The following is a 113,741-nucleotide window of genomic DNA, read 5'->3' as shown; positions in this document are numbered from 1 at the left end:
GATGCCGACGAAGTCACGCCCCGCGTGTCGGGCCTGGTCCAGCAGCGCCAGCGCGCACGCCTTCGCCCACGCCTCCCGGGTGATGCCGCCGGGCCCCGCCTCGTACATGGAGTGCGAGGTGTCCACGCAGGCGATGACGGCGCCCCGGCCGGTGGCCTGTTCCCCCTGGCTGTCGTAGAGCATCAGCTCCCCGGCGGCGTAGCGCGCGGCGAACACGGCCCGAAGTTCGGGCAGTCCGAGATTCGCCAGCTCGGACGGGATGACCCGGGAGAGGTCGTCGCCGAGCGTGACCCCGATCAGCTCTCCGGTGGCGTTCTCCACCTTGCGGGCCCGCTCACCGTCGGCCATCTGCCGGAAACGGCCGATCAGTTCGGCCCACTCGGCGAGCCGTCCGGTGCGCAGCCGCTCGGCCAGCCGGGCGCGTTCGTCGAAGGGCATCCGCTCCAGCTCACCGGAACCGACGCCCCAGGCCCGCATCAGCGCGGCCTCCGCCCGTGCGGCCGCCGCCGACTTCGCCGCCGCGTTGTGCGCGGCGGCACGGACGCCGGGGACCGCCACCGCGAGGGCCTGACCGGCTGCGTCCGCGGCCTGTCTCGCGGCGGCCTCCGCGTGCTCGACCGCCTGTCGTACGGTGTCGGCGGCCGGTCCCGGCACGGTGCCGTCCTCGTCGGCCTCGTCGGCGGCCTGCCGCAGCGCCTCGGCCACGGCGGTCGCCGCGTCCCCGGCGTCCTGCCGCGCCCGGCCCGCCCGCTCGTCCCGGTCCCGGGCGGGCCGGGCGTCGTCCAGCATCCGGCGCAGCGCGGTGCCCTGGGCGAGCACGGCCATGGCTGCGGCGTACGGGTCGCCGACCGTCTCCCGGTGCAGCTCGGCGAAGTCCGGCGACTCCAGCAGCGCGGCGACGATACGGTGGTTGACCAGCCGGGAGTGCTCCATCTCGGCGGGCTCGCGCAGGCGCGGGGCGGCCTTGTAGGCGGCCAGGAAGACGTCGGTGAGGAGGTCGGCGGTGTGCGCGTGGAGCTCGCCCAGTTCGCCGGCCAGCTCGCGCAGCGCGGCGGACTGCTCGTAGGTGTCGTGCCAGGCGATGCGGTCGAAACGGTCGGCGACCACGGCCCCGGTGTGCCGTGCGGGGGCGGCGGCGGCCGACAGGGCCAGCCACTTCCCGGCCCGGTCCGCCAGCTCGTCGAGCCGGCTCGCCGCCCCGTCCGTGGTCGAGTCCGAGTGCGCTTCCGCGTCGTCGTCCATGGTGCCGTCCGCTCCTGTGCTCAGAGCTGGGCCTGCACCGTGCTCGCGTCCACGCCGAGTGCCTCGGTGAGCACACGGGCGCGGACGGCGCGCTGGCGGCGGGTGACCCGGTCGATGGCGGTGGTGGAGCGGCCGGCGCCCACCGCCTCCTCGCGCAGCCTCTCCAGCCGCTTGGCCGCCGTGGCCAGCTGGTTGTGGGCCTTCTTGATGACCCACTCGCTCAGCGCCTCGCGGGACTGCCCGGCCATCGCGTCGAGCTGGGTCTCCAGCTCCTCGATGGTGTCGGCGAGGTCGAGGGCCTCCTTGGCGTCCGGGTTGACCAGGTGCAGCACCTCGCGTTCGACGGTCGGGCGCTCGGCGGGGGAGTCCCACAGCACGTGGGTCAGCACCGACAGATCGCTCTCCGCGACCGAGGGGCGGCCGTCGAGGTACGCGGACGCCTGGAGCAGGCCCACCGCCTGCCGCCAGCGGCGGTCGGAGGCGATCAGCTCCTTGCGGCGCAGGGCGGCCCGCAGCGTGCACACCGCGTCCACGATCCCGTCGGGCACCTCCACGGCGGGGACGGCCTCGGTCACGGCGTGCCGCAGCGCGGCCAGATCCACGGTGGTCCGCTCAGGCGTTGCCGGGCGGCTGACGGCGGAGCGGACCAGGGCGGCGAAGTTCGACGGATCTTCCAGGTACTTGACCTCGACCCGCACCAGCAGCCGGTCGTAGATCGCGGCCGAGTCCTCGCCGTCGGGCAGCTCGTTGCTCGCCGTGATGGCCCCGATGAGGGGGCAGCGGACGGGCTCGCCGCCGCTCTCGGGGTGGTAGATCCGTTCGTTGAGGTAGCCCAGCGTCTCGTTGAGCGCCGCCGTGGAACACTTGAAGATCTCGTCGATGAACGCGACGTGCGCGGTCGTGGCGCGCCCTTCGTAGACCTGGCGGTACTCCCCGCGCGCCAGCGCGGCGACGTCGATGGGCCCGAACATCCTCGTCGGCGCGGTGAACTTGGACAGCAGGATCTCCCAGTAGGACGCCCCCACGATCCTGCCCGTCAGTTCCCGGGCCAGCTCGGACTTCGCCGTTCCCGGCGGGCCGAGCACCAGCGAGTGCTGACCGGCCAGCAGTGCCACCAGCAGCGTCCGCACGACGTCGGCCCGCTCGTAGAAGCGGTCCGACAACTCGTCACCGATCGCCCGGAGCCGCTCGGCCGTGTCCTGTGCGGCCGGTGCCTCCTGCGGGTCCTGTGGGCCCATGGCCGACTCCTCCTGTGACGGTCCGGGTGGGCTGGCGGATCAGAGCCTATCCCGCACAAACGTCCACTTCGTCGCCCCGCCCCCGGTCGGCACCTCGGCCCGCGCCACGGTGGTGCCATCGACCAGACTGTCCCCCATGAACCACTTTTTCTCGCCGTCGGCCCGCACCGTGGCGGCCGTGACCGCTTCCGTCCTGGCGGCCTGCTGCGTCACCGCGTGCTCCGAGGACCGGGACGAGGCGCCGGCGGCCATCCGCGTCAACCAGGTCGGGTACGTGGCCGGCGAGAAGAAGTTCGCCTACGTCATGGGGGGCCGGGACACGCTGGCCGACGCCGGGTTCGAGGTCCTGGACGAGCGCGGCGACACGGCCGAGCACGGCAGCCTCGGCCCCTCCCTCGGCGGCTGGAACGACACGTACACCGCCGTGCGCACCATCGACCTCTCGTCGCTCGACCGCACCGGCACCTATCGGCTGCGCCTGGTCGGCGCGGACGCCGGCCCGGAGACCCGCTTCCGCGTGGCACCGGCCCGGCAGTTGCTGGATCCGCTGCGCGCGGACACCGTGCGGTTCTTCGGCACCCAGCGGGACGGCGAGGACGTACTGGCCGACGCGACCGGGCGGGAGCCCTCGCACCTGACCGACGAGCAGGCCCGCGTCTACGAGCCTCCACGCACCGGCCCGGCGGACGACGGGGCGACGGCCGGTCCGGAACCGGCCGAGGCCGGCGATCCCGTGGACGTCTCGGGCGGGTGGTTCGACGCGGGCGACTTCCTGAAGTTCACGCACACGGCGTCCTACGTGGTCGCACAGATGCTGAGCACCGTCCGCGACACACCGTCGGTGCCCGGGCTGCGGGAGGAGGCACGGCACGGACTGCGCTGGCTGGACAGGATGTGGGACGGGGAGACGGGCACGCTCTACGCACAGGTGGGGCTCGGGTCCGGCGGCAAGGAGGCCCGCGGCGACCACGACGTGTGGCGGCTGCCGGAGGAGGACGACCGGCTCACCGTGCGACCGGGGGAACCGGACTACCTGATCAAGTACCGGCCCGTCTTCCGCGCCAACGAACCCGGGGAGCCCATCAGCCCGAACCTCGCGGGCCGGGTGAGCGCCGCCTTCGCCCTCGCCGCGCAGACCGAGGCCGAGGACGATCCGGCACAGGCCCGCGAGTGGCTGGACAAGGCGGCCGCCGTCTACGCGCAGGCGGACACCCGGCCGGACCAGGGAGCCCTGGTCACCACCATCCCCGCGGACTACTACCAGGAGCACTCCTGGCGCGACGACATGGAGTGGGCGGCCGTCGAACTCTCCCGCGGCGCGGACGCGCTGGGTGACGCACGCCGCTCGCGCTGGAGCGGCGAGGCGGCCACCTGGGCCCGCGCGGCCCTGCGGGAGGAGCGCGGCGCCACCCTGGGCCCCGCCGACGTCAGCGCCCTCGCCCACGCCGACGTGCTCACCGCGGCGGACCCCGACGCGGGCCTCGCGACCGAGCTGAAGGCGGAGCTGGGGCGGCAGGTGGAGACGGGGAGGGAGCGGGCGGCCGGGGATCCCTTCCGGTCGGGCGTCGTCCCCAGTGACTTCGACGCGGTGCCGAACACCTTCGGCCTGCTCGCGACCGCCGAACTGTACGCCCGCGTCACCGGCGACCACCGGTACGACGACTTCGCCGCGCAGCAACTGGCGTGGGTCTTCGGGGCCAACGCCTGGGGCACCAGTTTCGTCGTGGGCGCGGGCGACCTCTACCCGCACTGTCTCCAGCACCAGGTCGCCAACCTGGCCATGAGCCGTACCGGCCGCGGCGACATCCTGCGCGGCGCCGTCGTCAACGGTCCGAACGACGCGGACCTGCTGAAGGAGCCGGACACCTTCGACGGCGGCCGGCCCTGCTCCTTCGCACCGGACGGCAGGCCGTGGTCGGAGTTCGACGGCCACGGCGCCGGGTACGTCGACGACGTGCGGGCCTGGCAGACGGTGGAGCCGGCGGACGACTTCACGTCGACGGCCCTGTACGCGCTCTCCCTCGCCACGACGAGGTCCTGACGCGAAGGACCCGCGTCGGTGCCCGGGGGCAGGTCAGGAACTGGTCGGCCAGGTCCGCAGCAGGGCGTCCAGCGCGTTGAGGATCTCCGTCCAGCTCTCCTGGGAGTCGGGGGCACTGTGACTGAAGCCCCCCGCGGTCTCCAGGCCGACGTAACCACTGAAGACGCTGCCCAACAGCCGCACGGCATGCGTCTGGTGGGGTTCCGTCAGGTGGTATCCGCGCAGGATCGCCCGCGACATCCGGGAGTGCCGCACCCCGGCGCTGGAGGCCGCCGCCTCCGCGTCGAGGGGGAACTGCGTGGCGGCGAAGCGGCCCGGGTGTTCGAGGGCGTAGTCGCGGTAGACGTTCGCGAACGCGGTCAGCGCGTCCTTGCCGGCGCGGCCGGCCACCGCCTCGGAGGCCAGGTCGGCCAGCTCCTCCAGGGCGAACAGCGCGATCCCGGTCTTGAGGTCGTGGGCGTTCTTCACGTGCGAGTACAGGCTCGCCGTCCGGACGCCGAACCGCCGGGCCAGCTCCGTCGGAGTGGTGCGCTCGAAGCCGATCTCGTCGGCCACCTCGGCCCCGGCCCTGATCAGACCCTCGGTCGTCAGTCCTGCCCGAGCCACAGCCGCCCTCCACTTCGGTCACCCGCCAGCCGCGGACGATTATGAGCTTGCCTAACACGATTAGGCAAGCCGCGACCCGGCGATCGCGGCGGCCGAGCGTCAGCCGGGGGTTCCGGCGCGCCGGGTCTCCCGGTATCCGCGTGCCGCGGTCATCAGGTCGTTGAGCGCGTCCCTGGTGCGGACGAGGTCGTCGATGTGCTCGCAGAGCCGGTCGCGCTCCCGCGCCATGCGCTCCAGCGCGGCGTCGGAATTGTCCTCGCCGGGCGAGTCGACGCACGGCAGGAGTTCCGCGATGGTGCGGCTGGAGAGGCCCGCGGTGTCGAGGCCACCGCGGACGAGGGCCTGCTGGTCGGCCTGCGCCGCGTCCGGCCGGGCGCGCTCGTCATGAACCCGGTGCTCCCGATGGGTCCCGAGCAGACCGGTCGCGAGGACGCCGATCACTGGCTCGGGCTCGGAGCGGACACCTGCCCGGCGTACCAGCTCACGGCCTGACGGAGGCCCGGGGGTCGGCACAGCGGTGCCGTTAGCATGTTCGAACTCGTGACGATCCGTACGAGCGACCTATGTGTCCGACCCCTAGCAAACGGGCCAAACAATTGAAAACCATACCAACACGAATACCCACGCGAAGAGACCGCGGCCCCTTGTTCGCCGCCTGGCGTCGGCCGCGGGCCCTGCTGTGGACCGCGGGCGGTGTGGTGACCCTCGGTTTCCTCGTCGCGCTGGAATTCGCCGCGCGCCACTACGGCGTGCGGGGCCCGATCACCGAGCAGGCGCGAGAAGTGATCTTCGCGCCCGACTCGGGGCCGCTGCTGTACGCCGGCCTCGCCCTGACGATGGTGGTGCTGACCTGGCGGCAGCGCCTGGTCGCGGCCGGTGCCGCGATCGGCATCGACGTCGTCTTCTGGCTGGTGCGCTGGGCGGTCGGCGCCGACATGAACTTCGGCAACGGCGCGCTGTGGGTGGTCCTGGGCTGTGCGGTCGTCGCCGTGACGCGCCGCAGGGGCGGCGAGCGTGCCCTGTTGCTCAAGGGCGTCGGACTGGGTCTGCTGCTCGTGGCCGGACACAAGACGGGCGACACCTGGCTGCTCATCACCTCGGAGACCCGCAAGGCGGTCCTCGACCCGTACGTGGCCACCGCCGACCAGGCGCTGGGCAACCCCTCGTGGCTGGTCGGCCGGTTCGTCGACGCCACCGAACCGGTCGGCGGTCACGTACTCCACCTCGTCTACGGCCAGCTGCCCCTGGCCGCCGCCCTCGTCGGGCTGTACCAGCTGCGGCACGTGGCGGTCGAGCGCCGGTTCCCGAGCCACCACCTCGTGCGCACCTTCCTCGTCATCGGCCTGCTCGGACCCGCCGTCTACATGATCTTCCCGGTCGTCGGACCGGTCTTCGCCTACGGCGCCGACGGCGGCCAGTGGGCGGTGGCCCACCTGTGGCCGGACACCCCGCCGCCGGCCGGCGCACCGCACGCGATGCCGTTCGACGACATCACTCCGCGCAACTGCATGCCCAGCCTGCACACGGCCTGGGCCACGACGCTGTTCATCCACTCCCGCAGGGGCTCACGGACCATGCGGTTCGCGGGCACGTTCTGGCTCGTCGCCACCCTCACCGCGACCCTCGGCTTCGGCTACCACTACGGCGCCGACCTCATCGCCGGCGTGGTGTTCGCGCTCACGGTCGAGGCCGCGATGCGCGCGTTCGCCCGGGGCTGGGACCGCGCGGCCGCCCGGCTGGTCGCCTACGGCACGACGGTGTTCGCCGTGCTGCTGGTGTCGTACCGGTACCTGCCGGCCGAGATGGCCGAGCACCCGTGGGCCGCCGGGCCGCTGCTCGTCCTCGCGACGGCCTCCGTGATCCTCGGGTACGTGCGGACCACCAGGCTGTGGGAGGCGGAAGTCCCGCCGGTGCGGCAGCCGGAACCGCCGCGCCCCGCGGAACCGCAGCCCGAACTGGTCTGAAGCCCGGGCCGGGGCTACTTGAAGTAGTGGCCCTGCTCGAGATCCTCGACGAGCCCCGGCTGGACGGGCTCCCACCCCAGCAGCTCTCGGGTCAGCACGCTGGACGCCGCGCGGTTGGCCGCGAGGGGGCCCGCCAGCCAGCCGAAGTGGGCGCCCGCTTCCGAGGCCGGGACCGACACCACCGGCAGGTCGAGCTGCCGGCCGATCACCTCGGCGAGGTCCCTCACCGGCAGGCCCTCCTCCGCCACGGCGTGCAGCGTCGAGCCCGCGGGAGCCTTCTCCAGCGCGAGGCGGAACAGACGCGCGGAGTCGAGGCGGTGCGCGGCCGACCAGCGGTTGGTGCCGTCCGCGATGTAGCCGGAGACTCCCCTCTCGCGAGCGATCCCGATGAGGGCGGGGACGAACCCGTTGTCCCCCTCGCCGTGATTGGTCGGGGCCAGCCGGACCACCGAGGAGCGGACGCCGCGGGCCGCGAGGGAGAGGGTCAGCTCGGCGGTGGCGGCCCGCACGTGCTGGGCGTCGCCCCGGGCGGCCGCGGCCGGGTCCGGGTCGTGGCCGTCGCGTTCGGTCGCCACGTGCCCGGGAATCGCGGGGGTCCCGGACGCGATCGTGAACGGCCGGTCGGACCCCGCGAGCGCCTCGCCGATCACCTCGACGGCCCGCCGGTCGGCCTCGCCGGCGCCCTTGAAGTCCCCCGAGAACGCGATGTCGTGCTTGAAGGCCAGGTGGACGACCCCGTCCGAGTCGGCGGCGGCACCGCTCAGGACGTCGAGGTCGTCCAGGGTGCCCCGGACCACTTCGGCCCCGGCCGCGGTCAGCGCCTCGGCCGAGGCGTCCGAGCGGGCGAGCCCCACGACCTGATGACCCGCCCCGATGAGTGCGGGAACGACGGCTGAGCCGATCCAGCCGGAGGCGCCGGTGACGAAAACACGCATGAGAACCCTCCAGGTATGTCCGTACATGGCGACTGCCGGTCCCACCGTGCGCGGGCACGAGCGACATGCGCAAGGCATCCGAACCGTCGATGACAGCCGCTGTCATCGACGGTAACATGCGATGTCAGTCCCTGCCGTCGTTCCTCGTCACCGAGCGTGCCGCGGTGCCGCGGGGCGCATCAGCCAGAGGTCGTCGCCCCAGGCGTCCAGCGTCGCCGCATGACCCGCCTCGCGCGCCACGGCCTCGACCCGGCCGAACAGCTCTCGCTGCACGTCCACGTCACCGGTCCCGGTGATCCGTCCGAGCGTGGCCAGCAGCTCGCGCGTGTCCCATCCGGGCAGCGGGAACCGGTCCAGTTCCCACGCCAGATACTTGTTGTAGGGGCGCGGACGACGATCGAGGGCGAACAGCAGCTCCAGCAGGAAGCCGAGGCTGTCCGCCGCGTCGAGCCGCGCGGCGAGCGGATGCCCGTCCCGGGCGTTCTTGAGCGACCGGTAGTGGGAGTTGGCGTAGGCGTCGAGCCGGGCGGCCGCCACTCGCGAGGCATCCGCGGCGCCGAGCCGTCCCTTGGCGGCCACCATCCTCGTGATGCGCCCGCCGAGCCGGTCCAGCAGCACCCGGGCCCGCGCGATCGCGTAGCGCTCCCAGTCGCCGAGCCGGCCGAACTCCGCCACCGTCACGACGACCAGGTCCAGCCGGGCGGAGCGGAAGCCGTCGAGGGCGGCCAGGCCGGTCTCCGCCTCGTCGGCGATCACGACGTACAGGTCGTGGTCGGAGTACCGGGTGGCCATGCCCTCGTGGGCGTGGGACCCCTTGAGGACGAGACCGACGACGCCGGGGTCGTCGGTGGCGCGGGCGACGAACGCCTCGTAGGACATCGGGTGCTGTGCGGACACGTGCGGACCTCCGGACTGCCTGACGGGGAACATGCCGAGCCGCCCTCGAAGTCCCGACGACCAGAGGGCGGTCACTCCGTCCGCGGCGGCCGGGGCCACCGCATCGCAGATCAACGCACGGTCCGGACGCTAGCAGCCGGTGCCGGCGGCCCGCGACGCGTTTGTCCGCCTCCTCGGCCCGGTGCTCACCCCGTCGACGCGAGGGCCGCCCTGCGCCCGCCCAGGGCCGTCGAGAACTGGTCCGTGACCTGGGCCAGGGCGTCGGCGGTGGGTGCGACGACCGTCGCTCCGTCGTCGTCGACGGTGATGTCCTTGTCCAGCGTGGACCAGCCGGGAACGATGTGCAGGGCCCCCATCGAGCTGAGCACGGGGCGCAACGCGTAGTCGATGGCCAGGACATGGGCCGTGGCGCAGCAGGGCCTCGTCCGGCGACAGCCGCGCAGTCGGGAACAGCGCCCCCGCGCACATCTCGCCGACCGCGGTCTCGTACGCCTCACAGGGACGCCGCCCCGGAACCACGCGGTGGCCGTCCGGCGCCCGGACCAGCACCGTCGGCAACGCGTGCCGGTAACCGCCGTCCTCGGTCTCCTTGGCGGCACCGGGGTGCGGCGAGCCGCCCGGCGCCGACCGCGCCTCGGGCACCGGCCGCCGCGCCTCGCTCCGGTCGGCCCGCACCCGCTCCCGTACGGCGTCGGACAGCGCGTCCGCGGACAGCCGGGCCAGGCCCAGGCCCGGGATCCCCCGTACCGCGGCGAGCGCCAGTTCATGGGTATCGGCCGGTTCGCCGAGGGCGAAGGGGCACAGCGGATCGGTGTACTCGACCACCTCCGTCGTCCCCGGCGCCGCCGCGGGCGCAACTCGCCCACGACGTGACTTCAGGAAGCGGAACGGAACCCGCTGCGAGGAGGCGATGGTCCTGGACGACTCGGGAGACCGTCCGGAGGAGGCACGGCTGCGCACCTCCCCCGGCGACTACGTCTTCGTCCCCCCCGTTCGTCTCGCACCGGGAGGAGAATCCCGACCCCGCCGACGAGGCGGTGGTCGTCATCGCCCGCAGTACGCAGAAGGCGATCGTGGTCAACCTGCCCGGTCTGTACGCGCTTCCGGTGGAGGAGGCCTGACCGGCGGGCCGATCCCCGGGGGACGACGACGGCCGGGCGGGTCAGGACGCCACGAAGCGGGCTGTCTGCCCCAGCACGACCGTGTCCGACAGGTAGCCGATGTGCGTCTGGCAGAGCACGTTGTTGTTGGTCGCGCCGCTCAGCCGCGTGCTGGTGTAGGGAAGGATGATGCCGTCGCACGCCGAGTACCAGGTGGCGTACTCGGTGCTCCCCGGCGTCTCGTCGCCCGACGTGATCTGAGCGATGAACGACGAGCCCGGATACATCTGCCGGCAGGTCGTGTAGATCAGGCACGCGCCCGCGTACGTCGTCCCGTGGTTCGCTCCGGCGATCGACGCGAGGTGGCTGACGCTGGAGTGACCGCCCAGCACCTTCAGGTAGTACTGGCTGACGAGACCGCCCATCGAGTGGTTGACGATCGCCACCTGGCTCGCGCCGGTCCGCGCCTTCACGTTGTCGACGAAGGAGGCGAGGCCCCGGGCGTTGGTGACGTTGTCGCCGTAGGAGTCGTACTCGTAGGCGAAGAGGTCGGAGCCGGACCAGCCGTTGAGCCGGAAGACACTCATCGCGGTGACCCAGTTGGACGCGCTGCCGGTGTAGCCGTGGACGAAGACGACCGGCGTGCTCGTGGACAGGGGCTGGACGGCGGAGCCGGCCGACCTGGCGGCGGCGGTGCTCGCGGGGGTGACCGCACCGGCCGTCGGCGCGGAGGAGAAGAGGCCGAACGCGACCGCGGCGGCCGCGAGAACACCGAGAAGCCGGCGTGGGGAACGACGACGCATGGAGCCCTCCAGGAGGGGAGTCGGGGTACCTGACCCGATCAGAGTCCTGGGGCGGGGCACCGGCGCCATCGGCAGAATCACCAGCGACGGAGAACGGGGCGTGCGCCGGTCGGCGCACGCCCCGCGGAAGCGAGGAACCGGGAGAGCGGTCCAGGGGCCCCACGTCCTCCTCGTCGGCGATCCGCGGATGGCCGGTGGTGCTCGGCGTCCACGGTGAACACCACGGCGGCCATGCGCCGTTCCCGGTAGTACCCGGTCATCTCGTCGATGGTGGGCTGCCGGTGGCCGTGTGCCTTGAAGTACGTCGCGGAGGCCCCGAAGAGCTCCGGGCTCCGCGCGCCGTGACCGGTCCGGGAGATCTCCGCGTGGGTGTGGACGTCGAGGGCGGTCAGGGCGCCGACGTCGATGACCGGGTCGCTCATGTCAGGCCTCCGGTGCCTTGGGAGCCGGGATGCCGTACGTCTCGGGCTCGGCCCCGACGCCGTCGTGCCACCGCTCGCCGATCGTGTCGGTGCTCCAGCCGCCGTCGGCGAAGGCGACTTCACGATGCCCGCGCTCGAGGCCGCCGGCATCCCGGTGCTCGAACTGCGCGCCGACAACATGGACGCGCGCAGCGCCGACGGCGACGCCCTCGCCCGCACCGTCGGTGACTGGCTCGGGCAGGCGTGTCCTCGCCGGTGGCTGATCCGGCGCCGTCCGTGCCGGCGGTGCTCTCCGGGGCGCCGGCCGCGCTGTTCGCCGGCTCGCTGACCAACACGATCGTCGGCATCGCCCTGCCGACGACCGCCGGTGAACCGGGCGGCCAGGACCAGGTGCCGGGGGTGGCGACCGCCGCGCTGCTCACCATGACCGTGGCGACGCCGCTGTGGGGCAAGGCCGCCGACCGCCAGGGGCCCAGGCTGCTGCTCCTCGCCGCGCTGGGGCCCTTCGTGGTGGGGCTCCCTCCTGGCCGGCTGCGCACTGCCGATGGGCGTGCTCATCGCGGGACGCGCGCTTCAAGGTGTCGGTGCGGGCGGCGTCCTCGCGCTCACCGATGCCCTCGTCGCAGGGCTGGTCCCGGCCCGCCGACGCGGGCTCTGCACCGCCTGGTTCGGCGTGGCCTTCGGCACCGCCTCCGTCGCCGGACCACTCGCCGAGTTCCGGGAGAGTGTCATGACCCGCCCGCCGCGCGGCTTCCCGCACTAGACCGACGGCCGGGCACGCAGGGCCCGGCGGACGGCACTCCGCAACCAGTGATGTGCTCCGTCCGAGGTGTGACGGGGGTGCCAGGCCATGCCGATGGCCACGGGCGGTAGCGGCAGCGGCACGTCGAGGAGGCGCAGGCCGAGGACGGACGCCTGCTCGGTCAGTGGCGAGGGGCCGGCGTCGGGCGGGGCGGTGGGGACCAGGGCGACCATGTCACTGCGGGCGGCGAGGCTCAACGCGGCCAGATGGCCCGGAAGGACCACGGCGACCCGGCGACCCAGGCCGTGCTCGGCGAGGGCGGCGTCGATGGGACCGGTGAACCGTCCGCGGCGACTGACCGCGACATGCTCGGCGGCGGCGAACCGGGCGGGGGTCAGGGGCTCCTCGGTGAGGGGGTGACCCGGCCGGACGGCCGCCATCATCCGCAGGGTGACCAGCTCCTCGACCCGGGTCTCCGGATCCACGTGATCGATGGCCCCGACCTCCAGGTCGACCCGGCCGTCGCGGAGGGCGGGCCCGGCCTCCAGTTCCTCGGCCCGAAACCGCAGTGACACCCCGGGCGCTTCCTGCCCGGCCAGGGTCAGCAGGCCGGCGGCGAGTGCCGCACCGACCAGGTCGGCGGCCTGGAGGGTGAGAGTGCCGCGCAGCGTGGCCGGGTCCACGTCGGCGGCCGGAGTCAGCAGCGCGCCGAGCCGGCGCACCACAGTGGCGGCCTCGTCCCGCAGGGCCAACGCCCTGGGAGTGGGCACCATGCTCTGTCCGGCCCTGACCAGAAGGGGGTCCTGGAGGATGCGGCGCAGGCGGCCCAGGGTGCGGCTCATGGCGGCGGGGGAGGTGTGCATGCGGGCCGCGGCGCGGGTGACGCTCTGCTCGGTGAGCAGGGCGTCGAGGGCGACGGCGAGGTTGGCGTCGATGACCGGTGCCTGGGGATCTGCGCTGTTCACCAGTGTTATTCCATTCCGGGCAATAATCCCTTGCTGAAGTTCCCATTGTGGCAACCCCTCGCGGGCTCGCAGGATCGAGGTCGTACCGATCCGGCACGATCCACGAGGTTTTCATGATCGTCATCACTGCTCCCACCGGGAACATCGGCCGCCACCTGCTGTCGCTGCTCCTGGAATCCGCTCCCGCCCACGGCGAGGAACTGCGCGTGATCGTGCGCGACCCCGCACGCCTCCCCGCCGCGGTGCGCGAGCGTGTCGAGGTGGTCGCCGGCTCGCACGGCGACGCCGCGGTGCTCGACCGGGCCTTCGACGGTGCCGACGCCGTCTTCTGGCTCGTCCCGCCGGACTCCTCCAAGACCCCGGACGACGCCTACCTCGGCTTCACCCGTCCCGCCGCGAACGCCCTCGTCGTGCACGGTGTCGGACACGTGGTCGGCGTCTCCGCGCTCGGCCGCGGCACCCCGGTCGCCGGGCGCGCCGGACTCGTCACCGCCTCGCTCGCCATGGACGACCTCATCGCGGGCACCGGTGTCGCCTACCGCGCCCTGGCCAACCCCTCGTTCTTCGAGAACCTCCTGGAGGAGGCCGACTCGATCCGCGAGAAGGGCGTCTTCAGCGACACCGTCGACGCCGACCGCAAGGCTCCCCTCGTGGCCGTCGCCGACATCGCCGCAGTGGCCGCCGGCCTGCTGCTGGACCGTTCCTGGAGCGGCAGCGACAGTGTCCCGGTCCTCGGCCCGCGGGACCTTTCCCCCAACGACCTGGCCCGCATCATGACCGAACAGCTCGGCCGCCCCGTCCGATACGAACGCCAGGCGCTCGACGACCTGCGCACCACCCTGGTCGGCTACGGCCTCGACAAGACGTTCGCCGACGGCGTCGTCGACATGAAGCGGGCCAAGGACGACGGCCTCGACGCCGGCGTCGCCCGAACCCCGCAGGCGGCCTCCCCGACCACCTTCGAGCACTGGGCCGCCCAGACCCTCAAGCCCGCCGTCCTCTCCTGAGGCATCACCCCAACCGACCCCCCGAACAGGAAGCAACCATGCCTGCAGCGACCACCGAAACCCCTGTCACCGCGTTCATGCTCGTCAAGACCACACCCGAGTGGCTCGCCATGACCGTCGAGGAGCGGGTGAACGCCTTCGCCACCGAGGTCGTCCCCGCCGTCAAGGCCAGGACCACCGGTGTCCGGTCACGCTTCTACGACACGGAGTTCTACTCCGCCCGCGTCACCGACGTCTGGGTCTGGGAGGCGGACGACCACCACGCCTACCAGCTCCTCGTCGACGCCCTGCGTGAAACCCCGTTCTGGGACCGCTACTTCGAGGTCGTCGACCTCCTCGTCGGCACCGAGAACGGATACGCCCGCACCTACGGCGTCGACGCGGTCACCACCATCTCCACCTGAGACCCGTCCCAGTCGGCCGTGACCCGGCGGTACCGCGGGGTCACGGCTGCGGCGGCGTGTCCGGCTCCCAGTACGTGCCGTACTTCCGAGCCAGCGCGGTCGCCTCGGCCGGCGTGAGATGGCGTACAGGCTGGTCTCCCAGGAGCAGGTACAGCGCGGAGGCCTCCTCCACCTCTATCGCGGCCTCGGTCGCCCCGCGAAGGGACGTGCCCGCGACGACCGGGCCGTGGTTCTGGAGGAGCGCGGCGCGGCAGGGGAAGGCGAGAAGCTCCAGGCCCGAGGCCTGGTCCGGGTCGCCGGGCGGGGCGTAGGGAAGCAGGGGCGTCTGACCCACCCGCATGACGAAGTACGGCGTCAGCGGGGGCAGCGCGCTGCGCTCGGACCAGGGGGCGCGGCAAGAGGCAGCGGCGGCGTGCCGGGAGTGCAGGTGGACGACGGCGCGGGTGGCGTGCTCCCGCCGGTAGAAGGCCAGGTGGAGCGGATACTCCTTGGACGGTGCCGGTCCGTCCAGGTGGCCGCCGTCGAGGTCGAGCACCGACAGGTTCCGGGGATCCAGCGCGGCGAGGTCCGTGCCGGTCGGTGTGACCAGGACGCGGTTGCCGTCGCGGGCGCTGATGTTGCCCGAGGAGCCGGGGCTCAGCCCGAGTCCGGCCAGATGGGCCGCCGCCGCGACGAGTTCGTGTGCGAGGGCGGTCATACGAGCTGCTCCCATGCCTGCGTGAAAACGTCGGTGCCGCCGAAGTTCCCGGACTTCAGGGCGAGGTCGATCGTGTGCGCCCTCCCCGTGGGGCACACCACGGAGCGGGCCCAGGCGACACCGGGGGCGATGGGTGCCCCGATGGCGAGCGTGCGGGCGCGCAGGGCCGTGACGACGGCGCCCGACGTCTCCCCTCCGGCCACCAGCAGCCGCCGCGCCCCGGCGTCCACCAGGGCCGTCGCGCAGGCGGCGAGGGCTCTCTCCACGAGCGAAGAGGGCGGCTCCGCCGCGGGCGGGGTGTCGGTCTCGACGTCCTCGGGCGTGGCGACGGCGTAGATCAGGGGCGGCCGGGTGGGGTCGGCCGCCCACCGTTCGCGCACGAACGCGGTCAGGTCGGCCACGGCGGCGTCGAACTCGGCGCGGAGCCGGGCCAGGTCGAGCCGCCGGTGCGGCAGCCGTCCCAGAGCATGGGCGACCTGGGCCCGCGTCGCGGCGGAGGCGCTGCCCGCGAGGACCACGCCCGGATCCTGGGGACGGGACGCGGGCCGGGCGCGGGCCTGGTCCGGATGCGGGCCGGTCAGTCCCACGGCGAGCCCGGCGGCGCCGGTCACCAGACCGAAGTCCTCGGTGGCGGCGGCGACGGTGCGCAGGTCCTCGTCGTCGACGGCGTCCACGACCGTCAAAGCGTCGGCGTGGGCGTCGTCGTCCAGCGCCGCGCGGAGGCGGGCCGTGCCCGCCCGGACCGTGTCCAGGCCGATACGGGTGACCGGGTGCTCCGTCTGCGGCCGCAGCAGCCGGTCGACACGTGAGTCGAGCATCGGGGTGAGCGGGTGGTGGCGCATCGAGCTCTCGTCGAGCAGGTCGTCGTGGACGAAGAGCCTGCCCCGATACACCGTGCGCCCCGTCGCCGGGAAGGAGGGGACCACCACCGTGCGCCGCTCGCCGATCTCCTGCAACAGCGCGTCCGCGACCGGCCCGATGTTGCCGCGGGGCGTGGAGTCGAACGTCGAGCAGTACTTGAAGTAGAAGCGCCGGCAGCCGATCGCCCGCAGGGCGCGCAGGGCCCGGCGCGACTCCTCCACCGCTTCCCCCACGGGAGCCGTTCTGGATTTCAGCGCCACCACGACGGCGTCCGCGTCGGCCCAGCGGTCCGGCGCGGACGGCTCCGCGGGGGAGGCGACCGCGTCGGCGCCGACGGCCACCACGGTCCGGAAGCCGCGGGCGACCAGCATCGTCGCAAGGTCGGTCGCGCCGGTGAAATCGTCTGCGATGGCCCCGAGGGTCGGCATCAAGTGCTCCTGTGTTGCTGTCCGGGTTCCTGGTGCGGCCGACGGCCACCCGTGATGATCTGTGAAATTATGTTACCAGACTTTACGCAGATGGGATCTGGTGATACACGTTGTTCATTCGCTGCTTCTGAAACGCGCGTCCCACGGCACACCGTCGCCCCTTCGACCGCGCGAGAAGCCACCGCCACCACCTTGCGCGCTCATTCAGGAGGGCCTCATGAACCTGCATCACTTGTTCGCCGACAGCGGCGGCCGGACGGTGCTGTACGCACTGACCGGCGCCGGCGGCGGATTCGCGCGCACCCTCCTGGCCCAGAGCCGCCGACTGCCCGGCCTCGTCCCGGCCGTCCTGTGCGATCGCGACCTGCCCGGGCTGCGCGCCATGCTGGACGAACTCGGTTACGACGCCGGCCTGCCGGCCGAGTGCCAGGACGCGGCGGCCGTCGCGGACACGGTCGCCCGCGGCGGCATCGCCCTCGTCGCCGACGCGGACCTGCTGACGGCGGCCCCCTGGGACATCCTCGTGGAGGCGACCGGCAGCCCTGCGGACGGCCTCGCCATGGCCGAAGCGGCCCTCGCCGCCGACCGCCATGTCGCGATGGTCAGCAAGGAGGTCGACTCCGTCGCCGGACTCCACCTCGCCGACCTCGCCGCCGCCCGCGGCCTCGTCTGCACCACCGCCGACGGCGACCAGCCCGCCAACCTCATCGGCCTGGTGACCTGGGCCGAGCTGCTCGGCCTCGACGTCGTGGCGATCGGCAAGTCCACCGAGTACGACCTCGTGTTCGACCCCGAGGCCGGCACCGTCACGCAGCTGAACACCACGGTGCCCGCACCGGAGCTGTCCGGGCTCCTCGGACTCGGCGACGACGTGCGCGCCACCCTCGACGCCCGCGCCGCGGCCGTGGCGGAGCTGCCCACCGGCGCCACCGCCGACTACTGCGAGATGGCCGTCGTCGCCAACAACACGGGCTTCGGCCCGGACACGGAACGCCTGCACTACCCCGTCGCCCGGATCTCCGAACTCGCCGACGTCTACCGCCCCCGCGAGGAGGGCGGCCTGCTCACCCGCGACGGAGTCGTGGACGTCTTCAGCGCCCTGCGGCTGCCCGGCGAGGCCTCCTTCGCCGGCGGCGTCTTCGTGGTCGTCCGCACCGACGACCCGGTGACCTGGGAAACCCTGCGCGAGAAGGGCCACGTCCTCAGCAAGGACGGCCGGTACGCCGCGATCTACCTGCCCTACCACCTCATGGGCGTCGAGACGCCGGTGAGCCTGCTCTCGGCGGTGCTCCACCACCGCCCCTCAGGCGGCACCGACCCCCGCTCGTACGCCGTGCTCGCCGGCCGCGCCCGCACGGACCTGCCCGCCGGGGCCGCGCTCGCGATGGGCGGCCACCACCACGACGTCACCGGCGTCCGGGCCGTGCTGCTGCGCGGCGAGGACGCACCCGACGACGTCGCCCCCCTCTACCTCGCCGCCCACGCCACCCTCGCCCGGCCGGTGCCCGCGGGTGAACTGCTCCGCGTGGCCGATCTGGCCGACCCGGACCCGGGCCTGCTGCGCGCCTGGCGTGCCGGACGCGCGTCGCGCGGCTGCCCGCACGGCACGGAAGGAACACCCGCCGCATGAGCACCGACCTCCAGCACCTCCTCCTCGGTGCCGCCGCCGTAGTCGTCCTGGTCCTGCTGATCACCAAGACCAAGCTGCACCCGTTCCTCGCGCTCGCCCTGTCCGCCCTCGGGCTCGGCGTCGCGTCCGGCATCGCTCCGGTGCGCGCCGTCGAGGCCTTCCAGGACGGGTTCGGAGACACCCTGGGCGGCAGCGGTCCCACCATCGGCCTCGGCACCCTGCTGGGCGGCATCCTGCTCGGCTCCGGCGGCGCCGACCGCATCGCCACCGTGTTCATCGGCTCCCGGCCCGTGAAGTGGATCCCGGCGGCCATCACCGCCGCGGCGCTGCTGATCGGCATGCCGCACCTGTTCGACGTCAGCTTCGTCATGCTGGTGCCGCTGGTGTACACCGTCGCCAAGCGCAGCAACACGCACCTGCTGTGGGTGGGGCTGCCGATGGCCGCAGGGCTGTACGTGTCGCACGGCCTGCTGCCGCCGCACCCCTCGCCGACCCTGGCCGTCTCCGCCTACGGCGCGAACACCGGCCTGACCATCCTGTGGGGCCTGGTCATCGGCATCCCGATGGCCGTGCTCACCGGACCGGTGCTGACCAAGGTCATCAGCCGCTGGTTCGGTCCCGCGCCCGACCTCGACCGCGGCCCGGTCCAGTCCGTCAGCACCGAGCCCGAGCACCGGCGCAAGCCGGCCTCCTTCACCCTCGCGCTCATCACCGTGCTGCTCCCGCCGGGCCTCATGCTCATCGGCACCCTGGGCACGGCCAACACGGCCGAGGGCACGCTGCCGTACCAGTTCTTCGACGCCTGCAACTCCTCCGTGCTGTCCCTGCTGGCGGCCGTGATCTTCGCCTTCTTCGCCCTGGGCGTACGGTCCGGCTTCGGCCTCGGCCAGCTGCAGAAGATGGCGTCCAAGGGGCTCGCCCCGGTCGGCGCGATCATCCTGATCCTGGGCGCGGGCGGCGGCTTCAAGGCGATGCTGACGGAGACCGGGATCGACCAGCTCATCTCCGACTACGCCGTGGACTGGGCGATACCCCCGCTGCTGCTGGGCTGGCTCGTCGCCGCCCTGCTGCGGATCTGCCTCGGCTCGGCGACCGTCGCCACCGCCGCGGCGACCGCCATCGTCGCGCCCCTGCTCAGCGCCTCGCCCAGCACCTCGCCGGAACTGATGGTGCTGGCCACCGCCTCGGGAGCGGTGATGCTCTCCCACGTCAACGACTCCGGGTTCTGGCTGTTCAAGGAGTACTTCCAGCTGTCGGTGGCGCAGACCTTCCGCACCTGGACCCTGATGCTGTCCATCCAGTCGCTGCTCAGCCTCGGCGGTGTGATGCTCCTCAGTACCGTCGTGCACGGCTGAGAACCCCCGCCGGTGACGGTCCCCGACCGTCACCGGCATGATCATCGGCTAACGTCAGCACGGTCGAAGGGAGACCAGACCATGACCTCGGACGGCGAGTCGCCTCCGCTCATCCCCGACCAGCGCCGCGAACAGCTGCTGAAGCATCTCAGGCGCGACGGTGTGCTCAGCGTGCAGCAGATCACCCGGCTGCTCGGCGTCTCCCACATGACCGTGCGACGCGACATCGCGGAACTGGAGCGGGGCGGCCTGGTCTTCTCCGTCCCCGGCGGTGTGCGCATCGCCAGCACCATCAGCACCGAACCCGGCTTCCTCGACAAGTCGCAGGTCGAGCAGCCCCAGAAGCGGGCGATGGCCGCCGAGGCCGCCCGCCTGGTCCAGGACGGCATGACCGTCTACCTCGACGCCGGCACCACCCTGCTCGCCATGGCCCCCGCCCTCGCCCGGCTGGCGAACCTCACCGTGGTCACCAACGACTTCACCACCATCGGCCGGCTGATGGACGCCGAGAACCTGGAACTGGTGCACGTCGGCGGCCGTGTCGACGTCTCCAACCGCTCCAGCGTCGGCCGCCTCGCCGCGGACACCCTGCGGCAACTCGCCCTGGACATCGCCTTCATCAGCACCAGCTCCTGGGACCTGCTCCGCGGCACCACCACCCCCTCGGAGCCCAAGGTCGACGTCAAACAGGCGGCCATGGCCTCGGCCGCGCACTCCGTCCTGGTGGCCGGCTCGTCCAAGTACGGCACCTTCGGCCGCTACCGCGTGGCACCGCTGACGGCCTTCGACACCGTCGTCACGGACACCGACCTGACCGACGCCGCCGCCGAGGGCATCCGGGCCGGCGGCTCCTCCCTCGTCCTGGCGCGCCCCTGACCCCGGGCAGTGCGGGAGCACAACAACAAGGGCAGGGGCGACACCCTCCTCCTGCCACTGACAACCTGCAGCGCATGGTGGACCTTGCGGCAAAAGCCCCCACCTGGCGCAGAATCGTCGCCCTCGACCGCCGCTCGTCGGCTCTGCGCGCCCCGCGCGTCACCTCGCTCGTCATCGGCGCCTCCCGCCCCGAGCAGCTGGACGAGAACGTGGCCGCCCTGGGCAACCTCTCCTGCGGCGACGACGAACTCGCCGAGATCGACGAGTACGCCGTCGTGGACGGCGACGTCGGCCTGTGGCGGCAGGCCCGCACCGGCGCCCTCGGCTGAGGGGCCGGGGCCGCCGAAGTACCGGTCAGGACGGGGTCTCGCCGACGATGCGCAGCATCCGGGGCGGCTCGTCGGCCGGCTCGGGCAGCCGCAGGGGCTCGCGGCCCGGTGTGATGCTGCCGAGCAGGGACGCCCGGCGCGCGCCCGTCCCCGAAGGGATCGCGCCGGGCAGGCCGTTGACGGTCAGGAAGCCCAACAGGGCGAAGGCCAGCGCCTCCTTGGCGTCCGACGGCAGCCCGAGCGCGTCGCTGGAACCGAGGGTCACCGCCGGCAGCTCCTCGGCGATCATGCCCATCAGCACGGGGTTGCGCGCGCCACCGCCGGACACGACGAGCCGCGTGACGCCGTGCGCACGGCAGGCGTCGGCCACCGTGACGGCGGTGAGCCTGGCCAGCGTCGCCAGGACGTCGTCGGGTTCCGCGACGGGCGCCACCGCGAGCGCCCGGAGCAGGTACGGCAGGTGGAAGTGCTCCTTGCCGGTGCTCTTCGGAGCCGGCCTGCCGTAGTAGGGGTCGGCCAGCAGCACCCGCAGCAGCGCCGGATCGGCCCGGCCCGCCCCGGCCCTGCGGCCGTCCTCGTCGTACTCGGCCGCGCCGCCGGTGAAGTGCCGTACGGCGGCGTCCATCAGGGCGTTCGCGGGTCCGGTGTCGAAGGCCAGCGGCTGGGCGCCGGGGGCGACGACGGTGACGTTGGCGATCCCGCCCAGGTTGAGGGCCGCGGGGACGCCGGGCAACGCCGCCATGGCGAGGACGTCGGTCATGGCCACCAGCGGCGCCCCCTGGCCGCCGGCCGCGACATCCCTGCTGCGCAGGTCGGAGACGACGGGCAGACCGGTCGCCTCGGCGATCCAGGCGGGCTGGCCGAGCTGGAGGGTGCCGAGCACGGCACCGTCCTCGACCCAGTGGTACATGGTCTGCCCGTGCGAGACCACCAGATCGGCGGCGCCCCCGCACAGCTCGCGCACGGCCCGTACGGCCACGTCGGCGAACGCCTGTCCGACGCCGGTGTCGAGCCGGGCCACGGCCTGGACCGTCGCCGCCGACGGCGGCAGACTGCTCGCGATCAGGTCGCGCAGCCCGTCCGGGTAGGGAGCGGAGAGATGGCCGAGCGGGCGCATCACCAGGGCCTCACCCCGGAGCTCGAGGTCCGCGGCGGCCGCCTCGACGGCGTCGTAGGACGTGCCTGACATCAGGCCGATCACACGCACGATGTACTCCTGCGAGGGTTGGGCGGGTCGGACGGGCCCGGGGCCCGCCCGGACGGGATCAGTTCCGGTCGGCCGTCGTGGTCAGCCGGTCGGGTCCGTCGCCCGGCTCCTCGTCGAGCGCCGTGCCCCCCGCGGACTCCGGCGCCCGGTGGAACAGGCTCAGCACACCGCCGACGAGCAGGGTGATCAGTACGCCGATGGGCACCAGCCACTGCGCCGCGATCGCCTGCGACACCGTCGTCCCGTCCGTGGTGACGTCGATCTTCACCACCCGCACGATGTACGTCATCACCCCGACGGTGACCAGGAAGGCCACGATGGAGTCGACCTCGTTGGCCCGTTCGACGAGCCGCCCCAGGAGGAACGCGCCGAGCAACGCGCCGTAGGTGTACCCGGCGATGGTCAGTCCGGTCAGGTAGACGTTGCCCGTGCTCGCGCTGAACGCGCAGGCGAAGACGGCCATGAGCGTCGCCCACACCAGCGTCATCCAGCGGGCGAGCCTGAGCAGCGCCTCCTCGGACGGTGTCCTGCGGAAGAAGCTGTGGATGATGTCGGCGACCGTCGAGTTCGACATGGAGTTCAGCGCCGAGGACAGCGAGCCCATCGCGGCGCCCAGGATGCCGGCCACGAGCAGGCCCGAGACGACCACGGGCAGCCCGTGCAGGATGAACTCGGGGTAGAGGTTGTCCGAGCTGGACAGCCCCAGCTCCGTAAAGGACTTGCCCTGGTTGTACGACCACAGCAGCGCGCCGACGAGGGAGAAGGCGGCGAACTGGACGGTCACGAAGACACCCGAGGCGATCATGGCCTTCTGGCCCTCGCGCAGCGTGCGGGTAGCCAGCACGCGCTGGACGATCAGCTGGTCGGAGCCGTGGGAGGCCATGGCGAAGATGGCGCCGCCGACGATGGCCGTGGGCAGGGCGAACGGGCTGGTGAGGATGTGGGCGAGGTCGAAGTCGGTGTCGAAGAGCGTGAACCGTCCGGCGTCCAGGGCGCGTGCGTAGCCGTCACCGCCGACGTGCGCGGACAGTACCGCGACGGCGAGGACGGCGCCGCCGAGGTAGAGGATCATCTGGATGGCGTCGGTCCAGATGACCGCCTTGATGCCGCCCAGGTAGGTGTAGACGACGGTGATCAGCGTGATCACGACGATGATCACGCGGTAGCTCGCGTGCACCCCGAACTCGTCGAGCAGCAGCTTGATCGGGATGGCGGAGGCGAACAGCCGCACACCCTCGGCCAGGAGCCGGGTGAACACGAAGGTCACCGAGGCGAGCCCCTGCAGCTTCAGCCCGAACCGGTCGCCCAGGTACTGGTAGGCGCTGACGAACCCGCCGCGCTTGTAGAGCGGGATCAGCACGGTGGCGACGACGACACGTCCGATGACGTAGCCCAGGGTCAGTTCCACGTTGCCGAAGGCCTGGCCGCTGTAGGCGCCGCCGGGAACGCTGATCACCGTCAGCACACTGGTCTCCGTGGCGACGACGGAGAAGGAGACCGTCCACCACGGCATGTGGCCTTCACCGACGAAGTAGTCCTTCGCCGACTTCTGCCGGCCGGCCTTCCGCAGGCCGATCCAGGCGATACCGATCAGATAGACCACGATCACCACGAGGTCGAGCTGGCGCACGCTTGCTCCTAGGCGCTGGCCGGTGGGGTCGCCGGCGTGGGGGGAGGGGTGTGAGGGGCCGTCCGGCTGACGCGGACGACGAGGGAGGCATGAGGGGTGGTGCGGTCCAGGGCCAGCAGCCGGGCCCCGTCGAGGGGGTCGCCGAGCGAGGACGTGAGCCGCACGGGGAGTCCGGAACCGGTGATCTCGGCGGTCAGCGGCGCCGTCAGGGCCGGGCCGAGACCCGTGAGACCACCGGTGACGGCCATGGGCAGCGGGCCGCCGTCCGAGGTGATCCGGCGGGCCGCCGCGAGGGCGGTCCCGGCCAGGTCGGCGGCCGCGTCCCGGACGATCGCCGAGGCCACTGCGTCCCCGGCGTCGGCGGCGCGGGCCACCTCGGGGGCGAACGAGGCGGCCGTACGGGCCGGATTGCCGTCCCGTCCCACGGTCGCCGGCAGCCGTTCGGGATCGCCGAAGAGACGGACGGCCGCGTCCAGCAGGACGGTGGCCGGGCCCCGCCCGTCGTGGGCCCGCAGCGCCGCGCGCAGTCCGGCCGTGCCGATCCGGGCGCCGCTGCCGTCGTCGCCGAGCAGGGGACCCCACCCGTCGGCGCGTGCGTACGTCCCGTCGGCGCCGATGCCGACCGCGACCGACCCGGTGCCGATCGCCAGCACCACACCCGCCCGGCCGCCGAGCGCGCCGGCGTGGGCGGTGACGGCGTCGCTGGTGACGGCGGCCTCCCGGACGGGCAGGTCCTTCAGGAGGGCTCCCACCAGGGAGCGGGCCGCCGCGGGGGCCGAAGCCGCTCCCGCGGCCCCCACGAGAACCGATTCCGGTTGCGCGTCGCCCATCTCCCGCAGCAGCGGCTCGACGGCGGCGCGCACGGCCGCACGGGCCGCCGCCACACCGTCGGGCGCGGCCAGACCGGGAGCACCGGCCACGGAACTGACGGATGGTGAGGAGTCGGCGCTGTGCCACAGCATGGCGCGGCAACCGGTCTTCCCCAGATCTACCGCCACTACTGAAGTCATACGGCTCGCCCTCTGCCCAGGGACCCGGCACGTCGAGAGCCACCGGGTCGTCGGTGACCGGCGCGGATCGCCGTCCGAGTATGGGAACGCCGCCCTCCGGATGTCAATAAGTAACGTCCCGTCATTCACCGCGTAACTTTTTGACCACCTCGGGGCGCCCCATTAGCCTGTGTTCACCACACCCAGGAGGGGCCATGGTCCGCCAGTCCTTGTCCCGCGTGGCGGAGCAGTCCGCCCAGGACGCCCCGCTCGCCGACATCCTCGCGCGCATCCGCGCCGCCCGGCCCTCTCTGGCTCCCTCGGAACGGCGCGTGGCCGACGCCGTCCTGACCGACCCGGGGCAGGTCGCGGAGCTGTCCATCGGAGCGCTCGCGGAGCGGGCGAGCACCTCGGCGGCCACCGTGATGCGGTTCTGCCGCACCATCGGCACGGGCAACTACCCCCAGCTGCGCCTGGCGCTGGCCGCCGCCGCCGCGCGGGAGCACGCGCTGGGCGGCGAGCGGGCGGCGCAGGGCGGCACCGACATCAGTCCGACGGACTCGCTGGACCGGATAGTCAGCAAGATCATCTACAACGAGGTCCGAGCCCTGGAGGACTCGGGCGCCGGACTCGACGTCGACGCGCTGGGCCGGGCGGTCGACGCGGTGGCCGAGGCCCGCAGGGTCGACATCTTCGGCGTGGGGGCCAGCGCCTTCGTCGGCCAGGACCTGCACCAGAAACTTCACCGCATAGGCCGTATGGCCTTCATCTGGAGCGACCGGCACGCGGCGCTCACCGCGACGGCCCTGCTGGGGCCCGGCGACGTGGCCCTGGCCGTCTCCCACTCGGGCGAGACCGAGGACACCACCGAACCCCTCCAGGCCGCGGCCGAACGCGGAGCCACCACCATCGCCCTGACCAACGACCCGGGCTCCACGCTCGCGACCAGCGCCGACCTAGTACTGACCACCTGCGCGCGGGAAACGCCGTTCCGCTCCGGCGCCACCGTCAGTCGCATCGCCCAGCTGGCCGTCATCGACTGCCTCTTCGTCGGCGTCGCCCAGCGCTCCTACGATGCGGCGACCACCGCGCTCGAAGAGACCTACGGGGCCGTCCAGCGCCGCCGCCGTCCCGCGCGGCGCACCGGGTGAGGACGCGTCACTGCCGTACGGTCCCCCCGCCGCCCGTTCCGGAGTACCCGTCGCCGCGCAGACTCGTCACCAGGTCGCGCGGCAGGCCGTGGGTGTCGTGCAGGTAGGCGAAGTCCTCTTCTCCCAGCGGTCCCCGGAAGCGGGGCCGGGCGAGCACGTTCCGGCCGCGTTCCAGGAGCCGCCGGAACCGGCGCTCCTCCTCCACCAGCAGTCGCCGTACGAGGCCGGGGCCCCCCTCCTGCCGGAAGTGGTCCAGGGTGTGCGTGACCAGCTCGTCCGGCAGGTCCCCGAGCCCGCGCGAGGGGTCGTCCCGCCACAGCACGGTGAGCAGCCGTCGCACCAGGCGGCGCAGTACGTAACCCTGGCCGGTGTTGGCCGGACGGACCCCGTCGCCGACGACGACGACGGCCGACCGCAGGTGGTCGCAGACCACGCGGAACGACGGTTCGTCCAGCGGCCACAGGGACGGCAGCACCCGCCGCCACGGCTCGAAGACGTCGCACTCGAACACCGACGACCTGCCCTGCAGCAGCGAGGCCAGGCGCTCCAGGCCCAGGCCGGTGTCGACGTTGCGCTGCGGAAGCGGCACGAGACGGCCGTCGTCGAGCCGGCGGTGGCGCATCATCACGTGGTTCCACACCTCCACCCAGCGGTCGTCGCCGGTGGGCGTGGACCGGGGCGGGGTCTCACCGCTCCACAGGAAGATCTCCGAGTCGGGTCCGCACGGGCCCACCGGTCCGTTGGACCACCAGTTGTCGTCCACCGTCAGCTCCACGGGAACGCCGCGCTCCTGCCACAGCCGCAGGGACTCGGTGTCCGGCCCGACCTGCTCGCCACCCCCGTACACGGTGGCGTGCAGCAGGCCCGGGTCGACGCCCAGTCCCTCGGTGAGCAGCCGGTGGGCCCAGTCCAGGCTCCGTGAGCCCTCGTAGTCGCCCAGTGACCAGGTGCCGAGCATCTGGAACACCGTCAGATGGGTGCTGTCGCCGACCTCCTCCAGGTCCGTGGTGCGCAGACAGCGCTGTACGTTGACCAGCCGCCGGCCCAGCGGATGGGGGCGGCCCTCCAGGTACGGGGTCAGCGGATGCATGCCGGCGCTGGTGAACAGCACGGGGTCGCCGGGCTCGGGCAGCAGCGTCGAGCCGGTGATCCGGCGATGACCGTGTTCCTCGTAGTACTCGACGAACGTGCGGACGACGTGCTCGGTGTCCATGGGGTGACTCCTTCGCTTCGGGGCGGGACAGGCACCGGAGAACGGAAACCGTGCGGTCCTCGCACCGAGGCGAAGGCGGCGGAGCGCCACGTGAACCACCGACGGGCCGTTTCCGGTCGCCGGTGGAAAAGGGGAAGGTCAGACGGCGGCAACCGGCGAGCTGGTCGCTCGCGCGGTCGCGAAGATGCTTCGGCCGATGACGTTCATGGCCCCGAGGGTAACGCCCCCTGTGTCCGGGGGCACCCGGATATTCCGCGTGCTGCCTGGGAACGGTCGCCCGCCCTCACGGTTCATGTTCGTGCACAGCCCGGCGCTCAGCGTCGGCGTGGAACCCGATCCGCAGGGCCGTCGTGAGGTGGTCGCCCTGACCTGTCGGAAGGCCCCCCGGGAGTCCCCGTACCCCCCGCAGGCGCCGGGGGCCGGGGCGACGGCGACCCAGTCACCGCGCTCGGGTCACGAGGCGGGCGTTCCGTAGACGCCCATCTCGTACAGCGAGTAGCCCCAGGTCGTCTTCCGCCGCACGCCCTGCACACGGACGTACCGCACGGCCTCGTCGGAGCCGAGCCGGACGACGTCGTTGCCGCAGGTGTCCGGCCGCTGGGTGGACACGGTCCGCCAGGTCACGCCGTCGGGCGAGGTCTGGAGGGCGTACTCCGTCGCGCAGGCGCCCTCCCACGCCAGGGTCACCGCCGCGACCTTCGCCGGGGCCGCCAGCTCGACCTGCACTCACTCGTCGTCGGAGTAGCCGGAGGCCCAACGGGTCTCCAGCTGGCCGTCGTTGACGTTGCGGGCCGCCAGCCGGTCGAGGTTCTGCTCCACGCTGGACGCGGAGGACGTGCCCTTGAGGGCCAGGTTCTCCCCGCCGCCCGCCGAGTCCCACAGCCGCAGCCGGAGCTCGGCCTGAACCAGGAAGGTGTCGAGCACGCCGTCACCGACCTTGGGCTGGACCTTGCCCCACGAGTTGCGCGGCGGATCGACCCGCACGGCCCGGGCCCGCTCCTGGAGGTCGTCCGACTCGGCGAGCAGCCGGTCGGACGTCTCCTTGTCGCCCTTCTGCCGTGCAGCGAGCGCGTCGAGCATGGTCTCCGTCGCCCCGCCCCACAGCTCGGTGGCGTCCAGCCAGGGCGCGGCGTCGACGGTGAACCCCTCGTCCACCGCGCCGCCGCGGATCGTGGCCGGAGCCCGCTCGACCGCGGTCGCGTAGGCGCGCAGCGCCTTGACGGCCTCGGCGCGCTTGCCCTCGTCCCACGTCGCCCAGAACCGCTCCACACGCCGGGCGAGTACGGGCGCCTGCGGCTGCCAGGGCGTGGCACCGAAGGTCGGGGCCATGTGTTCCAGGTCGCCGAGGACGAGCAGGGCGTCGGTGGCCTCGCGGTCACCGCCCGCCAGGTAGGACATGGCGCGCGGCCAGTTGGTGTCCGCGTCGTAGGCCCGGTCGTTCCAGGTGAAGTCCGCGGTGCCGAAGACGGCGATCTTGCTGGCGTACGGCTGGTTCATGGGGTTGGCGACGATGCCGGAGAGGTGCTCGGACAGGCCGGCCTCGCGCTTGTCGTACGGGGCGAGCAGCAGCCGCCCGCTGGTGTTGCCGAAGTCGTTGACCGGGTAGTTGTCCCAGACGAAGACCTTGCGGCCGAAGAGCTTCGAGACCTGGTCGGCCTCGTCGTTGGTGATCTTCGGCGGCACGACGGCCGTGCCGGTCCACATCACCACGACCGCCGGGTCCAGCGTCTCGCGCATCGTCTGCTTGTACGCGGTGCCGGTGAGGTCGCCGTACTCGGTGGGCACCATCTGCAGCGGCTGGACGCCCTCGTGACCGGCGACGAAGTTCCGCTGTACGTCGTTGAGCAGGTCGACCTGCGCCCTGGCGGCCGCCGCGCGGCCGGGCTCGCCGTACGCGGCCTTGTCGCCCTCGCAGTTCCAGCGGGTGTAGCTGATGTCGTCGAGCGGGATGGAGAAGGCGCGCGTCCCCAGGTCGTACAGGGCCTGGAGCTTGGCCTCGAGAGCCGCGCGGTCGGCGGGGTCGGAGTAGCAGATCGACTCGCCGGGGGAGACGGCGAAGGTGAAGCGCACGTGGTTCGCCGTGGCCCGGTTCACGAGTTCGCCGAGCTCCGCCAGCTTGTCCGCGGGGTAGGGCTCGCGCCACTTGCCCCGGTGATAGGGATCGTCCTTCGGGGCGTAGATGTAGGTGTTGGCCTTGACGTCACCGTAGAAGTCCATCTGGTCGAGGCGCTCGGCGTGCGTCCACGGCTGTCCGTAGAATCCCTCGATGGTGCCGCGCAGCGGCATCGACGGGTAGTCGCTCGCCTGGACGCCTGCCACCTTCCAGCGTTCGCTCCCCGCCCGGACGAAGAGCTGGCGCAGGGTCTGCACGGCGTAGAACTGTCCGGCGGCGTCCGTGCCGCCGAGGGCGATCCGCGTCCCCCGTCCCGCGTCCGAGACGCGCAGGGCGTAGCCCTCCGCGTGATCCGGTACCTCCGTGTCGCCGAGCGCCCGGGCGATGTCGGGCCGCGTGGCCGGACCGAGCCGTACGGTGAGCAGACCGGCGGACGCCCGGGGAACGTTTCCGGGGGCGACGACGTCCACCCGGTCGGCGCCGTGGGCCTTCAACTCCCGTACGAGACGGGTGCGGGCGGCGGCGTCCGTGTCCCGGTCCGCCACGACGAGCACCCGGCCGGTCACCGGGACGTCGTCACCTGCGCGGGTGAGGGACTGGGGGTTCGGCGAGACCGGCGGGACCTTGGACGTCGCGGCGGAAGGTGCGTCATCAGCCGCGGCCGGCAGCGACTCGACCGCCAGGGTACTTGCCAGTGCAAAGCAGACGCCGAGCGCCGTCAGAGTCTTCGTACGTCTTCCCATGAGCCCTCCAGGCTTGGTCTGGACCAGATAACCAGCCGTTCTTCCAGGGATGATGCGGCACGGCGGGTGGGAGACGTAAGACGTATGGGGTCTAGACCTCTTGGTGCCTCGCCTTTACTCTGGCCAACATCGTTCCCCGGGCGCCGTTTTGGCATGCCCGGCTCATGGAATGGGCTCAGGCTCATGGAGAGGTGGCCATGAAAGCCGGACGACGACGCGGCATCGCAGGAGCGATCTGCGCGATGACGGCCCTCGCGGCCGCACTGCTCCCGACCACGACCGCCGCCGGAGCGCCGGAACCGAGCGCGGCCACGGCCGGGGCCACGGCCGAGGCCCCGCAGGTGCTCCCCGCGCTGCGGGAATGGCGGGCGGAGCCCGGGCGGTTCAGGCTGGCCCCGGGTGCCAGGATCGTGCTCGGCCACGCCGACGCGACAACCGCCGCCGACGCGCGCAGGTTCGCGGGAGAGCTGCGCGAGGTCACCGGGCGGACCCTCGCGGTGGTGACGGCACGCACCGGTAGACCGGGCGACATCGTGCTGCGCCAGGACGCCACCGCCAAGGGGGACCTGGGTGGCGAGGGCTACCGTCTTGGCTCCGGCGACCGGCTGACCGTCACCGGCGCCACCTCCACCGGTGTCTTCTACGGCACCCGCACGGTCCTGCAGCTCCTGCGCGGGGACGGCACGGCCCCCGCCGGTGCGACCCGCGACGTGCCGGAGTACCGCGAGCGCGGCGTCGGCGTCTGCGCCTGCTACATCCACATCTCCCTGGACTGGTTCGAGCGGCTCATGCGCGACATGGCGCACCAGAAGCTCAACCAGCTCTGGATCGAGGCCAAGGTCAAGAGCGACGTCGATCCGAAGTCGGCGTTCTGGGGCTACTACACCAAGGACGAGGTACGCCGCCTGGTCGCGATGGCCGAACGCCACCACATCGAGCTGATCCCCGAGATCAACTCGCCCGGCCACATGGACCCGTACCTGGAGAACCACCCCGAACTGCAGCTGAAGGACAAGAACGGCGAGGCCTCCCCGCCACGCCTCGACATCACCCGGCCCGAGGCGTTCACGTACTACACCTCACTCGTGGACGAGGCGCTCGAGATCTGGGACACCAGGTCCTGGCACATGGGCGCCGACGAGTACATGATCGGCACCGCCTACCCCGACTTCCCCCAGCTCCAGGCCTACGCCACCGAGGAGTTCGGGGCCGGGGCCACGCCGGACGACGCGTTCGCAGACTTCGTCAACCGGGTGGGCGAGCACGTCCGCGCGGACGGCCGCACGCTCCGCGTCTGGAACGACGGGCTCCTCGGGCGCAACGCGGTCGTCCCGCTCGACCGGGACATCGCCGTGGAACACTGGCTGGGCGGCGGCAGCACGCAGAAGCCGTCCGCCCTCCTCGCCGAGGGGCGCCCGGTGATGAACTCCGCGTACGCGCTGTACCTCGTGCGCGGCGGCTTCACCATGAACACCCGGCAGCTTTACGACTCCGGCTGGACGCCGCTGAGCTTCGAGGGCGAAACACTCACCTCCCGGCCCGCCAACCTCACCGGCGCCAAGATCTCCATGTGGCCGGACAGCGGTGCCGCCGAGACGGAGAACGAGGTAGAGGCCAAGGCGTTCATGCCCCTGCGGTTCGTCGCACAGGCCACCTGGGGCGGACCGCGCCCGAGCGCCTCCTACGAGGGGTTCGAGCACCTGGCGCGGAACATCGGACACGCGCCGCTCTGGTCGAACACCGACCGCACGCCCCTCCCCGACGGCACGTACGCCCTGACCGCCCCCGGCGACAGGCGCCTGGCACCCACGGCCGACGCGGCCGGTGCCACGGTCGGTTTCGCGTCCGGCGACGCCTCGGCCTGGGCGGTCACCGCCACCGCCGACGGCTACTACACACTCCGTTCGACACGGACGGGCCTGTGCCTGGACGCCAACCGCGGCAAGCGCTACCTGGGCGCCCCGTTGGAACCCGGAGCGGAACTCACCCAGGAGACGTGCGCCGCGGACAAGCGCACCCAGCGCTGGCAGTTGACGCCGCGCAAGGGCGCGCTGACGCTCACCAACGCCATCTCCCAGCTGGTGCTCACGGCGGGCGGAGCCGACGGCACGGCCGTGCAGGCGGCGCCGGACACGACCGCGCCGACCGGGGTGCGGGCCGTCCCGCGCGACTGACCCGACCGCCCCCGCCGGCCGGCCCCGGTACACGGCCCGAGGTCGTGGGAGCCGTCAGCGCGGGGCGGCCTGCCCGAGGCTGCGGCCGCCGTCGCCGCCCCGCGGTGCCGTTGCCCAGGAGGGGAGCCAGGTGTCCTCGGGCAGCGGGGCCAGGCTCGCGAAGTGGTTGACGACGGCCCGGAGTCCCGGGTGCGGATTCTCCCGGGGGAGGATGAGCGAGAGCGGGTAGGCGAGCGTCGGATGCTCGATCGGGATGCGGCGCAGGTCGTGCCCCGTCGGCCAGACGTACCGGTCGCGCGAGCCCACGAGGGTGGCCACGTCGTCGGAGTCGGCGAGGATGTCGAGGAGCACCTCGTTGCCGAAGTTCGGGCCCGCTGCGTCCACGCGGAGGTCGAACGCGGTGGTGAGCTGAGCGTAGAAGTCCGCCCATTCGCTGCCCGGCGCGATACCGGGCACCCAGATCCGGTGCCCGCGCAGCCGGGCCGGTGTCACGGTGCGTGCGGGAGCGAGCGGGTGCCTCGGTCCGACGACGAGTTCCAGCGGGGAGTGGAACGCGTGGATCATCCGCACCTCGCGCGGCAGGGCGGCCGGGTCGGTGACCGAGCGGAAGGAGGCGTCGACGTCGCCCGCCTGCACGGCGGCCACCGCCCGACGCGGGTCGTCGACCTTGAGCGTCACCACGTCGAGCGCGGTTTCGGGATGCGAGCGCCAGTAGTCGTGCAGGACGACGGCCTGTGCGGTCCGCAGGCCGAGAACGTCGATCCGCAGCGCCCGCGAACCCCGCCGGATCGCGGCGACGGCGCGATCGACGTCCGCGACGACGTTCCGGGCGTGCGGCAGGAAGGCCTGTCCGTCGACAGTCAGCTCGACCCCGCGAGCAGTACGGTTGAACAACCGGACGTCGAGTGCGCGCTCGAGGGCCGCGATCCGCTTCGAGACCGCCTGCTGCGTCACGCCGAGCTCGTCGGCCGCGTGCCGCAGCTGTCCCAGCTCGGCCGCGCGGACGAACGACCGCACTGCCTCGGTGTCCATGGGGGTGAGCATAGGCGTGCCCGACCGACGGTTGCGGTTTCCACTCGTGCCGTGGGCGCGCCCACGGCGGGAGGACGGCGTCCGGCGTCGCCGGGGCCCGCCCCTTCGTGCCATAACCTCGTTCCTGGGAACGTCAGTTGCCATGTGTGTCCACACCGAGGAGGCGGCGGTGCTCAACAGGGGCGGCTCGCGATTGCTGGTATGCGCCGTGGCGCTGGCCTGCTTGGCACTGGTGGGCCCCAGTGCACCCGGCGGCGCGCTGTCCGGCAGGTCACTGCCCGTCGAAGCCGTCAGGGACGTCGTACCGAACCGGGTCATGACGTGGAACCTGTGCAACCCCTGCGACGCGAGCAATCTCGACCGGGCCGCGGAGATAGCCGCGCATGCGCCCCAGGTCATCGGCATGCAGGAAGCGTGCGCACGTGACGTCGACAGGATCCGGGACTACCTGGAGGTCTTCCACGGGCTGGTCTACCACGTCGAATACGGGACGGTCCTGGAGAACTGGAGCCGCTGCGGGGGAGCACCGTGGAATCCGGGCGGCTTCGGCCAGGCCATCCTCTCGGCGGCACCGATGACCGACCGGGTCAACGTCGAGTACCCCGACGGCGGGTCAGAGGACCGCGGATATCTCGCGGTCACCACCGAGGTGGGCGGCCGGTCCGTCCGGGTCTTCAACACCCACCTCGCCCAACGGCGTCAGGAGGAGTTCAGGAAGGACCAGGTCCGCGTACTCGCCGCGGAAGTCGCCCGGCACGACCGCGCCGTGGTCATCGGCGACTTCAACGCCGTGCCGGACGCCCCCGAACTCGACCCCATGTGGGCACTGGCCACGGACACCGACCCGCAGTGCCGTCCCGCACCCGTCGGCGCCTGCGAACCGACCACGGACTGGCGGAGCAAGTTCGACTACGTCTTCCTGCGCGGCATCGCCGCGATCGAGCACCGAGCGGTCCGCACCACGCATTCGGACCACGACATGCTGTACACCGACCTGGACGTGACCTGAGGACACCTCACCTGATGTGGTGAGTCCCCCGGAAGGGACCGAGATCCCCGTCCGTCACGGCCCGGGCGGCCCGCTCGAAGTCCTCGGTGTTACTCCACCACGAACAGACGACGACCGGGTCCTGTGCGGCCACAGGCCGAACGGTGACGTGCCAAGCGGCGACATGGCGGCGGATACTGCCACAACTCGCCTACCGTCGCCGCTGCTTGGCCGAATCTGTAGTCCCGCCGGGGTCCGGACGCCCGCATAATCGGTTGCCGGCCGACGTCAGCGGCGGATGCAATGTCCGGCATGGTCACCGAGGTGCGCCTGCCAGGGCGAGACGACAAGAACGCGCACGTCCGGATCGGTGCACTCGTGCCGCTGACCCGACCCGGCTGGGAGGAGGCGGGCCGGCACCTGCTCGCCGGGATGGAGCTGGCCGTACGCGAAGTCAATGACGCCGGCGGCATCGAGGGGAAACCACTCGAGCTGGTGGTCCGGGACACGGCGGCCGATCCGCACCGGGCCGCGGCGGCCGTGGACGAACTGGCCCGGCTGGGCGTGGCCGCCCTGGCGGGGGAGTACCACAGCGTCGTCGCTCGCGCCGTCGCATCCAGGGCCGATGCCCTCGGCCTGCCGTTCCTGTGCTCGTCAGCCGTGCTCGACGCGCTCACCGAACAGCAGACGCAGTGGGTCGCGCGTCTCGCCCCGGCGCAGTCCCACGGCTGGCGGACCTACGCGGACTTCCTCCTCGCCGCGGGCCACCGTCGCATCGCCGTCGCCGCCGAGCCGAGCGTCTACTGGGCGTCCGGCACCCGCATCCTCCGGAACCACCTCGCGCCACGCGGCGGCACCGTCATCGAGGTCGACATGCGCGAGTCGACCCCCGCGTCGGTGTGCGACGCACTCGTCGATGCTCACGCGAGCGCCCTGCTGCTTCTGGTCGGTCACCCCGAGCCGGCCGTGTCGATCGTCCGGTCCGTCCGGCGTGACCGGCGTCTGGCCGAGGTCCTGATCGGTGCTCCGGCCGGGCAGCCGGAGTTCGCCGCATGGGCGACGACGCTGGGCGACGACGGCGCCGCGGTCCCGTTCCTGCGCTACCTGCCCGAGCGCCTCGGCCCACTCGGCGCACGCGTCGGGACGGCCCTGCGCGAGCGGCTGGCCGAAGCGCCCTCCTTCGTCGCCTTCGAGGGCTACGACACGGTGGCGGTCCTCGCCGACGTGCTGCGTTCGCACGGCGTCGACCGGGCGAGCACCGCCGAAGCCTGGGCGAGCGTCTCGGTCGAAGGCACCCGGGGCCGGATCCGGTTCTCCCGCACGCCGGACATCGGTGTGTGGCAATGGGTCTGGGCGCCGGTCCAGGTCGTCGACCGGGATCCGGCGCGACCCGGCCGGCTCCGGGTCCTGCGCACCGCTGACGCCTCGACACGCTGACCCGCGTGATCTCCGGGAGGCTCCGCGGTCAGGTCAGCCGTACATCGCCACGCGGTGGAAGGCCGCGAGGGCCTCGTCGATGGGATGGGGCCGCGGCCTGCCCGAGGAGTCGAGCGCGTTCCACCTCTGGAGGTTCACCGCGACGGCCATGCGCCGCCTGCCGTCGGCGCTGATCACGGCCAAGGCCCCGGCGCCCCACGCCGTGCCGCCGTGGCCCCAGAAGGTGTCCTGACCAGGTGCTTCCATCGGGTGCAGGCCGAGACCGTACTCGATCGTCCGGCCTTCCTGAGAGACGACCGGCACGGTGCGCCGCATCTCGGCGAGCGACGACGGGCTGACGATCTCACCGGCCAGCAGCATCCCGAAGAAGCGGTTGAGATCCGCGACGGTGGATATCAGCGAGGCCGCCGGCCCCACCCACGACATGTCGTAGACGCTGTAGTCGCGCGGCGGGTCGATCATGCCGAACCAGGCCTCGTAGAGGCGCGAGTGGGGCTCGCCCACGTACGGTCCGGTGGGCAGTTCGGTGTCCTGGAGCCCGGCGCGCTCGATGACGTTCCGGGTGATGTACCGCTCGGCGGTGGTGCCGGTCACCTGCTCCAGGAGCAGGCCCAGGAGCAGGTAGTTGGTGTTCGAGTACAGGCCCGGAGTGCTGCCCGGGCTGCCGACGGCGGGCGCGGCGACTCCCAGTTCGATCAGTTCGGTGGGTTCGAACCGGGTGAACCGGTGGTCGTCCAGGCTCTGGGGCCCGGTGTCCGCGAGGACGGGGAACGCCTTGAGGGACGAGTAGGCATGGGGGAGGTACTCGGCGAGACCGCTGGTGTGGTTCAGCAGCATCCGGACCGTGACGGTGTCGCCGCGTTCGTCGGGAAGAAGTCCCGGAAGGTACCGGCCGATCGGCGTGTCGAGACCGATCCGGCCCCGCTCGACCTGCTGCAGGACCGCGGCGGCGGTGAAGGTCTTGGTGATGCTCCCGACCCGGTGGCGCATGTCGGCGCCGACCGGGCGGCCGGTGGCGGCATCGGCGACCCCGGCGGCGCCCCGCCAGACCTGGTCGCCGTCCCGCACCTCGGCGAACAGGCCCGGCATCCCGGCGCGGTGGACGTTCTCGATGGCCGCGTTCAGTACCTCGGGGTCCAGTGAGTCACTCACGACACGTGTCCTTTCCCAAGCTCTGCGAATCGCCCTTGTACCCATTATGCACGCGCCGCGTGCAACGCCAAGTGCAATGCGGGGAGAGGGAGGATCCGGCGCGCGCTGCCCTCGTGCATGCCCGCCGCCGCCAGGGGTAGGACCCTCCCGTGCACGGACGTGACGCGAGGGGCCCGAAGAGCGAGGAGTGTCGGACGTGATTCGAAAGCTGCAGGCGGTAGCGCTGGACTGCGCCGATCCGGTACGGCTCGCGGAGTTCTACGCACAACTGCTCGGCGGACGGGTGGCCGCGGACCCGGACGATCCCGAGTGGGTCGAGGTGCACGGCTTCGAGGGGACGCCACTGGCCTGCCAGCGGGTGGACGGCTACCGGGCGCCCCAATGGCCCGGCCAGGACCACCCCCAGCAGCTCCACCTGGACTTCGACGTCGACGACCTCGAAGGCGAGGAGAAACGGGCGCTCGCACTCGGCGCGACCGTCCTGGAGCGGACCGACCAGATCCGCCCGGGCGCCAACTGGCGGGTCTACGCCGACCCGGCCGGCCATCCGTTCTGCCTCTGCTTCCACTGAGCCCACCGGGCGGTGAGGCGCCCGAAAACCGGTGGAACGGCGCCACCGCGCGCCGTCAGCGTGCTGCCGACCACGTCGTCCGGGCAAAGGACATGCCGTTGTACACCGTGTGAGACCTCCCGAGCGCTGATCTGTCGCGCGTCGCGCTCCTTTCTGCTGCGGACTTCTCACTGGAACCGGTGTACTTCTGTGCTCACAACCTGGGTGGTCGCACCCACCTGCCTTCCCCTTGTCCGGCGCCGTTGCCACGCGTGCGCGTCCGAGCGCTTCCGGGCGAGCGGCAAGTTCCGTGTCAACGCCAACCACAAGCGCATCGACGCCTGGCTCCTCGTCCTGTGCGCCGCGTGCGGGGACACCGCGAAGCTCACGCTCCTGGTGCGGACGAACGTCCGCACCGTGCGCCCCGAGCTGCTGGACCGGCTGCACGGCAACGACCCCGCCCTCACCGCCGAGTTGCTCCAGGACCCGGTGGTGCGGCGGCGCAACCGCATCGCCCTCGACTGGGACGATGCCTGGTGCCTCGACACCGGGGCGCCGGACCCTCTGGATCGCGAGGTGATCGACGTCTCGGTCAGCTTCGCGGCGCGGATCCCGGTCCGGCCGGTACGACTGGTCGCCGAGGGCTGCGGCCTTTCGCGGGCCGAGGTCGAGAGACTGGTCAAGGAGGGGAAACTGGTCGCGGCAGTCCGGCTGAGCGCCAAGCTCTCCGGCGACTTCACCTTGCGTCACCCGGATGAGGAACCTGCCGGCCACGGTGGTGTCGACCACGCTGGAAGGGCCCCTCGACTGGCCGGAGGCGAGTGTCGCGCGCGGTGACGCCGTCGACGTCGTCGCCCGGCTCAAGGAGGAGTCCGCGGTGCCGTTGCGCTCGCACGGCAGCCTGTCGATGAACCGGGCGCTGATGGCCGCGGGCCTCGTCGACCGCGTCCAGGTGACCCTGTACCCGGTGATCACCGGCCGGAGCGGGCTGGACCCGGTCTTCAGGGGCGCGGCCGACTTCGACCTCGAGTTGATCGAGTCCCGCACGCTCGACGGCCACATCCAGGAACTCGTCTACCGGCCCGCCCTGCACGCCTGAACCCGGCCGCACCCCTCTCTCCGGCGGGGCGCGGCACCCGTCAGCCGGCCTCGGCCGCCGCGGCCAGGACCCGGGCCAGCTCGGCGGGCCTGGAGATCATGGGCCAGTGGCCCGAGTCGATGTCCGCGAAGTCGACGCGCCCCGCCCGGGCGAGCTCCGGGACATCGCCCCCGTCGATCCACTTCCGCGCCTGCGCGGGCGTGAACTCGGGGCACACGACCACGACCGGCACGTCGAACCGGCGCTCGTCGGACAGCCGCACCACGCCCCTGGCCACGGCTTCGGGCACCGGAATCGCGGCCGCCGCCATCTCACGCCTGGCCGCCTCGTCGAGATCGGCGGCATCGGGCCCCTGGAAGGGCTCCCAGCCCGGAAAGGCCATCGCCCCGTCCCTGACCTCGAAGAAGTCCGCGTACGGCTGACCGTCCGGGGTCGGGATGCCGCCGATGAGCGCGACCTTGGCCAGCCGCTCCGGCCGCCGGTCGGCGGCCAGCCAGGCCAGTGCACAGGCCGCGGAATGCCCCACCACCATGGGCTTGCCGGGCACCGAGTCCACCGCGGCCAGCACGGCCGCCACCTGGTCGTCGAGCGTGGCGGTCGCCGCGCCGTCCCCCTGTCCCGGGAGGGTGAGCGGCACCGGACGGTGGCCGAGCGACTCCAGCGTGGACGCGACTCGGTCCCACACGGATCCGTCCAGCCACAGGCCGCCGATGAGCAGAATGTCCATGATCGGTTCCCTTCCGTCTGCTTGGCCTCCACCGTAGGAGGGGATCCGGACGATCTCCTGCCGGTTTGTTTCCCCCGACCTCGCCGGGTGTCTCCACCGCGCGGATTAGCCTGCTCCCGTGCCCAACGACCCCAGCCCCACCGCGCGAGCCCTGCGCGCCCTGGAGATCCTCCGGACCCGCCCCACCACGACGGCCGACGAACTCGCCGAGCGGCTGGGCGTGACGGAGCGAGCGGCGCGCCGGTACGTCGCGATCCTGAGGGAGGCGGGCATTCCGGTGGAGTCGGCCCGGGGACCGCACGGCGGATACCGGCTGGGACGCGGGACGAGACTGCCGCCCGTGCACTTCACGCAGGCCGAGGCCCTCGGCCTCGTCATGGCGGCGCTCAGCGGCCGGCCGGCCGTGGCCGACGCCGACGACCTCGTCGGTGCCGCCCTGGGCAAGGTCGTCAAGGCGCTGCCGGAGAGCGTCGGGCGGCAGGCGGCCCTGCTGCGGGAGTACGCGGCCGCCGCCCCCGACCCGTACGCGGCCCACCCGGATCCCGCCGTCACCAGCTCCCTCGTCGAGGCCGTCGCCCACCGGCGCCGCGTGCTGCTCACCTACCGCAGCGAGGCCGGCAACGCATGGGAGGAGGAGGCGGACCCCTGGTCACTCGTCGTCCGCCACGGACGCTGGTACCTGCTGTGCCACTCCCACCGGGTGGACGCCGTCCGCACCTATCGGGTGGACCGGATCGGCGGGGTCCGGAGCACCGCCCAGGGGTTCGACCCGCCCGTCGGCTTCGACCCGGTGGCGGTGCTGGAGGAGAACCTGGGCACCGGATGGCAGTTCGCCACCCGCGTGGTCTTCGACGCCCCGCCGGCCGAGGTCGCCCCCTGGATCCACCCGCCCATGGGCCGGCTCGAACCCCTGGGAGACGGCTGCGTCCTGGTCGGCAGCACCCGGAATCCGGACATGTACGCGCAGGAATGGCTCGCGAGGGTGCCGGTCGCCTTCCGCATCGACGGCGGAGCGGAACTGCGTGCCGCGGCCGCCGCACTCGCGGCACGCTTCACCGTCGCGGTGCGGGACCCCCGGCCCGGCTCCGGGCCGTCAGCGGGGTGAAGACGGATTCCGGTCGAAGGGGCCGGACGGGGGCTGAACCGCTGGTTGCACCCGGTTGAACCTTCCCGGCCGAGGCCAAATCGGGCGACGACGACGGAACTTCGGGACGCGACGCACTGATCTTGTCAGGCGCAGCGTGTCCGTCGCCCCGAGGAGCCAGCCCCTGATGACCAGCGCCCTGGCCGCCGCCCGGCTGCGACGACTGCCCGCCCCCCCTCGCCGCCCCGCTGACCTGGCTCGGCCTGGCCTGGCCTGCGTCACGCTGGCGGCGGTCTTTGACCGCGGGGTCCACCGAGAGCGCCGGGTTCCGGCGTTGCCGCCGGACTCACGAGGAGCGGATCGCGGAGATGTCGAACTGCAGGCGGACCTTCTCGCTCACCATGCTGCCGCCCGCCTCGAGCCGCTGGTTGTAGACCAGACCCCAGTCCCTGCGGTCGATGGTGGTGGTCCCGTCGAAGCCGGTCCGCTCGTAGCCGAAGGGGTCCACGACCGAACCGAGGTAGTCCAGCTGCAGCTCCACGGCCCGGGTCGTGTCGCGGATGGTGAGATCTCCCGTCATGCGGAAGCTCTCCGCCGATTCATGGGTGGCGGAGGTGCTGCGGAAGGTCATCTCGGGGAAGCGGCGTACGTCGAAGAAGTCCTTGCCGACGAGGTGGGCGTCCCGTTGCTCCACGCCGGTGTCGACACTGGCGACACGAATGACGATCTCGGCCCGGGACCGGGAGGGGTCGGCCCCGTCGAAGTAGAGCGTGCTGTCGTAGTCGGTGAAGGCCCCCCGGACCGTGGTGACCATGGCGTGCCGCACGGAGAACCCGATCCGGCTGTGCGGGCGGTCGATGGTCCAGTGCCCGGTCAGCGCCCGAAGGCCCGGATCGGGCGTGGCCCCCGCTGCCGCGGACGGTGCGGCGAGCCGGCCCTGGCCGGCAGCCGTTGGCGGCTCGGCGGTGGCGGTCTGGCGACGGCTGAAGATACCCATGAGTCGTAGGCCTTTCGAATTGATCACTTCGTGTTATCACGAAGCCGATCAGCGGCCCACGGCAAGATGTGCGCCCTCGTCCGGATTCCATGACCCCGACCGCAAAGCTGCACCGGTTCGACACCGGGTCCCTCATTCGTGCACGTGGCAGGCTCGACGCAGCCGCCCGCAAGCCTCCCGCAGCCGTTGCACGTAGGTGGCCCCAGCACGAGCAGCACCAGACCGGCGAGGGCCACAGGCGCCCAGCGGGGAACAGGGGCCGCAGCCAGTGCTGGTCGTCCCAAGCCGCGAGCAGGCTCGGCACCAGGGTGACGGCCAACCCGGCCCCGTACGCCGTCCACGAGGAGGCCGCCGCGTCGCGGCGTCGGCGCAGGAACCCGACGACCGGCGCGGGTCCGGTCACCGGCAGGGTGCAGGCCTCCGGCGTGACGACGTCCCAGGCCGTCAGGCGCACCCGGGCGGCCGGCAGGAACAGGGCGGCAGCCGCACAACCGGCCGGCCGCCGCTCCGGACGCAGTGCGGTGCCCGCCGCGAGGCCACCGCACGCCGGGAGCGGTGGCCTCCGGCCGCTGGGCGACACCACCCACGCCTGCGCCCGGCGGGCCGCCTCCCGGCGTGGTCCCGGCACCCTGGGCGGACTGCTGGGCGGCGGCAGCCCGCAGCGTGTGGATCAGCCGCTCACGGCGCCGCAGCAGAACGGCACGGCGCAGGTCGAGTTGCCGCAGCTGGCGTCCAGGCGCCGCAGCTCCTCGGCCGGGGGCGGAAGGTTCGTCATGCCTCGGAGTGTGGCCCGCGCCACGTACCGGGACATGAGCGCGGATACTCAGCCCGTACTCATTGACGTAGTCCACGTAATTCACGTGGTTGACGTAGTTCCTGCGGCGCGCCCCGGCGGGGTGTCAGATCTCGGTCCGGAGAACCGCCCAGACGCTGTTGCCCCCGGTGCGGTCGGACCGGGAGGTTCCCCAGGAGTCCGCGAGCTGCTGAACGATCAACAACCCCCGGCCGCTCTCGTCCAGGGTGGCGGAGCGGGAACCGGCCGGACCGGCCGGCGCATGTCCGTCGTCGTGCACCTCGACCCGCAACTGCTCGTGCGACGTCAGTGACAGGCCGCACAGCATGTGGCTGCTGCCCGAGTGGATCACGGCGTTGGTCGCCAGTTCCGAGACGAGCAGTACCGCGTCGGTGCACACGTCGCCGGGGAGCCCCCAGTCGCGAAGCCGGCGGCGGACCGTGTCACGCGCCGTCCGCACGCTGATGCGGAGGGAAGGAAGGTCGAACCAGTGCTCCCGGTCCGGATGCGCCGGCGGTAACAGGCCGGGCGAAGGGCTCGTGTGGGGGGTCACGGTGATCGCCTTCCGGTGAGGACGGGCGCGAGGGAGGGAGCGGGCCCGGGCGGGCACGGACGGGACGGCGGTCGGACGGGCGGGCTCACGGACGCCACTATGCTCGCCGTCCAGTTCAGGCTGCAACCGAATCCCTGATAATTTCAGGAAGACCCGTTCAGTCTGGTGTCCTCACCAAGTCGCTGCCACAATGGCACCGGTGACAGCCCATCAGGAGGTGGGGCGTGAGTGAAGCTCGGTCCGGCGCGGGCACCAGCGCCCCGACGGTGCTGCGTATGATCCTGGGCCGTCGGCTCCAGGACATGCGGCAGAGCGCGGGCGCCTCACTGGCCGACGCCGCCAAGGCACTTCGGGTGACGCCCCTGACGATCCGCCGGCTGGAGAAGGCCGAAGTCGCCCTCAAACCCCTCTACGTCGAAAAGCTCCTGCAGACGTACGGAAGCGCACAACAGGAGACGGACGAGTTCGTAGCGCTCGCCGAGCAGGCCAACAAGCCGGGCTGGTGGCACGCCTACCGCGACGTGCTGCCCAACTGGTTCACCGCGTACGTCAGTCTGGAGACCGGCGCCAGCATGCTGCGCACCTACGAACCCCACTACGTCACGGGGCTGCTCCAGACCCCCGCGTACGCCCGCGGCGTCCTGAGCGGAGGCTTCCCGAACGGCTCCGACGACGAGCTGGAACGCCGCGTCGGCCTGCGGCTGCGCCGACAGAGCCTGCTGGAGCGGGAGAACGCGCCCACCCTCTGGGTGGTCATGGAGGAAGCGGTCCTGCACCGGGCCGTCGGCGGTCCGGAAGTGATGCGCGAGCAGATCGACCGGCTCCTGGAGGTGTCCGAGCTGGAGCACGTCAGCATCGACATCCTGCCCTTCGCCGTCGGCGCCCACGTCGGGGCGTGCGCCCCCTTCACCTACTTCCGGTTCGAGGAGCCGGAGCTGCCCGACGTCGTCTACAGCGAGATCCTCTCCGCGTCGATGTACCTGGACGAACGGGCGGACGTCGTCGCGCACCTGGAGGCGCACAACAGGATGTCGCTGCTCACCTCGACACGCGACAGCACGGCACTCCTGAACCGCATGCGCAAGGAGTACTCATGAGCACCACCGAAGACACCGTCTACAACGGCATGCCCGCCTGCGACCTCGGCGAGTACGGCTGGGAACGCCCGTGGAGCGGACCCAACGGCGGCCAGTGCGTGGAGACCAAGCAACTCGCCGACGGCCGGGTCGCGGTGCGCCAGTCGACGGACCCGGCCGGCCCCGCTCTCATCTACACGCCCGAAGAGATCAGCGCGTTCGTCCGAGGGGTCAAGCAGGGCATGGCCGACCACCTCACGGCCGGCCTTCCGAAGGGAACAGCATGAGCGACACCCACGCCGCGCGCGGCCTCGACACCAGCAGGCCGCACTCGGCCCGCATGTACGACTACTACCTCGGCGGCAAGGACCACTTCCCGGTCGACAAGCAGGCCGCCGAAGCGGTCGCCCAGGCCTACCCCGGCATCTTCACCTGTGCACGGGAGAACCGCGCCTTCATGCACCGTGCCACTCGGGTACTGGCGCAGGAGCACGGCATCCGCCAGTGGCTGGACATCGGCACCGGCATTCCCACCGAGCCGAACGTGCACCAGGTGGCTCAGTCCGTGGTCCCCGAGGCCCGGGTGGTCTACGCCGACAACGACCCGCTCGTCCTCAAGTACGCCGAGCGTCTCATGCGCAGCACCCCGCAGGGCCGCACCACCTACATCGAGGCCGACGTCAACGATCCGGACGCCCTGCTCGACGCCCCCGCGCTGGCCGAGGTGCTCGACCTGTCCCAGCCGGTCGCCCTGTCCCTGAACGCGCTGATGCACTTCATCACCGACGCCCGCGACCCGTACGGCATCGTCGAGCGGCTGATGGCGGCACTCCCGGCGGGCAGTGCCCTCGCGCTGAGTCACTGCACGCCCGACTTCGACCCGCCCACCTGGGAGAAGGTCACGGGCATCTACACCGGCGCGGGTACGCCGGTGCAGTTCCGCCCGCAGCAGGACGTCACCCGCTTCTTCGACGGACTCGACCTCCTCGACCCCGGCGTCACCGTCGGTCACCGTTGGCGACCGACCCGGTCCACCGGCCCCGACGCCCCCACCGACGCCCAGGTCAGCCTGTGGGCAGGGGTCGGCATCAAGCCGTAGCGCACTTGCCCGACCGTTCCGGTGTGGCGCAGGGTGGAGGAATGAGCGGTCAGGAGGGCCCCACGCTCATCTCCTCGGTGCAGCGAGCCTTTCGGCTGATGGAAGCCGTGGGCGCCCACGAGAGCGGCGTACCGGCCAAGCAGCTGGCGCGCGAGACGGGGCTGGCCCTGGGCACCACCTACCACCTGCTGCGCACCATGGTGCACGACGGCTACGTGCGCAAACTCGAGGACGGCACGTTCGTCCTGGGGGAAAGGCTGGGCGCACTGCACGCGGGGAGCCGCGACCAGACGGCGCTCAGCAGGGTCCGTCCCACGCTCACGGAGCTGCGGGACGGCCTGTCGGCCGCGGCCTACCTGACCCTCTACGAGGAGGGCGAGATCCGGGTCGCGGAGATCGTGGACGGACCGAAAGCGCCCCGCGTCGATCTGTGGGTCGGCTTCGAGGACGCGGGACACGCCACCGCCCTCGGCAAGAGCGTGCTGCGCGAGCTGGACGCAGAAGCCCGCGCCGACTACCTCTCCCGCCACGTGCTGAACGATCTCACCCCGCGCACCGTCACCTACCGGGCCGAGCTGCTGCGCCGTCTCGACGCCTCCCCACGGGGCCCGGCCGTGACCGACATCGAGGAGTACCGTCTGGGCACCGCGTGTGTCGCGGTCCCCGTCCGCCGGGGCGACACCATCGGATCGCTCGGCATCTCCGTGGGCATCAACCGCACGGCCTGCCTCGAAGACGCTGTGGCGACGCTGCTCGACACGGCGGAGCGGGTGTCCCGGGGCCTCTCGCTCACCATCTGAAAACCGGGCTCTTGTGACACCGCGGCGGCACCGCGTTCCCTGGATGAAGCGGGCAAATCGGACAGGGTTGCAGGGGAGCGAGAAGTGAGTGAGCAGGGCGTCGCAGGGCCGCACGCGGGGGTCGGTTGCCATGTGGCCAACGGCTGGACGGTCGTCAAGGCCGATGACGAGATCGACATCGCCTTCGCCCCCCTCGTCCGGGCCGAGGTGGGCCGGCGCCTCGCCGAGGGCCACCGGCACTTCGTCCTTGACCTGTGCGACACCCCCTTCATCGACTCCATGGGCCTGGGCATGATCGTCGCCGTGACCAAGCGCATCCGGAGCCGTCACGGGTCGCTGCGGATCGCCTGTTCCGACCGGCGGCTCCTGCACGTCTTCGCCCTCGGCGGCCTGGCGGCGGTCTACTCCTTCCACGACTCGGTGGAACAGGCCGTCGCGCAGCCCCCCGCCGCGGAGGGGCCGGCCGACTGGCCGCCCGTGCGAGGCTGACGCGTCCGCCCCCGCCGGCCCCGTGTTTGGGTCCGCCGTGGCGGTTCACTTGAGCCGCAAGCACGTCGACCGGAAGCGTGAGGGAAGGCTGCCCGGTCTCCGGGGCCGGCCGGCCTGCGCGGAAGGGTGGGTCATGGCCGCACGGGTCGGATACCGGAGAATCTACGAAGACCCCACACCACAGGACGGCAAGCGGGTGCTCGTCGACCGCCTGTGGCCTCGTGGCGTGAGCAAGGAGAGGGCCGATCTGGACGAGTGGTTGCGCGACGTCGCCCCGTCGGCCGACCTGCGTCGCTGGTACCACCACGATCCCGAGCGTTACGACGAGTTCCGGCGCCGCTACTTCGCCGAACTGGAAGACTCCGATCACCAGGCTCCGCTGCGGCGTCTGCGCGAGATGTCGGCACACGCCAAGGTCACCTTGCTGACGGCCACCAAGGACGTGGACCACAGCGAGGCGGCCGCCCTGGCCCAGTGGCTGGACGGGGCCTGACGGGAGACCGCGCCTGCCCTACTCCAGAGGTAATCGCCTCGCCCGGCGCGGGCCGACAGGATGGGTGATCTCTCCGCATCGACGGGATGCGGGCCAGGGGAAAGAGGTCAGCCATGTCCATGGCCACATCGACGAGCACACGCTCCGTGGTGGAAGAACTGCTGCGCAGGATCGGCGCCGGCGACCCCGATCACATCGCCGAGCTGTACGCCGAACAGGGCGACTGGAAACTCGGCTGGCCGGAGGCCGAGCACGGCCGCCCCGCCACGCCGTGGATCCGCCACCGCTCCACCCGCGCGGACGCGGCGGCCCATTACCGCGAGCTCGCCGAGCACCACGTGCCCGAGCACGTGGGCACCGAGGTCGAACGCGTCCTCATCGACGGAAACGACGCGGTGGTGCTCGGCGAGATCCGCCAGACGGCCCGGCTCACCGGACGCGCCTACCGCGCCCGGTTCGCTCTGCACCTCACCGTCGAGGACGGCCTTGTCACCCGGCACCACGTGTACGAGGACAGCCTCGCCGTCGCCCAGGCGTTCGCAGCGGACCGCAGGTGAAGCGGGGGCGGACGCCCCGGAACTCCGGCTCACACTCCTGAACGGCCCGGTCACCGCACCGCCGTCACCCCCTGCGCCGGGGCAGCCGGGCCCGGCCCGGGCTCGTCCCCGAGCGCCTGCAGGATCCCCTCGACGCTCTGCTTGGCGTCGCCGAAGAGCATGCTGGTGTTCTCCCGGAAGAACAACGGATTCTGCACGCCCGCGTAGCCGGAGGCCATCGAGCGCTTGAAGACGACGACCTGCTCCGCCTCCCAGACCCGCAGCACGGGCATACCCGCGATCGGACTGGCGGGGTCCTCGGCCGCCGAGGGGTTGACCGTGTCGTTCGCACCGATGACCAGCACCACCGACGTGTCCGCGAAGTCGTCGTTGATCTCGTCCATCTCCAGGACGATGTCGTACGGCACCTTCGCCTCGGCCAGGAGCACGTTCATGTGCCCCGGCAGCCGTCCGGCGACCGGGTGGACGCCGAAGCGCACCTCGATCCCGCGCTCGCGCAGCCGCCGCGTCAGCTCGGCGACCGGATGCTGGGCCTGCGCCACGGCCATGCCGTAGCCGGGGGCGATCACCACGGACCGCGCCCGCGCGAGCAGCTCGGCCGCCTCGTGCGCCCGTACCTCGCGGTGCTCGCCCTGCTCCTCGTCACCGCCCGGCGGGGCCTCGATGCCGAAGCCGCCCGCGATGACGGAGAGGAAGGAACGGTTCATCGCCTGGCACATGATGTAGCTCAGATACGCACCGGAGGATCCGACCAGGGCACCGGTGACGATGAGCAGGTTGTTGTCGAGCAGGAACCCGGCCGCCGCCGCGGCCCAGCCGGAGTAGCTGTTGAGCATCGAGACGACGACAGGCATGTCGCCGCCGCCGATGGAGGCCACCAGGTGCCAGCCCAGGGCGAGTGCCAGAACCGTGACCGCCACCATCAACGGGAGGCTCGGACTGACGGTGAACCAGACCGTCAGCACCGCGAACACGGCCAGCGCCCCCAGATTGAGGGCGTTCTTGCCGGGCAGCATCAGCGGCCGCGACTTGAGCCGCGCGGACAGCTTCAGGTACGCGACCACGGAGCCGGTGAAGGTGACCGCGCCGATGAAGACGCCGATGAACACTTCGGCGTGGTGGATGCCGATCAGATCGGCGGCGATCCGGCCCCGCGAGCCGTGAGCCTCGACCTCCAGGTAGCTGTTCCAGCCGGCCAGGACGGCCGCGAGACCGACGAAGCTGTGCAGCACCGCGATCAGCTCGGGCATCTGTGTCATCTCCACGCGCCGCGCCCGCCACAGGCCCGCCGCGGCGCCGATCACCATGGCGAGCAGGATCAGCGCGACCGGACCGGCGGAGACGCTCTGCGCCGAGACCACGACGGTGGCCACCAGGGCCAGCGCCATCCCCGCGATGCCGTACACGACGCCGGCGCGTGACGTCCGGTGCTGGGACAGACCGGCGAGGCTGAGGACGAACAGCAGGGCCGCGACCAGGTCCGCGGCGCGGGAGGCGGTCATGGACGTCATCGGGACTCGCCTCTCGAGAACATGGACAGCATGCGGCGGGTGACGGCGAAACCTCCGAAGATGTTCACGCTCGTCAGCAGGATCGCCACGAAGGACAGCACCGTGACGAGCGCGCTCTCGTGCCCGATCTGCACGAGGGCGCCGATCACCACGATCCCCGAGATGGCGTTGGTCACCGACATCAGCGGGGTGTGCAGGGAGTGGTGAACCTTGCCGATCACGTAGTAGCCGATGACCACCGCCAGCCCGAACACCGTGAAGTTCTGCGCCAGTTGGGCCGGGGCGAAGGCGACCAGCAGGAAGGTCGCCGGCATGCCGAGGCCGATGAGACCGAAGCGCCCCGCCGCGGCGAGCCGGGACGGCTTCGTGCTCACCGGTGCGGCGGTCGATGCCGCCGGCGCGGCGGTGGGCGGGGCCGCCGACACGGCGACCGGCGGGGGAGGCCAGGTGACCGTGCCCGCACGGACCACGGTCACGGCTCGCTGCACCACGTCGTCGAAGTCGATGACGATCCGGCCGTCCTCGCCGGGGGTGAGCAGCCTGAGCAGGTTGACCAGATTCGTGCCGAACAACTGCGACGCCTGGGCGGGCAGCCGGGCCGCCAGGTCCGTGTAACCGATGATGGTCACACCGTTGTCGGTCACCACACTCCGGCCCGCGACGGTCCCCTCTGCATTGCCGCCCTGGGCGGCGGCCATGTCGACGATCACGCTGCCGGGTCTCATCGCCGCCACGTCGGCGGCGGTCAGCAGACGTGGGGCGGGCCGCCCGGGTATCAGCGCGGTGGTGACGACGACGTCCACATCACGGGCCTGCTCGTGGTAGAGCTCGGCCGCGGCCCGGTCGTAGTCGGCCGACGTCGCCCTGGCGTAGCCGTCGGTGCTCTCCTCCTGGGCCACGTTCACCGCGAGGTACTCGCCGCCCAACGACCGCACCTGGTCGGCGACTTCGGGACGAGGGTCGGTGGCGCGGACGATCGCGCCCAGACTGGACGCGGCCCCGATGGCGGCGAGCCCCGCGACACCGGCCCCGGCGACGAGGACCTTCGCCGGCGGCACCTTGCCCGCCGCGGTGACCTGCCCGGTGAAGAAGCGCCCGAAGACGTGCGCGGCCTCGATCACCGCCCGGTACCCGGCGATGTTCGCCATGGAGCTGAGCACGTCCATCGACTGCGCCCGCGAGATCCGCGGCACCGCGTCGAGAGCGAGCACCGTGAGGCCACGAGCACCGAGCGCCTCCAGCAACTCGGTTCGCTGCGCCGGCGCGACGAGGGCCACCAGCGTCGTCCCTGCGCGCAGTTCGGCGATCTCCTCGGCGGTCGGCGCGTTGACCTTCAGCACGACATCCGCGGCCCAGGCCTCGCCGACACTCGCCCCCGCCTCCGAATAGGCCTCGTCACCGAAGCCGGAGGCGGCGCCGGCTCCCGACTCGACGACGACCTCGTAACCGAGGCCGAGCAGCAGGCGCACCGTCGAGGGCGTCGCGGCGACGCGGGTCTCGCCGGGCAAGGACTCGGCGACGACGCCGACGCGTTGAGGTGGTTGGTGAGCGGGTCGGTGTCCAGTCATGTCCACTCTCTCGTCGAGGCGTTGTTGCCGGGTTCCGTACCCACGGGAGGGCGACGGGGCACCGAAAACGCTGATCCCGGCTTTCCGCCGCGGGATTCGCCTCCGCGGCCCGAACACAACGCTCTGCGACGGCACGCCCGCGTCGGGCGAACACGCCCTGCGCACGGCTGTGGCGGTCAGGTGAGTTTGACGGCCACGGCGTCGAGGACCCAGTCCAGGCCGGTCGCGAAGGACTCCTCCGCGTCCACGTGCGTGCCGTCGTACACGGCCTTGGCCAGCGCCGGGAAGCGGCCCGTGGCCAACATGCGCGTCACGTGGGGACCGCGGGCACGCTGCCACTCGCTCCTGGACAGTCCCGTGGAGCGCTCGGCCCGCAGATCCGTGATCTCGCGCCTGATCGCGCCGGTGAAGTAGGCGCTGACCGTCTCCACGGCGCGCATGACGGTGTCGACGTCGGCGAGGCCGTCGAGGGCGGCCAGCGTGGCCTCGGACACGGCGAGGCCGTTCGGGCCCAGGGCGGGGCGGCCGCCGAGCAGGTCGGCCAGCCATTCGTGACGGAGGGCCGCCTGCCTGGTGCGGTGGGCGAGGACGCGCAGCGCCTCCCGCCAGTCACCGGGCTCTTCCTCGGGGAGGATCTCGGCGTAGACCGCGTCCACCATGAGGTCGAACAGTTCGTCCTTGGTCGAGATGTATCCGTACAGCCGCATCGGACCGGCGTCCAGCCGGGCGGCGACCTTGCGCAGGGAAACCGCCGCCAGGCCGCCCTCGTCGGCGAGCGCGACGGCGGCGGCGACGATCCGCTCCCGGTCGAGCGGCACGGGGCGGTTCGACGGCTCGGGCCGGTCCCACACAGTCATGATCACACCGTACTGACCGCACCGAACCGTTGCGGGGCGGCGTACAGGGGAAATACGGTGTATCGGCATGAGACACCGTATAGCCGTGGTCGGCGGTGGCCCTGCCGGACTGGCCTTCGCCCGCGTCCTGCACCGCCACGACCACCCCGTAACCGTCCTCGAACGCGAGCCCGGCCCCGACGTCCGCCCGCCGGGAGGCACACTGGACCTGCACGAAGGGCTGGGCCAGCTCGCGTTGGCCAAGGCGGGGCTGCTGACGGAGTTCCAGGCACTGTCCCGTCCCGAGGGGCAGGCCATGCGCATCCTGGACACCGACGGCACCGTTCTGCGCGACTGGCGACCGGGTCCGGACGACCGGGCCAATCCCGAGATCGACCGCAGCCAACTCCGTGACCTGCTGCTGGGCCCTCTCGACGTCCGTTGGGGTGAGGACGTGACGAAGGTGGACCCGGGAACCCGGAACGGCGTACGGGTCCACTTCGCGGACGGACGGCAGGAGACGTTCGACCTCGTGGTCGGCGCGGACGGCGCCTGGTCCCGTACCCGCCCGGCGGTCTCGGCGGTGACGCCGCACTACACCGGCGTCACCTCGATCGAGACGGCCCTGGACGACGTCGACACCCGCCACCCCGACCTCGCCCGGCTGACCGGCGACGGTTCCGTGGCCGTGTACGGCGCGAACCGGGCGCTCGTCGCCCAGCGCAACAGCGGGGGCCACGTCAAGGTGTACGTCCAGTTCCGTGCGCCGCTCGACCGGCACAGGGAACTCGACACGGCCGACGCCGCGGCCGTGCGATCGAGTCTCCTGGCTCTGTTCGACGGCTGGGCCGCTCCCGTCCTCGACCTCCTCCGGCACGGCACCGCTTTCGTCCACCGCCCCCTCTACGCCCTGCCCGTGTCGCACACCTGGGCCCACGTCACCGGCGTGACGCTCCTGGGCGACGCCGCCCACCTGATGCCCCCTTTGGGGGCGGGCGCGAACCTCGCCCTGCTGGAAGGCGCCGAACTCGCCGAGTCCATCGCCGCCGGCACCGAAGACCTGGACGAAACCGTCCGGGTCTTCGAGGAGCGGATGTGGGCACGGGCCGGCAGGTGGGCGAGGATCACGACGGCCGGACTGGAACGCCTGGTGAGCCCGGACCCCGCCGAAGCCCTCGCCCTCTTCGACGAGGTCCAGCCGCCCGGGTGAGCAGCGGCCCCCTCTGTCGCCCGGTCACATCAGTCGGCGGGACGGCCGAACCAGCGGGAGAGATGGTCGTCCAGCACCCGCTGATCGTCACCGACCCAGGCGACGTGGCCGTCGGGGCGCAGCAGGACGCACGGAGCATCTAGCGCAGCGGTGGGGTCCGCGAGGTGCTCGACCCGGTCCGCCCAGCCGCCCACGGTCAGGCGTCCGGTGCGGTCCAGCAGCAGACCGCGTCCGCGGTGCAACAGACCGTAGAGGCGGCCCTGTTCCACGTCGATGTCCCGCAGGCGTCGGCCGAGCAGCTCGTGTCCCTCACCGAAGTCGTAACGTACGCCGATCGCGGTGATCTTCTCGATCAGACGGCGGTTCACCTCGTCGATGCCCATCAGTTCGGTGAGGAGTCTGCGCACGGCCTGCGGGCCCGGTTCGGTGGAGAGCAGCTCCATCTGGGCGCGGGTGTTGTCCAGCACCTCCTCGGCGACCGGTCGGCGTTCGGCCTCGTAGCTGTCCAGCAGGGTGTCCGGGGCCCAGCCGCGGACCTGTGCGGCCAGCTTCCAGCCGAGGTTGAACGCGTCCTGAACGCCGAGGTTGAGGCCCTGTCCGCCGGTGGGCGGATGGATGTGCGCCGCATCACCGGCGAGCAGTACCCGCCCGACCCGATAACGCCCGGCCAGCCGGGTGGCATCCCCGAAGCGGGACAGCCAGCGCGGGGAGTGCACGCCGAAATCGGTTCCGGCGACGGCGCGCAACTGCTGTCTGAAGTCCTCGAGGGTGGGCGGGTGCGCGCGATCGCCGACTCCCGCGGCGGGGACCACGACGCTGTAGACCCCCGCGCCGAAGGGCCGGAGCCAGAACCGGTGCTGGGTCTCGCGCACTGCGGCCACCCTGGCGGCGATCTCTTCCGGCGGCGCACTCACCTGCATCTCGCCCATCAGCGTCTCGTTCCGCGAGGGCTCGCCGGGGAAGCCGACGCCCAGCAGTTTGCGCACCGTGCTGCGCCCGCCGTCACAGCCGACGAGGTAGCGCGAACGCAGCCGCTCCCCGTCGGCCAACTCCACGGTCACACCCTCGTCGTCCTGCTCGAAACCGGTGACCGCGCCCCCGTGCCGGACCCGCGCACCCAGGGCGACCGCATGTTCTTCGAGGAGCCGGACGACGACCGGCTGCGGGATGCCCAGCAGATAGGCGTACTCGGAATCCAAGCCCTCGGGCGCGGGCCCCGCGATGGCGGCGAAGAGCCCGCCGACCGGGCGCCGTCTTCCGTGCCGGAGCAGGCCGTCCAGCAGGCCGCGCATGGCCATCAGCTCGATACTGCGCATGTGCAGACCGACGATGCGGACGAACGACGCGGGCTCGGTCTCCTTCTCCACAACGAGTACCCGCACACCGTGCAGCCGTAGCTCGGCGGCCAGCATCGCGCCGGTCGGCCCGCAGCCGGCGATGATCACGTCGAAGTCGCGCTCGGCCGTGTCGTCGGACGACGGCCCGGCGGTGAACTGCCCAGAGTCCATGGGTGTTGCCTTTCGGGAGTGCCTTGTTGTCGAGGCGCTCCCGGCGACACCTACGTCAGTCGCCGGCCATGACGGAAAGGGGGAGCACCCACGTCGATACAGCGTTCATGGGTCTCACCTCCTCGGGCGGTGTCACGGTCCACCGCAAGTTACAAGAGCGGCGCTCTGCGGGTCCAATCCTTTTCGGCGGGGAAACGCTCGGGCGCCAGTGTCCTGAGCAGGGAGCGGATCACCAGGTCCGTGGACGCCGCCATCTCGACGGAGCCGGGGTCGAGCAGCCACTGGACCTGGAGACCGTCCATGACCGCGATGATCGCGTTGGCCGCATGCCCCACGCGTGCCGCGTCGGCCCCGGTGAGGCCGCAGGCCTCGGTCAGCGCGTCGGTGACGAAGGCACGCAGTCCGGTGTAGCGGTCGCGGAAATAGGCCTGTGCGGGGTGCTCGTCGGTGACGGACTCGGCGGACAGGACGGCGTAGAGCCGGACGATGCCCTCCCGTTCGGCGTTGCGCAGGGCGGTGTCGACGAGGTGGCGCAGGAACGCCAGTCCGTGCGGGCGCTCGGTGCCCAGCTGTTCGATGTCCTGCTGGTCGCGGAGTTCGAGCACGCTGGTGAGCAGCAGTGCCTTGGAACGGAAGTAGTGCAGCACCCCGGCCTGGGTCAGCCCGGCCCGGTCGGCGATCTCCGCCAGGGAGGCGTTGTTGTATCCGCGGGCGGCGAAGGTGTCCGTGGCGATGCTCAGGATCTCCTGCTGGCGCCGCACGGCTTCGGGACTGCGCGGGGTGCGGGGCCCGGCCTTCGGTCTGCGCGTGGGCCTGCCCACTGATCGGTCGCTCACGGGCGACAGCCTACGTTCTGTCCCGTCGCTCGACCGGCGCTCTTCCGTCGGGCCGTTGCTCTTCGCTCCGCCCCGGGCCGAGAGTGACGCGCACCACTTACTAAGTACTTAGTAGGTGTGCTTTCATGGCGCCGTCGTTCCGCGCTCCACGGTCTGGGTACCGACCGGCTCGGAGGGAATCTCCGTACGCCGCTCCGGGTCGCCGGTACACCCCGCCCCGCACCGAAGCGAAGGAGTTCCCCACCGTGTCGACCAGTACGAGATCCCGCCCCCCGACGCCCGGCCGGGCCGCCAAGGCGGCTGTCGTCGCCCTGGCCCTCGCGGGCCTGACCGGCCTCGGCCTCGTGGGGCCCACGAACGCCCGGGCCGCCGATCCGGTCGCCCAGGTCTGGGTCACCACACCGGACGGTGCCGAGAGACTCACGGCCGAGGGCGACGTGCCCTTCACCGGCAGTCCGCAGCCCGTCGACATCCGGATCGACGGCGGCGCCGGGGGCCAGCGGTTCACCGGCGCGGGCGCCTCCGTGACGGGCGCGTCGGCCCACCTCGTCCAGAGCCTGCCCGAGGACCGGCGCGGCGAGCTGATGCGGTCGCTGTTCTCCACCGCAGGAGACGGCATCGGCCTGAACTACCTGCGCCAACCGCTGGGCAGTACCGACTTCGACGCGACGAACGACCCCTACTCCTACGAGGACACCCCCGGCCGGTTCTCGATCGACCGGGACAAGGCCGAGATCGTTCCCGTCCTCGAACAGGCCACCGCGGTGAACCCGCAGATCCGCTTCATGGGAACGCCCTGGTCCCCGCCGGCCTGGATGAAGAGCGGCAACTCACTGAACGGCGGAAGCCTCGAGCCGGAGAACTACGGGGCGTACGCCGACTACCTGGTCGAGGCGATCAAGGCCTACCGGCAGGAGGGCATCGCGCTCACCGATCTCACCGTGCAGAACGAGCCGGAGTTCGCGACCAGTTACCCGTCGATGTCGATGACCCCGGCGCAACAGGCCGACTTCCTGAAGGTGCTCGACCCGAAACTGACGGCGGCCGGGCTGCCCACGAACATCCTGGCCTACGACCACAACTGGGACCACCCGAACTACCCCCTCGACGTCTTCTCCCGCACCTCGGGCATCAGCCGCGTCATCGGTGCCGCCTTCCACTGCTACGGCGGTCAGGCCTCCGCACAGCAGCAGGTCGTCGACGCGGGCAAGCGCGTCTTCTTCACCGAGTGCTCCGGCACCGACAGCTCCGACACCTCCCGGACCTTCGCCGACAGCCTGCGCTGGCAGGCGGAGAACCTCGTCGTGCAGAACTTCCGCCACGGCGGCGAGACCGTCCTGACCTGGAACCTCGCCCTGGACCAGAACGGCGGCCCGCACCAGGGCCACTGCACCAACCGCTGCAACGGCGTGGTCGAGATCGCCGGCGGCGACGTGACCCGCAACGCCGAGTACTACGTGCTCGGCCACGTCAGCAAGTTCGTCGTGCCCGGCGCCACCCGCATCGGCTCCAGCAGCCAGGGCTCCGGAGGCGTGCAGAACGTCGCCTTCCAGAACCCCGACGGCTCACGCGTCGCCTACGTGGTCAACACCGCCTCCGGCTCCCAGCGCTTCTCCCTCACCGACGGCGGCAGGTCCCTCGTCCACACCCTGCCGGCCGGGGCCGTCGCCACCTTCGTGTGGAACGGCACCGGCGGCGCGCCGACCGGTCCGATCGACCCCGGCGCCTGGTACCACCTCGTCAACAGCGGCAGCGGGGCCTGCCTGGACGCCGCCGACTGGGGCACCGCCAACGGCACCGCCCTGCAACAGTGGGCCTGCGGCAGCGGCGCCAACCAGTCCTGGCAGTTCCGCCCCACCGGTGACGGCTACTACCAGGTCGTCAACCGGCACAACGGCAAGGCATGGGACGTCGACGGCGGGCCGGGTGCGACCGCCGACGGCACCCGTGTCCACCTGTGGGACTACGTGGGCGGCACCAACCAGCAATGGCGTCCCGAGCCGGCCGGCGCCGCCGGCGCGTACCGCTTCGTCGCCCGGCACAGCGCCAAGTGCCTGAGCGTCGACGGCGCCTCCACCGCGAACGGGGCCCGCCTGTCCCAGCAGCCCTGCGCGGGCTCCGCCGCGCAGACCTTCACTCTGGCGACCGGCTGACCCCGCCGGCTTCCTCCGTCGCCGGGTCCGATGACTTTCGGGCCCGGCATCGGTCGTATCAGGTAGGCACACCTACCGCAGGAGGGACGGACCGATTGCCGAGCCTCATGGTCGACTTCATCATCTCGCTCGACGGTACGTCCGGCTCCGGCCGGGTGGCGCAGGACCTTGTCCGGCTGGATGCGTAGGTGGTGGTACGTCCGGCGCGGGTGTGGGAGAGGTGTCCGTCCCCTTCGAGGTCGGACTCAGGCCGGCCTGTTCGAGTCCACCGTCGGCGGAGGGATCAGGCTCGCCGGAGGTGTTTCCCAGGTGTCGAACTCCGGAGGTGTCCCGAAGTGGTCACGGTCGGCCCCGGACAGGTCGACCACTCCTCCCGTGAACCGTGCGCCGAGGAAGGAGACCCGGGCGCCGTTGAACTCCGCGCCGTCGAAGGAGACCTCGCCGCCGCTGAAGGATGTGCGCGCGAACGTGACCCGGCCGTCGGCGAAGTCCGTACCGCCGAAGGTGACCCGGCTGCCGCTGAAGTGGGCGTCGTCGAAGGATGCCCAGCCTCCGGTGAAGCGCACCAGGCTGAACGACACGCGGCCACCTGAGAAGTGGGCCCCGCTGAAGTCCGCCGCACGCAGGACGGCGCGGGTGAAGTCGAAGTCGTGGCCCTCCCAGCTCGTCGAGGCCCCCTCGCGCAGGTGCTCGGTGATGATTCCGGTGAGGGAGAGGCGTATCTCCGACTCCTCGTCGTGGTACCACGGCGTATCGGAGGGCGTGTAGGGCATGCGCAGATAGGCGCAGAGTACGTTGATGCAGACCTGACGTTGCTCGGGCCAGTCGTCGGCGAGTCCGGCCAGGGCGTGGATCCCGGCGAGCCTGACCATCGGCAGCTCATGCCCGAGCTGTGAACTCGCGGTGACGAAGCGCTCGTTGAACAGCCGGGTGTCCTCCCTGTGCTCGGCGGCTTCGGCGAGACGCTGCCTGCGGTAGGCGACGACCAGGGCCAGAACTCCGCCGACGCCGGCGACCACGGACAGGGAGATCTTGATGAGATCGAACCTCTTGTCGGCCGCCAGCGCATGCGGGCCGGTGAGTGCCGGAAAGCCCAGGGCGGCCCAGACCAGACAGGCGCTCAGCAAGAACAGAGCGGCACCGAGCGCGAGAACGACCGCGATGTGGCGGGACAGTGCCCACATGCGCTCATCCCGTGGCTGAAACATCCGAAACATCCGAAACATCCCTGGGTCCCTGCGAGTCCGAGTCGGCATGCCCACACCATGACACGGCCCGGTGAGTCCGCCCGGCCCCGCTGTCTTCGACCGGGGGAGCCGCTCACGTTGCGGCGAGGGCGACCCGCAGCTGGTCGGTCACCTTGTCCAGGCAACTGCCGAAACTCGTGTGCCCCTCGGCTTCGATCCAGTGCCGGAAGGCGTGGCCGAAGGCCACCGTGGCGAGCTGCGCGACGAGTTCGGCCGTGTCGGCCTCCACCTGTCGTTGGATCAGGGCGTCACGGATCGCCCGGGTGACCGCGGCCGCCTTGGTCCGTTCGCGCTCCTGCAGTTCGGGGCTGGCGTCGATGACCGCCCGGCGCTCCGCCGCGCCCTGCACCAGCTCGACGAGCCGGGTGCCGACGCAGGACAGTGCGTCGAGAGCCGCAGTGAGTGGAGCCGCATCGGGGTCTGCCGCCAGGACGGCTTCCGCCAGTGCCGGGGGCAGGTGCTCGGAGCCGCCGAACAGGACCTCGCGCTTGTCGGGGAAGTAGCGGAAGTAGGAGCGCCGGGTGAGGCCGGCCCGCTCGGCGATGTCGGTCACGGTCACGTTGTCGTAACCGTGCTCCAGGTAGAGCTCCAGAGCCGCCCGCTTCAGGCGCTGCTCGGCACCCGGATCCCACCTTGCCATGGGACGACCCTAACAGGTGATGTCTCGCTGTGTCGTCAGTGCTAGCCTGTAGTCATGACACAGTGTGTCATCACTGGGGCGTCCGTCCCGGTGTGGCCCGGAGCAGGCAGGGGCGTACACATGACCGAGACCGGCAGGACCAGCGGGTCGACAAGCGGGAACAGGACGAACGACGAGGTGTGGATCGTCGGGGTGACCGGCCGTGTGGGCCGGGGCGTGGCCGCGCGGCTGGCCACGCGGGGGCTGAGGGTCGTGCCGGTCGGGCGCAGCCGGCAGCGGATGACCGCCGCAGGCGCCGAAGCAGGTCTGCCCGTGGACGCAAAGGTGATCGTCGCCGACTCGGCCGAGCGGATCGCCGACGAGGTCGTCCGGGGGCGCCCGCGGGTGGTGGTGAACACGATGGGCGCCTACGTCACCACGGCGCCGGTGATCGCCCGTGCCTGCATGTCCGTCGGCGGCCACTACGTCGATCAGGCCAACGACGTGGTCGCCGTGCAGGGGCTGCTCGCCCTGCGCGACGAAGCGGCACGGGCGGGCAGCACCCTGGTCACCGGCGCCGGCTTCGGCGTGCTGGCGACGGAGGCGGTGGTGGCCAAGTTGTGCGAGGAACGGCCCGCGCCGCAGCGGGTGCGGGTCGACTCCGTGGCCTCGGTGGCCGTCGAGGCGGGTGCGCTCGGCGCCGCTCTCGCGACCGGCATCGTGGACGCGCTCACTGCCGGCGGACGGCGCTACGACAACGGGCGGCTGGTGCGCTCGCGCCTGGGCGCCGACCCGCAGCGGCTCACCTTCCCGGACGGGACGTCGGCCAAGTCGGCAGGTGTCGCGTCCGGCGAGCTCATCGCGGCGCGGGCGGTCGGCCGAGCACCGTTCGTCATCGCCACCTCCGGTCTCGCGCCGACCGCTCCGCTCCTGCGTGCCGTGCTTCCACTGCTGGGACGCCTGCTGTCCGTCCCGGCGCTGCGACGCCTCGCCGTCGACCGGCTCGGCCGGATCACGGTCAAGGCCGCGCCCCGACCGCGCGAGCACTCCTGGGGGCACGCCGTCGTGGAGTGGGCCGACGGGACCCGGCGCGAGGGATGGCTGCGTGCAGGCGAGGGCATGGCCTACACGGCCGACGTCACCGCCACGGTCACCGAACTGCTGGCCGGTGGCGCCGGCCGGCCGGGGGCCTGGACGCCGGCGGCCGCCCTCGGGCCCGACCTGGCGACCACCGCCGGCGGCACCTTCGTACTGGACTGACGGCCCCCGGTCCCCGCCGCCGGACTCCTGCCGGACCGGCGCACCTCAATCACTGACGGGGAGCCTGACCTGCCTACGGTGTGTAGACGGCCTCACTGCCGTACAGCTCCCTGGTGAACGCGGAGACGTCGGCGGAGCGATCGCTGCCGTCGAGGTTGTACGTCAGATAGACGCCGTACCCCTCGTCGACGGTGCGACGGGCGAGGTCGCCTGCCGTGTCCCGAGAGGTCCGGCCGATCTCGACGGCCGCCGGTGACAGCTTCGCCTTGGGCAGCGCGATGCCGGGGACCTGCCAGGTGCCGTAGTACGGGTTCCAGGCGTAGTCGAACTTGGCGGAGATGTCGACACCGTCGTACGACAGGCGTGACGCGGCCGGGCCGATGTTGTAGAGGCTGATGATCTTGTCCGGCATGTTCGCACGCAGTGCCGTCACCAGGTGCACGAACGAGCTGTCGTTGGGCTGCGCCGTGCCGTTGTTGCCGTACTCGGCGTATTCGTCGTCGAAGTCGATGCCGTCGAGGCCGTACTTCGCCACGGCGTCCGAGAGTTGTTTCGCGAACGCCGAAGCCGCCTGCTGCGAAGTGAAGTTGGCGAATCCGGCACCCTGGTGGTTGCCGAGCACGGAGAGGAGGACCTTGATGCCCTTCTGCTGCAACGGCCGTATCTGCGTGGCGGCGTTGTCGAGGACGCGCTGCACGTTCTCGTTGAAATGCAGGTACGCCGTCTTCGTGCCGGTGTCGTAGTTGATGTTCGCCGCGAAGATCACGGCGACGTCGAAGGCGTTGCCGCCCCCGTTCGCCAGTGTGTACTTGCCGACGTTGACCATGCTGTTGTTGTTCACCTCGACGTAGGCCACCGAGGTCGGTCCCTCCTTCACGGGGGCGGGGGCCGCTGACGCGCCGCTCTCGGCGGTCGCGCCGAGGACGAGGGCCGCGACGGTCGAGAGCGCGAGCGCCGCCGTCCGCACTCTTCTGCGAACCGGAGTGAACATGGTTGATGGTCTCCCAACGCATGGTCGGCGCCCCGCTTGTCAGGAAGCGCCGAGCGAGTGACTCGAGTCTTTCGCTGCTGTGGCCGAAGCCGGGGAAGCGTGCTCGAACTCTTCACGGCTTCCACCCGCGGCGCACGCCAACGGCCCTGCCCGGTCAGTCCTCGAGGAGGGCGGGCACTTGTTCCGCGGCCGCTGACGGCGAACCGGCCGCACCGGCGAAGTTGTTCTCGACCTCGGCCTTCTCGGCTGCGTTCGGGTACGGGTTCGTGCACGGGATGCCCGCACTCGCCCCCGACATCAGGCTGGAGCACGGCCCGGGCTTGCGGTCCGGCAGCCCCAGGATGTGACCGAGCTCGTGGGACGAGATGCGCACCGTGTTGTAGCCCTCGTTCACCGCCTGGCGTCCGATCCAGACGGTGCCCTTGCCCAGGGACGTGGTGAGGGCGCGCGGCCAGCCGTCGTCGGCCAAAATGCGAATGTCGGCCCGCTGCCCGGCCGGGGCCGGACGCAGCTCCGCGCCCTCGACGCTGTCGTTCCAGATCGCCGCGCCCCGGTCGACCGCGGACCTGAACTCCGCGGAGCCGCTCGCGTCGTAGGTGACTACCCGGGCTGCGGCCGGGGCGACCGCGGCGCCGCCCGGCGAGCCGGCGGCCACGGCCTCGCCGCTCAGCAGCGGCAACGACATCAGCGCGGCCGCGGCAAGGTATCCGGTCAGTGTGCGAACGTGCATGCTCGACCTCCTTGTGGGGGAGAGGAGTCGTGCTCATGACATCATCTGCCTCCCTGCCCGCGAGGAGGCGCTGTCAATCAGCCAATTCGCACGGCCCTCGGGCGCGACGGTGAGGCAGGAGGACCGAGCGCACCAGCGCAGCACAGCTCAGCTCAGGCCGGGGGACGCCCGCGAGTGCCGCGTCAGCCCCGGCCGAGGACGCAGAACTCGTTGCCCGCAGGGTCGGTCAGGACGACCCAGGGGACGTCACCCTGACCCACGTCGGCCCGGGCCGCGCCGAGACCCTCGAGCCGGGCGACCTCCCTCGCCTGGTCCTCGACCGGGTCCGACATCACGTCGAGATGGATGCGGTTCCGCACGACCTCGTCATCGGACGTGCGGCGGAACTCGAGATACGGCCCGACGCCCTTGGCGGAGCGCAGCAGCGCACGGTCGTCGGTCAGCTCGTGGACGGTCCAGTCGATCGCCTCGCCCCAGAACCGGGTCATGTCCCGCGGGTCGGCGCAGTCGACGACCACGCAGGCGATCGGCCCGGTGTCCCGGTGGAGCTCGCGGGGCTCCAGCACGCTGAACGTGTTGCCCTCCGGATCGGCCAACACCTTCCACGGCACGTCGTCCTGTCCGACGTCGGCGTGCGTCGCCCCGAGCTCCTCCAGGCGGGTGACCAACTCCGCCTGATGGGCGTCGGAGGTGGTGGCGAGCTCGAGGTGCACCCGGTACTTCACCGTCTCCGGGTCGGGGACGCGGACGAGGTCGACGCACACGGCGGACGGGTCCGGCCAGTCGAAGCCCGGGGGTTCCAGGTTGGTGACGCCGGGTCCTTCGCTCGAAACACTCCAGCCGAGCGCCTCCGCCCAGAACCGGCCGAGCGCCGCGTCGTCCCTGGCCTTGAAGTTCACCTGCACTAGTTCCAGCGTCATCCCGCATACCCTAGCGCCACCGAACTGCCGTGCGGCCCGGCCGTCGTCCCCGGGAGGGCCGAGCCGCAGCGGTACCGGCTGGGTGGCGCAGCTCAGGCCAGCGCGTTCACCGCTGCCGTGAACAGGCGTGGCAGACGCGCGGCCGTTGGCATGATGTGGGGGGCGAGTGCGGGCTGCAGCCGGGCTCTCACCAGGAGTTCGGTCAGCAGCCGATGACGGCGGGTCGCCTTCCTCCAGTCCGTTTCGTAACGGCTGGGTGTGCCCCGACGCAGGTTGGCGACCAGGGCCTCGGCGCCGGTGAGCGCGAGGGCGACGCCCTCACCGGTCAGGGCGTCGACGTACCCGGCGGCGTCGCCGACGAGCAGGACCCTCCCGTGGGTCCGGGTGCGGGCTCGCTGCCGCAGTGGTCCGGCGCCCCGCACCGCGGTGGCGGCCTTGTCCGGCGGGAGGCGGTCGGCCAGGTCGGGGAAGCCCTCCATCTGGGTGGTGAACGGGGCACGCCGAGTCGTCAGCATGGCGATGCCGACGAGTCGGGGGCCGATCGGGGTGACGTACGCCTCCGCGTGCCCGCCCCAGTGCACCTCGACGTACGGCGACCAAGGAGCCACCGCGTAGTGCCGACGCAGCCCGTAGCGGGGCGCGCCCCGGGTCCTCGCCTCCAGGCCGAGGGAGCGGCGCACACGCGAGTGCAAGCCGTCCGCCGCTACCAGCCACCGTGCGCGCAGCCCCGTTCCGGCGACGGTCACGCCCGTGCCGTCCTGCCGCACCTCCTCCACACGCAGCGGCAGTACGGGCACCCCGGCCGCCAGCACGGCGCGGTGCAGGATGCCGTGCAGGTCGGTGCGGCGGACACCGAGGCCGGGGCCGTCGCGAAACGCGGCCTGAACCCGGCGACCACCCTGGAGGTAACGGATACCGGTGAGGGGGAAGCCTGGGACCTCCAGCCCGAGTGCGGCGAGCGAGCGGACGGCGCCGGGCATCAGCCCTTCACCGCACGCCTTGTCGACCGGTGCCGGGCGCGGTTCGACGACGACGGTGTCGAGACCGGCGTGCGCGGCGTGCAGGGCGGTGGCGAGACCGGCAGGTCCGCCCCCGACGATGACCAGGTCGTGGGGAGCACTCATGCGGGCGCCGCCTGGGCCAGGGCCGTGTTCTCACAGCGGAGACGGACGGTGAGCAGCATCGAGTTGGCCACGGTGAAGACGGCCGCGGTCAGCCACGCCGAGTGCACCAGGGGCAGGGCGGCGACCTCCACCACGACCGCGACGTAGTTGGGGTGCCGCAGGAAACGATAGGGTCCGGCGCCGATCAGACGTGCACCGGGAACGACGATGACCCGGGTGTTCCAGTACGGTCCGAGCGATGCGATGCACCACCAGCGCAGCGCCTGGGCCAGGAGCGCGAGGGCCAGCATGGGCCACGCCAGAGCAGACAGGAACGGGCGGTCGGCGAGGAGGGGTTCGAGCAGGCAGCACACGAGCAGCCCGGTGTGCAGGGCGACCATGACGGGGTAGTGGCCACGCCCGTGCTCCACCCCGGCGCGGGCGAGCGTCCATGCCGCGTTGCGGCGGGCGACGCCGAGTTCCGCGACGCGTTCGGCGGCCACGGCGACGACGAGAAGCACGTACCACGACATGAGAGCACCTCACCAGCGCAGGAGCACGACTTCGGAACAGAATCCAGGACCCATCGCCAGGAGCAGACCCCACGTACCGTGCTGCGGTCGATGACGTGCCCGGATGCTCTGAAGGATGTGCAGCACGGACACGGACGACATGTTCCCCACCGCCGAGAGGGAGCGCCGTGAGGAGTCGAGGGCGTCGTCGGGCAGGCCGAGGGTCTCGCTCACCGCGGACAGGACCTTGGGGCCTCCCGGATGGCAGACCCAGGTGCCGATGTCGTCGACGGTCAGGCCGTGTTCGGCCAGGAACGCGCGCAGGTGCAGGCCGAAGTGGCCCCGGACGATGTCCGGGACACCGGCGTCGATCACGACGCGGAAGCCGTAGGCGCCGATCTCCCAGCCCAGGAGCTGTTCGGTGCCCGAATAGAGGTGACTGCGTGTGGCGACCACGTGCGGCCGGGCCGCGTGTGCGTCCGTGTTGCCGTTGCCGTTGCCGTTGCCGTTGCCGTTGCCGTTGCCGTTGCCGTCGCCGTCGCCGCGTGCGACGAGGGCTGCCGCGCCGTCACCGAAGAGCGCACCGGCCACGAGGTTGGCACGGGAGCCGTCTCCCCGCTGGAGCGTCAGCGAGCACAGTTCCACGGTGAGCAGCACGGCGACGTCGTCGGGGTGCCCGCGAAGATGATCGTGCACCCGCGCCAGGCCGGCGGCGCCCGCGACACAGCCGAGGCCGAACAGCGGAAGCCTCTTGACGTCGGGCCGCAGTCCCACGCGCCCCGCCAGCCGGGCGTCGAGCGACGGAGCGGCCACGCCGGTGATGGAGGCGAACACCAGCAGGTCGACGTCGGCCGGTCCCAGTCCCGCCTCCCGCAGCGCGCCCGTCAGGGCCTCCTCGCCCAGTTGGAGTCCCGCCTCGATCCACGCGTCATTGCTGCGCCCGAAGTCACCGAGACGGGCGTACTGCTCGATCGGCAGCGCGAGATGACGCGTACGCACCCCTGCGGAGGCGTGAAGACGGCGCAGTACGGCGCGGTCCGCCCCCGGGGGCAGGCACAGGTCGCCGATCGGCTCGGTGAGCTCGTCCTGGGCGTACCGATGCGGCGGCAGGGCGCAGCGCACGGCGGCGATGACGGGCCCCGCCGTGGGCGGCGGCGCCGGACGCCGCGCGGTGGAGGGGGAAGCGGACGGGGAAGGGTCATGCTCGACGATCACGGGGACACGCATGTCGTCCATGTCTTCCTCGGCCGGCGAGCCGACTACCGTGCGTACGTGTCACTCCACCCGTCTGGGGTTCTCCCGCGTTCGTCGAGCAGAGTCCTGGCGCTACTGCGCGCCTGCCACCCCGAACCGGCGATCGCCGTGACCGTCTTCGTGTCGGCCATGGCCGCGGGAGCGGGCCGCGGGCCGGCCGGTTCGGCGGCCGTAGGCCTGGCCGTACTCGCCGGCCAGCTGTCGATCGGCTGGTGCAACGACGCGGTCGACGCACGGCGTGACGCGACCTGTCGACGCGGTGACAAGCCGGTGGGCACCGGCGAGCTTCCGCGTGCGGCTGCCGCCGCCGCGGCGGGGACGGCGCTGGTCCTGTGCGTACTGCTGTCCCTGCTGTGCGGAGTCGCCGCAGGAGCGACGCACCTGGGGGGCGTGGCCGCCGGCTGGATGTACAACCTGCGGCTGAAGCACACGGTCCTGTCACCGCTGCCGTACGCCGCGGGCTTCGCCTCCCTGCCGGCCTTCGTCACCCTCGGCCCGCCCGTGCCGGCCTGGCCCGCCTGGTGGGCCACGACCGCGGCAGCCCTGCTCGGTGTGGGAGCCCATCTGTCGAACGTGCTTCCGGACATCGAGGACGACCTCGTGACCGGTGTGCGCGGGCTGCCCCAGCGGCTGGACCGTCCGGCCTGCCGATGGCTGGCGCCGGCCGTGATGCTGGCAGCCGTGGGTGTGCTCGCCGCGGGTCCGCCCGGCACGGTCGGAGCCACGGGCTGGGCACTGACGGCCGCAGCCGTGGTCGCCGCCGTCGCGGGTACGGCTGTGCGATCGGGGACCCGCAGCCGGTGGCCGTTCCGGGCGGCCATCGTGGTGGCCGGCATCGCTGTGGCGCAGCTGTTGTCGCACGCACCCGGCATGAGCTGAGGCTGTCGTCCGAGCTCCCGTTCCGATGCCGGACTTTTCGGACCACCGGGTCAGGGCACACGGTCGCTGACCGCGCCGTAACGAGACACGGGAGATCGACGTGGCGGACGACCAGCATCGCCAGCAGGACCCTACTGATCAGTATCCTCGTCCGGACTTCGCCGGCCAGGACCAGCCGCACCCGGGCTGGACCGGGCCGATGGACCCGCCGCCCGACCACGGTGAGGAGTCGTACCGCGGATCAGGGCGTCTGGTGGGTCGCAGGGCCGTCGTCACGGGCGGTGACTCCGGCATCGGCCGGGCGGTTGCCCTGGCTTTCGCGCGTGAGGGCGCCGACGTGCTGTTCACCTGCCTCGAGGAGGAGCGGGACGAAGCACGGGAGACGTCCCGCCTGGTCGAGGATGCCGGGCAGAAGGCCGTGGCCGTCTCGTGCGACATCCGCGAGGAGCAGAACTGCCGGACGCTGGTCGACCGGGCCGTGGCGGAGTTCGGCGGCATCGACATCCTGGTGAACAACGCGGCCTATCAGATGTCCCAGCCGGACGGCATCGAGGCGATCACGACGGAGCAGTTCGACCGGGTGGTGCGGACGAACCTGTACGGCATGTTCTGGCTGTCCAAGTTCGCGCTGCCGCACATTCCCGAGGGCGGCAGTGTCATCAACACCACCTCGGTGCAGGCGTACAAACCCAGCCCGCACCTGCTGGACTACGCGATGACCAAGGGCGCGATCGTGACCTTCACGCAGGGACTCGCCCAGATGGTCGCTGAACGCGGTATCCGTGTGAACGCGGTGGCGCCGGGACCGGTGTGGACCCCGTTGATCCCGGCGACGCTGCCGGACACGGCCGAGTTCGGGAAGCAGAGCCCGCTGGGCCGTCCGGCGCAACCGGCCGAGCTCGCCCCGGCGTACGTCTATCTCGCCTCCCAGGAGGCCGGATACGTCACCGCGGAAATCCTGAACGTGACCGGTGGGACACCACTGCCCTGAGCGGGGCGCTGGTCCGGGCGGTACCCGGCAGCCGGCGCCCCGGGAGCTGGTCGGTGCGCAGCCGGGGCGGCTCAGGCCGCCTGGGTGAGTTCCGCGCGGCCGAAGAGGATCGCGTAGCCGGAGGGCAGTTGGGCGAGGACGCGGTCGAGCAGCACCGGGCCGGCGAGGCGGGCGACGACGCCCAGGACCGAGCCGACGTCCCAGCGCGTGGTGGCGAGGGTGCCGCCGGTGCGAGTGGCGAGGTCCCTGACGAACGCCCAGCCGGTCATCGGGTCGCTCTCCGGGATCTGGGCGGCGAAGATCTGCGCCGCCTCGCGGGGGAGACGGGCAGCCAGCTCGACGCGTTCCTCGCCGGTGATGCGACGGCCGAGAGCGGCCAGGACGGTGGACACGACGTCTTCGGCTCGCTCCCGGGTGGGATAGGCGCCGTGGTAACGGACCTGCTCCAGCATCTGGACGAACGACATGGCCGGCTCGGTGGTGATCGTCGCCGGCGCCGCCTTGGACTGCATCGGGGAAGGACGCCTTTCTGAGTTGTGGGGTGGCAGGGCCTGGTCGGCCCGTTGCGGTGGGAACGGAAGTCCCAGTCGCCGGATGCGCGGGCCGCGCTCGGGTCGGCGATGCCCCTCCCTCGGTCCACGCCGAGCCGACGGGGAGGGAGCGGGGCGGAGGACGGGAGGTACGAGGACGTCCCGTCCTCCGCCCGCCGGGAGCACGGCCTCCGCCTCAGCCGGAGATCTCCTTGTGGTCCGTGCCGGCACCGATCGAGATCTTGCGCGGCTTGGCCCGCTCGGCGATCGGGACGCGCAGGGTGAGTACGCCCGCGTCGTAGTCGGCACTGATGCGCTCGGTGTCGAGGGTGTCCGCGAGCATCACCTGGCGTGAGAACACGCCGAAGGGGCGTTCCGAGAGTTCCATCTGGACCTCGTCACCCGCGGCGGCGGGACGACGTTCGGCCCGGACGGTCAGCATGTTGCGCTCGACGTCGATGTCGATCGCGTCCCGGTCGACACCGGGGAGGTCGAGGGCGATCACGTACACGTCCCCGTCGCGGTAGGCGTCCATGGGCATCGCCGACGGACGCGACCAGGTTCCGGACGTGCTGGGGAACAACTGCTGGGTGAGCCGGTCGAACTCACGGAAGGGGTCGGTGCGCATCAGCATCGTGAAACACCTCCAGTTCGAGCAGATCCGCTCATGCGCTGCTTCTTGCTTTTCTTGTAGCATGTCATCGAAAGGATGACAACCGGTGGTGTCATCAACGCGATGACACCAGTGTCGGGAGGTGACCATGGCCGCAGACCCGCGGGAACCCGCATCCCAGCCCGTGTCCTTCCTCGCCGCCGAGGCAGCACTGGCGGCGATCGAGGAGGCGGTCCACGGCGCCCAGGCACCGCGGCGTGGCAAGCAGCCCGGTGGCGAGGTCAGCTCCGACCAGGCGCTCGCCGCACTGCTGCTCCTGCGCGAGATGCGCGACCAGCTCGCCGGGTGGGAGACGGGGCTGATCGAAACCGCCCGTCAAGCCGGGGCGAGCTGGGCCGACCTCGCCCGTCCCCTCGGCGTCGCCAGCCGGCAGGCCGCCGAACGTCGTTACCTGCGCCTGCGGCCCGGCGCCCCCGGCAGCACCGGTGAACAGCGCGTCCAGGCCACCCGCGACCGCCGGGCCGCCGACCGAGCCGTCACCACCTGGGCCCGTGGCAACGCTGCGGACCTGCGCCAGCTCGCCGGCCAGATCACCGCACTCACGGGGCTGCCGGCCCAGGCTCGCACTCCGCTCGTCCAGGCACTGGGCCGCGACGACGCCGCCGGCCTCATCGAGCCGCTGTCCGATGCCCGCGAGCACCTCGGCGCGCACCACCCCGAACTGGCCGACCGCATCGACACCCTCACCCGGCGCACCGACCGGCTCCGTCGTACCGGAAGCAACGAGGCCCAGTCGCCGGCGGCAGGGGCGTGAGCACTTCCCCGGACCGAGGGCCGGTGCGGCCGCTCACCCGCCCGTGAGGAGCCCGGCTCGTTGCCGTACCGCCGCTGGTGCTGCTGCTCGGGCCGTCCGAGGGGGGCGTGCTCGCCGGGATGACGAGACCACTGAGGGCGCGCGGGCGCGACGGCCACGGACTCGCACCCGGCGAGACGAAGGCCGGCGCCAGACCTGAGCCACGCCGGGAGGTTGTCCAGGGCTCGGAAGGGTACCCAGTCGATCTTGAGAGGAGAGTCGTGCCTGAAAAGAACGCACCTGAAAAGAACGTGTCCGATGAGAACGCGAAGAACGTCTTCGTCGTCGGTCTCGACGAGGCGAACCTGCCGACGCTCCAGGCCGTGCCGGGCGCCCAATCGCTGCGCTTCCACGGCCTGCTGACAGTCGAGGAGCTCCAGGACGGCGAGGTCTCCGTGCCCGACATCCTGGAGAAGGCGCAGCGGGAGCTGGACGCCTTCGAGGGAAGCATCGACGCCATCGTGGGGTACTGGGACTTCCCGGTCAGCACCCTGGTTCCGATCCTCGGTGAGCGTTACGGCACCCGCACCACCAGCCTGGAGTCGGTGGTCAAGTGCGAGCACAAGTACTGGAGCAGGCTCGAACAGCGGGAGGTCACCGACTGCCACCCGCGTTTCGGCCGCGTCGACCTTCGGGGCGATCCGCCGAGCCCACCGGAGGGCGTGCGGTTCCCGATGTGGCTGAAGCCCGCGCTGTCGTACTCGTCCGAACTCGCCTTCGGCGTCGGTGACGACGAGGAGTTCCGCAAGGCCGTCACGGAGATCCGGGAAGGCATCTCCCGGGTCGGCCGCCCCTTCGAGCGCATCCTCGACCGCATCGACCTGCCGGCCGAGATGGACGGGGTCGGCGGCCGCGTGTGCCTCGCCGAGGAGGAGTGCTCGGGCATCCAGGTCGCCGTCGAGGGCTACGTGCACCAGGGCGAGGTGACCGTCTACGGCACCCTGGACTCCATCGACTATCCGGACTCGGCGTGCTTCCTGCGCCACCAGTACCCCTCGGCCCTTCCCCCGCAGGTGATCGCGCGGCTGCACGACGTCACCGAGCGCGTGATGCGCCGTATCGGCTTCGACTCGGCGACCTTCAGCGTGGAGTACTTCTACGACCCGAGCAGCGAGCAGATCAATCTGCTCGAGATCAACCCCCGCCACTCCCAGTCGCACGCCGAGCTGTTCCAGTACGTGGACGGTGTGCCCAACCACCATCCCATGCTGGCCCTCGCTCTCGGTTCCGATCCGACCATGCCCCACCGGCAGGGCCCTTATGCGATGGCAGCGAAGTGGTACTACCGCTGGTTCACGGACGGTGTGGTGAGCAACGTGCCCTCGCCCGAGGCGATCGCGCGGATCGAGCAGGAGACGCCGGGCGTGCGGATCCACGTCCTGCCCGAGGAGGGCCGGCGGCTGTCCGACCTTTCCCAGCAGGACAGTTACAGCTACGAGGTCGCGCACATCTTCACCGGCGGCGACGACGAGGACGAACTGCGCAGGAAGTACGACCACTGCGTGGCGGCCCTCGGGCTCGGCTTCGACGAGCCCGGTGCGGGACCGCGACGATAAGGAGCACGCCAGACCCATGCGTTACGTGACCCGACTGCCCCACGAGACGAAGGAAGAAGAACACGTCGTCATCCCCATGTCCGACGGCATTCACCTGTCGGCACGCGTGTGGCGGCCCCTGTCGTCCGACCACGAACCCGTGCCCGCGGTACTGGAGTACATCCCCTACCGCAAACGGGACCTCACCGCCGTCCGCGACTCGGTCCACCACCCCTACCTCGCGGGACACGGTTATGCGTGCGTCCGCGTCGACCTGCGCGGAACCGGTGAGTCCGAGGGGGTGCTCCGGGACGAGTACTTGGAACAGGAGCAGCGCGACGCGGAGGAAGTGCTGGCCTGGCTCGCCGACCAGCCCTGGTGCGACGGCAGCACCGGGATGATGGGCATCTCCTGGGGCGCCTTCGCCGCCCTCCAGGTGGCGGCCCGGCAGCCGCCGAGCCTCAAGGCCATCGTCATCGCGTCCTTCACGGACGACCGGCACGCCGACGACATGCACTACATGGGTGGTGCCATGCTGTCCGACAACCTGGCCGAGGCGGGCACGATGTTCGCCTACGGCACCTGCCCGCCCGACCCCGCCGTGGTCGGTGACCGCTGGCGGGAGATGTGGCACGAACGCCTGGAGCACACCCGGCCCTGGGTGCTGGAATGGCTGCGGCACCAGCGCCGTGACGACTACTGGCGGCACGCCTCGGTCGCCGAGGACTACCAGGCCGTACAGTGCCCCGTCCTCGCCTCCAGCGGCTGGGCGGACGGCTACTCGAACGCCGTCACCCGGCTGCTCGCCAACCTGGACGTACCCCGCAAGGGGTTGATCGGCCCCTGGTCGCACAAGTTCCCCCACCTCGGCGAACCCGGCCCCGCCATCGGCTACCTCCAGGAGGTGGTGCGCTGGTGGGACCACTGGCTCAAGGGCGTCGACAACGGGGTCATGGACGACCCCATGCTGCGCACGTGGATGCAGGACAGTGTGCCGCCGTCCACGTCGTACGAGGAACGGCCGGGGCGCTGGGTCGCGGAGCCGTCCTGGCCCTCGCCCAACGTCCAGGCGGTCACACACCCGTTGAGCAGGCATCGCATCGAGGACCCGGTGGAGCAGGCGCCCGGCCAAGGCGAAGAAGCCGCGGCAGGCGACGCGCTGACCGTGCGGTCACCGTTGTCCGTCGGCCAGTTCGCGGGGAAGTGGGCCTCCTACAACGCGCCGCCCGACCTGCCGTACGACCAGCGCGAGGAGGACGGGGGGTCCCTCGTCTTCGAGACCGATCCGCTCACCGAGACGCTGGAGATCCTGGGCTCACCGACCGTGGAGCTCGACCTGTCGGCCGCCGAACCGGTCGCCATGGTGGCCGCGCGTCTTTCCGACGTGCGCCCCGACGGTGCCGCGACCCGGGTGACCTACGGGCTGCTCAACCTCACACGCTGCGAGAGCACCGAGCAGCCCGAGCCGCTGGAACCCGGCCGCCGCTACCGGGCCACGGTCCACCTCAACGGAGTGGCGCAGTCCTTCCCGCCCGGACACCGGATCCGTCTGTCCCTGTCCAGCTCCTACTGGCCGCTCGCCTGGCCGCCGCCGAGGCCCGCCGAGCTGAGCGTCCACGAACGGTCCAGCACGCTCACCCTTCCCGTCCGCCCGACGCACCGCCCCGACGACACGCCTGCCGACCCGTTCGGCGCTCCGGAGGGAACACCGCCGCTGACGACGACCACGCTCACCCCTCCGGAGGAACGCTGGGAGGTGAAGCGCGACTTGATCGGCTACGACGCCGAACTGGACATCGTGAAGGACCGCGGCATGATCCGCTGCGACGACATCGGCGTCGACGTCGGCCGCCGGGCTCACGAACGGTACGCGGCGACCGCCGACGACTTCACCTCGGCGCGTGGCGAGTCGACGTGGACCATGCGTTTCAGGAGGGACGACTGGGACGTCAGCGTCGTGACCCACACCCGGCTCACGTGCGACGAACAGAGCTTCTTCGTGGACGCCACCCTCGACGGCTACGAGGCGGGCCGCCGCGTGTTCTCCCGCACCTGGAACGAAACGGTGCCGCGGGACCTGCTCTGACCGCTCGGGTGCCGAGGACGCCGTGCCGTGGTGTCCGGTCGCCGCGGCAATCCGCCGTCGCCGGCCGGTCCGGCGCAGCACAGTCCCACTCGCTTCCGGAGGAGTCGTGACAAGCTCAGCCCTTCCCGACGAGTTCGAGGATCCGCCGGGCGTGCTCCAGGGAGCCCTCGACAGTGTCCACGTCGTACATCGAGTCGACCACGAAGTGGTCGATCCCGGTCCTTGAGTGGACCTCCTTGACGGTGTCGGCGACCTTTTCCGTGCTCGTGCCCGCGTCGATGTTCACCCGCAGCACCGTGTCGATGGCGCGGGGGTCGCGGCCGTTCTGCCGGGCGAGCTCGTCCAGCAGCGAACGCTGCGCGACGAGGCCGTCCACGTCCACGTAACTCGGGACCACCGCCAACGGCAGCCAGCCGTCGCCCCGGCGGGCGACCCGACGCAGGGCTCGCTCGGACAGCGCGCCCAGGTAGAAGGGCGGCCGGGGCTGTCGCGCCGGCTTCAGGGGTGAGTGGTGCTCGGGCACCGAGAGTTGATCACCCTCGTACTGCGCCGGGTCGGTGGTCCAGATGGCGTGGAGGGCGTCGAGCAGTTCGTCCATGCGGGCACCGCGGCGCCTGAAGTCCACGCCCGCCGCCCGGTACTCCTCGGGAGACCAGCCGACCCCGAAGCCGGGGAGCAACCGCCCGCCGCTGATCAGGTCGATCGTCGTCAGCGACCGGGCCAGCTGGACGGGCGGGTACAGCGGAGCGACCAGAACATGAGATCCCAGCAGCACACGGCTGGTCGCGGAGGCGGCGACACCGAGCAGGACGAACGGGTCGGCGGCGGGATTCAGCTCCTCCGGGATGGTGTTCCCCTGCCCGCCGTAGCCCACGACCGGGTGGACCGCGGCCAGATTGCGGTCCCCCACCCAGAGGCTGGCGCCCCCGGCCTCCTCGATCGCGGACGCGAACGCGGCCGTCCGGGCGATGCCGTAGGCCTGGCGATGGAACTGGGGGAGGGCGAAACCGATCTTCATGGCGTCCTTCATGTCCGTGTCGCCGGGCGGTGTACCTCGACTCGACTCCGACGCGATTCTGCTCGAGCGACTCTCACCCTAGAGTCCTGGGATCAAGCCCAACTCGAGGCACGCCGAGTGCAATTGAAGTGTCCGGAACGCGCCGGGTCCGGGTTCCGGCACGACGGCGCGCCGGGGCGGCGTCGTTGCTGCACGCGCTCATGTCGTTGACGATGACGGCGATGGGCAAAAGGGTGGTCGTTGCCGGATGCTCTGCTTCCATTGGCGAAGCGCGGAACACTCGGTCGTGAATGGGCCACAATGCCGTCTCCGAGACCCCGAGGACGCACCCCGTGAAGATCACCGCTGCCGACGTCGTCGTCACCAGCCCGGGCCGCAACTTCGTCACCCTGCGCATCACCACCGAGGACGGGCTCACCGGACTGGGGGACGCCACCCTCAACGGGCGCGAAAGGGCCGTCGAGGCCTACCTGCGGGAGCATGTGGCCCCGCTGCTGCTCGGACGGGACGCGCATGCCATCGAGGACACCTGGCAGTACCTGTACCGGGGCGCGTACTGGCGCCGGGGCCCGGTCACGATGGCGGCCGTAGCCGCCGTGGACACCGCTCTGTGGGACATCAAGGGCAAGGCCGCCGGCCTGCCGGTGTACCAACTCCTCGGCGGCGCCTGCCGCACGGGCGCGCTGGCCTACGGCCACGCCTCCGGCCGGGACATACCCGAACTGCTCGACTCGGTGCGCGAGCACCTGGCCGACGGGTTCCGGGCCGTCCGGATCCAGAGCGGCATCCCCGGCCTCGACTCCGTGTACGGCGTCGCCGCCTCCGCCGCCGGAGGAGGGGAGCGCTACGACTACGAGCCCGCCCGGCGTACGCGCACCGCTCACCCGCGCCCCACCGAGGAGACCTGGGACACCCGCGCCTACCTGCGCCACATGCCCACGGTGTTCGAAGCCGTGCGGCACACCTTCGGCCCCGAGCTCCCGCTGCTGCACGACGGGCACCACCGCATGACGCCCATCCAGGCCGCGCGGCTCGGCAGGGACCTCGAGCCCTACGACCTGTTCTGGCTGGAGGACGCGACACCGGGTGAGGACCAGAGGGCCTTGCGGCTGATCCGGGAGCACACCACCACTCCGCTGGCCATCGGGGAGGTTTTCAACTCCGTCCACGACTACACCACGTTGCTCCACGAACGGCTGATCGACTACGTCCGCTCGGCGGTGACGCACACCGGTGGCATCACCGCCGTACGGAAGCTGCTCGACATGGCCGCCGTGTACGGCATCAAGTCCGGCATGCACGGTCCGACCGACATCTCACCCGTGGGCATGGCGGCCGCCCTCCACCTGGACCTCGCCGTACACAACTTCGGCATCCAGGAGTACATGCGCCACGCCCCGGAAACCCTCGAGGTGTTCCGAACCTCCTACCGCTTCGAGGACGGCCTCCTGCACCCCGGCGACGCCCCCGGCCTCGGGGTCGAACTCGACGACGAGGCGGCGTCCCGCTTCCCCTACGAGCCCGCCTACCTGCCCGTGAACCGCCTTCGCGACGGTACCGTCCACGACTGGTGAGGCTCGGTAGCCGGGCGGGCACGCGGCGTCGCGCCCGGCCGGCCCCCGGGGAGCCGCGGGTCGGCGGGGGAGCGTGGCAGAGTGGACATGTCCCGTCGTCCCCCGGAAAGCCCCCGTCGCATGCGTCTACTGCTCATCAGGCACGGCCAGACCCCGTCCAACCTCAAGCACCTCCTGGACACCGCGGAGCCCGGCCCCGGCCTGACCTCCCTCGGCCAGGAACAGGCCGCGGTGCTGGCCGACGCACTGGCGTCGGAGAAGATCGACGCCCTGTACGCGTCGACGCTCGTACGCACCCAGCTGACGGCCGCACCCCTGGCCGCCGCGACCGGGCTGGAGGTCCGGGTCCGGGCCGGTATCCGGGAACTGACCGCCGGCGATCTGGAAATGCGCGGCGACGACGAGGCGGCGCACACCTACATGCACACCGCCTTCGCCTGGTCCGCGGGGGACGTGGGGCTCCGTATGCCCGGAGGCGAGAACGGGGCGGAGGCGCTGGCCCGTTTCGACGCCGTAGTCGCCGAGGCGCACGAGGACGGCGCCGAGACGGTGGCGATGGTCAGCCACGGTGCCGCGATCCGTATGTGGGTGGCGGCGCGGGCCGGCAACGTGGACATCGCCTACGCCGCACAGCATCCCCTGGCGAACACGGGAATCGTCATCCTCACCGGTTCGCCCGATCAGGGATGGCGAGCGCTGCTCTGGGAGGGCAGCTCCCTGGGGCCCCTTCCCCACACACCGGGCCCGGACGACCCCACAGGGTCCGCCATGCCCACGCCCTGACGTACGCGGCGTGGGCGGTCACCGGCGCCGGCGAAGGGCCGCGGCCTTCCTGCGGCCCGACCCGCCGCACAGGCCCCGGCCGCCCCGGCCACGCCCGAACAGAGGCGGCCCGTTGACCGAACCAACTAGCAACTTCTCACAGGTCAGCGGCTGTTCTGCTAGCTTCCCGCCGTGTCCGACGAGTATTACGGGCTCGCCGACGTTGTTCGGTGAACTCGGTCCAGGAGACGGCTCGGTCGAATCTGCAGGCGGTGAGGTCATCGACACGGATCAGGAAGCGGCCGAAGTAGACGTCGTGACCAGGATCGAACTGGACGAGTGGAATCCACTCCCGCACAACGCGCTGCAACTCCTCCTCCACCAGGAAATCCTCCTGCTCCGGATCGATGACCGTGTCGCTGGACTCCTGCCGGGCTTGGAAATCTCCTCCGCGATCGACAGCTCGGGGACGCTGTACAGGCTGTCTCGGGAAAGCTCACCCTTGTTCCACGAGTAACCGCCGAGCTGGCAGGTGGCGAAGTTCCCGGCTGGCCACAGCCGGTCGACCAGAGCGCAATGCTCCCGGCGGTGCGGCAGGTCGCGCGCAAGCTGCTTCTGGAAGGGAGACAGCTCCTCACCCTCCTCTTCGTCCTCCAGCCAATCGGGGAGGTCGGCGTGGACGACGGCGAACAGGTCTTGCTCCGGGCCGATGAACTCGCGCTGCGTGGTGAAGGGGTAACGGGGGTAGTCCGCAAGGGCCGCCGCCACGGTGTCCGTGCCGGCCGGAACGTGGACGCTGCGCGCGTGCTGCTGCTCCTCGCCGCGGTCGCAGGTCTCGTAGGCCTCTTCGTGATGCAGGAAGACGAGCAGCGAGCCATCCGGTGGTAGCGGCAGATCATCGACCCGTGGAAGTGCGGCACAGTCGAAGGACGCGACGAACGGCAGCGGGGTCTGCGAGTTGGTCGTCGGCCATGGCATGCCTACCGGGAGCCGCGGCCACCCGCCGGTCCGGCCGACCAAGATGTCGGCGGTCTGCCCAGGCGGAAGGCCACGCGGATGCGCGACGATCTGGCCGTTGTGGCGCTCGTTCGCCCAGATCGTGAATCGCAGGAGGCCGGCGAACTTCGCGCCTCTTGGTTCGGAGGGATCGGGAACAGCGGGGCCGGACCGCGCTGTTGCACAGGCGGAGAGGCCGGCGCCCCGTGGGCGGGGGACACGGTGACCACGAGGTTGCCCGCCCGACAGGTAGGGTCCGGGATCGCTGTATTCCCGTCGTCATCGGATCAAGACGTATGTCTGCAGGAGGAACACTTTCATGACGGACCGACCCCTGACGCTCATGGCCGTGCACGCCCATCCCGACGACGAGGCCACCGGAACGGGCGGTGTCTTGGCGCGGTACGCGGCGGAGGGCGTCCGCACAGTGCTCGTGACGTGTACCGACGGCGGTTGCGGTGACGGACCGGGGGGTGTCAAGCCGGGCGATCCGGGCCACGATCCGGCGGCCGTCGCCTCGATGCGCCGCCAGGAACTCCAGGAAAGCTGTGATGTCCTGAAGGTCAGCGACCTCGAGGTGTTGGACTACGCCGACTCCGGAATGGCGGGCTGGCCGAGCAACGACGCCCCCGGGTCCTTCTGGCGGACCCCGGTGGAGGAAGGCGCCGCGCGACTCGCGGAACTCATGCGGCACTACCGGCCCGATGTGGTCGTCACCTACGACGAGAACGGCTTCTACGGCCATCCCGACCACATCCAGGCGCACCGCATCACGATGGCGGCACTGGAGATGACGGAATTGACGCCGAAGGTGTACTGGACGACGGCGCCCCGCTCGATGATGGGGCGTTTCGGCGAGATCATGCGCGAGTTCGGCGAGGACATGCCGGAGCCGGACCCCGCCGAGGCCGCCGCGATGGCCGAGATCGGCCTGCCCGACGACGAGATCACCACCTGGGTCGACACCACCGCGTTCAGTGGCCAGAAGTTCGACGCGCTGGCCGCGCACGCCAGTCAGGGCGAGAACATCTTCTTCCTCAGGATGGGCAAGGAGAGGTTCGGCGAGTTGATGGGCATGGAGACCTTCGTACGCGTCCGGGACACCACCGGTGCGGCCGTTCCGGAGAACGACCTCTTCGCCGGACTGCGCTGATCCTCGGCCGACGGCACTCCCGGGCTGTTAGCCTGCGCGCATGTCAGACCTGGGGCCCGTCGCGTGGCCGCCTGAGCCGATCAAGACGGAGAGACTCGTGCTCCGTGAGTCCGAGGTCCGGGACCGTGCGGTGTTCGTCGAGCTGCTGGCGTCGCCGGAGGTCCACACCTACCTCGGTGGCCCCCGCCCGCGTGAGGAGCTCGAGCGGGAGATGCCCGGGGTGCCGGGGCGGTGGCCCGGGTGTTTCGTCGTCGATCTCGACGGGGCGATGATCGGCGAGATCCTACTCAGGAGAGCATCGGAGCACCAACGCCCGGCCGCAGTGGGGATGGTCGATCTCGGCTACCTGTTCCTGCCGCGGGCGTGGGGGTTCGGGTATGCCGCCGAGGCGTGCGCGGCGGCACTCGACTGGCTCGACGGCGTCCTTCCCGGCGAGCCGGTGGTGCTCACCACCCAGACCGCCAACGTCGGCTCGATGCGCCTTGCCGCAAAGCTGGGGTTCACCGAGGTCGAGCGGTTCCGGGCATGGGACGCCGAGCAGTGGCTCGGTCTGCGGTCCCCGGCCGCACCGCCCACCTGATCCCAATGGCGCACGGACGCGCGGTACTTGGCTCAAAGACACGCAGCTCTGTGTGAAGCTTTGCCCATGAGTCATCCGAGTGAAGAAGTCAGGGCCAGACTGCAGACCGACCGTCCGCACTCCGCCCGTGTCTGGAACTATCTGCTGGGAGGCAAGGACAACTATCCAGTCGACAGCGAGGCCGGCGACGTCATCCTGACGACGTTTCCGGAGTTCGCCGCCGTCGCCCGACTGCAACGCCGGTTCCTGGCACGCGCGGTGCGTTTTCTGGCAGGCGAGGCCGGCATCCGCCAGTTCCTCGACGTCGGCACGGGACTGCCCACCGCGGACAACACGCACGAGCTGGCCCAGCGCATCGCGCCGGAGAGCCGCATCGTGTACGTGGACAACGACCCCCTCGTGCTCACACACGCTCAGGCACTGCTCACCAGCAGCCCAGAGGGTGCCTGCGCCTACATCGACGCCGATGTCCGGGACCCGGAACGGATCCTGGCGGAAGCCGCCAAGACCCTGGACCTCAGCCGCCCGGTCGCGCTGACCATGCTGGGGATCATCGGGCAGATCTCCGACGCCGAGCGTCCCGCGGAGCTGGTGAACACGCTGCTGAAGGGGCTGCCCCCGGGCAGCTACCTGGCCCTGAGCGACGGCACCAACGGCAATGAGGCGCTCAACAGGGCGGTCGAGGCCTACAACGGGCAGTCGGCCAACACCTACCACCTGCGGTCCCCGCAAGAGATCGCGGCCTACTTCGCCGGACTGACCCTGGTGGAGCCGGGAGTCGTGTCCACGGCTGCCTGGCGCCCGGACGCCGACCAGTCCGAGGAGCCCACGGCCGACGTGTCCGTCTGCGGAGTCGCCATCAAGAGCTGACGTGACCTGCCGCTGGGCCTGGAATGAATCCGGCGGGTCCTGTCGGCCTCCGCTCCGCTGATCACCGGCGCCCACAAGGGCATGGGGCGGCGCGGATTGGACTTTCGGCGGTGGTCCGACGGTTCCCGATGTCCGTACCGTCACTTCCGTGGACAGCACAACGACCGACGACGGGACGGCGACCGGAATCGCTGCTCTGCGGCACGCACGCGACCCCGGAACCCTTCTCACGGCGGCCACCGCGGTGGGTGTGGGCCTGAGCGTGACGAACCTGTGGTGGACCGTACCGACCGCCGCCACCGCGTTCCTCGCAGGCCGACGGCCCGGACGCACGGCTCCGACCGCGCTCGCCCTGGTCGCGATTCTCGCGGCCAGTGTGACGGCCTTGTCCGTCGTTCCAGCCTGGCTCCCGCTGGCCGGCCGTTTCGTGACGGTGGTGGTCGCCGCCACGATGCTGCCCTGGTTCGCCGGCCGGTTCTGGTGTCAGTACCGGCAGCTCGTCCGGGCCGGGTGGGAGCGCGCCGACCAACTGCAACGTGAGCAGCGACTGATCGCCGATCAAGCCCGGATGCGCGAGCGGGCACGCATCGCGCAGGACATGCACGACGTCCTCGGCCATGACCTCAGCCTGATCGCCCTGTCGGCCGGCGCACTCAAACTCGCGCCGGACCTCGCGGAACACCACCAGAGGGCCGCAGGGGAGATCCGTGCCAGAGCCGCGGCCGCCGTGGAACGTCTCGGCGAGGTGATCGGTGTCCTGCGGGAGGAGACCGACACGACCCCGACCGGCCCCGACGGCTCCAGCCTCACGAGGCTGACCTCCGAGGCGTCCGCGGCCGGACTCGCGGTCGCGTTGCGCGTCGACGGCGAGGCGGACGGCCTGCCGCCCGTGGTCGAGCGGGCGGCCCACCGGATTGTGCAGGAAGCCCTGACCAACGTTGCCAAGCACGCGTCCGGTGCGAGGGTGACCGTCCGCGTGACGCATACGGCGGCAGACACAGAGGTCGTCGTGGAGAACGGCCCCCCGTCGCCCGAGGCCGACCGGCGGCTCCGGCCTCCAGGGGGAGGACGTGGCCTGATCGGCCTCGAAGAACGTGTGCGCCTGACCGGCGGTTCGTTCGCCCACGGCCCGCGCGACGGAGGGTACGCCGTTGTCGCGCGTGTCCCGCACGCCCCCTCGCCGCCGGGGCCGTCCCGGGCGCGCCCTGTCTCCCGCGGTGACGAGGTGTCGCACGAGCACCGCCGCGCCCGGCGCAGGGTCGGCCGGACCCTGGTTGCCGCGTTCATGGTGCCCCTGGTGACGGGAGCCCTGCTGAGCGGAGCTCTCCTGGTCCGGGAGATGCTGTCGGCGTCACGGTCGGTCCTGGATCCACGCGACTACGCCCGCCTGCACGTGGGGCAACCTCGTTCCGAGGTACAGCGTCTCCTGCCGGGCCGGCAGACCGACCATCGACCGCTGACCGACGAGACGTCAGGAGACGGGACCACGTGCGAGTACTACGCGATGACGGCCGACCGCTTCGACGACCGGTCCGGCGACGCCTACCGGCTCTGCTTCCGCAAGGACACCCTGGTGTCCCTGGACACGGTCACCCCGTGAGCGCGCGATGATCCGGGTGCTGATCGCCGACGACGAGCCGATGATCCGCGCCGGGGTACGCGCCGTTCTCGCCACCGATCCGGACATCGAAGTCGTCGCCGAGGCCGCCGACGGGCACGACGCCGTGGAACTGGTCCGACGCCATCGTCCCGCGGTGGCCGTGCTCGACATCCGCATGCCCGGAATCAACGGTATCGACGCCGCCGCGGAGATCCGCAACGCCGTACCGGGCACGAGTGTCGTCATGCTGACGACCTTCGGCGAGGACGACTACATCCTCAAGGCACTCGGCGGGGGTGCGGCCGGTTTCCTGATCAAGTCGGGCCAGCCCGAGGAACTGATCACCGGAGTCCGGGCGGTGGCCGAAGGCGCCGCCTACCTGTCACCGAAAGTCGCGGCCCGGGTCATCGCGCACCTCGCCGCGACGGGCGCCGGCTCCCTGGCCGGTCGGCGTTCCGCCGCCCGCGACCGGGTCGCCGTCCTCACCGCTCGGGAACGAGAGGTACTGGCCCTCCTCGGAAGCGGCCTGTCCAACGGGCAGATCGCCCGGCGGCTCCACGTGGTGGAGGGCACGGTCAAGGCCCATGTGAGTTCCGTCCTGGCGAGGCTGGGCGTCGACAACCGGGCCGCTGCCGCGGTCGTGGCCCACGAGGCCGGAATCATTCCGCCGCAGCCTTCCCGGCCGTGATGCCACCCCCTGCGCGAGGGGCAGGAGCGCGAGGAGCACCGCCGCCACGACGGTGCCGCCGAGCGTCGCACCGGCGAGCACATCGTGCGGGTAGTGAACACCCACCAGCACGCGCAGCAGCGCGGCGGCCCCGGCCAGCGGCAACGTGATCACCGCGAGCCGGGGCCGCAGCACGGCGAGTCCGACGGCCAGCCCGGCGGCCAGGGTGGCGTGATTGCTCGGGAACGACCAGTCCCCGGCCGCCGGGCACGGCGCGACCGACTCGGCGCCGGCACGCAGCGCACGGCACGGACGCTCCTCGTCCACGACGAGCTTCACCGCTTCGCTCACCGCGTAGGCCGCGACGGTGCCGAGGCCGGCCAGTACGGAGCCGGCGATCCCTCGGGCGTCTCGGCGGCGCATCGCCGTCCACCACGCCCGGACCAGCAACACTCCGAGAATCACCAGCGTGCCCTCGGTGCCCACTTCCAGGAGAGGGCCCACCCACGACGGCGCATCCGTCAACGCCCCGGCCACCGACCGGTACGCGGACGCCGAAACCCCGTCGCCGACCTCGACGGCACCGGCTTCACCCAGCCCGCCGGGGGACAGCCACGTGACGACTCCCGCTCCCATGCCCAGGACGGCGAACGCGCCGAGCGGCCGGCCGGCTCGTACCTTCTTCCGCGGTTCTTGTTCCATGGCCCCGAACGTAGAAGCGCGAACAGCCGGAAACCCGAGCCGAACGGCAACACCGGACCTGGACGATCGTCAGGGTTGACAGCCGGGCGAGGGGCGTCAGACCCGATCGAGGGGCCGGTGCGGCTCGCTGGGAAGTTCCGCTGTGATCGCGTCACCGGGGCGCACCGTGCCACCGCGCTTCACGATGCTCATGATTCCGGCCTTGCGCACGATGTTCCCGGCCTCGTCACGGCCGACGACCTGCTTCAGGAGCCCGTCCTGGAAGTTGTCGATCTGCAGACAGGGATTGCGAAGGCCGGTCACCTCCAGCACGGCATCGTCGCCGATGCGCAACAGCGTGCCGACCGGCAGGCCCAGCAGATCCACGCCGCGGGTGGTGATGTTCTCGCCGAGGTCACCGGGCGCCACCTCGAATCCTTCCGCGCCGACCTCGTCGAAGAGCTCTTCATGGATGAGGTGGACCTGGCGCAGGTTCGGCTGGGTGGGATCCTGCGCGATCCGCGAACGGTGCTTGACCGTTACTCCGGCGTGTACGTCGCCCTCCACGCCGAGCCCGGCGAGGAGCGTGATGCTGTCCCGGTTCGGCTTGGTGAACGAGTACGTGCCGTTGCTGCTGACCGCCGTGACCGTGCTGCTCATCCTTGACGCCCCTCCCGAGTGACATTGATCAGCCACGACCCTAACCCCCGGGCGTCAAGCCGGGAGGGGGCCTGGACCGGTTCGGCGCATCCGTGGCGTCGTCCGCAGCGCGGGACTGCCGCCCGGTACTACCAGTGGCCGGGGCTGTGCTACCTCCGCCTGCACGACGCCCCATTGGTGAGCTGGGCCCTCGTGTGGCCCCACGGCTGGAGACACCCGTCCCGTCCGGGAGTTCGCACGCACGGCGAGCGAAGCGGTACACCGCGAAGGCGGACCAGCGCAGTGGCCGGCCGCGTCGGCAAGGGCTTCGGCGGACGGCACCGAGCGGGCGAGCCCCACCTCCTGATGGCGCCGCCGACCAGGGCGGGACTCCGGACGGCCTCGGAGCCCCGCCACGGGTCAACTCGTGGGGAAGTTGTCGGTGGTGCTGATACGGCTCTTCAGCAGAGCCCCGGACTCGGTCAACACGCCGCTGCTGCTGTAGTCGGTACCGCTGCAGGTACCCGGCTTGAAGGCGGCACTGCCCTCGTCGGCGTCGGAGTACGTCCAGTTCGCATAACTGATCTTCAACTGGTCGAGCAGGTCCAGCCATGCGATGCTGCTCGCCCGGTCCACCGCACCGCCGCCGGTGGCGCTCACCGTGCCGAACTCGGATACGAACAGGGGTAGTTGCGTTGCAGCTCGGCTCACCGCTGCCCGGTAGTCGTCCTTGTGGCTCGCGGCGTAGAAGTGGAACGCGTACATGATGTTGGTCGCGTTCACGGGGTTGTTGACCACCTCGCTCTCGTTCGCACCGTCCGAGACGCCCAGCGAGGACCAGCCCCGGGTGCCGACGATGACGACGGCGTCCGGGTCGGCGGCCCGGATCACCGGGATGACCTGCTCTGCGTAGTTCTTGACGGCCGCCCAGCTCACGCCGTTGGGTTCGTTGGCGATCTCGTAGATCACGTTCTTCTTGTTCGCGTTGCGGGCGGCGACGGAGGAGAAGAACGTCTTGGCGCGGTCGAGGTTGTAGTTCGGATCGCCCGGCGTCAGTGTGTGGAAGTCGATCACCGCGTACATGCCGCGTGCCTCAGCCATGTCGACCAGACCGTTCACCTGGCCGGTGAACCCCGCCGGGTCGGTCTCGTAGCCGTCCTCCTGCACGTACATGGCGACGCGGAGCAGGTCCGACTTCCAGTCGTCGGCCAGTGCGTCCAGGGACGCGTCGCCGTAGCACTCGCCGAACCACTGGATGCCGTGCGTGCTCATGCCGCGGAGCTGAACAGGACGGTTGTACTGGTTGCACAGATGCACACCGCAGACGTGCAGTTGCCCGTTGACGGCAGCCGGGGAGCCGGTCGCGGGCGGGTCGGTCGGGGGGTCCGTCGGCGGATCGGTGACGGACCCCGTGCAGGTCACGCCGTTGAGGGTGAAGGACGTGGGTGCCGGATTGGAACCTGTGAAGGATCCCACGAACCCCAGGTCGGCCGACGCGCCGGTGGACAGTGTGCGGTTCCAGTCGACGCCCTCCGCGGTGACCGTGGAGCCGGACTGCGACCAGGCCGCGTTCCAACCCTGGACGACCTTCTGCCCGGCGTCCGGCATGGTGAAGCCGAGGGTCCACCCGCTGACGGGATCACCCAGGTTCGTGATCTTCACGCCGGCCTGGAAGCCGGACTCCCACTGGCTGGTGATCGTGTATTCGGCCTTGCAGCCGGTTGCGGCCTGCGCCGGGGGCCCGGCAAGCGCTGTGAGACCGACGACCGATGCGCAGGTCGCGAGTAAGGCCAAGAGGCGTTTCAAGGCATACCTCCTCATGTGAAGCGGACATGACAGGTTCGGATGCCTTGGGAGCGCTCCCAAAGGCCATCGGCCCGAGACCGTACACCTGCAGGCTGGTGCGCGACAGGGGTCGGACCGTCGAACTGTCCCCAACCGGCCACGGGGCACTGACCCGCCTGACGCCGTCGGCCGGTGGTCGAAATCTGCGGACATGCGCTGCCCGGCCGACCCGAGGCCACCCCGTTGCTGGGGCCTTCCCCGGACTGACACTTCGGGGGCGGGTGCGGGACGCCTGCGGGCGCGCGGGGCCCTCGGCGGCTGTCAGCCGAGCTGCTCGGCGAGTGGGACGACGATGAGTACGTTGTCCAACCGCTGGATCGCCGTGCGGGGCCTCCTTCGCGAGTCACGGCCACCGTAGCCGCTCCCGTCCCTGGGACGAGGGGCGCTTGACCATGGTGGTGATGTCGCTCCGTAACGCGCACGTCGGCACCCCGGGTATCAGCGCGACGGATCACGTGAGCACAACGGCCTACGCGTGCTGCTCCGTGTAGTGGCCGCGGAGCAGGTCGGCCCCCCAGTCGTGGCGGATGTGGCGCCAGACCGAGTGTGCGTGGTTGCCGTCGTCCTGCGTGTTGTCGTACTCGATCAGGAAATCCGGGGCGCGGACGCAGTAGTAGTGCCGGTCTCCCGGTTCGAGACCGCCGGCCCAGGCGAAGGAAAGGGAATCCAGCCCACGGGCCACCGCGTCGGACCAGCACTCGCGCGCGTACGCGGTGGGCGCGCGGTCGAGATAGCGGCGTACCAGGCGCTCCAGAAGGCGCTGCTGACCGGGCGTCATGCGGTCGTACGTCAGACCTTCCGGAAGAAGACCCGGATCGGCGAACGGATCGTCCCGGGTCAGGATGTCGTCCGGCGGCGTGGCGGCGAAGTGCGCCACCGCCCGCGCGTTGCCGTGCAGGCCTGTGATCAGCTCTCTGGCCAGGTCCTCCTCCGGACCGAGGAGCCGGTGGCCCGCCTGTGGGCCGTTGCCGATGCGAGCCGGTTCCGAGCCGACGAAGTGCGGTGTCACCCGGATCCCGGCCGCCGTGACCAGTACGTGTACGGCGAGGTGGTGGCCGTTCATCCGCCAGCCCCAAGGTCCCTCGCCGTCCGGGTCGCCGAGCAGCCGCATCCAGTAGCGGTCCGCGCCCAGGGACCCCGCCTGGGCGCGACGGTGCCGTTCCACCTCGATCGCCCCGCGCACCAACTCCGCTCCCGCCGCGCTGTGCGCCGTGGCCAGGAGCGCGTCGACCACCTCGCGCTGCCGGTCGTCGAGCCCTTCGGTGAAGAGTCCGGGGCGCGGGCCCGGCAGGTAGCTCCACTCGCGCAGCTGGGGCGCGTCCAACCGGTCGGGTACCGCGCGCAGTTCACGCACCTGCTCCGGCTCCAGGACGGCCACCAGTGCACGTGCCGCCTCCCGCATCCCGGAGGCGACGTCCTTCGAAGGAATCCCGGTCACGCTTCTCCTTCCCGCCGACGGCCACGTTGCCGGCGACGGGATTCATTCTGCGTGGCGCACGGAGCGGTGTCATGCCGCGACGACCGCCGTCGGCCGCTCCCCGCCGGCCCCGTGTGATCGCTTGTCGGTGAAGGCCGCGGCTGCTCGAAGTGGTCCTCGGCTCAGTGCGGTGGCGGCGCCGGGTCAAGGGCGTTGGCCAGGGTACAGCCGCCCTCTCCGGGCATCCGCTGGATGCGGGGCGGCACCCACACCTCGGTGGCGCCGGGTCCGATGCGGGCGAGCAGGCAGTCCTGTGGGTCGAAGTGGTTGCCCTCGACCGAGAGGAGGACGCCGACCCTGCCGCCCTCTGCCTTCACTTCGGTACGGATTTCCGGATCGAGGTCGAGCGCAGCGAGCGTACGGCGTACCTCGGCCTCGTCCACCCGGCCGCCCGGTGGGACCCTGGGGAGTTTCGCCCGGAGCTCCTCGCCGGGCATTCGGGGCGGCTCGGGCGGCGGGGCAAAGGTCAGCGCGGGGCCGTCCGGGCAGTCCGCGTCATCGGGTTCCTCGCGCCACTGCGACTTGGGGGACACCCGCACCGTGAAACAGCGCCGCACGGTGATCTCCTCGACGTCGAACCATCCGTTGTACGCCGAGCCGGACGTGCGGACGACCACGTCGATGCCGTCCCCGTCGTGTGTGGAGGTGCCCGTCACCCGCATCACCTCGACCCCGTCGATGCGGGAGGCGGCACGACCGACCTCCTCGGCCGTGCGGGGGCGCTGACCGTACAGCTCCTCGCCCGCTTTCCTGGCGGCCTCCCGAGCCACGTCCGTCGCCTCGCTCTGCGAGGACTGGACCAGCCCGCAACCGGCGGTGAACAGCAACAGCGGAGCGAGGAGCAGTATTCGGCGCATGCGTCGACCTTTCCAGTGTCCCCTGCGGCGGGCCTCCGCTCGCGTACTCGGTCAGGCTCAGGTGATCGTACTCATCTTCGGCACGGCACCGACCGGCCACGGGGAGCAGGGCCCATGAGGAGGACACGCTGGAAAGGAGGGTCGTTGGGGCCACGGCCGGCCTGAAGGACCGCGTCACGTCGCGGACCGGCCGCACGCTGTTCGGCGAGGGAGGGCATTGCGGCGATGGCCTCCTCGTGCCGGCGGCCCGGCCTCGCCCAGCAGGCGGATCCGGCTCGAGCCGAACCAGGACGGGTGCTCCTCGACGAACTCAGCGCTGCCCTCGTCGAAGAGCGCCAGGGTGTCGTCCAGTCGTCCGGCTCGGTGCAGCAGGCGGACGATGTCTGAGGTCGGGACCGGCGCCGGACTTGACCGTGTGCCCGCCATTGGCTCTGTTCGGGTGGGTTCGGCCCGCCCCGGCGCGTTGTCGCGTCGTCGTCCCGGCCGGTGACGGAGCATGCCACGCATGCTGTCCGGTCTCCTGGCCAGATTGGCCGAACTGCTGCTCGGACGCCACGGCAGGTCGCTGCACCTGAAGGCTGCGTGCGCCGCGACGGTCGTCCTGGTGATCGTGGTCCTTGTCGGTTCCTGCTTCGCCGTCCTCGCTGAGCGCGGCGCACCGGGGGCGCAGCTGATCACCTATCCGCGGGCCCTGTGGTGGTCCGTGGAAACCGCGACGACCGTCGGCTACGGCGACCTGTACCCCGTGACCTTCTGGGGCCGGATCGTGGCCGTGGTGGTGATGATCGCCGGGATCACCTCCTTCGGTCTGGTCACCGCCGCGCTGGCGACCTGGTTCGTCGGAAGGGAACAAGAACGCCGGGGTCACTTCGTGCGCCGCACCGAGGAGACTGCCGAGGAGGCGTACGCGCGGGCGACCCGAGTGCTGCACGAGCGCTTCGACCGGTTGGAGCGGATACTCGACGACAACCGCGGGGGACCGCCCGCATGAACGGCGTCCACGGGGTCCTGTCGGCCGTGCACTGATCACCGACGCGAACGGACCCCGCGGAGCCGCTGGAGTCAGACGCGCTCCAGCCGCCAGAGCTGCGGTTGCAGCCCGTTGCACGTCCACTGCTGGACATTGGCGCCCGGTTCCCGCGAACCCTGCGAGACGTCCAGGCACTGGCCACTGGAGCGGGCGACCAGCCGGTAGTAGCCCCGGCCCGCGTTCTCCGGCCGCCAGTCCTGCGCGGCCAGCCCGTTGCAGTACCACTGCCGGACATTCGCGCCCGGCGTGGGTGAACCGTTCTCCACGTCCAGACAGTGGCCGCTGTTTCGCCCGGTCAGCGTGAAGTGGCCGCCGCCGTGGGCGCGCACCGTCCAGTCCTGCGGGCCAAGGCCGTTGCACGTCCACTGCTGGACGTTGCCCCCGGGCTCGCGCGCATCGGCCGCGACATCGAGACAGTGCCCGCTGCCCGCGTTGACCAGCCGGTAGAGGGCGCCGTCGACGACGCCGGCCGCGTCCCCGGTGCCGGTGAGACTCCCGGTGGCGAAGTACGGCTTGCACACCGAGCCGTCCCAGTCGGTGGCGATCTCCAGCACTCGGCGACCGTCCTCGGACGGCAGCAGGGGCGAGCTGTAGTTCTGGCAGTAGTTCACCTCCGGCGCCGCTACGGCGACCGGCGCCTCGATCTCGTACCACGGCCCGCTGCCGTTCTCCGTGTTGGCGAGGATCGTGCGGCCGCTCTCGGCGGCGGGCGTGCCGTCCCTGTTGAGGAGCCGCTGGCCGATCAGCAGCAGCCGCCCGTTCGGCGCGCCGTCCGGTGACGGTGCCCAGGCGACGGTCGGTGCCGCGCGGAAGTACTTGCCGTCCACGGTCTCCGGCCGGTATCCGAGGAAGGCGGGGTCTCCCCAGTTCCAGCCGTCAGCGGAAGTCCGGAAGTGCACCACGCACTGGTACTGGCCGCCGGGATTGCAGATCTCGTAGCTCATGAAGTAGCTGCCGTTCGGCAGCTTCCGGACGACAGGCATCCCGGGCCGGTCCTCGGACCAGCTGCTCGCCACGGTGTCGTGGTGGTCCTGCCAGTGGATGCCGTCGTAGCTGCGTGCGGCGACCAGCTTCTGGCTGTGCCCGGCGTCGGTCTCGTCGGAGTAGTGGCAGACCAGCGCGCCGTCCGCGGCCACGGAGAACTCCGGTTCCCACAGGCCGCCGGTGCCGCCCGCGACGGCGCACGAGGAGAGATAGGACCAGGTGCGTCCCACGTCGTCGCTCCGCCAGATCCGCAGCGCCATCCGGCGGTCGGGTTCGTCCTGGCCGGCGGACGAGGCCCACAGCAGTGTGCCCGCCCGCAGCCCGCCCACCTGCCGGGGCAACTCGAACAGTGTGGCGCAGCAGAGGCCTTGGCCCGCTGCGGACTCGGGATCGACGACTCGGCCGATCTCGCGGAAGCTCGTACCCGAATCGGTGCTCTCGTGGATGGCGCCGACGCCGTTGTTGCCGTCGAAGGTGACGACGCCGGCGAGGACGCGCCCGTTGGCCGCGCCGTTGTGGGCGAGCCGCACGGCACGAGGGTAGAGACCTGTGCCGTCACGCAACGGTGTCCCGGTGGCCGCGGCGGTGTCCGCCGCGACGGGAGTCGAGGAGACGGCAGTCGAGGAGACGGGGAGCGATGGCGCGTCGGCGGAGGCCGGACCGGCCAGGGCCAGGCCGAGGACGCCGGTCAGAGCGCACAGCGCGGCACGGGCGCGGGCGCGTCCGAGGAAGTGGTACAGGCGGAGGATCACGATGGTCTTCCTTCCTGCGAGGGGGGAAATCCGCGCCAGAGTAGAGGCGCATGTACATCGATGTAAACAGGGTCGACGAGCATGCCCGCGGGCCGCCTCGCGCCTGGCCTTCCGCCGGTCGGACGAACATCGGCGGAGCGGAGAGGGCGGGCTCGACCGCGCCTTGTCAGCGCGACGACAACGGATGTATAACGTTGCAAAACCAGCGCACAGGCTCGGCGTACGGCTCAAGGTGACGACACCGGACCCGCACCGACCACCCGAGTCGGGCCGCTCAGGGAAGGGAACGCCGTGCGGGTCAGCCTCAAGGACGTCGCCGCGCACGCGGGGGTCTCCATCAAGACCGTCTCCAACGTGGTGAACAACTTCCAGCACGTCACCCCCGCCATGCGTGAACGCGTCCAGCGCTCCATCGACGAACTCGGCTACCGTCCCAACCTGACGGCCCGGCACCTGCGGGCGGGACGCACGGGCATCATCGCGCTCGCCCTGCCCGAACTGGGCAACCCCTACTTCGCGGAACTCGCCGCGGCCGTCATCGACACCGCGGCCGATCACGACTACACCGTGCTGCTGGACCACACCGGCGGACGACGTGAGCAGGAGCTGCTGGTCAGTCAGGGCTTCCGGGCGCGGGTCATCGACGGGCTGATCCTCAGCCCCATCGAGCTGGAGACGGAGGACCTGCGCGATCGTGCCGGGGACGTGCCGCTGGTGCTGCTCGGCGAGCGGGACTACGACCTGCCGTACGACCACATCGCCATCGACAACGTCGCCGCCGCCCGCGCCGCCGTCGCGCACCTGGTCCGTCTGGGGCGCCGAGAGGTGGCGTTCATCGGCGCCCGGCGCGGGCGCAACGAGCCCGCCCAACTCCGCGTACGCGGCTGGCGCGAGGAACTGACCGCTGCCGGGCTCCCCGTCGACGACGGGCTCGTCGCCGCCACCGACGGCTGGGGGCACGCGGACGGTGCGGCGGCCATGACCCGCATCCTCGACACCGGAAGGCGTCCCGACGCGGTGTTCGCCTACAACGACCCCATGGCCATCGGCGCGATGCGGGTACTCCACGCGCGGGGACTCCGGGTGCCCGAGGACATCGCGGTGGTCGGCTTCGACGACGTGGTCGAGGGACGGTTCGGGGCCGTGACCCTCACGTCCGTCTCCCCGGACAAGGGGGCCATCGGCCGGCTGGCGGTGGAGTCGGTCCTCGCCCGGCTCGGGGGCGCCGCTCCTGAACCCCGGCGCGTCCGGGCGGACTACCGGCTGGTCGAACGGGAGAGCACGCTGGGGCGCCGTGGTGCGGACGAGAGCCCGAACGGCTGACGGCGGGAGCGTTCGCCCCAGGAGGCAGGAGCGCCGGCCGCCGGTCAGCGGAGCGGGGCGGCAGGGAGGCGGCGTGACAGCGTTGTCAGCCCGCGGACCCGTCAGTTTTCACGCCGCCCCGGGCCCGCGTCAAGAGGTGTGCAGCGCTTGAGAGTCGAAGGCGCCCTGTGCCGCCGCGAGAACTTCCCCTGGGAGGGACCGACGCGGGTGCATGGTCCGCCCGCGTCTCCTGCGCAAGGGGTTTACAGGCTCCTTGCAACGATGTAAAACCCTCTTGCGGCGCACCGGACACAGTGCCTGCGCCGAGGGGGGTCGGCCGGTTCTGCTCATCGTTCGGTTCCCCAATTCCCTTTCAGCGTTCGCCCGGATCGGGGTCACCACCATGCAGCGCACCACTCCTCGTCGTCCTCGTCTCGCCCGTCCTGTGGTCGTGGCCCTCGCCGCCGCGGTGGCTCTGACCGCGACCGCCTGCGCGAAGACGGAGGACGACACTTCGGACAACAAGCAGTCCGAGACGGCCGCCGGCGCCGAGCAGAAGGTCGCCACTCCGAAGCCCGGCAGCAAGACCTGCACCATCGACGCCTACGGTGCCGAGAAGATCGACCTGAAGAACGCCACCGTCGGCTTCTCACAGTCGGAGAAGGAAGCCAACCCGTTCCGCATCGCCGAGACGCAGTCCATCAAGGACGAGGCGAAGAAGCGGGGCGTGAAGCTGCTGACGGCCAACGCCCAGTCGCAGTTCTCCAAGCAGATCAGCGACGTACAGAACCTGCTCGCCAAGGGCGCCGACCTCCTGGTGATCGCGCCGCTCAACTCCGACGGCTGGGACCCGGTGCTGCAGGCGGCCGCCGCCAAGAAGGTCCCGATCATTACGATCGACCGCAAGATCAACGCGGCGGCCTGCAAGGACTACGTCTCCTTCATCGCCTCCGACTTCGTCGAGCAGGGCCGACGCGCCGCCGACCAGATGATCGAGGCGACGGGCGGCAAGGGCGAGGTCGCCATCCTGCTCGGCGCCGCCGGAAACAACGTCACCACCGAGCGCACCAAGGGGTTCAAGGAGCGGATCGCCGAGAAGGCACCGGACCTGAAGGTCGTCTTCGAGCAGACCGGTGACTTCGCCCGCGAGAAGGGCCAGCAGGTCACCGAGCAGCTCATCCAGTCCAAGCCGGGCATCAAGGGGATCTACGCCGAGAACGACGAGATGGGCCTCGGCGCGGTGACCGCCCTCAAGGGAGCGGGCAAGAAGGCCGGCGACGTCAAGATCGTCACGGTGGACGGCACCCGCAACGCCGTACAGGGCGTCGCGGACGGCTGGATCAGCGGCGTCATCGAGTCCAACCCGCGGTTCGGACCGCTGGCGTTCCAGACGCTGGACACCTTCACCAAGGGCGAGGAAGTCCCCCAGGACATCATCATCGAGGACGGCGCCTACAACGCGGACAACGCCAAGCAGGACATCGGCAAGGCCTTCTGACCCTCCTCCGGGGCCCGGACATCCGGGCCCCGGCCCCCTCTCACCCTTTCCTTCCTGGAGGCACAGGTGGCACCCCCCGCCGAAGTCCTCGCCGTCCGCGGACTCAGCAAGACCTTCCCCGGCGTCCGTGCCCTGGACGACGTGGACCTGACCCTGCACCCCGGCGAGGTGCACGCCCTGATCGGCGAGAACGGCGCCGGCAAGTCGACCCTCATCAAGCTCCTCACCGGTGTCTACCGGCCCGACGCGGGCGACATCACCTTCCAGGGCCGCGAGGTCTCCTTCGCCACCCCTCTGGAGGCGCAGAAGGCCGGCATCTCGACCATCTACCAAGAGGTCAACCTCATCCCGCTGCTGAGCGTGGCCCGCAACCTCTTCCTGGGCCGTGAGCCGCGCAACCGCTTCGGCATCCTGGACGTGGCCCGCATGAACCGCGAGGCCGAGGAAGTACTCGGTACGTACGGCGTCCGCGTGGACGTGCGACAGCCGCTGCGCACCCTCGGCGTCGGCGCACAGCAGATGGTCGCCCTGGCCCGTGCCGTGGCGACGGACGCCCGGATCGTCATCATGGACGAGCCGACCTCCTCGCTCGAACCGCGCGAGGTGGAGACCCTGTTCTCGGTGATCCGGCGCCTGCGCGACGCGGGCATCGCCGTCGTGTACGTCAGTCACCGCCTGGACGAGCTCTACGCCATGTGCAGCACCGTCACCGTGCTGCGCGACGGTCGCCGCGTCCACCACGGCCGACTGGCCGACCTGGACCGGCTCGCCCTGGTCTCCACCATGCTCGGCCGGGACCTGGGCGACGTCCGCGAGGAGGGGGCGACGAAGTTCTCCGGCGACCACCAGGCCGCCGACGACCGGCCCGTCCTGCGGGCCGAGGGCCTGACGGTCCCGCACAAGCTGCACGACGTCTCCGTGAGCATCCGCCCGGGTGAGGTCGTCGGCCTGGGCGGTCTGCTCGGCTCGGGACGTACCGAGACGGCGAAGGCCATCTCCGGTGCGCTGGCCCGCAGTTCGGGTGAGGTCACGGTCGCCGGCGCGCCGCTGCGCGGAGGTTCGACCCCGGCGGCGATCCGCGCGGGGATCAGCCTCCTGCCCGAGGACCGCAAGAGCGAGGGCATCGTCCCGGGGCTGTCGGTCCGCGAGAACATCGCGCTCGCGGCGCTGCCCCGGCTCTCCCGATTCGGTCTGGTCTCCGAGGCCCGCGTCGACAGCATCGTGGACACCTTCGTCAAGCGGCTGCGCATCAAGGCGTCCTCCCCGCACCAGAAGGTCGGCGAGCTGTCCGGAGGCAACCAGCAGAAGGTGCTCCTCGCCCGCTGGCTGGCCATGAATCCCAAGGTGCTGCTCCTGGACGAGCCCACCCGCGGTATCGACGTCGGCGCCAAGGCCGAGGTCCAGAAGCTCGTCGACGAACTGGCCGAGGACGGCTTGGGCGTCCTGCTCATCTCCTCCGACCTGGAGGAACTGATCGAAGGGTCCGACCGCGTGGTCGTACTGAAGGACGGTGCGGTCGTCGGCGAGCTGACCGGCGACGACGTCACCGAGGACAAGCTGATGCGCACGATCGCCGGTGACGGCGACCCGGTGCCCGACACGGTGAAGGAGGCGGCCACCGATGGCTGAAGCCACCCTCCGCACCCCGTCCGTGGACCGGGCCCGCATCCTGCAGTGGTTGCAGACCTACGGCGTGTACGCCGGGGTGGGCCTGCTCCTGGTCGTCAACATCGTCATCACCCCGCACTTCATGTCCGCCGAGAACTTCCGCACCCAGGCCGTCCAGGTCGCGCCCGTCATCATCGTCGCGCTGGGCATGGCCCTGGTCATCGGCACCGAGGGCGTCGACCTGTCGGTGGGCGCCGTGATGGCCCTGGCGGCCTCGGTGACGGCCCTCTACCTCGGCTACGGTCTGCTGCCCGCCCTGCTGGTGGTGGCCTTGTTCGCCGCCGGTGTGGGACTGGCCAACGGAGCACTCGTCGCGTTCATCGGCGTCCAGCCCATCGTGGCCACGCTGGCGCTCATGGTCGGCGGCCGGGGCCTGGCCCTGGTGCTGCTCCCGCAACTGGAGGACCTGCGCAACCCGGCGCTGGCCTCCCTCGGTTCCGGTGACATCGTCGGCGTCCCGTACCTGATCCTGATCGCCGCCGCGCTGGCGCTGCTGGTCGCCTTCGTGGTCCGCCGCACCACCTTCGGCCGCCAGCTCCTGGCCATCGGCGACAGCCGCCCCGCAGCCCAGCTCGCCGGGCTGCCGGTACGGCGCGTACTGATCATCGTGTACATCGCGTGCGCGCTGCTCGCCGCGGTGGCGGGCGTGCTGGCCACCGCCCGCCTCCAGGCCAGCGACCCGACCTCGCTCGGCAACCTGATGGAACTGTCCGCCATCACCGCCGTCGTGGTCGGCGGCACCCCGCTGACCGGAGGCCGCGTCAACATCGCGGGCACCGTGGCCGGAGCGGTGCTCATCCAGTTGCTCACCGCCACCCTGATCAAGCACGATCTGCCGCCCTCGTGGACCCAGATCGCTCAGGCCATAGTGATCGTGTGCGCGGTCTACGCGGCACGGGGACGGGGGAAGCGATGACCGCCACCGGGACGGAGACGCCCGTGACCACCGCGAGCGACGAACCGACGGACGACACCGCGCCGGTGGGCTCCGCCCGCTCCGAGCGGCTGAGCGCCCTGGTCCAGCAGCACGGCGCGCTGGCGGTGCTCGTGCTCGTCTCGATCGTCGCCTCCTTCAGCTTCGACTCGTTCGCCACCGGCGACAACGTGTCGAACATGGCGACCGGTTCGGCCTTCCTCGCGATCGTCGCCCTGGGCATGACCTTCGTCATCATCACCGGCGGCATCGACCTGTCCGTCGGGTCCCTGTTCGCCCTCGGCGGTGTCCTGGCGGCCTGGGGGTCCCGCCACGGCACCCTGGTGGCGCTGCTGCTGCCCCTCGTGGTCTGCGGCCTGATCGGCCTCGTCAACGGTCTGCTGGTCGCCCGCTCCCGCCTGGCTCCCTTCATCGTCACGCTGGCCGCCATGCTGGGGGCGCGCGGACTGATGCTCGCCATCACCGACGAGGGCGCCAACACGTACCTGATCGGCAAGGGCTCGTTCCTCGCCGAACTCGGGCAGGGCAGCACCCTGGGCGTGGGCAACCCGGTGTGGATCACGCTGGCGCTGTTCGTGGCGGGCGCCGTGGTCCTGCGCCGGACCCGTTTCGGCCAGCACGTGTACGCCGTCGGCGGCAACGAGGACGCGGCCGCCCTGATGGGCGCGCCGGTCGCCCGCACCAAGATCGTCGTCTACACCCTGTCCGGGGTGCTGGCCGGGCTGGCCGGCGCCCTCAACGCCGCCTGGCTCGCCTCCGGGGTGACCATCCTCGGCAACGGCATGGAACTGGACGCCATCTCCGCCGTCGTCATCGGCGGCACCCTGCTCACCGGCGGCCTCGGCTACGTCAGCGGCTCACTGGTCGGCGTCCTGCTCCTGAAGGCCATCCAGAACATCATCAACCAGATCGGATCGCTGGACTCCTCCTACCAACTCGTCGTCAGCGGTGCCTTCCTGGCCCTCGTCGTGATCGCCCAGACCTGGCTGGGACGCAGACGGCAACTGATGTGACGCCCCGGACGATGTGACCCCGGACGCGGCAGCCGAGCCTCTCGCAGGCTCCGGCTGCCGCGTCCTGCGCCGACTCCGGGCAACACGCCGATGCCGGGGCACCCGGGACGGTGGTGGCGCGCACGGCAAGTCGGCGATGATCGCCGAGACCTCTCCGCCGCCGTCCGGGGCTACGACAACGGCGGGCACGCCAAGAGCGGCCTCATGCGCAAGCGTCCGACGGCCGCCGGCGCGCACACCGTCGGGGACGAGTGGCGCGAGTGTACTTCTCCCGGAACGCCGCCAAACCGCGACGTCATCCGTGCCGTCGTCAGAACCCCGGCACACCGGATCCCCCACGCACGGAGCCGCCGCAGGGCGACTACGCCCTGGGCGGCCGACCGGTTCACGCGCCGGACCGGGTCTCGTCGGCGCCCGGCCCCCGGGTCGCCTTCTGTGCCTGTCGTGACCCGGCCCGGGACCGCGCGATCCCGGCGAGGGAGCCGGATGGCACTCTCGCCGGGACCGTCGCAGGAGCCGGGACTACGGCTTCTCACGCGTGTGGAGCGTGCTCACCTCCTCGGCGGTGAGCGCCCTGTCGTAGGCGTGGACCTCGTCGACGGCGCCGTTCCAGAAGTCGGTGTCGTCGCCGTTCCACTGGGCGCGACCGACCGCGAGGGGCCCGGAACCGACGTAGTTCGGGCCGGCGGTCGCGGTCGCCGCCAACTTTCCGTCGACGTAGAGCTCGATCTCGTTGCTCGCGCCGTCACGCACCCCGACGAGGTGGTACCAGCGGCCCGTCTCCGGCGTGGTGACCAGCCGGGCACGGTTCTCGCCGGGCGTGCTGAAGGCGAAGGCACCCTGACCGTACTGCAGGTAGAACGGGCTCGCCTGAAAACGGCCGTCCTGGCTCACGGCGGTGGCGTAGTTGCCGGGAAGCCCGTCGAGCCGCACCCAGGCGGAGACCGAGTAGCTGCCGGAGGTGTCGAGCACCGGACCGTCCGTCTCGGCGAACTGCCCCTGTCCGTCGAACTTCAGCGCGCTGCCGCTGACACCGGGCGTCCAGCTGGTGCCCTCGGAGAGGCTCAGGGCCTTGGAGTTCGGGCCGTCGTCCTTCGCGGTGGTACCGACGCCCTCGTCGAGGGACCAGTGCCCGCCGCCCTTCAACTCCTCCCGCCGGCCCGCGGCGGCGCCGGCCGCGATGACCCTGCGGTTGACCTCACGCACCCTGACCGGGTCGACCTTGACCTCCCGGCGGTCGTACGTGTACAGGCCGTTGAGCTCGTTCTCCAGGTCGGTGATCTGCGTGTACACCGAGCCCGACAGCTCGGCGCGGGCCTGCTCCAGGTAGAACTTCTCGGTGTTCTCGACGTACTTGCGGGTCAGCGCCTCCTTGTCGGCGACGCCGCTGTAGATCACGGTCGGGGCGCCCGGCCACATGTGCCCCGGGGTGCGCAGGGTGAAGCCGCCGTGCTCGCCGTCCAGGGCGGCCCGGTGGTCCGGGAACGGCGGGTCCTCGTTGTTGTAGTCGTGATGGTCGATGATGTCGCCCTTGCCCGAGTCGCCCTTGGAGTTGCAGCAGTTCACACCGCTGTGGGCGTTGACCACCCGGGACGGGTCTGCGGCCTTGACGGCCTCGGCGATACGGCCGCTCTCCTCGCGGTCCCACTCGCCCCAGCCCTCGTTGAAGACGATGTTGCCGATGACGGCGGGGGAGTTGTGGTGCTGCCGCATCGCCTCCATGCCCTGGTCGACGAAGGCCTTCTGCCCGGTCGCGTCGGTGATGTTGCCGGAGACGAAGTCCTGCCAGACCAGCAGGCCGAGCCGGTCCGCGTGGTAGAACCAACGGGCCGGCTCCACCTTGATGTGCTTGCGGACGGAGTTGAAGCCCAGCTCCTTGTGCGCCTTCAGGTCGAAGGCCAGCGCCTCGTCGCTGGGCGCCGTGTACAGGCCGTCGGGCCAGAAGCCCTGGTCGAGCGTGGCGAGAGAGAAGACGGGCTTCCCGTTGAGCACCAGCTTCTGGTAGCCGCCGACCTTCTCGATGCCGACCTCGCGCATGCCGAAGTAGCTGTCGACCTTGTCCGTCGACCTGCCGTCGGTGAGCTTGACGTCGAGGTCGTACAGGTAGGGGTCGTCCGGGCTCCACAGGTGCTGCTTCGCCACGGGCAGCCGCAGCTCCTCGTTGGCGGGACCCCGTACCCGGCCCACGACCTTGCCGCGCTTGTCACGGGCGACGGCCTCGACGCGCGCCTTCGTGGAGGCGTCCTCGGACTCGACGGTCACCGCGAGGCTGCCGGAGTCGATGTCGGAGGTCGTGACGACGTTGTCGATGGAGGTGTCGGCGACGGGCTCCATCCACACCGTCTGCCAGATGCCCGACGACTGGGTGTAGAAGATGCCGCCCGGGTTGGTGGACTGCTTGCCCATCGGCTGGTCGGCGCCGCCGGTGTCGGTGACGGCTACGACGATCTCCTGCGGCCCCTTGGCCTTGAGCGCGTCGGTGATGTCGGCGCTGAACGCGTTGTAGCCGCCGGTGTGTTCGGCGACCTTCTTGCCGTTGACCCAGACGCGGGCCTGGTAGTCCACGGCACCGAAGTTGAGTTTCAGCCGGTCGCCCTTGTTGCCCTTGCCGACCTTCCAGTTCCCGGGCACGTCGACGAGCTTGCGGTAGAACATGTGGTCCTCGTGCCGCTCGAGCCCGGAGAGCTGGGACTCGACCGGGAACGGCACGACGATCTTCTCGTCGAGATCCTTGCCGAAGACGGGCTGCTCGCCGGCCTCGGCGGCGGCGAACTGCCAGGGCCCGTTGAGGTTCTTCCACTTGGCGCGCACCTGCTGCGGGCGCGGGTACTCCGGCAGCGGGTGCTTCTCGTCGAGCCGGTCGCCCCACTTGGTGGTGAGCCGGTGGGTGGAGTCGTTCTGGGCGTAGCGGTGGATGTCCGGCACGGTCTCGCCGCCGGACGTCAGGCCGCCCTCGCCGTCGTAGACCACCCGGACCTGCTGGTTGTGCTGAATCGGCTCCCCGAGGGTGACCAGCAGGGTGTTGCGGTCACCGGGGGCCACCGATACCGAGTCGATCGGCATGGGGGTGGTGTCTGCCTGGATCTCCAGGTGGTCCGCCAGCGCCTTGACGTCGCCGCCGACCTTGCCCTCGAACCGGGCCCGCACCTGCCGGCCGTTCTGGGCGACCGACGGTTCGACCGGGTAGACCTCGAATCCGGCCGGCGGTGTGAACGCCGACATCGGGACGGCCTGCTTGGCCATGGACGGGGTCGACCAGCGCAGGAACATGTTGGCACCGCCGGTGTCCTGGAACATCTCCAGGCGGAAGTCGTGCTTCTCGCCGGCGGCCAGCCTGACCGGAGCACTGGTCTGCTCGTTGTCCCAGTCCGGCTCCCAGTGGTCGATGACCGGCTCACCGTCGATGTAGAGCCGGAAGCCGTTGTCGCCGCTGGCGTAGAAGGTGTAGTCACCGGTCGCCGGTGCCTCGAGCTGCCCGGTCCAGCGGGCGGTCGTGTGCTCCGTCCGGCCGGTCAGTTCCTGGAAGGTACCGGTCAGTCCGGAGAAGTTGATCTGCGGGTCGAGCAGGGTGCCGCCCAGTTGCGCGAAGTCCCGCGCGCCCGGCGCCGACATGCTGAAGTACTCGCCCTTCAGGCCGTGCACCGCGACGGCGGCCTGTTCGGACGAGGGTGCCGACGCGCCGGCGGGTGCCGCGACGGCCGACGCGCCGGACACCAGTCCGGTCGTGGGCAGTGCCAGCGCCGCGGCGGTGAGCAGGGCCCAGGCTCTCGCTCGTGGGCGGGTGTGTCGTTGTCTCATCGAACCTTCCTCGCGCAGCGGCCCCGTCCCGGGGCCTTTCGGCAGGCGGCGCCTGCTGGGCAGGCGCCGGGCAACGGCTCTTTCAACGTTGGAAATTCTTGACAGCGGAATGACAGCACGTCCGTCGGTGGCTGTCCAGACCTCGGACACCGCCGTCGGCAGGGCCCAACTGCTGTGGGCCGTAAGGGGCTGTGGCCGGTCGAGGACGACGCCGGTGCAATCACCCGCCGAGCACCGCGCGAGGCGGCACTCACGCAGGACGAACCGCAAGCCGAACCGCAAGCCGAACCGCAAGCCGAACCGCAGGCCGAACCGCAGGCCGAACCGGCGGGCCGGCCAGGAGCCGCCGTGACGCCGAACCCGCGACGCGGGTCAGGCGACGAGCAGGCGGAGGCCGAGATCCGCCGAGTCGAGGTCGGCGAGATCGGTGTTGCGCTCGGCCCACCGGCCGGAGTCCAGGTCGCCGCCGAGGCTGCGCACTGCCCGCTGCTCGGCCTCCGGTCCGACCCTCGTCCACACCGACGACGCACGGCGCACGTGGTCCTCCGGATACGCCTCCGGTCGGCGCCAGTACGCCTCGAACAGGCCGTCGGCGCAGTCCCACGGGATGGGCACCGGCTCGGTGCGGGCGCCGATCGCGTCGGCCATCCCGGCAAACGAGGGAAACCCCGCGAGGACGGTGGCGAACTCGGGCAGGTAGTCGCGGGTGAGCCAGAACCGGTCCTGCCATCCGGGCTCGTCGGTGTCGAACGTGAGCACCACCACGCGGCCGGCCACGCGCCGCATCTCGCGCAGCCCCGCCGGCGGGTCCCCCCAGTGGTGCACCGTGGAGACGGCCATCGCGACGTCGAAGGACCGGTCCTCGAACGGCAGGTTCTCCGCCGCGGCGGCCACACACGGCGCCGAACCGGCAGGCCGCTGTCCCCGCATGACCGCCGACGGCTCCACCGCGGTCACGTCGCGATCGGCGGGCTCGTAGGAGCCGGTGCCGGCACCGACGTTCAGCACCGTCCGCGCGTCCCCGAGCGCGTCCCAGAGCTGCGCGGCGATCCGTGGCTCGGTACGCCGTGTCGCGGTGTAGGCGCCGCCGATCGCGTCGTACAGCCGTGCACCGAGCACCTCCAGTTGCTCCTCCGGTGTCACCTTCAGTCCCTTCGCGTGTACCTCGAGTTCCCTGTCGATGGCCGTCATCATGGCGTCGGCGCGCTCACGCCGCTCCAGCAGCAGGCCGCGCAGCCGGCGCAGGTGCGCGACCGTGTCGGTGGACGGGTCGCCTACGAGTTCCGCGATCTCCCGCAGCCCGAAGCCCAGCCGCCGATAGGCCAGCACCTCCCGCAGGCGCTCCACGTCGTACGCCGAATAGGCCCGGTACCCGGCTGAGGTACGCGCCGACGGCCGGACGAGCCCGATCTCGTCATAGTGATGCAGCGTGCGGACGCTCACACCGGCCAGTTCGGCCACGCGTCCCACGGTCCAGTGATCCTCCACGGCACCGACTGTGCCGCCTGACGTCACGTGAGGGTCAAGAGCCGAAAGCGAAGTGCGTCGTCGGGCATCGGTCATGTAGCGTGCCGGGCATGTCGAGCCCCGAAGCATCCAGGGTGGGGGCTTTCGGTCACGCCGTCAGCCCCCTGAACCACTGAGACCGCAGGTCTGTCTCTGCCGTCCCGCCGCGTTCTGCGGCCGGACGCCTGGCCCGTGGGTGCTGACCGCGGTGACGAGAACGCCTTCCTTGCTGTTTTCTCATCGCCTCGGAGCCACTCGATGCCTCTCCCGCTGTACCTGCTCGCCATGGCGGTCTTCGCCATGGGCACCTCCGAATTCATGCTGGCCGGTCTCTTGCCCGGTGTCGCCTCCGATCTCGACGTGACGGTCGGGACGGCGGGCACGCTCACGTCGGCCTTCGCGATCGGCATGGTCGTCGGCGCACCGCTCATGGCCGGGCTCGCCCGCAACCGGCCCGCACGATCCGGTCTCCTCGGTTTCGTCCTCGTCTTCGCGGCGGCTCACGCCCTGGGCGCCACCACCACGAACTTCCCGGTCCTGTTCGCCACCCGGATGGTCGCGGCGCTTGCCAACGCCGGATTCCTCGCCGTGGCTCTGACCACTGCTGCCGGGACGGTGGCGGCGGACAAGAAGGGACGAGCGCTCGCGGTGCTGCTGTCGGGGACGACGGCGGCCACGATCGCCGGGGTTCCGGCCGGATCGGTACTCGGCACCGCTCTCGGCTGGCGAGCCACGTTCTGGGCCGTCGCCGTCCTCTGCCTGCCCGCAGCCGTCGGCATCCTCAAAGGCATCCCGGTCGGCCCCGCGCAGGGAGACCAGTCGGTCGGGCGGGCGCTGCGAGCGGAACTCGCACAGCTCAAGAGCTCGCGCCTGATCCTCGTGATGCTGCTCGGTGCGCTGGTGAACGCGGCGACCTTCGCGAGCTTCACCTTCCTCGCCCCGATCGTGACCGACACCGCCGGCCTGAGTGATCTGTGGGTCTCGGTCGTTCTGGTGCTCTTCGGTCTCGGTTCCTTCGTCGGTATCACCGTCGCCGGCCGAGTGTCCGACCGTCGCCCCGACCTGGTCGTCACGCTCGGCGGACCACTGCTTCTCCTCGGCTGGCCGGCCCTGGCCGTACTGGCCGAGCAGCCTGCGGCCCTGCTCGGCCTCGTGTTCCTGCAGGGCGCACTGTCGTTCGCGCTGGGCAGCACCTTGATCACGCGAGTCCTGTACGAGGCGGCAGGAGCCCCCACCATGGCCGGCTCCTACGCGACCGCGGCTTTCAACATCGGCGCCACGGTCGGACCGCTCGTCGCCGCTGCTTCCCTCACCACGGCCCTCGGAGACCTGGGGCCGCTGTGGGTGAGCGCGGTGCTCGTCGCGATCGCGTTGCTGGCGGCCTTCCCCTTCCGCGGCGTGATCGCAGCCGGCCGTGGCGACGTGCTGCAGTGACCCTGCGCCCGGACGCCGGTCGGGCCGTCGTCGCGGGGGCCGGTTCCGACTTGTCGGCGGGCCGGGGCGGGGACTTGCCCTGACTTGGGCTGTTGGGTTGTCGACGCTTCCGGATCGGGGCTCCGGGTGCGGCCGGCGCGTCACAGCCTGTCAACCGCTCGGTGGTGTACGGCGGTCGTGTGTCCTGGATCCGCCGCCCGCCGGGGCCCCGCCCTCGCACACGAACCGACCATCCGTGAGGGCGAGCCGCCGAGCACGTGTGCGGGCCGACCGCGCTCCTGACCGTGAAGGGCGCATGCATGCCCGGCAGCCTGCCCTCGCCCGTCAGCACGCGCACACCGGCCCCTGGTCGTTTCCCTGACGGTGTTCAGGCTGTTCACGCGGTTCAGATCGCGGCTCAACCTCGCGGAGTTGGTCGGCCTCGCCGCCGTACTCGTCACCGGTTTCCACCTGGTGCGGGCCGACGCGGTGACGGTGGGGGCCGTGACGGCGGCGGCGCTCCACTTCCACCGGCTGTTCAACCCGATCGGCTTCCTGATCACGCAGTTCGACGACTTCCAGGAGGCCGGGGCGAGCCTGGCCCGGCTCGCCGGAGTCGCCACCATGAGCCCGCCGGCCGAGCGGCAGGTCCCCGAGACTCCGGCCGACGCGAGCCTGGAACTGCGCGGTGTCGTCCACACCTACGGCGACCGCACGGTACTGGCGCGACGTCACCCTGCGCGTCGCTCCCGGTGAACGCGTGGCGCTGGTCGGAGCCAGCGGCGCGGGCAAGACCACGCTCGCCTCCATCGCGGCCGGGGTGCTGCGGCCGGCGGCCGGCACCGTGCGGCTGGGCGGCGCGCGACTCGAGCGGATCGGCGAGAGCCGGCTGGGCCGTCACGTCGCCCTGCTCAGCCAGGAACAGCACGTCTTCCACGGCACCTTGCTCGACAACGTGCGGCTCGGCCGGCCCACGGCCGACGACGGGCAGATCCTGGTCGCGCTCGGCGCCGTCGGTGCCCTCGACCGGGTGCGTGCCTTTCCGGGCGGCGCGGCCACCCGGGTCGGTGAGGGTGCCCATCGCCTGACGGCGGCGCAGACCGGTCACCTGGCGCTGGCCCGCCTCGCCCTGGCCGACCCCCCGGTCGCGGTGCTGGACGAGGCGACGGCCGAGGCGGGCAGTGCCGGTGCCCGGGTGCTGGAGGAGGCGGCCGAGGCGGCGACCCGTGGCCGGACCACGTTGCTGGTCGCGCACCGCCTCGCCCAGGCCGAGCGGGCCGACCGGATCCTGGTGCTCGACGAGGGGGCCGTGGTGGAGAGCGGCACGCACGCCGAACTGCTCGCGTCGCGTGGGCGGTACGCCGAACTGTGGTGGAGCTGGTCCGGCTTGCGGCCCGACCCGGAGGGCGGTCCGCGGCCCTCGGTTCCGGCGCCCCGCTGAGCCCGGCCCGGGGTTGCGAATACGTCACGACGGTCCGCGCATGGCTGGAATTAGGTTAGGCTAACCTGGCCTCTAGCTGATCTTCACGGAGTCTCCATGCCTCGATCGTCCCGCCCCCTCCGGATCTTCCCGATCGTGATGCGCCGCGCGAAGGTGGCCGGGGTCGTCGACGTCTCGCCGAACATGCGGCGGATCGCGCTGACCGGCGACGAGCTCGCCGAGGGCGTCATGGGCGAGGGTCATCACCGGCCCGCGTTCCGCTCCGACGGCTTCGACGACCACGTCAAACTCGTCGTTCCCCCTGCCGACGGTGAACTGCCGCGCATCGGCACCCAGGAGGAGAACCGTTTCGCCTGGAACCCCGAGGTGCTGGGCAACACCCGTGACTACACGGTCCGTTCCTGGGACGCGGACACCCGCACCTTCACCGTCGACGTGGTCCGCCACGACCACGGCCTCGCCGCCTCCTGGGCGTTCGGGGCACAGCCGGGCGACGAGATCCACTTCGCGGGCCCCAAGTCCTGCGCCGGTATCAACACCGACGCCGACTGGCACCTGCTCGCCGGTGACGAGACCGCGCTGCCCGCCATCGCCCGCTGGCTGGAGGAGGCGCCCGAGGGAACCCGCGGCCACGTCGTGATCGAGGTGGCCGCCGAGGAGGACCGCCAACAGGTCGAGACCCGGGCCGACGTGCGGGTCGAGTGGCTGGTCCGTGACGGCGAACCCGCCGGCACCGGCACCCGGCTATTCGACGCCGTTCGCCGCGTGAACCTGCCCGAGGGACGCGTGTACGCATGGGTCGCCGGCGAGGCCATGACCATCGCCCCGATCCGCCGCTACCTGCGGAACGAACGGAGGCTGCCCAAGGAGGACGTCGAGGTCACCGGCTACTGGCGCCGCCCGAAGAGCACGGCGGTGCGCGAGGGGACGACCCCGCGGGACAACGCCGAGAGCCTGACGCCCGTCTTGGCCGACGAAGGCGAGCAGACCTCCGCCGACCTGCTGCTGCAACTCCACGAGATGACCGAACTCGCGCCGCCCGTCATCACCCGGGCCGCCGTCACACTCGGCGTCAACCCGGCCGTCTCCTACGGCGTGACCACCCTGGACGGTCTCGCCGCCGACACCGGCGTACCGGCCGCCCGGCTCGCCCCGCTGCTCGACGGCATGACCGCGCTCGGCCTCCTGGAACGCGACGGCGACCACTTCCGCAACACTCCGCTCGGCGCGGTGCTGTGCGAGGACTCCGCCCTCGATGAACTCTCCCTGGACAACCCGGCCAACCGGGAGGCACTGGCCTTCGTCGACCTCCTGGACGTGCTGCGCGCCGGCGGCCACGCCGAGCGGCTGGGCAAACTGTCCTGGCGCGAGCGGCGCGCGGCCGACCCCGCCCTCGACGCCGCCCACCACGACCGGGCCGCCGAGCAGTTGACGTACGTCCTCGACCTGCTGCCCGACGTCCCCGCCGTGCGCGACGCCGGCACCCTCGCCGTCGGCGGGGAGGCCGCGGCCCACGTGGCCGAGCGGATCGCCCGGGGACGTACCGTGCACCTGCCGGGCACGGACGTCGCCGCATGGCCCGTCCACGACTGCGCGGTGCTCGTCGCCGCCCTGGAGGGCCGCGACGACGACGCGTGCCGCGACCTGCTGCGAGCGGCGCTGTCCGCGGGCCCCGCCCTCGTCCTGTTCGAGCGGACCAGCGACAGGGCCGCCGTCGACGACCACACCGCCGAGCACGTGCTCACCAGCCTGGCCGTCACCGGCTCCCCGCTGCGTTCCAGCGAGCGGATCGCCGGCCTGCTGCGCGAGGCCGGTGCCCGCACGGTCGAACGCACCGTGCTCGGCTGGGGTTTCGGTCCCTTCGGAACGGTCACCGTCGCCCATGTCTGAACCCGCCCGGGCCGCGCTCGCCCAGGACGCCTCCCCGTCCGGGTCCGGCGCGCAAGAGGTCCTGCCCGCACCGCGTACCACCGCGGAACACGCGGGGACGGCGCGCATGCCCCTGGTCCTCGCCGGACTCGCCGTGACCCTCCTGCTGTGCGTCGCGGCCAGCCTGCTCGTCGGTGCCGAGGGCATCGCACCCGGCCGGGTCGTGGACGCCGTCCTCGGTCACGGCGACCGGCAGGCCGACGCCATCGTGCTCGACTCGCGACTGCCGCGCACCGTGGTGGCGATCGCGGTCGGCGCCGCGCTGGGCGTGGCCGGCTCCCTCATCCAGGCGTTCACCCGCAATCCGCTCGCCGACCCCGGCATCCTCGGCGTCAACGGCGGCGCGGCGCTCGGCGTGACCCTCGCGCTGTGGGCCGGACTCTCCACCTCCACCAGCGCCCTCATACTGCCCGCGCTGGCCGGCGCGCTGCTGGCCACCGTCGCCCTGCTGCTGCTCGCCTCCGCGGGCAAAGGGCCGGCCACCCCGGTCCGCATGGTCCTCGCCGGTGTCGCGCTCGCCGCGGTGCTCGGCGGGCTCACCACCGCCATCCGCCTGTTCGACGTCGCCACCTTCGACGGGTACCGGTCCTGGGCCGCCGGGTCGGTGGCCGGGCGCTCGCTCACCGACCTCGCCGGAGTCACCGGATACCTCGTCGTGGGGCTGCTGCTCGCGTTCACCCTGGTGCGCCCGCTCAACGCGGTCGCGCTCGGCGAGGACACGGCCGCCTCCCTCGGCGTCGACACCCGGCGCGTGCGGCTGCTGACCATCGTCGCCGTCACCCTGCTCGTCGGCTCGGCCACCGCCATCGCCGGACCCATCACCTTCCTGGGGCTGATGGTGCCGCACGTCTGCCGCCTCCTGGTCGGCAACGACCAGCGCCGCATCATCCCCCTGTCCGCGCTGGCCGCACCCGTCGTCCTGCTGATCTCCGACGTCGTGGCCCGAGTCGCCCTCCCGCTGCGGGAGATGCCCGTCGGCGTCGTGACCGCGTTCGTCGGCGCCCCGGTGCTCATCCGGCTGATCTCGAACCGGAAGGTGCACACCCAGTGACCGCGTGGATGACGACCGACCAGGGCGACCTGATCGTCCGTGCGCCGGGCCGCGTACGGATCTCCGCACGGGTACCCGTGCGCTCCGTCGCCGTGTGCACCGCCCTGTTCGCCCTGACCGCGGGCGTGACCCTGGCGGCCCTCATGCTCGGCAAGGTGAACTACTCCCCGGTGGAGGTCTTCCGGACGCTGACCGGCGACGGCACACGCGTCAGCGAACTGTTCGTCACGCAGTGGCGGTTGCCGCGCGCGGTGGCCGCCGTCGTCCTCGGGGCGATGCTCGGTGTGGCCGGTGCGCTCTTCCAGTGCATCACCCGCAACCCGCTCGGCAGCCCCGACATCATCGGCTTCACCGCGGGCGCGTCGGCCGGCGGCGTCGCGGTGATCACCTTCGTCGGTTCCGGCTTCGCGGCCGTCTCGGGCGGTGCCCTGGCAGGCGGCCTCGTCGTCACCCTGCTCGTGGTGCTCCTCTCCCGCGGCGGCGGTACGGCGGGCTTCCGCCTGGTGATCGTGGGCATCGGCCTCAACGCCATGCTGGTGGCGCTGGAGACGTACCTCTACCTCGTCGCCGACTCCGACATCTCCCAGGTCGCCGCCGTGTGGGGCGCCGGTTCCCTCAACGCCGTCAGTTTCAGCCACACCGGCCCCGCGCTCGTCGTGGGCGCCGTCGCGACGCTCGTCGTCTGCGCCGGACTGCAGCGCGCCCTGCCCCTGTTCGACCTGGGGGAGGACGTCGCCACCGCGCTCGGGGTCCGGCCCGCCCGGCTGCGGCTGCTGCTCGTCCTCGGCGGCGTGGTCCTCGTCGCGGTGGTCACCGCGGCCGCGGGCCCCATCTCCTTCGTGGCGCTGGCCGCACCGCACGTCGGCCGGCGGCTCGCGGGCGCGTCCGGCACCGCGCTGGCGCCCGCCGCCTGCGCCGGCGCGCTCATCCTGGCCAGCGCCGACCTGGTGGCCCAGCACGCCGTACCGGGGGTCTCCCTCCCCGTCGGCGTGGTCACCGTCGCCGTCGGCGGCCTCTACCTCCTGACCCTCCTCGTCCGTGAGAACCGGAAGGGAACCCTGTGAGCACCCCTGCCCGTCCGGCGCCGGCCACCTCGCTGCGCGCCGACGACATCACCATGGCCTACGACGGCCGGGTCATCGGCGACCACCTGACGGTCGGCATCCCCGACGGGGAGTTCACGGTGATCATCGGACCCAACGCCTGTGGCAAGTCCACCCTGTTGCGCTCGCTGTCCCGCCTGCTCAAGCCGGCCGAGGGCACCGTGTATCTGGACGGCAAGGACATCCACCGGATGCGGGCCAAGGATCTGGCCGTCCGGCTCGGCCTGCTGCCCCAGTCGGCCGTGACCCCGGCCGGCATCCCCGTCCTGGACCTCGTGCGCCGGGGCCGCTACCCGCACCAGTCGGTCCTCTCCCGGTGGAGCCGCGAGGACGAGCTGAGCGTCCGCCACGCCCTGGAGCAGACCGGGATGACGGAACTGACGACCCGCCCCGTGGACGAACTCTCCGGCGGACAGCGCCAGCGCGCCTGGGTGGCGATGGCACTCGCCCAGGAGAGCCCGATCCTGCTGCTCGACGAGCCGACGACGTTCCTCGACGTCTCGCACCAGATCTCCCTGCTGGACCTGTTCGCCGATCTCAACCACACCGCCGGCCGCACCGTCGTCGCCGTGCTCCACGACATCAACCACGCGGCCCGCTACGCCGGACACCTCCTCGTGATGTCCGCCGGCCGCATCGTCGCCGAAGGCCCCCCGGCCGAGGTGCTCACCACCGAACTCCTCGCCGACGTCTTCGACATCCAGGCCACCATCATCGAGGACCCGGTCAACGGCGGTCCTCACATCATCACCCGGCACCAGGGCCGCCGCTCGGCGCCCGCCGCCCCGCAACTCCGGAAGGTCGCACCATGAAGTCCACCCCCGTCACGCTCGTCACGGGCGCCGCCGTCCTCGCCCTCGCCCTGACCGGTTGCTCCTCCTCCGACGAGGGCGCCTCCGGGGACGCCAAGGACGCGAAGGCCACCACCCGCACGGTCACCGACGCCACCGGCGCGAAGGTGAAGGTGCCCGACACCCCGAAGCGCATCGTCACCCTGCACTACGCGGCCACCCAGCCGGTCCTCGACCTCGGCTTCGACCTGGTCGGTCAGGGCGCCTTCGAGGAAGGCATCATCCCCGAGGACAAGGCCGCCGAGGCCGAGAAGGTCCCGGTCGTCGCCCAGCAGGAGCCCAAGCTGGAGGACATCGCCGCCCTCGAACCGGACCTGATCTTCGCGCCGAACGTGTACGACGAGGAGACCACCGCGGCGCTGAAGGACATCGCGCCCGTGTACACCTTCACGCTCCGCGGCGGCGACCGGGCCAAGTGGACGCAGCGAACGGAGGAGGTCGCCGACGCCCTCGGCGTGCCCGAGAAGGCCGACGAACTGCAGACCGCCTTCGCCGAGCGCCAGAAGGGCATCGCGGAGAAGTACGCGGACGTCATCAAGGGCAAGACCGTCGGCGTCGTCGGCTCCTACGAGGAGAACAACTTCTACGCCTGGGGCGAGAAGAACATGCAGGGCACGCTGCTCGTGCCCCTCGGCTTCAGCTACTCCGAGCAGGAGAGCGACATCGTCAAGGACCAGAAGGAGCCGGAGGCCGTCCTCTCCAACGAGAAGCTGGCGTCCGCGGTCGGCGACGCCGACGTCCTCTTCCTCGACTCCAACCTGCGCGGTGAGGTGAACGCCTTCATGAAGGACGTACAGGCCACCTCCCTCTACAAGCAGCTGCCCGCGGTGAAGGCCGGACACGTCTACGTGGGCGGCAAGAACACGGTGGCCGGCTACACGGACGCCAACTACACCCTCGACCGCGTCGAGGACGCTCTGAAGGACCTCCAGGGCGCGTAGGCGCCACCGCGTCCAGGAAGGAGCGGAACTTCGCGTGGTCTCGGCGGTCTTCCGCCACGCGACGTCCGAACGGCCCGCCCCCGCGCATCTCGACGCGCCGGGGCGGGCCTTCGGCGTACCGGCGCCGCGTCCTGACAACGAGACTCGGGTAAGTGGGGTAGGCAAACCTGACTCTTTGACCTCCGGGAGGATGCCGGATGCGTCGTACCCCCTTGCGCGCCGGCGCGCCGACGGCCGCCGAACGCGCCCGCTCGATCCTGGCCGCCGCCCACTCGATGACCGTGGTCACCGACGGCCGGCACACCGGAGTCCGGCACCTCGACGGCACCGGTCTGATGGGCCACGTCCATCTGCACGCCCCGTTCGAGGGCCCCGGTGCCCCGCCGGCCGGGCGGGTGCCGATCCGGCTGGAACTCACCGACATCGCCTCCACCCCCGTACGCGACCGGCTGCGTGCCCGCGTCACCCTGACCGGGCTGCTGGCCGCGCCGTACGACCCCGATTCCGCCGAGAGCACCTGCATGGAGTTCGGCCAGTGCGTCCTGGAGGACGCCTGCGGTCGCACCTATGTGCCCCTTACGGAGTTGGAGGCGACCGACCTCGACCCCCTGGCGACGAGCGAGGCGGGCCTGTTCACCCATCTCGTCGACGACCACCCCGAACTCGTCCCCCTGCTCCTGCGCCTGGTGCGCCCCCTGCCGGGCAGGGAAGTGCGGCGGGTGGTCCCGGTGGGGATCGACCGCTACGGACCGACACTGCGGCTCGAACGCGCGCGGGGCCACCGCGATGTCCGGCTGCCCTTCCACAGGACCGTGCACCACATCGACCACATCGGCCCTCAGATCCACGCCCTGCTGGCCGCCTCCCGCCGCCTCTCCCACACGCGGCACCTGCTCACCTGAACACCACTCGCCGGCTCACGGGCTCCCTCGCCGGGGCGGGTGCCCGAGACCGAGCACGGCGGGCCGTGCCGGAAGGTGGTCGGTACCGCCGGTCCGGCCAGGGGGAGGATCCCTCATCACGGCGCGAGGCCCCGCTTCCCGGCGTCGTCGGCAGGTGCGCCAGAATGAGGGCACGAGGCGACGGGGATCAGGAAGCCGGTGCGAGTCCGGCGCGGTCCCGCCACTGTGACCGGGGAGCAGACCTTCCGCGTGCCACTGTCTGCAGCCGCGGACGGGAAGGCGAAGGCGAGCGACGATCCGGGAGCCAGGAGACTGACCCGTTGCCGGTCCGCAGGCAGGGGCGAGGACACCCCGGAGAGGATCGACAGTGACGAGGCATGCCCCGACGCGGGCCGCGCAGCGACCGCAGCCCGGCAGACGAGAGGTGCTGGCCGCAGGAGGCGCCCTGGCGCTCGCCACGACCGGCCTGCTCGCCGGGTGCGGCGGCGACCAGAAGGACGGAGGCGGCGGCGACCGGTTCCGCGCCGCTTTCACGGCCGGCGGCTCCCAGGAGACCCTCGACCCGCACGTCGCCCCGAACTTCGTCGACCAGGCCCGCGCCAAGGCCCTGTACGACACGCTCGGCACCTACGCGGACGACATGTCCGTCCGCAAACGGCTCGCGGAGTCGTGGGAGAGCGACGCCTCCGGCACCCGGTGGCGCATACGGCTGCGCAAGGCCGAGTTCCACGACGGGAAACCGGTCACCGCCGAGGACGTGCTCTACAGCTACCGGCGCGCCGCCGACCCCGCCACGGGCTCCCCGTCCCAGGTACTGCTCTCCGCGATCGACTTCGACACGTCCAGGGCCGACGGCGAACGCTCCGTCGTCTTCGTGCTGAAGGCGCCGAACTTCGAGTTCCCCACCGTCTTCGCCGGCCCCGGCACCGAGATCGTCCCCGACGGCACGACCGACTTCCGTGAGCCCGTCGGCTCGGGTCCCTTCACCTACGTCTCGTTCACCCCGGGCGGCACCGCCCGCTACCGGCGCTGGGCAGACCACTGGGACGGCGCCCCGCACATCGCCGAACTCGAGATCGTGCCCGCCAACGAGGAGTCGGCGCGGCTGAACGCGCTGCTGTCCGGTCAGGTCCACTACGCCGCCGACATGGCCGGCACCTCCGTCGAGAGGCTCGAGAAGGAGGGCTCGACGCGGTTGCTGACCGCGAAGCGGGCCACCGCACAGCAACTGCTGCTGCGTACCGGCCGCAAGCCGTTCGACGATCCCCGGCTGGTACGTGCCGTGCAGCTGGGCATCGACCGGGACGAGCTGGTGAGGGTCGCGCTGGCCGGGCACGGCGAGGTGGGCAACGACCTGTTCGGACTGGGCCTGCACGGATATCCGGACGACCTCGCACCCTGGCAGCGAGACGTCGACGAGGCCCGGCGGCTGGTGCGCCAGGCCGGTGCCGAGGGTTTGCACATCACCGTGGAGACCAGCTCGGTCGACGCGGCGTGGGAACCGGCCGCTGACCTCATGGCCGAGCAGTTGCGCGAGGCCGGGCTGAAGCTCACCGTCAACACCCGCGCCTCCAGTACCTACTTCAGCGAGATCAAGACCAAGGGCGTCGCCGCCTTCAACACCACCTCCACCCTGCCGGTCTCCGACTTCCTCCAGCAGCGGGTGCGGGGCGGAGCGGCCCGCAACCAGACGCAGTACGCCTCGAAGAAGTTCGACGAACTGCTGGACCGTTCCCGCACCACCCGGGACGAAGCCGATCGCCTCGCTCTTCTCTCCCGTGCGCAGAAGACCGCCCGGGACGAGTCCGGTCTGCTGGTGTGGTCCTTCTCCGACGCGAACGACGCCATCGCCTCCTCGGTGCGCGGACTGCGGGCCGCACCTCCGAACTCGCACGACTGGGCCCGGTTCGACCGGGTCCGCGTCGGCTGACGTGCGCCGGTACTTCCTGCGGCGTTCCCTGTTGGCGGTCTTCCAGTGCCTCGTGGTGCTGGTGGCCGTGTTCGCCGTCGGTTCGCTGCTGCCCGGCGACACGGCCGACGTACTCCGTGGCGAACTGGGCACGCCCGAACAGGTGGAGGCCCTGCGCCGGCAGCTGGGGCTGGACGAACCCGCCTGGTCCCGCTTCGTGCACTGGCTCGGCCACCTGTTCACCGGCGACCTCGGGACGTCCCTGACGACCGGCGTGCCGGTGGGCGAGGACATCGGTCGCCGGGCGGGGGTGACGCTGCTCCTGGGCTTTCCGGCGCTGCTGCTCGTCACGGTGCTCGCGCCCGTGCTGGGCACCGTGTCGGGGCTGCGGGAGGGCGGCCGGGCCGACCGGGCGCTGAACACCGCGGCCGTGGTGCTGCACGCCGTCCCCGAGTTCGTGCTGGGACTGCTGCTGGTCGCGTCGGTGTCCCTGTGGGCCGGGCTGCTGCCCGCCACCGCCGTCGGCATGGACACGGCCGCCCTGCTGGCCCAGCCGGCCGTGCT

General features: G+C 71.5%; 103 protein-coding genes, 6 pseudogenes and 1 riboswitch (2 of these 110 only partly in view). Of the genes and pseudogenes, 60 read left to right on the top strand and 49 right to left on the bottom strand.

From position 1 onward, the window contains the following. Positions 1-1,242: the 5' portion of a vWA domain-containing protein gene (locus ABS735_RS18970; protein ID WP_373903234.1), read on the bottom strand. Its footprint begins 408 nt before the window's first position; only the first 1,242 of its 1,650 coding nucleotides appear in the window; it begins with the start codon at positions 1,240-1,242; its stop codon lies off the left edge, out of view. 20 nt (positions 1,243-1,262) lie between these two features. After that, positions 1,263-2,480 carry an AAA family ATPase gene (locus ABS735_RS18965; protein ID WP_373903235.1) on the bottom strand — a complete coding sequence of 406 codons (1,218 nt, stop codon included), beginning with the start codon at positions 2,478-2,480 and terminating at the stop codon, positions 1,263-1,265. 136 nt (positions 2,481-2,616) lie between these two features. Here ABS735_RS18965 and ABS735_RS18960 point away from each other — a divergent pair, with 136 nt between their 5' ends. Further along, positions 2,617-4,521 carry a glycoside hydrolase family 9 protein gene (locus tag ABS735_RS18960; RefSeq protein WP_373903236.1) on the top strand — a complete coding sequence of 635 codons (1,905 nt, stop codon included), beginning with the start codon at positions 2,617-2,619 and terminating at the stop codon, positions 4,519-4,521. Positions 4,522-4,554: 33 nt separating this feature from the next. Here ABS735_RS18960 and ABS735_RS18955 read toward each other — a convergent pair whose 3' ends face one another. After that, positions 4,555-5,127: a TetR/AcrR family transcriptional regulator gene (locus ABS735_RS18955; protein WP_373903237.1), complete on the bottom strand. Its 573-nt coding sequence runs from the start codon at positions 5,125-5,127 to the stop codon at positions 4,555-4,557. Between the two features lie 99 nt (positions 5,128-5,226). Further along, entirely contained in the window at positions 5,227-5,568 is a 342-nt protein-coding gene (locus tag ABS735_RS18950) for a MerR family transcriptional regulator (protein WP_373903238.1), read from the bottom strand. A gap of 233 nt (positions 5,569-5,801) precedes the next feature. Between ABS735_RS18950 and ABS735_RS18945 the strand changes: the two genes are divergently transcribed. Beyond that, complete coding sequence (locus tag ABS735_RS18945) at positions 5,802-7,091, top strand: phosphatase PAP2 family protein (RefSeq protein WP_373903428.1); 1,290 nt, start codon at positions 5,802-5,804, stop codon at positions 7,089-7,091. A 14-nt stretch (positions 7,092-7,105) separates the two neighbouring features. Here the strand turns inward: ABS735_RS18945 and ABS735_RS18940 are convergent, their stop codons facing one another. The 3 genes and pseudogenes from ABS735_RS18940 to ABS735_RS18930 all read right to left on the bottom strand — a co-directional run. Next, positions 7,106-8,026: an SDR family oxidoreductase gene (locus ABS735_RS18940; RefSeq protein WP_373903239.1), complete on the bottom strand. Its 921-nt coding sequence runs from the start codon at positions 8,024-8,026 to the stop codon at positions 7,106-7,108. A gap of 147 nt (positions 8,027-8,173) precedes the next feature. Beyond that, on the bottom strand, positions 8,174-8,923 hold the full coding sequence (locus tag ABS735_RS18935; protein ID WP_373903240.1) for a hypothetical protein: 750 nt from the start codon (positions 8,921-8,923) through the stop codon (positions 8,174-8,176). Positions 8,924-9,108: 185 nt separating this feature from the next. Next, positions 9,109-9,333 (bottom strand): annotated as a pseudogene (locus ABS735_RS18930) (NADPH-dependent FMN reductase); the annotation flags it as partial. Between the two features lie 151 nt (positions 9,334-9,484). Between ABS735_RS18930 and ABS735_RS18925 the strand changes: the two are divergent. Continuing rightward, positions 9,485-9,796: a hypothetical protein gene (locus tag ABS735_RS18925; protein ID WP_373903440.1), complete on the top strand. Its 312-nt coding sequence runs from the start codon at positions 9,485-9,487 to the stop codon at positions 9,794-9,796. A 31-nt stretch (positions 9,797-9,827) separates the two neighbouring features. After that, positions 9,828-10,044, top strand: a pseudogene (locus tag ABS735_RS18920) (cupin domain-containing protein); the annotation flags it as partial. Positions 10,045-10,085: 41 nt separating this feature from the next. On the opposite strand, the gene ABS735_RS18915 reads toward ABS735_RS18920, so the two are convergent. Then, entirely contained in the window at positions 10,086-10,826 is a 741-nt protein-coding gene (locus ABS735_RS18915; protein WP_373903242.1) for an esterase/lipase family protein, read from the bottom strand. Between the two features lie 77 nt (positions 10,827-10,903). Further along, positions 10,904-11,248, bottom strand: coding sequence for a hypothetical protein (locus ABS735_RS18910; RefSeq protein ID WP_373903244.1), 345 nt, complete (start codon positions 11,246-11,248; stop codon positions 10,904-10,906). Between the two features lie 124 nt (positions 11,249-11,372). On the opposite strand from ABS735_RS18910, the gene ABS735_RS18905 reads away from it, so the two are divergent. Together ABS735_RS18905 and ABS735_RS18900 are read left to right on the top strand one after the other, a co-directional pair. Next, a complete protein-coding gene (locus ABS735_RS18905; protein ID WP_373903245.1) occupies positions 11,373-11,576 on the top strand; it encodes a hypothetical protein in 204 nt (67 codons plus the stop codon). Positions 11,577-11,792: 216 nt separating this feature from the next. Further along, on the top strand, positions 11,793-12,011 hold the full coding sequence (locus ABS735_RS18900) for a hypothetical protein (RefSeq protein ID WP_373903246.1): 219 nt from the start codon (positions 11,793-11,795) through the stop codon (positions 12,009-12,011). Here the strand turns inward: ABS735_RS18900 and ABS735_RS18895 are convergent. After that, positions 12,008-12,964: a LysR family transcriptional regulator gene (locus ABS735_RS18895; protein ID WP_373903429.1), complete on the bottom strand. Its 957-nt coding sequence runs from the start codon at positions 12,962-12,964 to the stop codon at positions 12,008-12,010. The two genes, ABS735_RS18900 and ABS735_RS18895, sit on opposite strands and share 4 nt — an antisense overlap. Before the next feature lie 104 nt (positions 12,965-13,068). Between ABS735_RS18895 and ABS735_RS18890 the strand changes: the two genes are divergently transcribed. Both ABS735_RS18890 and ABS735_RS18885 read left to right on the top strand, forming a co-directional pair. After that, a complete protein-coding gene (locus tag ABS735_RS18890; RefSeq protein ID WP_373903247.1) occupies positions 13,069-13,962 on the top strand; it encodes an NAD(P)H-binding protein in 894 nt (297 codons plus the stop codon). A 38-nt stretch (positions 13,963-14,000) separates the two neighbouring features. Beyond that, a complete protein-coding gene (locus ABS735_RS18885) occupies positions 14,001-14,366 on the top strand; it encodes a darcynin family protein (protein WP_373903248.1) in 366 nt (121 codons plus the stop codon). A gap of 40 nt (positions 14,367-14,406) precedes the next feature. On the opposite strand, the gene ABS735_RS18880 is transcribed toward ABS735_RS18885, so the two are convergent. Together ABS735_RS18880 and otnK are read right to left on the bottom strand one after the other, a co-directional pair. Beyond that, positions 14,407-15,063 carry a class II aldolase/adducin family protein gene (locus ABS735_RS18880; protein WP_373903249.1) on the bottom strand — a complete coding sequence of 219 codons (657 nt, stop codon included), beginning with the start codon at positions 15,061-15,063 and terminating at the stop codon, positions 14,407-14,409. Further along, positions 15,060-16,352, bottom strand: coding sequence for a 3-oxo-tetronate kinase (gene otnK, locus ABS735_RS18875; protein ID WP_373903250.1), 1,293 nt, complete (start codon positions 16,350-16,352; stop codon positions 15,060-15,062). Before otnK ends, ABS735_RS18880 begins: the two co-directional genes overlap by 4 nt. 217 nt (positions 16,353-16,569) lie before the next feature. Here otnK and ABS735_RS18870 point away from each other — a divergent pair, with 217 nt between their 5' ends. The 4 genes and pseudogenes from ABS735_RS18870 to ABS735_RS18855 form a co-directional block, all read left to right on the top strand. Then, on the top strand, positions 16,570-17,982 hold the full coding sequence (locus tag ABS735_RS18870) for a homoserine dehydrogenase (protein ID WP_373903251.1): 1,413 nt from the start codon (positions 16,570-16,572) through the stop codon (positions 17,980-17,982). Beyond that, positions 17,979-19,337 carry a GntT/GntP/DsdX family permease gene (locus tag ABS735_RS18865; protein ID WP_373903252.1) on the top strand — a complete coding sequence of 453 codons (1,359 nt, stop codon included), beginning with the start codon at positions 17,979-17,981 and terminating at the stop codon, positions 19,335-19,337. The genes ABS735_RS18870 and ABS735_RS18865 overlap by 4 nt, the downstream gene beginning before the upstream one ends. 81 nt (positions 19,338-19,418) lie before the next feature. Next, positions 19,419-20,213 (top strand): DeoR/GlpR family DNA-binding transcription regulator, encoded by a 795-nt coding sequence (locus ABS735_RS18860; RefSeq protein ID WP_373903253.1) that lies wholly within the window; start codon positions 19,419-19,421, stop codon positions 20,211-20,213. A gap of 137 nt (positions 20,214-20,350) precedes the next feature. Next, a pseudogene (locus tag ABS735_RS18855) lies at positions 20,351-20,542 on the top strand (aldo/keto reductase); the annotation flags it as partial. Positions 20,543-20,567: 25 nt separating this feature from the next. Here ABS735_RS18855 and ABS735_RS18850 read toward each other — a convergent pair. Genes ABS735_RS18850 through ABS735_RS18840 form a run of 3 tightly spaced genes read right to left on the bottom strand, consistent with a single transcriptional unit; the run spans position 20,568 to position 24,341 of the window. Beyond that, positions 20,568-21,749 carry an anhydro-N-acetylmuramic acid kinase gene (locus ABS735_RS18850; RefSeq protein ID WP_373903254.1) on the bottom strand — a complete coding sequence of 394 codons (1,182 nt, stop codon included), beginning with the start codon at positions 21,747-21,749 and terminating at the stop codon, positions 20,568-20,570. A 58-nt stretch (positions 21,750-21,807) separates the two neighbouring features. Next, a complete protein-coding gene (locus tag ABS735_RS18845) occupies positions 21,808-23,379 on the bottom strand; it encodes a sodium:solute symporter (protein ID WP_373903255.1) in 1,572 nt (523 codons plus the stop codon). Positions 23,380-23,387: 8 nt separating this feature from the next. Then, positions 23,388-24,341 carry an N-acetylglucosamine kinase gene (locus tag ABS735_RS18840; protein WP_476755885.1) on the bottom strand — a complete coding sequence of 318 codons (954 nt, stop codon included), beginning with the start codon at positions 24,339-24,341 and terminating at the stop codon, positions 23,388-23,390. A gap of 242 nt (positions 24,342-24,583) precedes the next feature. Between ABS735_RS18840 and ABS735_RS18835 the strand changes: the two genes are divergently transcribed. Next, complete coding sequence (locus tag ABS735_RS18835; RefSeq protein ID WP_373903257.1) at positions 24,584-25,519, top strand: MurR/RpiR family transcriptional regulator; 936 nt, start codon at positions 24,584-24,586, stop codon at positions 25,517-25,519. A 7-nt stretch (positions 25,520-25,526) separates the two neighbouring features. Here ABS735_RS18835 and ABS735_RS18830 read toward each other — a convergent pair whose 3' ends face one another. From ABS735_RS18830 to ABS735_RS18820, 3 genes are all read right to left on the bottom strand, one after another. Continuing rightward, a complete protein-coding gene (locus ABS735_RS18830) occupies positions 25,527-26,732 on the bottom strand; it encodes an alanine--tRNA ligase-related protein (RefSeq protein ID WP_373903258.1) in 1,206 nt (401 codons plus the stop codon). 453 nt (positions 26,733-27,185) lie between these two features. Then, a complete protein-coding gene (locus ABS735_RS18825; protein ID WP_373903259.1) occupies positions 27,186-27,458 on the bottom strand; it encodes a discoidin domain-containing protein in 273 nt (90 codons plus the stop codon). Beyond that, the gene (locus ABS735_RS18820) at positions 27,459-29,588 is read right to left on the bottom strand and encodes a beta-N-acetylhexosaminidase family protein (RefSeq protein ID WP_373903260.1); all 2,130 of its coding nucleotides are present in this window, start codon (positions 29,586-29,588) and stop codon (positions 27,459-27,461) included. 197 nt (positions 29,589-29,785) lie between these two features. Between ABS735_RS18820 and ABS735_RS18815 the strand changes: the two genes are divergently transcribed. After that, complete coding sequence (locus ABS735_RS18815) at positions 29,786-31,762, top strand: family 20 glycosylhydrolase (RefSeq protein WP_373903261.1); 1,977 nt, start codon at positions 29,786-29,788, stop codon at positions 31,760-31,762. A 54-nt stretch (positions 31,763-31,816) separates the two neighbouring features. Here ABS735_RS18815 and ABS735_RS18810 read toward each other — a convergent pair whose 3' ends face one another. Next, a complete protein-coding gene (locus ABS735_RS18810; protein WP_373903262.1) occupies positions 31,817-32,794 on the bottom strand; it encodes a LysR family transcriptional regulator in 978 nt (325 codons plus the stop codon). A gap of 142 nt (positions 32,795-32,936) precedes the next feature. On the opposite strand from ABS735_RS18810, the gene ABS735_RS18805 reads away from it, so the two are divergent. Further along, positions 32,937-33,803, top strand: a complete 867-nt coding sequence (locus tag ABS735_RS18805) for an endonuclease/exonuclease/phosphatase family protein (protein ID WP_373903263.1) — start codon at positions 32,937-32,939, stop codon at positions 33,801-33,803. Between the two features lie 282 nt (positions 33,804-34,085). After that, positions 34,086-35,219 (top strand): ABC transporter substrate-binding protein, encoded by a 1,134-nt coding sequence (locus tag ABS735_RS18800; protein ID WP_373903264.1) that lies wholly within the window; start codon positions 34,086-34,088, stop codon positions 35,217-35,219. Positions 35,220-35,252: 33 nt separating this feature from the next. Here the strand turns inward: ABS735_RS18800 and ABS735_RS18795 are convergent, their stop codons facing one another. After that, complete coding sequence (locus tag ABS735_RS18795) at positions 35,253-36,416, bottom strand: serine hydrolase domain-containing protein (RefSeq protein WP_373903265.1); 1,164 nt, start codon at positions 36,414-36,416, stop codon at positions 35,253-35,255. A 151-nt stretch (positions 36,417-36,567) separates the two neighbouring features. On the opposite strand from ABS735_RS18795, the gene ABS735_RS18790 reads away from it, so the two are divergent. The 3 genes and pseudogenes from ABS735_RS18790 to ABS735_RS18780 all read left to right on the top strand — a co-directional run. Next, positions 36,568-36,942 (top strand): VOC family protein, encoded by a 375-nt coding sequence (locus tag ABS735_RS18790; protein ID WP_373903266.1) that lies wholly within the window; start codon positions 36,568-36,570, stop codon positions 36,940-36,942. 189 nt (positions 36,943-37,131) lie between these two features. Further along, positions 37,132-37,758, top strand: a complete 627-nt coding sequence (locus ABS735_RS18785; RefSeq protein WP_373903267.1) for a DUF1062 domain-containing protein — start codon at positions 37,132-37,134, stop codon at positions 37,756-37,758. Further along, positions 37,661-38,020, top strand: a pseudogene (locus ABS735_RS18780) (dihydrofolate reductase family protein); the annotation flags it as partial. The gene ABS735_RS18785 and the pseudogene ABS735_RS18780, both read left to right, overlap by 98 nt. Before the next feature lie 40 nt (positions 38,021-38,060). Here ABS735_RS18780 and ABS735_RS18775 read toward each other — a convergent pair. Then, on the bottom strand, positions 38,061-38,747 hold the full coding sequence (locus ABS735_RS18775; protein ID WP_373903268.1) for an alpha/beta fold hydrolase: 687 nt from the start codon (positions 38,745-38,747) through the stop codon (positions 38,061-38,063). A gap of 118 nt (positions 38,748-38,865) precedes the next feature. Here ABS735_RS18775 and ABS735_RS18770 point away from each other — a divergent pair, with 118 nt between their 5' ends. After that, positions 38,866-39,852: a helix-turn-helix transcriptional regulator gene (locus tag ABS735_RS18770; protein ID WP_373903269.1), complete on the top strand. Its 987-nt coding sequence runs from the start codon at positions 38,866-38,868 to the stop codon at positions 39,850-39,852. A 325-nt stretch (positions 39,853-40,177) separates the two neighbouring features. Here ABS735_RS18770 and ABS735_RS18765 read toward each other — a convergent pair whose 3' ends face one another. The 3 genes and pseudogenes from ABS735_RS18765 to ABS735_RS18755 all read right to left on the bottom strand — a co-directional run bounded on the left by ABS735_RS18765 (position 40,178) and on the right by ABS735_RS18755 (position 42,174). Continuing rightward, entirely contained in the window at positions 40,178-40,828 is a 651-nt protein-coding gene (locus ABS735_RS18765) for a YceI family protein (RefSeq protein ID WP_373903270.1), read from the bottom strand. 132 nt (positions 40,829-40,960) lie between these two features. After that, positions 40,961-41,381 (bottom strand): annotated as a pseudogene (locus ABS735_RS18760) (SCO7613 C-terminal domain-containing membrane protein); the annotation flags it as partial. Between the two features lie 346 nt (positions 41,382-41,727). Then, positions 41,728-42,174 (bottom strand): ATP-binding protein, encoded by a 447-nt coding sequence (locus tag ABS735_RS18755; RefSeq protein ID WP_373903271.1) that lies wholly within the window; start codon positions 42,172-42,174, stop codon positions 41,728-41,730. Between the two features lie 224 nt (positions 42,175-42,398). On the opposite strand from ABS735_RS18755, the gene ABS735_RS18750 reads away from it, so the two are divergent. From ABS735_RS18750 to ABS735_RS18720, 7 genes are all read left to right on the top strand, one after another. Next, positions 42,399-43,271, top strand: a complete 873-nt coding sequence (locus tag ABS735_RS18750; protein ID WP_373903272.1) for a helix-turn-helix domain-containing protein — start codon at positions 42,399-42,401, stop codon at positions 43,269-43,271. Further along, complete coding sequence (locus tag ABS735_RS18745) at positions 43,268-43,537, top strand: DUF397 domain-containing protein (protein ID WP_373903273.1); 270 nt, start codon at positions 43,268-43,270, stop codon at positions 43,535-43,537. Before ABS735_RS18750 ends, ABS735_RS18745 begins: the two co-directional genes overlap by 4 nt. Beyond that, positions 43,534-44,349, top strand: a complete 816-nt coding sequence (locus ABS735_RS18740) for an SAM-dependent methyltransferase (RefSeq protein WP_373903274.1) — start codon at positions 43,534-43,536, stop codon at positions 44,347-44,349. The genes ABS735_RS18745 and ABS735_RS18740 overlap by 4 nt, the downstream gene beginning before the upstream one ends. 41 nt (positions 44,350-44,390) lie before the next feature. After that, a complete protein-coding gene (locus ABS735_RS18735) occupies positions 44,391-45,149 on the top strand; it encodes an IclR family transcriptional regulator (RefSeq protein WP_373903275.1) in 759 nt (252 codons plus the stop codon). An 84-nt stretch (positions 45,150-45,233) separates the two neighbouring features. Then, positions 45,234-45,638, top strand: a complete 405-nt coding sequence (locus ABS735_RS18730; RefSeq protein WP_373903276.1) for an STAS domain-containing protein — start codon at positions 45,234-45,236, stop codon at positions 45,636-45,638. A gap of 133 nt (positions 45,639-45,771) precedes the next feature. Further along, a complete protein-coding gene (locus tag ABS735_RS18725; RefSeq protein WP_373903277.1) occupies positions 45,772-46,131 on the top strand; it encodes a DUF488 domain-containing protein in 360 nt (119 codons plus the stop codon). A gap of 113 nt (positions 46,132-46,244) precedes the next feature. After that, entirely contained in the window at positions 46,245-46,688 is a 444-nt protein-coding gene (locus ABS735_RS18720; protein ID WP_373903279.1) for a nuclear transport factor 2 family protein, read from the top strand. Positions 46,689-46,738: 50 nt separating this feature from the next. Here ABS735_RS18720 and pntB read toward each other — a convergent pair whose 3' ends face one another. The 3 genes from pntB to ABS735_RS18705 form a co-directional block, all read right to left on the bottom strand. Then, positions 46,739-48,199, bottom strand: a complete 1,461-nt coding sequence (pntB, locus tag ABS735_RS18715) for a Re/Si-specific NAD(P)(+) transhydrogenase subunit beta (RefSeq protein WP_373903280.1) — start codon at positions 48,197-48,199, stop codon at positions 46,739-46,741. Continuing rightward, positions 48,196-49,767 carry a Re/Si-specific NAD(P)(+) transhydrogenase subunit alpha gene (locus tag ABS735_RS18710; protein ID WP_373903281.1) on the bottom strand — a complete coding sequence of 524 codons (1,572 nt, stop codon included), beginning with the start codon at positions 49,765-49,767 and terminating at the stop codon, positions 48,196-48,198. The genes pntB and ABS735_RS18710 overlap by 4 nt, the downstream gene beginning before the upstream one ends. Before the next feature lie 176 nt (positions 49,768-49,943). Then, positions 49,944-50,624, bottom strand: a complete 681-nt coding sequence (locus ABS735_RS18705; RefSeq protein WP_373903282.1) for a TetR/AcrR family transcriptional regulator — start codon at positions 50,622-50,624, stop codon at positions 49,944-49,946. Between the two features lie 67 nt (positions 50,625-50,691). Between ABS735_RS18705 and ABS735_RS18700 the strand changes: the two genes are divergently transcribed. After that, a complete protein-coding gene (locus tag ABS735_RS18700) occupies positions 50,692-51,813 on the top strand; it encodes an FAD-dependent oxidoreductase (RefSeq protein ID WP_373903283.1) in 1,122 nt (373 codons plus the stop codon). A 29-nt stretch (positions 51,814-51,842) separates the two neighbouring features. Here the strand turns inward: ABS735_RS18700 and rox are convergent, their stop codons facing one another. Together rox and ABS735_RS18690 are read right to left on the bottom strand one after the other, a co-directional pair. Then, a complete protein-coding gene (rox, locus tag ABS735_RS18695) occupies positions 51,843-53,321 on the bottom strand; it encodes a rifampin monooxygenase (protein ID WP_373903284.1) in 1,479 nt (492 codons plus the stop codon). A 149-nt stretch (positions 53,322-53,470) separates the two neighbouring features. After that, the gene (locus tag ABS735_RS18690) at positions 53,471-54,157 is read right to left on the bottom strand and encodes a TetR/AcrR family transcriptional regulator (protein WP_373903285.1); all 687 of its coding nucleotides are present in this window, start codon (positions 54,155-54,157) and stop codon (positions 53,471-53,473) included. A gap of 311 nt (positions 54,158-54,468) precedes the next feature. On the opposite strand from ABS735_RS18690, the gene ABS735_RS18685 reads away from it, so the two are divergent. Further along, positions 54,469-56,310 carry an RICIN domain-containing protein gene (locus tag ABS735_RS18685; protein WP_373903430.1) on the top strand — a complete coding sequence of 614 codons (1,842 nt, stop codon included), beginning with the start codon at positions 54,469-54,471 and terminating at the stop codon, positions 56,308-56,310. Between the two features lie 245 nt (positions 56,311-56,555). On the opposite strand, the gene ABS735_RS18680 is transcribed toward ABS735_RS18685, so the two are convergent. Beyond that, a complete protein-coding gene (locus tag ABS735_RS18680; RefSeq protein ID WP_373903286.1) occupies positions 56,556-57,494 on the bottom strand; it encodes a pentapeptide repeat-containing protein in 939 nt (312 codons plus the stop codon). 136 nt (positions 57,495-57,630) lie between these two features. Beyond that, positions 57,631-58,197 (bottom strand): TetR/AcrR family transcriptional regulator, encoded by a 567-nt coding sequence (locus ABS735_RS18675; protein WP_373903287.1) that lies wholly within the window; start codon positions 58,195-58,197, stop codon positions 57,631-57,633. A gap of 120 nt (positions 58,198-58,317) precedes the next feature. On the opposite strand from ABS735_RS18675, the gene ABS735_RS18670 reads away from it, so the two are divergent. Next, positions 58,318-59,436: a saccharopine dehydrogenase NADP-binding domain-containing protein gene (locus tag ABS735_RS18670; protein WP_373903288.1), complete on the top strand. Its 1,119-nt coding sequence runs from the start codon at positions 58,318-58,320 to the stop codon at positions 59,434-59,436. Positions 59,437-59,509: 73 nt separating this feature from the next. Here the strand turns inward: ABS735_RS18670 and ABS735_RS18665 are convergent, their stop codons facing one another. The 6 genes from ABS735_RS18665 to ABS735_RS18640 all read right to left on the bottom strand — a co-directional run bounded on the left by ABS735_RS18665 (position 59,510) and on the right by ABS735_RS18640 (position 64,919). After that, a complete protein-coding gene (locus ABS735_RS18665; RefSeq protein ID WP_373903289.1) occupies positions 59,510-60,427 on the bottom strand; it encodes an endo-beta-N-acetylglucosaminidase H in 918 nt (305 codons plus the stop codon). Between the two features lie 154 nt (positions 60,428-60,581). Next, on the bottom strand, positions 60,582-61,157 hold the full coding sequence (locus tag ABS735_RS18660; RefSeq protein ID WP_373903290.1) for a snapalysin family zinc-dependent metalloprotease: 576 nt from the start codon (positions 61,155-61,157) through the stop codon (positions 60,582-60,584). A gap of 182 nt (positions 61,158-61,339) precedes the next feature. Beyond that, positions 61,340-62,077, bottom strand: a complete 738-nt coding sequence (locus tag ABS735_RS18655; RefSeq protein ID WP_373903291.1) for a VOC family protein — start codon at positions 62,075-62,077, stop codon at positions 61,340-61,342. A gap of 92 nt (positions 62,078-62,169) precedes the next feature. Next, positions 62,170-63,201 carry an NAD(P)/FAD-dependent oxidoreductase gene (locus ABS735_RS18650; protein ID WP_373903292.1) on the bottom strand — a complete coding sequence of 344 codons (1,032 nt, stop codon included), beginning with the start codon at positions 63,199-63,201 and terminating at the stop codon, positions 62,170-62,172. Continuing rightward, a complete protein-coding gene (locus ABS735_RS18645) occupies positions 63,198-63,713 on the bottom strand; it encodes an isoprenylcysteine carboxyl methyltransferase family protein (protein ID WP_373903293.1) in 516 nt (171 codons plus the stop codon). Before ABS735_RS18645 ends, ABS735_RS18650 begins: the two co-directional genes overlap by 4 nt. Before the next feature lie 9 nt (positions 63,714-63,722). Beyond that, complete coding sequence (locus ABS735_RS18640; protein ID WP_373903431.1) at positions 63,723-64,919, bottom strand: type III polyketide synthase; 1,197 nt, start codon at positions 64,917-64,919, stop codon at positions 63,723-63,725. 45 nt (positions 64,920-64,964) lie between these two features. On the opposite strand from ABS735_RS18640, the gene ABS735_RS18635 reads away from it, so the two are divergent. Next, a complete protein-coding gene (locus ABS735_RS18635) occupies positions 64,965-65,825 on the top strand; it encodes a UbiA family prenyltransferase (protein WP_373903295.1) in 861 nt (286 codons plus the stop codon). 100 nt (positions 65,826-65,925) lie between these two features. Continuing rightward, positions 65,926-66,816, top strand: a complete 891-nt coding sequence (locus tag ABS735_RS18630; protein WP_373903296.1) for an SDR family oxidoreductase — start codon at positions 65,926-65,928, stop codon at positions 66,814-66,816. Positions 66,817-66,887: 71 nt separating this feature from the next. Here the strand turns inward: ABS735_RS18630 and ABS735_RS18625 are convergent, their stop codons facing one another. Together ABS735_RS18625 and ABS735_RS18620 are read right to left on the bottom strand one after the other, a co-directional pair. Then, on the bottom strand, positions 66,888-67,328 hold the full coding sequence (locus ABS735_RS18625) for a DUF2267 domain-containing protein (RefSeq protein WP_373903297.1): 441 nt from the start codon (positions 67,326-67,328) through the stop codon (positions 66,888-66,890). Between the two features lie 214 nt (positions 67,329-67,542). Next, positions 67,543-67,980, bottom strand: coding sequence for an Hsp20/alpha crystallin family protein (locus ABS735_RS18620; RefSeq protein ID WP_373903298.1), 438 nt, complete (start codon positions 67,978-67,980; stop codon positions 67,543-67,545). A gap of 127 nt (positions 67,981-68,107) precedes the next feature. On the opposite strand from ABS735_RS18620, the gene ABS735_RS18615 reads away from it, so the two are divergent. The 3 genes from ABS735_RS18615 to ABS735_RS18605 all read left to right on the top strand — a co-directional run bounded on the left by ABS735_RS18615 (position 68,108) and on the right by ABS735_RS18605 (position 72,433). Beyond that, complete coding sequence (locus ABS735_RS18615) at positions 68,108-68,773, top strand: type III effector protein (RefSeq protein ID WP_373903299.1); 666 nt, start codon at positions 68,108-68,110, stop codon at positions 68,771-68,773. A 290-nt stretch (positions 68,774-69,063) separates the two neighbouring features. Beyond that, on the top strand, positions 69,064-70,368 hold the full coding sequence (locus ABS735_RS18610) for an ATP-grasp domain-containing protein (RefSeq protein ID WP_373903300.1): 1,305 nt from the start codon (positions 69,064-69,066) through the stop codon (positions 70,366-70,368). A gap of 16 nt (positions 70,369-70,384) precedes the next feature. After that, a complete protein-coding gene (locus ABS735_RS18605) occupies positions 70,385-72,433 on the top strand; it encodes a CocE/NonD family hydrolase (RefSeq protein ID WP_373903301.1) in 2,049 nt (682 codons plus the stop codon). A gap of 115 nt (positions 72,434-72,548) precedes the next feature. Here the strand turns inward: ABS735_RS18605 and ABS735_RS18600 are convergent, their stop codons facing one another. After that, positions 72,549-73,451 carry a TIGR03619 family F420-dependent LLM class oxidoreductase gene (locus ABS735_RS18600; RefSeq protein ID WP_373903302.1) on the bottom strand — a complete coding sequence of 301 codons (903 nt, stop codon included), beginning with the start codon at positions 73,449-73,451 and terminating at the stop codon, positions 72,549-72,551. Positions 73,452-73,783: 332 nt separating this feature from the next. Between ABS735_RS18600 and manD the strand changes: the two genes are divergently transcribed. Continuing rightward, positions 73,784-75,025: a D-mannonate dehydratase ManD gene (gene manD, locus ABS735_RS18595; RefSeq protein WP_373903303.1), complete on the top strand. Its 1,242-nt coding sequence runs from the start codon at positions 73,784-73,786 to the stop codon at positions 75,023-75,025. Between the two features lie 120 nt (positions 75,026-75,145). Further along, positions 75,146-75,808: a histidine phosphatase family protein gene (locus tag ABS735_RS18590; RefSeq protein ID WP_373903304.1), complete on the top strand. Its 663-nt coding sequence runs from the start codon at positions 75,146-75,148 to the stop codon at positions 75,806-75,808. A 270-nt stretch (positions 75,809-76,078) separates the two neighbouring features. Here ABS735_RS18590 and ABS735_RS18585 read toward each other — a convergent pair whose 3' ends face one another. Then, positions 76,079-76,807 carry a DUF1963 domain-containing protein gene (locus ABS735_RS18585; protein WP_373903305.1) on the bottom strand — a complete coding sequence of 243 codons (729 nt, stop codon included), beginning with the start codon at positions 76,805-76,807 and terminating at the stop codon, positions 76,079-76,081. 295 nt (positions 76,808-77,102) lie between these two features. Between ABS735_RS18585 and ABS735_RS18580 the strand changes: the two genes are divergently transcribed. The 5 genes from ABS735_RS18580 to ABS735_RS18560 all read left to right on the top strand — a co-directional run bounded on the left by ABS735_RS18580 (position 77,103) and on the right by ABS735_RS18560 (position 81,674). Next, positions 77,103-77,936 (top strand): PIG-L family deacetylase, encoded by an 834-nt coding sequence (locus ABS735_RS18580; protein WP_373903306.1) that lies wholly within the window; start codon positions 77,103-77,105, stop codon positions 77,934-77,936. A 40-nt stretch (positions 77,937-77,976) separates the two neighbouring features. Continuing rightward, the gene (locus tag ABS735_RS18575; RefSeq protein ID WP_373903307.1) at positions 77,977-78,516 is read left to right on the top strand and encodes a GNAT family N-acetyltransferase; all 540 of its coding nucleotides are present in this window, start codon (positions 77,977-77,979) and stop codon (positions 78,514-78,516) included. Between the two features lie 66 nt (positions 78,517-78,582). Then, complete coding sequence (locus tag ABS735_RS18570) at positions 78,583-79,386, top strand: SAM-dependent methyltransferase (RefSeq protein ID WP_373903308.1); 804 nt, start codon at positions 78,583-78,585, stop codon at positions 79,384-79,386. Between the two features lie 148 nt (positions 79,387-79,534). Then, complete coding sequence (locus ABS735_RS18565; RefSeq protein ID WP_373903309.1) at positions 79,535-80,986, top strand: sensor histidine kinase; 1,452 nt, start codon at positions 79,535-79,537, stop codon at positions 80,984-80,986. Between the two features lie 7 nt (positions 80,987-80,993). Beyond that, entirely contained in the window at positions 80,994-81,674 is a 681-nt protein-coding gene (locus tag ABS735_RS18560; RefSeq protein WP_373903310.1) for a response regulator, read from the top strand. On the opposite strand, the pseudogene ABS735_RS18555 reads toward ABS735_RS18560, so the two are convergent. From ABS735_RS18555 to ABS735_RS18535, 5 genes and pseudogenes are all read right to left on the bottom strand, one after another. Further along, a pseudogene (locus ABS735_RS18555) lies at positions 81,639-82,355 on the bottom strand (phosphatase PAP2 family protein); the annotation flags it as partial. The gene ABS735_RS18560 and the pseudogene ABS735_RS18555 sit on opposite strands and share 36 nt — an antisense overlap. Positions 82,356-82,451: 96 nt before the next feature. Next, positions 82,452-82,994, bottom strand: coding sequence for an MOSC domain-containing protein (locus ABS735_RS18550; RefSeq protein WP_373903311.1), 543 nt, complete (start codon positions 82,992-82,994; stop codon positions 82,452-82,454). A 399-nt stretch (positions 82,995-83,393) separates the two neighbouring features. Next, positions 83,394-84,779, bottom strand: coding sequence for a cellulase family glycosylhydrolase (locus ABS735_RS18545; protein ID WP_373903312.1), 1,386 nt, complete (start codon positions 84,777-84,779; stop codon positions 83,394-83,396). Positions 84,780-85,287: 508 nt separating this feature from the next. Continuing rightward, complete coding sequence (locus ABS735_RS18540; RefSeq protein ID WP_373903313.1) at positions 85,288-86,256, bottom strand: DUF3500 domain-containing protein; 969 nt, start codon at positions 86,254-86,256, stop codon at positions 85,288-85,290. A gap of 161 nt (positions 86,257-86,417) precedes the next feature. Further along, a complete protein-coding gene (locus tag ABS735_RS18535) occupies positions 86,418-87,152 on the bottom strand; it encodes a translation initiation factor IF-2 (RefSeq protein WP_373903314.1) in 735 nt (244 codons plus the stop codon). A gap of 225 nt (positions 87,153-87,377) precedes the next feature. Between ABS735_RS18535 and ABS735_RS18530 the strand changes: the two genes are divergently transcribed. Then, positions 87,378-87,539: a hypothetical protein gene (locus tag ABS735_RS18530; protein WP_373903315.1), complete on the top strand. Its 162-nt coding sequence runs from the start codon at positions 87,378-87,380 to the stop codon at positions 87,537-87,539. Positions 87,540-87,648: 109 nt separating this feature from the next. Further along, positions 87,649-88,143: a potassium channel family protein gene (locus ABS735_RS18525; RefSeq protein ID WP_373903317.1), complete on the top strand. Its 495-nt coding sequence runs from the start codon at positions 87,649-87,651 to the stop codon at positions 88,141-88,143. Positions 88,144-88,214: 71 nt separating this feature from the next. On the opposite strand, the gene ABS735_RS18520 is transcribed toward ABS735_RS18525, so the two are convergent. Continuing rightward, on the bottom strand, positions 88,215-89,918 hold the full coding sequence (locus ABS735_RS18520; protein ID WP_373903318.1) for an RICIN domain-containing protein: 1,704 nt from the start codon (positions 89,916-89,918) through the stop codon (positions 88,215-88,217). A 291-nt stretch (positions 89,919-90,209) separates the two neighbouring features. Here ABS735_RS18520 and ABS735_RS18515 point away from each other — a divergent pair, with 291 nt between their 5' ends. The 5 genes from ABS735_RS18515 (at position 90,210) to ABS735_RS18495 (ending at position 96,333) form a co-directional block, all read left to right on the top strand. Next, entirely contained in the window at positions 90,210-91,241 is a 1,032-nt protein-coding gene (locus ABS735_RS18515) for a LacI family DNA-binding transcriptional regulator (protein ID WP_373903319.1), read from the top strand. A gap of 382 nt (positions 91,242-91,623) precedes the next feature. Continuing rightward, the gene (locus ABS735_RS18510) at positions 91,624-92,718 is read left to right on the top strand and encodes an ABC transporter substrate-binding protein (protein ID WP_373903320.1); all 1,095 of its coding nucleotides are present in this window, start codon (positions 91,624-91,626) and stop codon (positions 92,716-92,718) included. 66 nt (positions 92,719-92,784) lie between these two features. Next, positions 92,785-94,347: a sugar ABC transporter ATP-binding protein gene (locus ABS735_RS18505; RefSeq protein WP_373903321.1), complete on the top strand. Its 1,563-nt coding sequence runs from the start codon at positions 92,785-92,787 to the stop codon at positions 94,345-94,347. After that, positions 94,340-95,302: an ABC transporter permease gene (locus ABS735_RS18500; protein ID WP_373903322.1), complete on the top strand. Its 963-nt coding sequence runs from the start codon at positions 94,340-94,342 to the stop codon at positions 95,300-95,302. Before ABS735_RS18505 ends, ABS735_RS18500 begins: the two co-directional genes overlap by 8 nt. After that, on the top strand, positions 95,299-96,333 hold the full coding sequence (locus ABS735_RS18495) for an ABC transporter permease (RefSeq protein ID WP_373903323.1): 1,035 nt from the start codon (positions 95,299-95,301) through the stop codon (positions 96,331-96,333). The genes ABS735_RS18500 and ABS735_RS18495 overlap by 4 nt, the downstream gene beginning before the upstream one ends. 522 nt (positions 96,334-96,855) lie before the next feature. On the opposite strand, the gene ABS735_RS18490 is transcribed toward ABS735_RS18495, so the two are convergent. Together ABS735_RS18490 and ABS735_RS18485 are read right to left on the bottom strand one after the other, a co-directional pair. After that, a complete protein-coding gene (locus ABS735_RS18490; RefSeq protein WP_373903324.1) occupies positions 96,856-100,131 on the bottom strand; it encodes a LamG-like jellyroll fold domain-containing protein in 3,276 nt (1,091 codons plus the stop codon). A 372-nt stretch (positions 100,132-100,503) separates the two neighbouring features. Continuing rightward, positions 100,504-101,601, bottom strand: a complete 1,098-nt coding sequence (locus ABS735_RS18485) for a MerR family transcriptional regulator (protein WP_373903432.1) — start codon at positions 101,599-101,601, stop codon at positions 100,504-100,506. Positions 101,602-101,895: 294 nt separating this feature from the next. On the opposite strand from ABS735_RS18485, the gene ABS735_RS18480 reads away from it, so the two are divergent. The 11 genes from ABS735_RS18480 to ABS735_RS18430 form a co-directional block, all read left to right on the top strand. Beyond that, positions 101,896-103,071 carry a Cmx/CmrA family chloramphenicol efflux MFS transporter gene (locus ABS735_RS18480; protein WP_373903325.1) on the top strand — a complete coding sequence of 392 codons (1,176 nt, stop codon included), beginning with the start codon at positions 101,896-101,898 and terminating at the stop codon, positions 103,069-103,071. 363 nt (positions 103,072-103,434) lie between these two features. After that, positions 103,435-103,806, top strand: a complete 372-nt coding sequence (locus ABS735_RS18475; RefSeq protein WP_373903326.1) for a hypothetical protein — start codon at positions 103,435-103,437, stop codon at positions 103,804-103,806. Then, positions 103,739-104,491 carry an ATP-binding cassette domain-containing protein gene (locus ABS735_RS18470; RefSeq protein ID WP_373903327.1) on the top strand — a complete coding sequence of 251 codons (753 nt, stop codon included), beginning with the start codon at positions 103,739-103,741 and terminating at the stop codon, positions 104,489-104,491. Before ABS735_RS18475 ends, ABS735_RS18470 begins: the two co-directional genes overlap by 68 nt. A 96-nt stretch (positions 104,492-104,587) precedes the next feature. Beyond that, positions 104,588-106,381, top strand: coding sequence for a siderophore-interacting protein (locus tag ABS735_RS18465; RefSeq protein WP_373903328.1), 1,794 nt, complete (start codon positions 104,588-104,590; stop codon positions 106,379-106,381). Next, positions 106,374-107,471, top strand: a complete 1,098-nt coding sequence (locus ABS735_RS18460; protein WP_373903329.1) for a FecCD family ABC transporter permease — start codon at positions 106,374-106,376, stop codon at positions 107,469-107,471. The genes ABS735_RS18465 and ABS735_RS18460 overlap by 8 nt, the downstream gene beginning before the upstream one ends. Next, the gene (locus tag ABS735_RS18455; RefSeq protein ID WP_373903330.1) at positions 107,468-108,535 is read left to right on the top strand and encodes a FecCD family ABC transporter permease; all 1,068 of its coding nucleotides are present in this window, start codon (positions 107,468-107,470) and stop codon (positions 108,533-108,535) included. Before ABS735_RS18460 ends, ABS735_RS18455 begins: the two co-directional genes overlap by 4 nt. Positions 108,536-108,588: 53 nt before the next feature. Continuing rightward, positions 108,589-109,386 carry an ABC transporter ATP-binding protein gene (locus ABS735_RS18450; RefSeq protein ID WP_373903433.1) on the top strand — a complete coding sequence of 266 codons (798 nt, stop codon included), beginning with the start codon at positions 108,589-108,591 and terminating at the stop codon, positions 109,384-109,386. Next, a complete protein-coding gene (locus tag ABS735_RS18445; RefSeq protein WP_373903331.1) occupies positions 109,383-110,366 on the top strand; it encodes an ABC transporter substrate-binding protein in 984 nt (327 codons plus the stop codon). Before ABS735_RS18450 ends, ABS735_RS18445 begins: the two co-directional genes overlap by 4 nt. Positions 110,367-110,563: 197 nt before the next feature. Next, positions 110,564-111,268, top strand: coding sequence for a DUF2470 domain-containing protein (locus ABS735_RS18440; RefSeq protein ID WP_373903332.1), 705 nt, complete (start codon positions 110,564-110,566; stop codon positions 111,266-111,268). 135 nt (positions 111,269-111,403) lie between these two features. Beyond that, a riboswitch (cobalamin riboswitch) is annotated at positions 111,404-111,603 on the top strand. Between the two features lie 32 nt (positions 111,604-111,635). Then, positions 111,636-113,198, top strand: coding sequence for an ABC transporter substrate-binding protein (locus ABS735_RS18435; protein ID WP_373903333.1), 1,563 nt, complete (start codon positions 111,636-111,638; stop codon positions 113,196-113,198). A gap of 1 nt (position 113,199) precedes the next feature. After that, a protein-coding gene (locus tag ABS735_RS18430) for an ABC transporter permease (protein WP_373903334.1) crosses the window boundary here: on the top strand, positions 113,200-113,741 show its 5' portion. Its footprint extends 406 nt past the window's final position; only the first 542 of its 948 coding nucleotides appear in the window; it begins with the start codon at positions 113,200-113,202; its stop codon lies off the right edge, out of view.

It is taken from the genome of Streptomyces sp. MMCC 100, assembly GCF_041538145.2.
In the GTDB taxonomy this organism is placed as follows: domain Bacteria; phylum Actinomycetota; class Actinomycetes; order Streptomycetales; family Streptomycetaceae; genus Streptomyces.
The sequence above is the reverse complement of the archived record's forward strand: the minus strand, read 5'-3'. Positions and strand labels throughout refer to the sequence as shown.

Coding starts and splice junctions, on each gene's coding strand:
- ABS735_RS18965 (WP_373903235.1), bottom strand. CDS start 2,480: ATGGGCCCACAGGACCCGCAGGAGGCACCGGCCGCACAGGACACGGCC.
- ABS735_RS18960 (WP_373903236.1), top strand. CDS start 2,617: ATGAACCACTTTTTCTCGCCGTCGGCCCGCACCGTGGCGGCCGTGACC.
- ABS735_RS18940 (WP_373903239.1), bottom strand. CDS start 8,026: ATGCGTGTTTTCGTCACCGGCGCCTCCGGCTGGATCGGCTCAGCCGTC.
- ABS735_RS18915 (WP_373903242.1), bottom strand. CDS start 10,826: ATGCGTCGTCGTTCCCCACGCCGGCTTCTCGGTGTTCTCGCGGCCGCC.
- ABS735_RS18910 (WP_373903244.1), bottom strand. CDS start 11,248: ATGAGCGACCCGGTCATCGACGTCGGCGCCCTGACCGCCCTCGACGTC.
- ABS735_RS18905 (WP_373903245.1), top strand. CDS start 11,373: ATGCCCGCGCTCGAGGCCGCCGGCATCCCGGTGCTCGAACTGCGCGCC.
- ABS735_RS18900 (WP_373903246.1), top strand. CDS start 11,793: ATGGGCGTGCTCATCGCGGGACGCGCGCTTCAAGGTGTCGGTGCGGGC.
- ABS735_RS18890 (WP_373903247.1), top strand. CDS start 13,069: ATGATCGTCATCACTGCTCCCACCGGGAACATCGGCCGCCACCTGCTG.
- ABS735_RS18885 (WP_373903248.1), top strand. CDS start 14,001: ATGCCTGCAGCGACCACCGAAACCCCTGTCACCGCGTTCATGCTCGTC.
- ABS735_RS18880 (WP_373903249.1), bottom strand. CDS start 15,063: ATGACCGCCCTCGCACACGAACTCGTCGCGGCGGCGGCCCATCTGGCC.
- otnK (WP_373903250.1), bottom strand. CDS start 16,352: ATGCCGACCCTCGGGGCCATCGCAGACGATTTCACCGGCGCGACCGAC.
- ABS735_RS18870 (WP_373903251.1), top strand. CDS start 16,570: ATGAACCTGCATCACTTGTTCGCCGACAGCGGCGGCCGGACGGTGCTG.
- ABS735_RS18865 (WP_373903252.1), top strand. CDS start 17,979: ATGAGCACCGACCTCCAGCACCTCCTCCTCGGTGCCGCCGCCGTAGTC.
- ABS735_RS18860 (WP_373903253.1), top strand. CDS start 19,419: ATGACCTCGGACGGCGAGTCGCCTCCGCTCATCCCCGACCAGCGCCGC.
- ABS735_RS18840 (WP_476755885.1), bottom strand. CDS start 24,341: ATGCTGTGGCACAGCGCCGACTCCTCACCATCCGTCAGTTCCGTGGCC.
- ABS735_RS18835 (WP_373903257.1), top strand. CDS start 24,584: ATGGTCCGCCAGTCCTTGTCCCGCGTGGCGGAGCAGTCCGCCCAGGAC.
- ABS735_RS18830 (WP_373903258.1), bottom strand. CDS start 26,732: ATGGACACCGAGCACGTCGTCCGCACGTTCGTCGAGTACTACGAGGAA.
- ABS735_RS18820 (WP_373903260.1), bottom strand. CDS start 29,588: ATGGGAAGACGTACGAAGACTCTGACGGCGCTCGGCGTCTGCTTTGCA.
- ABS735_RS18815 (WP_373903261.1), top strand. CDS start 29,786: ATGAAAGCCGGACGACGACGCGGCATCGCAGGAGCGATCTGCGCGATG.
- ABS735_RS18810 (WP_373903262.1), bottom strand. CDS start 32,794: ATGGACACCGAGGCAGTGCGGTCGTTCGTCCGCGCGGCCGAGCTGGGA.
- ABS735_RS18805 (WP_373903263.1), top strand. CDS start 32,937: ATGTGTGTCCACACCGAGGAGGCGGCGGTGCTCAACAGGGGCGGCTCG.
- ABS735_RS18800 (WP_373903264.1), top strand. CDS start 34,086: ATGTCCGGCATGGTCACCGAGGTGCGCCTGCCAGGGCGAGACGACAAG.
- ABS735_RS18795 (WP_373903265.1), bottom strand. CDS start 36,416: ATGGGTACAAGGGCGATTCGCAGAGCTTGGGAAAGGACACGTGTCGTG.
- ABS735_RS18775 (WP_373903268.1), bottom strand. CDS start 38,747: ATGGACATTCTGCTCATCGGCGGCCTGTGGCTGGACGGATCCGTGTGG.
- ABS735_RS18765 (WP_373903270.1), bottom strand. CDS start 40,828: ATGGGTATCTTCAGCCGTCGCCAGACCGCCACCGCCGAGCCGCCAACG.
- ABS735_RS18745 (WP_373903273.1), top strand. CDS start 43,268: ATGAGCACCACCGAAGACACCGTCTACAACGGCATGCCCGCCTGCGAC.
- ABS735_RS18740 (WP_373903274.1), top strand. CDS start 43,534: ATGAGCGACACCCACGCCGCGCGCGGCCTCGACACCAGCAGGCCGCAC.
- ABS735_RS18735 (WP_373903275.1), top strand. CDS start 44,391: ATGAGCGGTCAGGAGGGCCCCACGCTCATCTCCTCGGTGCAGCGAGCC.
- ABS735_RS18725 (WP_373903277.1), top strand. CDS start 45,772: ATGGCCGCACGGGTCGGATACCGGAGAATCTACGAAGACCCCACACCA.
- ABS735_RS18720 (WP_373903279.1), top strand. CDS start 46,245: ATGTCCATGGCCACATCGACGAGCACACGCTCCGTGGTGGAAGAACTG.
- pntB (WP_373903280.1), bottom strand. CDS start 48,199: ATGACGTCCATGACCGCCTCCCGCGCCGCGGACCTGGTCGCGGCCCTG.
- ABS735_RS18710 (WP_373903281.1), bottom strand. CDS start 49,767: ATGACTGGACACCGACCCGCTCACCAACCACCTCAACGCGTCGGCGTC.
- ABS735_RS18705 (WP_373903282.1), bottom strand. CDS start 50,624: ATGACTGTGTGGGACCGGCCCGAGCCGTCGAACCGCCCCGTGCCGCTC.
- ABS735_RS18700 (WP_373903283.1), top strand. CDS start 50,692: ATGAGACACCGTATAGCCGTGGTCGGCGGTGGCCCTGCCGGACTGGCC.
- rox (WP_373903284.1), bottom strand. CDS start 53,321: ATGGACTCTGGGCAGTTCACCGCCGGGCCGTCGTCCGACGACACGGCC.
- ABS735_RS18680 (WP_373903286.1), bottom strand. CDS start 57,494: ATGTGGGCACTGTCCCGCCACATCGCGGTCGTTCTCGCGCTCGGTGCC.
- ABS735_RS18675 (WP_373903287.1), bottom strand. CDS start 58,197: ATGGCAAGGTGGGATCCGGGTGCCGAGCAGCGCCTGAAGCGGGCGGCT.
- ABS735_RS18670 (WP_373903288.1), top strand. CDS start 58,318: ATGACCGAGACCGGCAGGACCAGCGGGTCGACAAGCGGGAACAGGACG.
- ABS735_RS18665 (WP_373903289.1), bottom strand. CDS start 60,427: ATGTTCACTCCGGTTCGCAGAAGAGTGCGGACGGCGGCGCTCGCGCTC.
- ABS735_RS18660 (WP_373903290.1), bottom strand. CDS start 61,157: ATGCACGTTCGCACACTGACCGGATACCTTGCCGCGGCCGCGCTGATG.
- ABS735_RS18655 (WP_373903291.1), bottom strand. CDS start 62,077: ATGACGCTGGAACTAGTGCAGGTGAACTTCAAGGCCAGGGACGACGCG.
- ABS735_RS18650 (WP_373903292.1), bottom strand. CDS start 63,201: ATGAGTGCTCCCCACGACCTGGTCATCGTCGGGGGCGGACCTGCCGGT.
- ABS735_RS18645 (WP_373903293.1), bottom strand. CDS start 63,713: ATGTCGTGGTACGTGCTTCTCGTCGTCGCCGTGGCCGCCGAACGCGTC.
- ABS735_RS18640 (WP_373903431.1), bottom strand. CDS start 64,919: ATGCGTGTCCCCGTGATCGTCGAGCATGACCCTTCCCCGTCCGCTTCC.
- ABS735_RS18625 (WP_373903297.1), bottom strand. CDS start 67,328: ATGCAGTCCAAGGCGGCGCCGGCGACGATCACCACCGAGCCGGCCATG.
- ABS735_RS18620 (WP_373903298.1), bottom strand. CDS start 67,980: ATGCTGATGCGCACCGACCCCTTCCGTGAGTTCGACCGGCTCACCCAG.
- ABS735_RS18615 (WP_373903299.1), top strand. CDS start 68,108: ATGGCCGCAGACCCGCGGGAACCCGCATCCCAGCCCGTGTCCTTCCTC.
- ABS735_RS18605 (WP_373903301.1), top strand. CDS start 70,385: ATGCGTTACGTGACCCGACTGCCCCACGAGACGAAGGAAGAAGAACAC.
- ABS735_RS18600 (WP_373903302.1), bottom strand. CDS start 73,451: ATGAAGATCGGTTTCGCCCTCCCCCAGTTCCATCGCCAGGCCTACGGC.
- ABS735_RS18590 (WP_373903304.1), top strand. CDS start 75,146: ATGCGTCTACTGCTCATCAGGCACGGCCAGACCCCGTCCAACCTCAAG.
- ABS735_RS18580 (WP_373903306.1), top strand. CDS start 77,103: ATGACGGACCGACCCCTGACGCTCATGGCCGTGCACGCCCATCCCGAC.
- ABS735_RS18575 (WP_373903307.1), top strand. CDS start 77,977: ATGTCAGACCTGGGGCCCGTCGCGTGGCCGCCTGAGCCGATCAAGACG.
- ABS735_RS18570 (WP_373903308.1), top strand. CDS start 78,583: ATGAGTCATCCGAGTGAAGAAGTCAGGGCCAGACTGCAGACCGACCGT.
- ABS735_RS18560 (WP_373903310.1), top strand. CDS start 80,994: ATGATCCGGGTGCTGATCGCCGACGACGAGCCGATGATCCGCGCCGGG.
- ABS735_RS18550 (WP_373903311.1), bottom strand. CDS start 82,994: ATGAGCAGCACGGTCACGGCGGTCAGCAGCAACGGCACGTACTCGTTC.
- ABS735_RS18535 (WP_373903314.1), bottom strand. CDS start 87,152: ATGCGCCGAATACTGCTCCTCGCTCCGCTGTTGCTGTTCACCGCCGGT.
- ABS735_RS18530 (WP_373903315.1), top strand. CDS start 87,378: ATGGCCTCCTCGTGCCGGCGGCCCGGCCTCGCCCAGCAGGCGGATCCG.
- ABS735_RS18525 (WP_373903317.1), top strand. CDS start 87,649: ATGCCACGCATGCTGTCCGGTCTCCTGGCCAGATTGGCCGAACTGCTG.
- ABS735_RS18510 (WP_373903320.1), top strand. CDS start 91,624: ATGCAGCGCACCACTCCTCGTCGTCCTCGTCTCGCCCGTCCTGTGGTC.
- ABS735_RS18500 (WP_373903322.1), top strand. CDS start 94,340: ATGGCTGAAGCCACCCTCCGCACCCCGTCCGTGGACCGGGCCCGCATC.
- ABS735_RS18495 (WP_373903323.1), top strand. CDS start 95,299: ATGACCGCCACCGGGACGGAGACGCCCGTGACCACCGCGAGCGACGAA.
- ABS735_RS18490 (WP_373903324.1), bottom strand. CDS start 100,131: ATGAGACAACGACACACCCGCCCACGAGCGAGAGCCTGGGCCCTGCTC.
- ABS735_RS18480 (WP_373903325.1), top strand. CDS start 101,896: ATGCCTCTCCCGCTGTACCTGCTCGCCATGGCGGTCTTCGCCATGGGC.
- ABS735_RS18465 (WP_373903328.1), top strand. CDS start 104,588: ATGCCTCGATCGTCCCGCCCCCTCCGGATCTTCCCGATCGTGATGCGC.
- ABS735_RS18460 (WP_373903329.1), top strand. CDS start 106,374: ATGTCTGAACCCGCCCGGGCCGCGCTCGCCCAGGACGCCTCCCCGTCC.
- ABS735_RS18450 (WP_373903433.1), top strand. CDS start 108,589: ATGGCCTACGACGGCCGGGTCATCGGCGACCACCTGACGGTCGGCATC.
- ABS735_RS18445 (WP_373903331.1), top strand. CDS start 109,383: ATGAAGTCCACCCCCGTCACGCTCGTCACGGGCGCCGCCGTCCTCGCC.
- ABS735_RS18440 (WP_373903332.1), top strand. CDS start 110,564: ATGCGTCGTACCCCCTTGCGCGCCGGCGCGCCGACGGCCGCCGAACGC.